Genomic DNA, 115343 nt, shown 5'->3' on the forward strand with positions numbered 1-115343 from the left:
AAACGCAATAGGCGTCCGCACGCGGGCTACTGGACGTTAAAACAATCCCAAAACCCGAAAATCGACGAAATCTTAGAGCCAAACGCGCGCCCAGAAAAACTAAGATAGTTTCCACACAGCCTCAGCCCACAGCAGAAGTGCTAAATACTGCCGCTTGCGCTTGTAGCATGAAAACCTGCTGTGCAAGGGCCAAGAGGAGGATGACAAGGCCTGACTTGCGCATCCAAAGTTCAATGATGAAAGAAAAACGCGCGCAATCGGCGGTAAAACGAGACATGGAACAATCGCGGTTCTATGAGCCGCGCCCTGCAAAAAACTGGATTTATCCAGAAGGAGGACAAAGATCACTGACGATTTAGGCTGCGATAGCCTCGAATATTCAGGCGTCGGCGGTTCCCAGACGGACGCCAGCTGGGAGGAAACATTTGCCAAAGATCATGATCGCCCCTTAATAAACCACTTGTTTAATTAACCAGTTGGTATATTAAGGGTGTATGAATGAAGATGACCAGCTAGACGCGGCGTTTTCTGCTCTTGCGCATCCGGCCCGGCGAGCAATCTTGGCACGATTGGCGCAGGGAACGGCCAGCGTGAAAGCCTTGGCGCAGCCGTTTGAGATGTCCTTGCCGGCTGTGTCCAAACACATTCGGGTGCTGGAAAGCGCGGGTCTCATCACCCGCGAAAGGGACGCGCAGTTCCGGCTGTGCAGGCTGGAAACAAAACCGATCCAGAAGATCTCAAGTTGGACGGAACAGTATCGGCATATCTGGGACGCCCGCTTCGACATGATGGACACCCTGCTGACCGACATGAAGGAAAGTGACCAATGAACGATGAACATAAGTGGGTTCGGATCGAGCGCGAATTTGATGCGCCGATCGATCTCGTGTGGAAATTGTGGACCGATCCGGACTTATTCAAACAATGGTACGGCCCGAATGGTATGTCGGTCCCTACGGCCGAGATGGACGTGAAAATCGGCGGAACCCGCAAAGTCTGCATGGTGATGCAATCGCCCGAACGGGCGATGGAAATGTGGTTCACAGGCGTCTATAAGGAGGTGAGCGCACCCGACCGCCTCGTCTACACAGAGAGCCTTTGCGACGCGGATGGCAGCATCATACCCCCGCAGACAATGGGGATGCCGGACAGCTTTCCGGACATTACCGAGGTGATCGTTGATCTCAGCGAGTTCGATGGCAAAACCCGGATGGTCATGACCCATGTGGGCGTCGCTGAAGGCACCGCAGGCGCGGGTGGCTGGAACCAGGCTTTCGACAAGCTGGCTGCGTGCGCGCAGTCATTGGCCGATGCCCGGCACTGAGATGCGAGAGCTGGCGGTCCTGTCCTTTGTGACTCTGGACGGGGTCATGCAATCTCCAAGCATGCCCGAGGAAGATTCCTCGGGCGGCTTCGGCGAAGGCGGGTGGGCCACGCCCTATTGGGACATCGTGATGCCCCATGTCGCGCGTATAGCGATGTCTCAGCCCTATGACATCCTGTTCGGACGCAGGACCTACGATATTTTCGCAGACCACTGGCCAAACGCACCGAAATCCATTCAGAGCGACCGGCTGAATGCGGCGCGAAAATACGTGGTCACCTCGCAACCCGGGCCATTGAAGTGGGAGAATTCCTATGCGCTGACCGGCGATATTGCTGAGGCGGTGGAGGAACTGAAAGCCCAAAATGGACCGCTGCTGCAGGTCCATGGCAGCGCGAGGCTGATCCAGGCCCTACAGGCCAATGATCTGATCGATGAGTTTCGGGTTTGGACTTTTCCGGTGGTGGTCGGAGCGGGAAAACGGCTCTTTGAGAGCAGTGTCACCCCGCGCCATTATGTGCTGAAGAGGTCAGAAGCGCTGGAGAATGGTGTGACCCATCACATCCTCGGACGGGCGTGAGCGAAGCTTGCTCCGTTCCGCGAAAGATGTATCCCAAAGCCAGCGCGAACAGTCCGAGTTGTAGGCCCAGTTATACGGTCTCCATCAGAATACATGTCCCGGCCTACTGAGTTTCCGACAAGTTAAGGCTATAGAGCCGCTGCAGGAGGCCTTTGTCTATTTCGCAGAACTGCAAAGCGCCTTGATCTACAGATAAAATCGACACTCTCTCTTCAGGCAAATCTCCAAATAACCCACAAGCAACCTTAATCTGTCTGCGAAGACAGTGGGCGGGAGCTTGGTCTTTTTCGATTGTGATCAACGCCCCAATTAAGCTGCCGGGTGGATCAAGAGCCACAATGCCATTGCACAAGTCTTCACCATCCGCAAACTGCTGGCGCAGCTGATTGCCAAATTCTGGGCTTTCGGTCGATTTCCCCAAGTGGCCGACTCTTTGAAGAGTTTGGCAGCGGAGCCTGCCGAAAAAAATATCCTCTTAAGCTCCGCACAGTCTTTGTATCTGACTGAATGGTTTGCCCTGAAAAACCCGCAAAAGTTATCCCGAATGACTGCTTGATCCTGAGGGTCGGCCTGCATCCGTGATCGCGCGGACCGTCGGGGCGATCACCACCCCTTAAAGAGGCCAACACACTACAAACAGTACATTAAGCCGTGGTGATCAAAGGCACCATGAACGGGCGACTTCAGCCAGCGCTTCAAGCGGTAGGGCAATTATCTATTCGTTGAGATCATGCAGCAAACGACTGTGTCGCCGGGTCTCCTGGATGAGCTCGCCAAAGGTGAGAATTCCCTTTGCCTCCAGCAACGGAAGGAGCTTAATCAGAGCCTCGGCAGTTGCCTTCGCATCTCCTAAGGCCGTGTGACGCATCTGGGTTGGAATCGTGATCGCCAGGCGATCGCATAAGACATCCAGGGAATGTTCCTCGGTCGTCCCAAAAACGACAGCGGATAGAAGTACCGTATCGAGAACGGGGTGTGTCCACTCGACACCCATCTGCGCCTGTGATGCCCGAAGAAGGCCGATGTCAAAGGGGGCATTGTGGGCAACCAGAACGGCACCCTTTGCAAACTGATGAAAGCTGCGTCCGACCTCGCCAATATCGGGGGCATTTGCCACATCGGCATCGGTCACACGGTGGATTTCACTGGAGGCGGGCGGGATCGGCCGACCTGGATTCACATATGTGTCCAGCACTTCACCTTCCACAATCCTGCCATTCAGCACACGCACAGCGCCCAGCTGTACAATGGCGTCTTTTTCCACGGAAAGACCTGTCGTTTCTGTGTCAAAAGGCACGAAACAGAGTTCAGGGAGGGGAGTTTGCGTGATGTCTGTTATCTCAGACGCATTCATCAGATCAAAATCGAAGACCAGCGGGCGCTGTCCGATCCGACGGGCTTGATCTTCTTCCGCGTCGATGAGGATCATGTGACAGTCATTGCCAAGCGCCCTCAACTTGGCGTCAAAGCGCGCCTGTCGCTCTGTGTTGCGGAGGGCGAACGACACTTCGGGGATATCGCCGGACAAACGCGCCATTGCCTCTGACAACTCAGCGGTATCGAAGTAGTCGGAAAGGGGGGCTTTGAGGCGGGGCGGCGCTATTCGGGACAGAACGCTCGCGGCTTGCCCGTCGTATAGCACGATCTCTTGTGTGGGGTTCAGCAGGATCGTGGCAATCGGGATTTCTGTCAGAAGCGCCGTCAGTCGCTCGCTTTCGGCGCGCAGCCGCTGTGTCTCCTCTGCGATCTGCGCGGCGTGATCCAAAACAGATGTACTCATCATTTGGGTCAATGCGCTGGCTGCAGGGGCGAGATCGCCCAGGTACTGAGCAGCGTCAGGCTCGAGGGTCGCATCGACACCGGAATGCGCGCGCAAGCGCAGGCTGGTCGAGAGCATGTTTATGGGCTTGGCGACGTGCTCGTCGAACAGGAGCCAGATTGCGACCACAAGGCCGGTGTTCAAAAAAGCGAATAGGATGAATGCGGTGACGAAGGGGGTTGTTGATATGCTGCCTTCAGTGCGTGACCAGCCGTAAGTCAGCGTTGCAGCCGCCAGCGCTGTGCCTGCCACTGCGAGAAAGCAGAAGAACAGGAAAACGCGAAAGCGCAGGCCGAGGCGGGTGAACATGTCAGGTCTCGCACACCAGTTTCAGGATCGGGTCGCCGTTAGGCATGCTTTGCCAATCGGCATCAGCCACGGTGCCATCCTCGGCAAAATCGGCCCCGTCAATCAACAGCGCAGAACGCGCGCCAGCGCAGTCAAACAGCATTGGGGCTTGATTGACCGGAGACCAGCGACCGAAGAAATAAAGATCGGCGAGCCGCTGATTGGGCAAGTTTGCGTTCTTGCGCGCGGTCGCGGTATCCACGGCGACAAAGCGTTTGGTATAGGGCCAGATCTTAGTCCAAGGACGTAACCAGCCTTGTTCATCAACCTTCATGGCGATGATCACGCCGTCCGGGATGCGATCCGCGGTGCGGTCGAACCAGGTGTACTCGTTCGAAATCGTCATTCCGATCATGCCAAGCCCGGCGGCAACCGGCATGATCCATTTTGGCAGGCGCCGACCCGCGAGGATGTTCAGCACCATGATAATCCCGGCGCAGGCGATCCCGGCAAAGACGGTGGCAATGAGTTCTACAAACATGTCTCTATCCTAACGCGCCTTTTCCTGATCCCACAGCAGATTGCATTGTTTTGACCACGACGAAGGCGTCCCTCAGATGGCTCCGCTCAAAGTCGGATAGCGATGATGGATCAAGGTGATTGCCCGGTTTCTCGCCTGCCTTGATCTGGCTTGCCTGATGTTCCAGTCGTGTGGTGGCAATGAGGTCGTAGGCGTCCAAAAGATCTGCCCCACCGGATCGCGACAGAAAACCTGCCATTATTGCTGCCTCTATCCGCGCACGGGTGTTTGCAGGGTGCAGCTGACCCTGCAGGGTGTAGATGCGCCCGAGGTCCACGACAGGCACAACACCGTTGTGCTTGAGGTCAAGGTGGTTGCGATGCTCGCCTGAACGGATCGTCGCCAGGCCACGCAACAATCCCAGAGGCGGTTGGTGTTTGAGCGCATTCGCGATCATATGTGCGGTGAAAATGGAATTCGCCGACGCGGCCTTCAGCGTGTCTTCGTGCAATTTGGCCCACAGGCTTTCGTCGCCCCCGATCGGGCGCAAGTCGAACATGACTGAGGCCAGCATCTGCGCTTCGGGGTTAGGTTTTTTGATCCAGCCTTCGAAATAGCCGCGCCAGACTTTGAGCGGTTGACGCCACCGTGGGTTACTCGCCATCATCTCGCCCGGGCAATGGAAATATCCGCAGGCGTCCAGCCCATCGCATACGTATTTTGCCAGTGCTTCGAAGTAGGGTAAATCGGCATCTGTCACTGCGTCGGACAGGATCAGGCAATTGTCCTGATCTGAGACGCCTGCCTGTTCCTGCCGTCCCTGTGATCCGCAAGCCAGCCAGAGATACGGCACCGGTGCGCTGCCAAGCTGCGCTTCGGCCAGTGTCAGCAATCGGCGCGTGGCGGTGTCAGCAATATCTGTGATCAGTCTGGTGATCACCTCGTGCCGGTTTCCCGTATCAACCAGTTGCACCAGAAGCTGAGGGATTTCTGCCGTTGCGCGGGCCATGGTGCCCGCATCTTTCGACCTGGCCACACGCCTCACCAGGTCGGCGGAGGACATCGCTTGCGCGCGCGTAAGGTCGGTCTGTGTGACGATGCCGAGAATGTCGGTGCCCTCGACAACGGGAATATGCCCGATGCCGCGTTCCACCATCAGGTGCAGCACGTCCGTCACAAGCGCCTTGGGGCCAAGGGTCAGGCATTCTGTGGTCATCACCTCAGAGACCGGCCCGCTGATATCAGCTCCCCGGGCGACCACCCGGCCTGTCATATCGCGGACAGTCACGATACCTTTGAACCCTTCGACGTCGGTGATGCAGATGGATGAGATCTGCGCTTCGTGCATCATGGCCGCTGCATCGCGGATGGTGGTGTCGGGCGTGCATGTCACCGGATCGTGGGTCATCAACTGACCGACCGATAGCGTGGTCAGATCCTTTTTTTGGCGACCCGCCGGGCGGCGGCGGTCGAAGAATTTTGAGACGGCGGGTTGTTTTTCTATGAGCGCAAAGAGGGTTGCTGCGGGCATCAGGATCAAGGTTGCCTGTGCCGTGACAGTGGCCGTGCGGCTGGCAAGTTCACCACGCAGGAGCGCGCGTTCCCCAAAGGAATTCCGAGGCCCCAGGATGGAGAGTTGAACGTCCACCTCATCGGTGATCTCAATTTCACCCTCGTTGATGATGATAAGATCGGTCACCTTGTCGCCGAGCGCAAAAACCGTCTCACCCACCGCGTAGCTCTTTGCCTCGCATAGGTCAGCAAGCGCTTCAAGATCGGCTGATGACAGCGTGTCGTAAGGGTGCACCGAGGCAAGGAATTGGATCAAAGGGGGCGGAAGGGGCATGAGGCGGGCCTTCTAATTGGGATGTCCTGCCCGCTTTGGTCGCGGGCAGGACAGGCTTGATAGATTGGACCTGCCGCACTGAAAGCGGCAGTATCCGGTTGGATCAATGGCCGTCGACAGCAACACCGGACCCACGGGGGATACGGACGCTTTCGACAAGATCCTTGATCTCCTGCGGGGTTTCCTTGGTCATGCCAGAGACCACGTAGGCCACCGCGAAGTTGACCGCAGCACCAATGGCGCCGAAGGAGGTCGACTTGATCGGGCCCAGCAGCGGGTCGGCATCCGTGAACGTGTTGGTGTCCGGGATGAAGAACCAGCCTTTGTGCAGGAAGATGTAGAGCAGCGTGACCACCAGACCGGCGAGCATGCCGGCAACTGCGCCCACGTTGTTGATGCGGGTCGAGAAGATACCCATCATCAGTGCCGGGAAGATTGAGGCTGCCGCAAGACCGAAGGCCAGCGCCACGGTTTGCGCCGCAAATCCTGGCGGATTGAGGCCCAGCAAGACTGCCACCACAATCGCCGCCGCCATGGAAACGCGCGCGGCTAATAGTTCCGACTTCTCCGACATGTTCGGCGTGAGTTGGCCCTTGAGCAGGTCATGGCTGACTGCCGAAGAGATGGCCAGTAGGAGACCTGCCGCTGTGGACAGTGCCGCCGCAAGGCCACCTGCCGCCACCAGTCCGATCACCCAGCCCGGAAGGCTTGCAATCTCTGGATTGGCGAGCACAAGAATATCGCGGTTGAAGTTGGTCAGCTCATTACCTTCCCAACCGTTCTCTGCGGCCTTGGCTTGCAGATCGGCGTTCTTGTCGTTGTAGTACTGGATCATGCCGTCGCCGTTCTTGTCTTCCCATCCGAGGAGGCCAGTCTTCTGCCACGTCGCCATCCACGCATACTCAGGATCGCTCTCAATCTGCTCAACGCTGACCGCTGCCGCATCTGTTCCATTTGGCCACATCAGCTCGGAGATGTTGAGCCGCGCCATTGCGCCAACCGCAGGGGCCGTCAGATATAGCAACGCGATGAAGACCAGCGTCCAGCCGGCAGACCAACGAGCATCAGATACACGTGGCACCGTAAAGAAGCGCATGATCACATGGGGCAACCCCGCGGTGCCGATCATCAGCGACAGGGTAAAGAGCACCATATTAATGGTCGATCCATGCGCCGCCGTGTATTCGGCAAAACCCAGATCGGTCACGATCTGATTCAGTTTGACCAGAAGCGGCTCGCCGCTTTCGGTGGTCCCAAACAGACCAAGCGCGGGGATGGGATTACCGGTCAGTTGTAGCGAGATGAACACGGCCGGGATCGTATAGGCGGTGATCAGCACGCAGTATTGCGCCACCTGCGTGTAGGTCACGCCCTTCATGCCGCCGAAAACGGCATAGGCAAAAACCACACAGGACCCGATCAGCAGGCCCCAGAAGGCGTCGATTTCAAGAAAGCGCCCGAAGGCGATGCCCACACCCTGCATCTGACCGATCACGTAGGTAATTGAGGCCACAAGCAGGCAGATCACAGCTACCATGCGCGCGGTTTTGGAATAGAAACGGTCACCGATAAACTCGGAGACAGTGAACTTGCCGAACTTGCGCAGGTAGGGTGCCAGCAACAGCGCCAGCAGAACATAGCCACCGGTCCAGCCCATCAGGAAGGAGGAATTGTCATAGCCCGTAAAGGCAATAAGTCCCGCCATGGAGATGAAAGAGGCCGCAGACATCCAGTCCGCCGCAGTGGCCATCCCGTTGGTGACCGGGTGCACGCCCCGACCGGCGGCGTAGAATTCCGATGTAGAACCCGCACGGGCCCAGATCGCGATGCCGATGTAGAGCGCAAAGGACGCGCCCACAAACAGCAGGTTGAGTGTAAACTGATCCATGATCTTATTCCTCGTCCACGCCATGTTCCTGATCGAGCTTGTTCATGCGCCAGGCATAAAAGAAGATCAGAAGCAGAAAGATGATGATCGACCCCTGCTGGGCGAACCAGAAGCCAAGGTCAGTGCCACCGACGGCGATGCCTGACAGTAGAGGGCGCAGGATGATCCCGAACCCGAATGAGACCAGTGCCCAGATACCAAGGCTGATCAGGATGAGACGCACATTGGCTTGCCAATATGCGCTGGGGTCTCTGTCTGCACTCATTGTGCTTCCTCCATTTGAGTTGTTCGCAAGTTCTTGTTCGCCTGCCTTGCGCCGCGAACCTCTGTCACGATAGGGCGAAGAATCTGGTGCAAAGCGTCTGTGATCGCGTCGATCTCACCCATGGCGTCTATCGTCCAAAGGCACTTTTCACCTTTGTAGAATGTGATCAGTGGCGCGGTTTCCGCGTGGTAGGCCACCAGTCTGCGGCGCACCGTGTCGGCATTGTCATCTGCGCGTCTGCGGAAACGTTGGCACCCGCATTTTTGGCAGGTTCCCTCGACCGTGGGGCGTTTGAAGGTCTCATGATAGCCTTCGCCACAGCCATCGCAGGTGTAGCGGCCGGAAATACGCGTGACCATCGCGTCGTCTTCGACCTCAAGGCTGATCGCGGCATGAACACGCGTGCCAAGGGATCCCAAGAGCTCTGAAAGGGCCTCGGCCTGAGCTATCGTGCGCGGGAAGCCATCAAGGATGATGCCTGCCGCACAATCGGGGTCACGCAGCCGCTCCTTCAGGATGTTGACGACGATCTCATCGGATACCAGCTCGCCCGCATCCATCACGGCTTTGGCACGTTTGCCGGCCTTGGTTCCGCCCGCAACTGCTGCACGCAGTAGGTCGCCGGTCGAAAGCTGGACCAGACCAAAACGATCTTCCAGAATCTTGGCTTGCGTTCCTTTGCCAGCACCCGGAGGGCCAAGCAGGATCAGAACCGGTACTTTGCTATAGTCAGGCATGGCTCAACCCCTGTTCATTCTGTTTTGAATGAGATCATCGACAACTGATGGATCGGCGAGCGTTGAGGTGTCGCCCAGAGAGCCATAATCGTCCTCGGCAATCTTGCGCAGGATACGGCGCATGATCTTGCCGGAGCGCGTCTTTGGCAGGCCGGGTGCCCATTGAATGAGGTCAGGTTTGGCAATCGGGCCGATTTCCGTACGCACCCAGGTCTCCAGCTCCTTGCGAAGGGCCTCCGAAGGTTCCTCTCCGATCATAAGGGTCACATAGGCATAGATGCCCTGTCCCTTGACGTCATGGGGATAGCCAACCACCGCGCTCTCTGCGACCGATGCATGCGCAACCAGGGCACTTTCAACCTCCGCCGTGCCCATCCGGTGACCGGAAACGTTGATGACGTCATCAACGCGTCCGGTGATCCAGTAATCGCCGTCTTCATCACGACGACAACCGTCACCAGAGAAGTAGTAGCCCTTGTAGTCACCGAAGTAGGTCTTCTCGAAGCGTTCATGATCGCCCCATACGGTGCGCATCTGACCGGGCCAGCTGTCCTTGATGCACAGCACGCCTTCTACGCCGTTACCCTCGACAACCTCCCCGCTGGTTGGCTCCAGAACCACCGGTTGCACGCCAAAGAAAGGAATTTGCGCCGCCCCGGGTTTCAGGGCCGTCGCGCCGGGCAGCGGCGTCAACATGTGTCCGCCGGTCTCGGTTTGCCAGAAGGTATCGACGATGGGACATTTGCCCTTTCCGACAACCTCATTATACCAGTTCCAGGCCTCAGGGTTGATCGGCTCACCGACCGAGCCCAGCAGGCGCAGATCGGACAGATCGTGCTTTTCAACCCACTCCTTGCCCGCGCCCATCAGTGCCCGGATCGCGGTGGGCGCAGTGTAGAACTGGTTCACTTTGTGCTTGGCGCAAACTTCCCAGAAACGGCCCGCGTCGGGATAGGTTGGCACACCTTCGAACATGATCGTGGTGGCCCCATTGGCGAGCGGACCATAGACGATATAGCTGTGGCCGGTGACCCAACCCACATCCGCAGTGCACCAGAAGACATCGCCGTCGTGGTAGTCAAAAGTGAGTTCATGGGTCATCGCGGCATAGACCAGATATCCACCGGAGCTGTGTACAACGCCCTTGGGCTGGCCCGTTGAACCAGAGGTATAGAGGATGAAAAGCGGGTCTTCGGCGTTCATTTCCTCGACCGGACATGTCGCAGAGGTCACTGCCATCATGGCGTTGCAATCATAGTCACGTTCGGTCCAGGTGGTCTGGCCACCAGTACGTTTGACAACCAGACATTTCACACCTTCCTTGGTGTGCAGAAGTGCCTTGTCGGTATTGGCTTTCAGCGCGGTTTCCCGTCCACCCCTGGGGGCGAAATCGGCAGTGATCACCACCTTGGCATCACAGCCATTAATCCGCGCGGCCAAGGCGTCCGGCGAGAAACCGGCAAAAACAATGGAATGAATGGCGCCGATCCGCGCGCAGGCCAACATGGCATAGGCCGCCTCCGGGATCATGGGCAGATAAATGACAACGCGGTCGCCTTTTTCAACGCCCAGAGACCGTAGGACATTCGCCATCTTGCAGACGGATGTGTGCAGCTCGCGATACGTTATGTACTGCGCTGCGTCTTTCGCCGGATTGTCCGGTTCCCAAATGATGGCGGTCTGGTCGCCGCGTGTTTCCAGATGACGGTCAATGCAATTGGCTGAAACATTGAGCGTACCATCTTCGAACCAGCGGATTTTTATATTGCCGGGCTCAAATGACGTGTTTTTGACTTTGTGGAATGGTTTGATCCAGTCGATGCGCTTGCCATGTTCAGCCCAGAATGCTTCCGGATCGTTCACCGACGCGTCATACATCCGCTCATAATCACGTGCAGAGACATGCGGTTCTGGGTGGGGCTCTGGCGTTACTGACGGTGTCGTGGGGGTGATCAGGTCCTCAATTGGCACGGGTATCCTCCTTGTGCTGCGTGACCCCAAAACCCAAAAAAGTGAGCGGGCCCGCGCTTTCGTAGGAAAATACACAGTCTTGTGACTTTATTAATAAGCCTATGAGTTTTCGAATATTTCTTGTAAAAAGCGGCGCCAAAATTCTCAAAAATATGTAAATTCATTTACCAATGGCGGTTTTGTCAATGATTTCCGCTATGTAAATTTTCAGCTTATGCGGGTGGCAGCGCTAACGGCATGCATTTGTATACATGACCTCTTGTGATCGGTGCGTCAGATGCCTGCGACAATTTGTCAAAACTCGCCCACGCGCCTGTAGAAACACCGAATCACGCCTCTGAAAAGCGGTTGATCTGCCTCCCGTGCAGCATTGGTTTTGGGTCTCACAAAGGTGCCAGGTATTCGGGATGACACAAGGCGAAGAAAGCTTTTGGTTTGCCGGTTCAGGAAGCGGTATTGCCCTCATGACGGTGCACAGTGGTTTTCGAGGCCTCAAATCAAGCGCGCTGTATCCAAACCCGACCGCTAGTTCGTATACCCTCGCCCTCAGTTCGAGTTTGTCACACGCACATGGCAGCGCGCTTTGTGGCTCGGATTGACCGCCAACAGCTTAGGGCGTTCTTGAGAACACCGGTCTTCCGCCAAGGGGCAGCGCGTCACAAACGGGCAGCCAGCGGGCGGTTTGAGAGGAGAGGGTAGATCTCCCTCCAGAACAATACGATCACGGCGATCACGCATATGCGGATCAGGCAGCGGAATGGCAGACAGGAGCGCTTCGGTATAAGGATGTATTGGGGTGGCAAAGAGCTCCAGCGCAGGGCCTTCCTCTACAACGACACCAAGGTACATCACCGCAACACGATCCGCGATATGCCGCACGACGCTGAGATCATGTGCGATGAAAAGATAACTCAAACCCAATTCTCTCTGTAACAGCATCAGCAGGTTCAGAATTTGACTTTGGATCGACACATCGAGCGCGCTGACGGGCTCGTCGCAGATAACAAGCTTGGGGTTCAGGGCCAGCGCCCGGGCGATCACCACCCGCTGACGTTGTCCGCCTGATAGCGCGCCGGGACGGCGGTCGCGTTGGTCGGGGTTGAGACCAACCAGTGACATCAGCTCATTCACGCGCGCTGTGATCTTTGCCGCTGCCCATTTGTGAATGATCATTGGTTCGGCAATGGATTGCGCGATGGTTCGGCGAGGGTTGAGCGCACTTACCGGATCCTGAAATACGACCTGCATTTCGCGCCAGGCCTTTTGTCTTGCCTTGGCATCGAGCCCGGCGAGATCTTGCCCCTCGAAGAGAATCCGCCCCGCCGTCACCGGTGCCAGACCAAGCACGGCATTGCCGGTAGTGGACTTGCCGCAACCGGACTCGCCTACAACCGCAAGTGTTTCGTTTTCTGCCACGCTCAGTGACACCCCATCAACCGCGCGCACCAGTGCCGGGGTGCCGCCGAAGCGTCCTGTACGGACAGGAAAATGCACATGCAGGTCCTCGATCCGCAGCAAGGTCATACCGGTGCCTCTACCGGATGAAAACATGCGACGCGGTGCTTCTGGCCCTGGAGTGGGGGGCGTGCGTGACAAGCGTCCCCCGCGCGGTCGCATCGGTTGCGAAAGCGGCATCCTGCGGGCCACTCCAGCGGGCTTGGTACATTGCCGCGAATGGCAAAGAGGTCTTGCTTGGGTGGGTCTTCAAGCCGGGGGATCGTGCGCAACAGCATTTGTGTGTAAGGGTGCGCTGGTGCATCGAACAGCCGTGCCACTTCTCCCTGCTCAACCACCCGGCCCCCGTACATCACACAGACCCGGTCGGCCAGTTCTGCGACGACCCCCATGTCATGAGTGATCAACAATATCGCGGTTCCCTCTTCGGCCGCCAGTTTCCCCATCAGCGCAAGAATCTGGGCCTGGATCGTGACGTCAAGTGCGGTCGTGGGTTCATCTGCAATGAGCAAGCGTGGGCGCGATATGAGCGCTGCCGCAATCATGACCCGCTGACACATTCCCCCTGAAAGCTCGGTTGGCAGTTGCCGGGCGCGCCGTTCCGGCTCCGGAATACCGACGCGCTGTAGCATATCCACGGCCTCCTTGGCGGCCTCGCGCCGCGCGCGACCGTGCACGATCAGGCTTTCGGCAACCTGTTCGCCGACCGGCAACAACGGATTGAGGGAGGTGACAGGCTCCTGAAAAATCATCGCCAGATCAGCGCCGCGCAGGTGCTGTAACGCGCTGCTGGAAAGCTCGGTCAGATCGCGGCCATCAAACAGGATCTGGCCACGGCTGCAGGACAGGCCCTCGGCCAGCAGCCCCATGATTGAGAGCGCCGTAAGCGATTTGCCGGACCCGCTTTCGCCGACGAGTGCGACTACTTCGCCGGCGTTCACATCGAGCGTCACGCCGTCCACAAGCGACAGCGGGCCGGCGTCGACCGCCAGATCATGGATTGCGAGCAAGCTCATGAAGCGGCCACTGCCGCCGTCCAGGGAGATGTGGGGTGGACGGCCCCTTCGTTCGGCGCGCCATCTGCACCCCGTCTCACCAGCGAGGGTATGGCGAATTGCACCGGGTACAAGGAGTCTTCGGTGATCTGAACCGGGTGATAGGCAGAAATCGCGGTTGCTGTATCGGTGGGTGCGCGCCGGTTGATCAAGACGGTGGGTGTGCTGGCGTCGATCCGGGGCAGATGCAACGCTTCTTCGGGTGAAACACCCCGGTCAATGAGTTGCGACAGAATTTGCAGGATTGCGGGAAAAATCTGACGCCCACCTGCGGCGCCGATGGCGATTTCGGGACGGCCGTCCCGGGTGGTGATCACCGGTGCCATATTGGCCAGCGGGGTTGCTCCGGGAGCAATGGAATTTGGTTGGCCGGGTCGGGGATCGAACCACATCATGCCGTTATTCATGGTCAAGTCGAGTGATGGCGCAACAACTTTGGATCCGAAACGTGACAACAGCGTGTTGGTCAGCGCAACCATGTTGCCCTCGGCATCCAACACAGAGACATGGCTGGTGCAATCGCCGTGCTTGCCTGCATGGCCCATTTGTGTGAGCCGATCCTCGTAGGCGCTGCGAATGGCATTGGCGTGATGTGTCGCAAGATCGGCGTCGCCAATCCCGGAAAGCGCATGGGGGGAAAGCGTGGCGAATGCTGAAAGCAACGTCGGTCCCCCGGACAGGCCCGGCATCGTATGTATTATCCGGTCCCGGTAGGGCAGGGTGGCTGGGGTGGTCCACACCGGGGCATATCGTGCAAGATCCACAGCTGTAAGTTTGGCCCCGACGGCGGAGAGGTCTGACAACAGCGTGGCGGCGGTCTCTCCCTTGTAGAAATCCTCCGCACCCGCCTCAGCCAATCGGCGCAGCATGGCGGCCTTGCCCGGCATCGGCAGCAGACTTGCGGTTGGATCGTGGGGGTCCTGACATCTTCGGGATGCATTCAGAAAGAGGTTCCGGGCGGCGTCATTTCGGGACAGCCCCGGTGTGTCAATGGCAAATGCCAGCTCGGCAAACCAGTCAACCCGCATGCCCCTTTCCGCATATTCAATCGCCGGGGCCAGCGCCAGTTGCCAGCTCAGTGTGCCATGTCTTGCCAATGCCTCGGCAAGACCCGCAACCGCACCCGGCACGCAGATCGACAGTGGTCCTATGAGGTTGCGGTCATCTTTAACCGAAGGCCAGTTGAACCAGTCGCCGCCGTCTCCGCCTGCGAGCGGATAGTCCTCGCCCGAAATCCCGCCGGGTGCGCGAAGGTTGAAGTCGAGGGCGTCGATCTGACCTTGAGCGGTCGCGTGCAGCAGAAATCCTCCGCCCCCAAGGCCGGAAAGCCAAGGTTCTGCTACGGATAGAACAAGCGTCGTGACGACCGCGGCATCCATCGCGTTCCCACCCGCGGCAAGCACGTCGGCACCAGCTCTTGCGGCCTCGAAATGTTGCGCCGCGACAATGCCACCGTGACTTTTGACACCGGGTTTTCTGAGCGCCCATGCCTGGCCGGATGTATCCGCGCCTTGCCTATCCATGACCTGTCCTTTCATTGATGGGAACGATCGGTCGGGCGTGATATTCAAATCCGGTAACACTCTGATGGTGTGCTGCGATCTCACCGCATGTTGCCGTCCAGATGCTCTCGGCCTGGCAGAGAGGCACCAGCAGGTCTTCAAGCATGTCCACCCGGGCCGCGCGCCCTGAAATCCAGTCGTGCACAGTCAACATGAAAAGCCCGCCGTCCCGCACCTGCGCGGCGGCTTCACGGGTCCATCTCGCACCAACTTCTGTCTCTGAGTGCGGTGGGTTATCGCCGGGACCGAGGAACTTGAAGAAGATGGCATCATCGTTTTCCCAGCGGACGGGCACCTCGGTTACGCCGTCGAGCCGATAGGGGTGATCATGACCCATCAGGCTCGAATCCCACAGCGCGAAGCGGCGCAGCTCTGCCAGCATATGGGGCGTCATTTCCCAGGCGGGCGAGCGGAAGCCAGCCGGGCGCGCGCCAATCTGCGCTTCGAAGAGCGCGATCGAAGCTTCCAGGCTTTCGGTAAACTGCGCGTCTGTCGTCTCCGACACAAGCTCGTGATAATAACCGTGCAGCGCGACCTCATGGCCACGCTCCACAAGGCCGGGCAGCAAGCCGGGGTGCTCTTCGGCAACGACGCCCGGCACAAAAAATGTGGCGCGCAGGTCCAGCCGACCCAGCATCTCAATCAGACGCGGGAGACCTCTGCGCCGGCCATATTGACGATGCTCCAAGGCAGCGATGCCTCTGGGCAATCCAGTCCGGTGCTGCCAGAGCCAAGGCGCTGTGGCATCGACATCGACCGTGAAACAGGCTCCGGCGCGATGACCGTCAGGCCAGGGGTATGGGGCGGGTTTCCAGTTCATAGCGCGCTCTTTTTTGGCTGATAGACGTCCATCGAGCCTGCAGAATTGCCACCGTCCACTGCCAGGGAGGTGCCGGTGATATTCTTGGCGGCGGAGGACGCGAGAAAGAGAGCGGCCTGCCCGATGTCTTCCGGTGCGGTTTCAGTCCCCAGCGGAATTGCGGCCATCACCCGGTCAATGTGTTCCTGGCTCAGTGCCGAAACCGAAGAGCCCGCAGCGAATCCCGGCTCAAGGCAATTCACCCGGATGCCATATTCCGCCAACTCCAGTGCAAAGCCCTTGGTCATGCGGTCCAGCGCGGATTTTGACATGCAGTAGGTCACGGCAGTTCGCCGCATCTTGCGCGCCGCCCCGGAAGAAATGTTAATGAATGCACCTCCCTGTCCGGCACGGATCATCTGATGCGCAAAACCGCGCATCAGCACGAACGGTGCTCGCAGGTTCAGCGCCATGATCTGGTCCCAGTCCGATACGTCCATGTCAAGCAGGAAGGAAGAAGGGTAGATGGCCGCGTTATTGACGACCACGTCCGGCGCCCCCCAGCGGGTTGCCACAGCATTCAGCAACGCATCATTACCCACGTCGGTCATCAAATCTGCGGCAACGGCAAAGCCTGAGAGGCCTTGGGTTGAAAGGTCGGTGGAACAGACCTCGGCCCCCGCTTGCACGAAATGCTCTGCCAGTGCGCGGCCCATGATACCAGCGGCCCCGGTAATCACTACCTTGCGCCCTTGAAATTCTGTTCCAAAATCCACCTTATCGACCCTCCCCAATACGATCACTCAACCGGTCGCCTATCAGATTGGCGCTTAGCACCAGCAGAAACAGCCCGAGCCCCGGAAAGGTCGCGATCCACCATGCGGTCGCCAGATAGTTGCGCCCTGTCGATAGCATTGCGCCCCAACTGGCGGTGGGGGGTTGTACGCCGAGCCCCAGAAAGGACAATCCGGCCTCAAAAAGCACCATCAGCCCGAATTCAAGGGTAGCGACGACCAGCAGCGGGCCGACTATGTTGGGCAGAATGTGCAAGGCCAGAACCCGCGATGGCGTGGCCCCCATGGCGCGGGCCAGACGTACGAAGGGGCGCTCTGCCACTGCGAGGGTCTGACCGTAGGCTACGCGCGCATATCGCGGCCAGCGGGTCAGGGCGAGCACGAGGATTACGTTGATAAATCCAGGGCCCAGGACTGCGACGGTGATGATGGCGAGCAGAATGGCCGGGATCGACAGGAAGATATCCACAAGGCGCATGAGCACCATTTCGGTCCATCCGCGCAGATAGCCAGCAGCCATTCCGACAGCAATGCCGACGATCCCCGAAAGCAAAACCGAGAGCACGGCGACTGAGATTGAAACCCTTGCACCGTGGATCACACGGCTGAGAATATCACGGCCAAGCTCGTCGGTGCCGAGCAGAAATGTTGCGCCGCTCCGGCCTTCGTAGCCCGGTGGTTTCAGGCGACCCAGCAGATCCTGACGATCCGGATCAAGGGGGGCAAGCCAGGGCGCAAAGATGGCCACAAGCACCAGTAGCCCCAGCAAGAAAGCGGGCCACCAGACCAGCAAGGGGCGAAGACTGGGCCGCAAGATATCAACCCGGGCCGTCACGTCGATCCGCTCAGCTTAACGCGCGGATCAACGATGGAATAGAGGATGTCGGCAGCCAGATTGGCGCCGATCGTGACGAATGCACCCAGAAGCACCACCGCCTGCACCACGATGAAGTCACGCGCGGCGATGGATTGCACCGTGAGCTGACCAAGGCCGGGCCAGGCAAAGACCGTCTCAACGATCACGGCACCTGCCAGCAATTGCGACACTTCAAGTGCGGTGATCGAGATGACGGGAATCATAGCGTTTCGGATCAGATGTTTGCGGACCAGCCTGCCGGTTCCGACGCCTCGCGCGCGCGCTGAGCGGACATAGTCTTTGCCAAGTTCATCCACAATGGAGGCTCGTGCGATCCGGGCGAAGGTTGCCAGAGACAAAAGTCCAAGCGCGATGGAAGGCATGATGAGATGCGCGAAGGTGCCGGTGCCGGATGAAGGCAGCCATCGCAAGTGCACGCCAAAGATGAGGATCAGCATGATGCCCGACCAGAAGGTGGGCAGAGACTGACACGCCAGAACCAGCCCCATAATCCAGCGCGAGATTGCCCGCCCCCGCGTGAGGGCCATCACCAACCCAAGGGGCAGACCAACCGCCAGGGCCACGACCAGCGCACCGCCGGCCAGTTGCAGCGTTTGGGGTATCCGGCTGAGCAGAATGTCCCAAACGGGCGCGTTCTGGATAAATGAGCTGCCAAGGTCAAAGCGCGCCATGTCGGCCAGAAAGCCAAAGTACTGCACCCAGATCGGGCGGTCGAGCCCAAGGGCGGCGCGCATGAGGTCGATATCTGCCTGCGTGGCGGTCTCGGGCAAGAGCAATGCAATCGGATCGCCGGTGAGACGCTGGATGAAAAAGACCAGCGTCACCACCCCGAAAGCTGCGATCAGCGCCTGCCCGCCGCGTTGCAGAGCGAACCGTAGCATTACTCGGCAATACTCATGCGGTTGAGGAACATGCTTTCATTCGCCGTTGGTTCGAACTGCAATTCAGCCGCTGCGCCATAAAGTACAGCAGCCTGATACATCGGCAATAGATAGTAGTTTTCCCGCACGATTTCAGAGACTTCATTGTAAGCTGCCTGCCGTACCTCCGGGTCGAGGGAAACCCGCGCTTTTTCGAGCAAGGCATCGAGTTCTGGCACATTCACCCGGCTCCACAGGCTGTCGGAATGCAGCGTCGGATATGAGATTCCGTCCGCGTCCTGACAGGCACAGGACCAACGACCAAAACTGAGCTCACTGTTGTCGGCCGGATCAGAGCGAACGATGTTCAGGTAGGTGGGCATATCCGTCATCGAGATCGAGATGTTGAAACCCGCGTCATTCAGCATCTGCTGAACTGCCTGGACGATCCTTTGGTCAAAGACCGGGGCGGTTGCCAAGGTGGCGGGTGTTTGTGCCAAATCAGGGTTCTCACCGGTGATTTTTCGGGCAGTTTCTGGATCATAGTCGAAAAGTGGCAGATCAGGGTTGTACCCAAAGTGGGCAGGGCTGGCCATCTGTGCCATCGGCACTTCTCCGGCCTGCAACAGGCCCTCGGTGATGCCGAGACGGTCAATGGCGAGGCTCGCCGCCTTACGCATGTTGACGTCGTTGAAGGGCGGTTTGTCGAGGTTCAGACCGACATATCCTACCCGCTCGGTTGGCGCAGAAAGCGCTTTGACTTCCGGATTGCCCTCCAATTGTGCCGCAGCATCCGCATCAATGCTTACGACCAGGTCCGCCGTGCCCGCTTGCAGATCGGCCAGGCGGGTGGCAGCGTCAGGTACGGCGCGGAAGATTGCGTGTTCAAAAACCCCACTGTCGCCCCAGTAGGTGTCATGGCGCGCCAAGGTGACCGAAATACCCCGGTTCCATTCCTCGAACTTGTAGGGCCCTGACCCCAGTGGTGCGGCGTTGAAGGCCTCTTTGCCCAAGGCTTCGACCACGTGTTCCGGTACAATAGAGAGCTTCACAAGTTGCGCCATGAGCGCAGGGTAGGGGCCGTTGGTCGTGAGTTTGACCTTGTTTCCGTCCAGAACCTCGGCGCCGATGATTTGGTTAAATTGCCCGAGCTGCGGCGAGGCAAAATCCGGGTTGGTGATGCGTTTGACCGAATAGACCACGTCCGAAGGCTCGAGCGCTTCTCCGTCGTGAAAGCTCACACCCTCACGAATTGTCAGGACAAGCTCGGTTTCGCTGATCTGATCCCAGGCGGTGGCAATCTGCGGAACGATTTCGCCGCTATTGTTGCGCGTCACCAGATTGTCGAAAACGTTGCGATACACGTAGTAGCTGTCCGGGTTCCATTGTACGTGCGGATCGAGCGAAGATGGCTCACCGGCCAGATCAATGGTGATATCCCGGGAATAGGCGGGCAGGGCAAAGATCGCCATCGCGACGCCCGCCAGCAGGCCCTTGAATGTGGAAGTCATGAGTTTCTCCTGTTGCTGGCAGCGTTTTGTCGGGTCCGCGCAATCACGCCGCTGCCGGGCGTGAGAGGGGCGTCGCTCTTGAGGAGCTGACGCATGAAAAAGGCTTCCTGGGCATCTATCAGGGATAACCGGGCGGCGATTACGCCATCGGCGTCTTGTGAGAGGACTGCGCTGATCAGATCGTTGATGTCGTCGCGCAGAAAAATATGGCTTTCGGTCTCGTCTTCCAGATACCGAGTGATCCGCGCGGTATGGTGCCAGAGCTTGCGCAAGTGCCGCGCCGTGAAAGGGTTGATCGCACCCAGCAGCAACCCGTCCACACGGTCGACATAGTGACGGAACGAAGCGACGGCGGCCGCTTCACTCCGCGGGCGCAGCGCTCTGATCACCTCGCCAATATGTTCCAATTCGGTGCAAAGTTCCGCATCCGGTCGCGCCTTCGACAGGAGCGGTTCGGCAATGCGCCGCGCTTCGAGGACCTGCCCGATCAATGCGCCGGTCACGGGCAGAACAAGCCATCCGGTGCGTGGCTGCGGTGACGCCCAATTGTCATAGCCCAGTCTTGTCAGCCCTGCGCGTGCCGCCGCGCGGGTGAGGCCAAAATGTTCCATAACATCCGCTTCGGTGACAATTTCGCCCGGGCGAATCTCGCACCATATGACGGCATCAAGCAGCCGATCCTCGGCAAAACGAGACTTTGCTTCGGGCGCTGGAACTATGCCGCCCTGCTGGGGAGATCGTATGAGCGGAGAGCTGGGATCATACATGAAATTTTATCCTTAACATATGGATATGTTCATACAGCACTTCTGACATGTCAAATACCATCATTAAAATGTTCACGATTGGAATGTCGACGGTGAACACTCAATTCGGATACGTGAGCGAACCCATTGTTTCATTGTGATTTTTGGCAGGACGCGCATGAGTATTGCGGACGGTCGTGTTCGCTAGTCCGATGGGCTACCTCATACTCTTGTAGGTCGAATCGCCGGATCGACGGGAAATTTTGGCTATCTCTCAGCGCGGTACGATCAGGCTCTGACGAGGTTTGAGGCAACAATCCCGGCCTCGGTATTTTGCCGGGAACATCTTGAAAACCAGCTCCAGCAAAGCCGTGGTGTCGATATTTCGAACCTTCTGCGCAGCGCTGAACCACGCGTCTGGCACCGCTTGTAGCCATCTGTGATCTTTTGCGTCGGCTGGGAAAGCGGGCGGTAGACTAGCCTGCAAAGGGGCTATTTTTCCACATTCCTCTGGCCGAAGAGCGTTAACCATCCCCTAACAAGAAAGTAGCGATCCGATATTCTCCCATTTATAAATAATTGTATTAAAACGTGTGTTTCCGCTCTTTGGCGTGAAGGCGTTGGGCAACCGGATGTTTGATCATGAATGAACTCTTGAATGCTTTCGAAATTCTGGGTGTCGCACCCGGAAGTGACGATGAGACAATTCGAAGGGCGTGGCGCGCACTCGTCAGAACATACCATCCGGATATGGCAAAAGCGGATCCGAAGGGGGCGAACCGACGCCTTGCGGAAATAAACGCAGCTTGGGATCTGGTCAGTGCGCGAACGGATGCTGACGTTCGCCGGCTGAAATTGATGATGGCTCAGAGACGTCTGGCCGAAGAGCGCCGTCAAAGGGAATTGGAATTGCGCCGCCAACAAGCACAAGCGGCTTATCAAGCTGCACAAGAAGAGCGTTTGCGCGAAGAAGCGCAATGCAAGACAGCCGTATCGGGATCGGAAACGCAATCCAGTGCCAGTTCGGTCTTTGAAACTGCTTCTAGCGAAACAAATAGTAAGAGTGCTGTGAACCTGCCGATGCAGCATGGCGAGACCACTGACACCGATGCGCGCGCGCGTTCACAGCTGACAGCCATGGCGCGCCGGATGTTCGAAGCCGCGCGGACGATCTGTTCCGCTGAGATCCACGAGGAGGCGCGTCCCGTCTTCATGTGAAACCTCATCGAGTTTGAGGGCCTTAGATTGCGTGGTAAAGCCGCGAAATCTCTAGCTTCAGGCCACGGTTTCGCAGTCGAGCCAGACTTGTCTTTCTGAATTCCATTCGATGCACAAAACCGTGAGCGCAGTTGCCCCCTGACAACACCGGGATAAAGTATATCGAAACCATATCGGCGGTAGAAAGAAACTGACGAATCCGTGGGAAGCGATTGCAAATGTTGACAAGACGGCACTTTATTCAAACGTCAGTAGCCATGTTCTCGGCACCTGTTGCCATGACGGCCTTACCCCGTTCAGGCGCCGCGCAAAGCCAGTGGTCCGCTTGGGACGCGCGCGTGACGCCTGCGGGTTATGATCCTGCAACGACCAATCCATGGGGGCTCCATTCTCGGTTCCTGCCGGTACGGGTTGAAGCGAATTCAGGTCTGCGCCCTGGAGACATTCATGTGGATGCAGTTGCCCGTTATCTTTACCATATCGAAGAAAGTGGCACGGCCATGCGTTATGGCGTGGCCATAGCCCGCGGCAATCTCTATGAGCCGGGAACTTATGATATCAGACGCAAAGCACGATGGCCGAAATGGACGCCCACCGCAGATATGATCCGGCGAGATCCTGGCCTTTATTCCGAATTTGCAGACGGAGTTCCGGGGGGGCCGGCCAATCCACTAGGGTCGCGCGCGCTGTATCTCTTTGTGGGGAATCGTGACACTTACCTGCGTATTCATGGCACCCCTTATCCGCGGTCGATTGGTGGCCGTGCAAGTTCTGGATGTGTGAGGATGGTAATGCCGCATATCAATGACCTCTACGAGGAGGTTTCAACCGGTGCGACAGCTTATCTCTACCCTGCGGAGAGCTATTTGACGGCGGCCAGCTAGAGAGGCTTATTCCGCGTCAGATCTGCGGGCGTGTACAAATGGGCCGACCCTCCTTGTTGCGCAGAGGCAACAGCGTGGTCTCAACCGGCCCTTTGTGACGGTACCAGTAACATCCGTCTTCTTCCCGGATTTTCACCGCGCTCAGATCCTGGTTTGGGGCTGCGATGGCCACGACGCCTTCAGGCAGGTTACCAATGAACCCTTGCGCTGAGGTCCCGCCGGATGGCGAACAGGCTGCAAGACTCAGCATAACGACAGTCAAAAACCCAGATCGCATAGCACTTTCTCCTCAGACCGGACCACACCTCGTGGTTCTCGCGGGCAGCCTACCCGCAAACTACTTAAAGCAGGGTTTCGCCTCTGACAATTCGGCGCAAATCTTGCGCCTTGCAGCGATTGCAGAGAAACGCCTGAAAGAACGATGCTGAACCAGATACCCGCAACGCGTCATAGCCGCAGAGGGAGAGTTATCAAAAGCAACCGCCCAGCGAGATACGAACAGCATTCCTGCGAACGAGGGATCATGATTTTTCCGGGCGTTTGGATAGGTCGCCACTCCAAAGGAAGCTTTTTCTCTAAACCGCAAAAATATGGAGGTGACTGGCCGTGCTCGCGGTCAACCATGTAGTGATACCTGTTTTTCCCGTAACACTCGAAGTGCCAGTCGTCGCAGGCCCACGCCGGTGCGAAATTCGAATTCTTCGAAGTGAAAGCGGCGCGCGGTGACGCCGTATCGCAGCAAGCCTGTTTGAAGCGACCGCCGCAACGCAACCGGGCCGCAGAAAGAGACCTTCATCTGCGAAAGGTCAGTTCCGACCATGTTCGCGATCAGGTCTGCTGACAGGCGCTTGCCCTCATATGAAAAGATCACGTGCAGAGTAAGGTTTGGTTTTTCATCCGCGAGCGCCTGAACTTCTGTCAGATGCGGAGCATCTTGTGGGGAGCGGACGCAATAAATGAGGTGGACCGGATCGGAATGCGTATCCAGCGCGTCGCACCAGGCGAGAAAGGGTGTTATTCCGATGCCGCCAGCGATCCAGATTTCCGGGCCCCTGTTTGAAAGTCTGAAACGCCCAAATGGCCCCTGGACGTGAACCTCTTGCCCGACATCGAGTTCATTGTGCAAATTGGATGTGAAGTCACCCAGCGCTTTCACGGTCACCCGCAGTGTGCCGTCTCCGCTGATTTTGGAGAAGCTGAAAGGATGGGGCTCGCTCTGGCCGGAACCTGTGAAACGCAAAATACCGAATTGCCCAGGATCAGGCACGATCCCCTTGCCATCAGGCTTTAGGGAAATCGCGAGTGCACCGCCGGTTCTTTCAAGATTTAGGATTTTGTAGCTGTGTGACGGGCGCATCCGTTCGGGCAACATCATCCAGATGTAGGCCATGATGCCGACAAGGCAGAATGCGCTCGTGTAGAGACCAGCCGGATCGCTCATCTGGAAAGGCTTCATGATGAAGAAAAAGTGGAAAGTTCCCGCGATAAACAACGCACCCATTGCTTTGTGGGTCCACTTCCACAGATGATAGGGGATGAAGGTCGCAACAGAAATCACAACCAGTATCAGCAGGCCGTAGAGGCTGATTTCGCCAAGGGTCTCAGCCAGCTCGTTTAGGGCTGTTTCCCGACCCAACCCGCGCATTTCAGCGTCGATGGTGTCATGCAGGAGGATGGCCGTCATCGCGACAATGCCAGCCCATTTGTGCAGGACATAGATGCGATCCAGGCCGCCAAAAACAAGCTCAATACCTGGCAACCGTGTCGACAGGATTTGCCCCCATGCCATCAGTACGAGCGCTGCCAGGCCCAGATATTGGGAGAAGAGCGCGACCTGATCTGTCACGTCCGGGAGTGTGATGAGCTGATAGGCGGGGAAAAGGGCTGTCACAACGATCAAGAAAAGTCCCAAAGGGTTCATATGTGGTCCTTATGTCAGGGTTTGATGGGCGGTTTTGACGAGATCATCAGCAAGCAGGTCGTCGAGGAAAATACTGAGAAGCTGCAATCGCCCGGCAACATCGGCTTTGCGGTATACAGAGGCACATTGTGCTTTGATGGTGCCCTGTTTTGTGTCCCGAAGATCTGCCATTTCAGCGATTGAAAACCCTTTGATCGCCAGGATGGCGACCTCTCGTTCGGCTGCTGTCAAAGACCAGGCATGAAAACGCGCCTCCAAAACCTCGCTGAACGCACCTGATGCGACTTTGATTTGGTCTTCCAACTGGTCCTGACGTTTGAGGACCTGCCGCAATTCGTTCGCGGTGAATGTCAGGCCAAAGAACAACGCAACGGTCACCAAAGCTTCGATGGCGTCGCTCTCCGCCAGCTGATTGACCGACGTGGGCCAGAGCAAATCCCATGCGATATCCATCAGGAAATAGGCGCAGCATATGGCTTGCAGCGTGAACAGCGACCATAAAACAGCAGCACGTGACATGGAGTGATCCTTAGAATGCGAAACGGTGCGCTCTTTCTAGCGAGCGCACCGTCAAATTGTTAGCTGTCTTCGGCACCGTCTTCATCGTCCAGTTCAATCTCAAGGATCAAGCCCGTTTCAGGCGAGACTTCAATTTCGTATGTTTTGCCGTCGAGCATCGCTTCGACTTCAATTTCATCCTTGTCGAGCTCTATCTCGGAAATCGCGTAGCCCTTCGCCTCCAGCGCGGCTCGAACGGCGGCATCCGATGTTCCCAATGCATCGCCGACACTGATATTGGCCAGAGCCATGCCGGGCAGAAGCAGGCCAGCCAACAGAACCAGTTTACCATTTTTGATCATTTTTCATTCCTTTTCATGATACCAATTGCCGCGATTTTGCGGTGATCATGAATTGGGCCGTTCCAGGGGCGATTGAAATTGAACTTCCGGGGGAGTTCGGGCGGCATAGGCCGAAGGTTTAGAGGGTTGGAGCAGGAAATAGTGCCTCGCCTGTCCCTCACATGGGCAATCATGGCAACGGTGGTCGCTGGAATATCAGAAAGTTTTGCAGGTTGAGAAACCCGCCTTCTCATGGTCAATGGAGCGCAAATCTACATACATAGGGGCGCAGCATGCAGGATACGTTGGATTCCATTCTCGGGGCGATCGGGAAGACACCGTTGGTGCGTTTGGACCGGCTGACGAAACACTATGGCTGCGAGGGGACAATCCTCGCGAAACTGGATCACCTCAATCCCGGGTTTTCAAAAAAGGATCGCGCTGCCCTCGGGGTGATTGAAGCTGCGGAGCACGACGGTACTCTCAAACCTGGTCAAACTGTGGTTGAGTTGACGAGCGGGAACATGGGGACGGGTCTTGCCATTGTTTGTGGCGTTAAAGGCTACCCTTTTGTGGCAGTGATGTCGAAAGGGAACTCACCAGAGCGCGCGCGGATGATGGCGGCGCTTGGCGCCGAGGTGGTGTTAGTGGATCAGCTACCAGACAGCAGGCCGGGTGAAGTGTCGGGTGCCGATTTGGCGGAGGTCGATCGGGTTGCAGCCCGGCTAACTCAAGAGCGTGGGGCCTTCAGAGCGGACCAATTTCGCCGAACTGGCAATCCGGATGCACATGAGCAGACCACCGGCCCCGAGATTTGGACACAGTCCGGTGGAAAGATAGATGCCTTTTGCGATTTTGTGGGGTCGGGCGGCACTCTGGTGAGCACCTCTCGCTATCTGCGCAGGCAAAACCCGCAAGTGAAGTGCTATCCAATCGAACCGGAAGGTGCCGCAGTTCTTGCAGGAAGAGAGGTAAGGAACCCCGATCATCCCATCCAAGGGGGTGGCTATGCCATGTCCGACCTGGACTTCTTGCACGGGATGTCCTGGGATGGGTTTCTTCGGGTTGATGGCAACACCGCGCGACAAACATCTCGCGATCTGGCGCGCCTGGAAGGGATATTCGCTGGATTTTCCGCAGGTGCAAATGTTGCGGGGGCGGTTGAATTGCTGAGAACCGGCCATCAGGGCGAGACCATCGGGGTTATCATTTGCGATTCAGGTCTGAAGTATCTTTCGACAGACCTTTTTACGTCCGAAGGCGCAAGCGCCTGAACTTGTCGACCTGTTCACAATATCCTCTATCGACCAGTATAGTTGTAACGTATTGGCTGCATTTGATCGAACAGTCCCGCGCGCATGCGGGACGTTGTATTGTCCGACCCATTCGAAAATGGTCTCGGCACGCAGGTGAAAGCCAAACCTGGAAAATAGAAACGGCCCCGGACTAACCCGAGGCCGTTTTTTTTGTTTTGCCGGATTTACTCCGCTGGCATGACCATCGTCTCTGGGTCAATGGTCGTCGCAACGCCCGCAGCCTCGCGGCGGCTGTCATTCCAGATCGCTTTGATCAAGGCAATGCACATGAGGGCCATCACGAGCGAGAAGGGCAGGGCCCCAATCACCATCGCCGTTTGGATCGCACCTGTGCCGCCTGAGATCAGCAATCCGCCAACCACAAAGGCCAGTGCCGCACCCCAGAAGAGGATGTGAGGACGCGCTTTTGGTCCTTCATCGCCAGCTGCGTTGATCGTGTTCACGATCAGCACCGCGGAGTCAGCCGAGGTGACCAGGAACGTCATCAGCAGCACCACGATCAGGACGGCCATGGCCCACGCCAATGCCTGAGCAATAGGTGCCAGCATGAATTCGGTCATCGCAAAGATCTTGTCGCCGTTGGCAGCATCAAGGATAAGTCCGTTTGCGCCTCCGTTCAGCTCCAGATCGATGGCCGTGCCGCCAGCCCAGGCGAACCAGACGAAGCACATCAGCGATGGTACGATCATTGCGCCCAGCACGAATTCGCGGATGCTCCGACCGCGCGAAATGCGCGCCAGGAACAAGCCCACGAAAGGTGCGAATGCGATCCACCAGGCCCAGTAGAACACAGGCCACCAGCCCTGCCATTGCGTTAGCAGGAAGGCTTCGGACCCTTCGACACCATCAGAACTGTAGACGTTGAAGCTCAACCAGGGCAACGCGACCAGATAGTCCCAGATGCCTATGAAGAACGCAGATGCGCCAAACCAGGTAGCGCCGAAGATGATGAAGAAGCCCAGCAGGAATATCGACAACACCATGTTGATGTTCGAAAGCCATTTGATGCCTTTCCCGACGCCGGAAAGGGCTGACATGGTTGAGGCCCCCATAATGACGAGCAAGGCGACCACAATTCCCAACGTGGTGGCAGAGCCATCTTCCAGCGCCAGACCGCCAATACCGATCCGGGTCAGACCGGCAACGAATTGTTCGACACCGAAACCAAGCGTCTGAGCAACACCAAGAATGGTCGCAACAACCGCGACAATATCAATGACGTGACCGACTGTGCCAGACAGGGATTTGCCAAACAGCGGGGTCAGCGACGATCTGATCGTCAAAGGCAATCCGCGACGGTAGCTGAAAAACGCCAGCGCGAGGCCCGCAATCGCGTAACATGCCCAAGCTCCCAAACCCCAATGCAGATAGGACCACACATAGGCCGTCCGAACATTGTCGACATCAAGTGCTGTTGTTACACCCTGGATGACCGAAGGGTTGTTTTTGAAGTGCGCGACCGGTTCCGCCACAGCCCAGGTCAACATGCCGACGCCAATCCCGGCGCCGAACATCATGGAAAACCAGGAGAAGTTTGAAAACTCGGGCTTTTCGCCAACTGTCCCAAGATTCAACCGCCCGGCGGCTGGCCAGATGGCGAGACCTATGCAGACCAGAACAAATGCTGTCACGACCCAGATGTACCAAGCGGCAAACTGCGCCAGGATAGCGGTGTTCCAATTGCCGAGGATTGTTCCGGCCTGCGTTGGCCAGACGATACACCAGACGACGAGCAAACTGATGATGATCTTGCTGACCACCGTCACGTTCACGCTGAACCCCCGATAAAAACCGTTCTCCGCGGTCTTGATCGGTAGATCAGATAGTGGAGGTTTCATTGACATTCTTGCTTTCTCCCGTTGTCACCGCGCGCTTCGCGCGCTCTTCACTTTGGAAACTGTACAGCTTGACCATGGTTTGACAACCTGCAACGTAACTCCCTATAGTTTCAGTCCGGGGAAACTTATATGGCCAAACTCGCGCTCATCCGCAGCCTGAGTGACATCGATATCAGGCTGGTCAGAATATTCATCGTGGTGACGGAGTGCGGTGGATTTGCTGCGTCTGAGTTGGAGCTCAATATCGGGCGCTCGACAATTTCCAAGCATATATCGGACCTGGAAGCGCGGGTCGGACTAAAGTTATGTAATCGCGGACCTTCTGGCTTTTCCTTGACCCCGGAGGGCGAGCAAGTCCTTGCTGCCGCGCGAAAATTGCTTTCTTCCATTGATGGCTTTCAGTCAGAGATTGACAACATCCACACTAACTTGACGGGTACATTACGGATTGGTCTCTTCGATCAATCGACCACCAACCCCAATGCGCACATCCACAAGGCGATCCGAAAGTTTGATCACGTTGCCCCTGATGTGGCGCTGGAAATTGCGCTGGATCCCCCCAGCACATTGGAGGCGCGCATTGCTGATGGGACGATGGATGTCGCGATTGTTCCTGTTCACAGGAAGTCAACTTTGCTTGCCTACACACCGCTCTACACTGAACATATGACGCTTTACTGTGGAGAGGGTCACGTTCTGTTTGATGCCAATCCAGACGGGTCGGCGGCTGATCTCGACCTCTCAGGGCACAAGTATGCCGGGTATGCATTCAACTCGCCCAATATGAAAGCCGGTCAAAACCTTGGCTTGAAGCGTGCGGCGCGTGTGCAGGAAGAAGAAGCGCTCTTTCTCCTCATTCAATCAGGGTGTTACCTAGGCTATCTCGCTGATCATGTGGCCCGGCCATTGCTGCGCCGCGGTCGTCTGAGGCCGGTCGCCGCTGCGGAAACGAGCTATGCCAGCACGTTCGCTGCGATCGTAAGGAAAAAGCCGTTGCCGGATCGCAAGACGCTCGAGTTTCTCGAATGTCTCAAGGCTGCGCATGGAAATCTCGCGCAATAGTAGAGAGGTAGTCTCGCTATCCTCAAGCGCGCTCACATGAAATTCAGGTGCTTTGGCCTGCGTTTGAAACACGCCCATCCTTCGCAATTCCGGTGGCGTCAAATCGCGTGTTTTCCCTCTTTCTGCATTGGTGACTGGTTCCGGCACAATCGCGCGGCTGGCTGCTGGAGCGCTTGTGGAAATGCCCGGAATGTCATCGCAAGTCTTGAAAGATATCCAGCGATCAGCCGCAGCCTGCATGTTCCTCAGAATGGTCTTCTGCGACACGGTTCTGGTGGTATTGATTGGTCGTTGCAAAGGTCGGTAGCCAATTTTCACGACGAATGGTCCAAAGCTCGTAGGTTGGTTTCAGCTGGTCAGGAGCATCCAGGGAACCAAGATGAATTTCGATTTCGCCATCGCTCAGCGAAAAGACCGAAGAACCACAGACCGGGCAAAAATGACGTCCGGCGTAGCCCTGTGTTTCACCAGTGATCTCCACCGATCCTTGCTCAAACACGGCTGAAGCATGGAAGAGAGCTCCGTGATGTTTGCGACAATCCATGCAGTGACAGATGCCGACCCGGCAGGGCGCGCTGGACGTTGTCATCCGCACCTTCCCGCAAAGGCAGCCACCTGTAAGAACTGTCATGAGAAATTGTCCTCTGGCTTGTTCCGCTATCGTCACACTGCCTGCCAATTGGCGAGACCGCAAGAACAGCTGACAGCTTGCACGTTGACGGCCCACTTCGGTTCAGGCATCGGGATCGGGTGAGAGTTGATGGGCAGCCTGCTCAGGACCCAGACGTTCAAGCGGATTTAGGAAAACCTGTGACACTGACCATTGCGACCGACCGCCGTGCCAACCTGTTTGGTAGCCTCTGGATGATCGCGTCGATGGGAGCTTTCGCGATCGAAGACGCATTTGTCAAAGCGGCATCCGCGACTCTACCGATCGGTCAGATACTCATCCTGTTCGGATTTGGTGGCGCGTTGGTGTTCGCTGGTGTGGCCCTTGTCAGCAGAGAGCCTCTGTTCACAGCAGCTGTCGTCTCGCGCACAATGCGCCTGCGCGTGTTCTTTGAAATCATCGGCCGGCTGTTCTATATACTCGCGATTTCGTTGATCCCCTTGTCGGCCGCAACCGTGATCCTGCAGGCAACGCCCTTGGTCGTGGTAGCGGGTGCCGCGCTGGTCTTTGGCGAAAGGGTAGGGTGGCGCAGATGGGCAGCGATCTTCTTGGGGTTGATCGGTGTTTTGATCATCGTTCAGCCCGGCACCGATGGTTTTTCCACGCTGTCAATCCTTGCGGTTATTGGCATGATCGGGTTTGCGGGACGCGATCTTGCCAGTCGTGCGGCACCTGCCTCTCTCGGTACCGCTATCCTCGGATTGTACGGGTTCTTGTCCATCGTTGTCGCTGGCGTGCTGTTTTCCGTGTGGCAAGCGGCGCCATTTGTGCAACCCGATGTCAAAACATGGTTGGTTTTGTCGGGAGCGGTGTTGACAGGCGTTTCTGCGTATTCGTGCTTGATGAAAGCAATGCGTACTGGCGAAATTTCTGCTGTAACACCGTTCAGATACACACGGCTGATATTTGGAGTGGCATTTGGCGTTGCGTTTTTTGGAGAGCGGTTAAGCACTTCCATGCTGATTGGATCAAGTCTGATTGTGGTTTCAGGTCTTTTCATTCTATGGCGGGGAAAGCAGGTCAAACTGGCGAACTAGCAGACCTGGCGACGCGAAGGCCAACCGGTGGGTATCATAGGCCGTGATACTGCAGGACGCGGATCATGGATTGATCTGCCGCTTTCCGTTACGAAAAACCTGCGTCCAGGGGAGGATCGAGAAGGATGCTCTCAAACCAGTCGGCCAAAAGGGGTCCATTCTGATCAGCTCTTCGACGCGACTTTCCTCTTTTGCCTCCACGATCCAGAGCCCATCCCGACCTTTTCCTGCCGGGTCGTTAAGCGGACCTGCCGCCTCAATGACATCCGCATGGCGTTCGAGGAAAGCGAGATGTTCCTGCATGTGAGTGTTTCGGAGATTCGGATCGGCGTCTGCAGTATCTTCAAATAGGATAATGTATTTCATTGGACTCTCTCATATTGTTCTTGCGGATCATTGCATGGCGAAAAAGCTGATTGAACGGAAATAGTGGACTATCTATTCTGCAAAAATGCAGGATCATAATTGGGATGACTTGAGGTGCTTGTTGGCATTGCAACGGACGGGAACCCTGTCCGAAGCAGGCCGAAGGTGCGGGGTAAGCGAGACAACAGTGGCGCGTCGTTTGAAACGCCTTGAGCGTGCGCTCAATGTGGAACTGTTTGCCAGGAATGAGCGCGGAAATTTTGAACCGACCGATCCCGCCCGTGCCATCCTCGACCATGCCGAAGCGGTGGAATTCGAAAATGCAGCCCTTCGTGAAAAACTTGGTCAGTTGGCCGGTAGAATAGAGGGGACCGTTCGACTGAGTTCGGTGCCGATGATCATTCGTCACATTCTGGTGCCCAATCTGGAGGGGCTGTGGGCCGATCATCCTAACGTAATCCTGGAACTGGTGCCGGAGCCGCGAAACGTCGATCTGACGAAGCGAGAGGCAGATTTAGCAGTTCGGTTTTCGCGCCCTGCACAGGGCGGGCTCATGACGAAGGCCAAGAAACTCGGAGAACTGGAATTCGACGTTTTCTGCGCGGCAAAGACTTCCGCCGGCGCGGAAGATGATCTTGGTTGGATCGGTTATGACGACGCAAATATCACGCTGCCTCAGGCGCGTTGGACTGACGCGCTGAGAAGACAATCTTCAGGTAGGTCCAGCGTGCTAAAAGTGGAAGACATTGATACGGCCCTGGAGGCGGTTGCCCACGGGCTTGGCAGGGCGGTGTTGCCAAAAGTTGCCTGTAAAAGGGACAGCAGAATCCGCCCCGCAACGGCGCAGTTCAGACACCAAAAGATGACAAGGGAGGTATGGCTATTGTCCCATTCGGATCTGGACTCTCGTCAAGCTATCAGGGCGGCAAAGTCCTGGCTAACCAACCTGACTTGGTCATAAGAGTTTTTTGAGATTTTCCGCCGCTGTGGAGGATTCACACGATCTATCCAAGGGAAGGGATTGCGTCTCATAGACGCCAAGCCAAGACAATCCGTGTTGAGATCATATGCCGAACGGGACCCCACCTGCCACCGGAAAGTTGATGCCCGTGACGTAATTGGCCTGAGGCCCTGCCAGGTAGGCAACTGCATTGGCCACATCCATTGGTAAGCCCGCATCGCGCAGTGCAACAGCGGCGTATCGTTGGGCCTTGATTTCATCCAGTGGCAAGTTGTGTTCGGCCGCGAGGCGCTGATTTGCAGCCAAATGCATGTCGGTTGCGATATAGCCGGGGCAGACCGTGTTGCAAAGAATGCCGTCGACACCAAATTCAGCCGCTATCGTCTTTGACAGACCTGCCAGACCGTGTTTCATGGCGGTGTAGGCGCCAAATCCTGGTTCCGCACCAAGGCTTCCGGTTGAGCCAATATTGATGATCCGGCCACCGCCTGCTTTACGCATTTCGGGGATCACCGCTTGGGCCATCATCATCGGTCCCAATAGGTTGACATCAAAGCTGCATTCCCACTGCTCGGGCGTTGTCGATAGGAAATTTTGAGATCCCGCCAGTGAACCTGCATTGTTGACCAGAATGTCGATGCCACCGAACTCAGAAACGGTTTTCGCCACGCAATCCTGAACATCGGCTTGTCGGGTTACATCTAGCCTGACCGCGATGGCGCGACTTGGCCCTTGACTGATCTCGGCGGCAAGTTCGTCGAGCAGAGACATTTTTGCAGGTAATCCGTCCGGACTCGCAGACGCCCCGTCGATGTCCGTGACAACAATGTCGGCACCATCCCTGGCCAACCGAATTGCTGTCGCTCGCCCGATCCCTCTTAGTGCAGAAGCACCGGTGACAATGGCTGTTTTCCCTGTCAGTGTTCCCACACTTGAACCCCGCAACTGAGTTGACGTCATGCAATAGCGGTAGCTGAATTTGACGGATTTTCAAATGCGGCACAGGCGTATCATTTCATCTCAAAGATTAGCCGGCTAAACGGGAATAGGAGTTCTCTTTGCATGCTGAAACTTGATCATATCACGATTATTGCGCCAAGCCTGGCCGAAGGCGCGGGACATGTGAGCGCATGCCTCGATTTGGATGTGCCCTTTGGCACGCGGCACATCTACATGGGGACGCACAATCATCGGCTTCAGCTCGGCCGTGGCGTCTATCTGGAAATTGTGGCGCTTGATCCTGATGGTGTCGATCCCGGGCAGGTCAGATGGTTCGGGCTCGATGACCAGCAAAAGGTGAGAGCCGACTGGGATGCAGGACGCAGGCTTCGAGGATGGGTCGCAAATACGGTCGAGATGGATCGCATTTTGTCAGACCACCTGAAAACCTTTGGTATCCCTGTTCTTCTCCCACCGGATGCTCCGGAGTTCGCCTTCGCCATTCCAAGGGACGGTTCCCTTCCTCTTGACGGAGCCGCGCCATGCCTGATTGATCATCGGGGCGTGCCGACCCGCATGGACGAAATTCCCCAGATGGGTGCGCGGCTGGAAAGCCTGACGCTGGAACATCCGACCCCGGAAACCATCAAGGCCCTTTACGCCAAGCTGGACATCGACCGGCCACCGAAAATCGTTGAAGGGCCGCAAGTTCGGTACACAGCACATGTAGAAACGCCAAATGGCAGGCGTGTGTTGACGTGATGCACCATTTGCAAATGTGGCGCTGGGTCAATTTGACGAGGGGGGTTTCACGAATAGGCCGGCAAGGGTGGCTCCAGCAAAAATCCGGATTGATAGGCTTTGTCCAGCAAGGCGCTGCGGCGTGATGTCGATCCCTTTGAGCCGTTCAGGATTGCCAGCTTCCTATTGGTAAATCCAAAGTAGCCGAAGGTGCCTTTGATCAAGGTTGTCTCCAAAGCTGTTCGGTAGCCCATTTCTGACATTTCATCTGAACGCGCCCCTGCCGGGATCAGAAAAATGCCGGTCCTGGGCCTCTGGAGAGATACCTCCGGATCGGCCAATTGGTCATATGCCCAGCCCCATGACCAGACACGATCTACCCACCCTTTGGTCATGGCTGGCATGCCCCACCAAAACAGCGGAAAAACAAAACAGACTGCATCCGCTCGGGTGATCCGCTCTTGTTCTCTGAGCACATCGGGCGGCGCAAGACTTGCGTCATCTGCTTCGACATCGGCCATGGACCAGCGCGGGTCGAAACCTTCTGAATGAAGATCAGCCATCTCCGTGGTATGCCCTGCCGCTTCTGCCCCGGCATTGAAGCGGCGCGCCACGGCTGCGCAGAACGCTTCCGGGTTCGGATGATCAAGGACCGTCAGAACGTGCATCTTCATACCCAGTGTTGTTGGTTCGAAATGTGCAATTTCCGGTACCATTCAATGCAAGGGTTTCCCACCCCGTTCTAGGAGCTTCGGTTTGCAAATGGCGACGGATACCGTGTTCCATGGTGTGGATTGATTGGCATCTGTCCGCCAGTCCACCCGCTCACATGAATGTGACGCGCCAGAACAGTTGGCGCACCGCATACTCAAACCAGCACATGTTTCAACCATGGGAGGATTCGATGAGAGTATTTATAGGCCTGTTGATTGCCATTCTGGCAGCTCCGGTGTTTGCACAGGAAGCAAAACGCAGCATAGAGCCGGTTGCTGGCGACGTCTTCTTGATGAGAAACAACTTCCACAATTCGCTTCTTGTGGCGACGACAGAGGGTGTCGTCAGGGTTGACCCGATAAATGCTGAGGCGGGATCCTGGCTCAATGCTAATCTTGATCAGTTCGGCCAGGAAAAGGTGAGCCACTTGATCTACTCGCATAGCCATGGTGACCATGGGTCCGGCGGTGGAGTACATGACGGTGCTCTTGTGATCGCTCATGAGGATGCGCCGGAAACAATTGATGGTGTCGCGCCAGATCTGCGCGTTGGCGACACCCATGTCCTTGAGGTTGGTGGGAAAACGATCGAACTCCACAACCTTGGTGCAGGCCATGACAATCACATGTTGGTCACGATCATTCGTCCCGAAAACGTGGCGTTCATTGTGGATGTCGCTGCCCCCAAACGCCTGCCGTTCCGTGACTTTCCGCGTTCCGATATCGGCGGGTGGTTTAAACAACTTGAAACCGCCCAATCATTGGATTTCGAGATTTTCGCCCCCGGTCACGGCAACGTGGGAACGAAGGCTGATCTCGATGATGCTTATACCTATATGGTCGAACTGCAGGCAGCGGTCCTGGAGGGTTTAAAGGCTGGAAGCTCTACAGAGCAACTAAAGGCCGAAGCCACCATGGATGCCTATAAGGGTTGGGGTCAGTATGATGCATGGCGTGAGCAGAACATCGACGGAATGGTGCGGTATCTCAGGTCGTCCGGTCAGGTTGAGTGATCCTTGCCCCGTCAACCTGTTGAAGCTGGGGGCCCTTAGCGAAGCCTGATCTGCGTCATCGTCTGCGAGGATAAATGCTTGGCCAACAAGAATTTGTGGACACGTTTTGGTGCGCCCTAAATATCAAATAACTGGTTGTCGATCGCTCTGGTGCCCAACGCCAGTTTTGATGTGATAAGATGGAATTGAAAAACGTAAGTCCAAGAGGAGAAATCCAAATGACAAACGTCTTACCAACGCGTCGTGCCTTTCTTGCCACTGGCAGCGCCGCCGTCATGACCGCGGCGCCCGGCGTTCTGCTGCCAACCGGTGCGCAAGCGCTCACACCAACATCTTCGATGCGCGGCGGATCAAATAACTACCTCCCGGGTGCGCCGATCGTGGACCGGATCGGTGGCGGCGGCTTCTGGATGACCGGAACCGTGCGGCGCGCAGGAGATGGTGCCCCGCTTGCCGGTCAGCGTATCCAAATCTGGGCACATACCACGGAGGGGCACGAACGTGATCCGCAAAGCCATGGTGCCACATTGACCGATGCTGACGGGGTATTTCGACTGGAGATGCCGCAAATCGTTCCTGCTTTTGGCCAACCTCACGGGCATCTTGCATATGACAGCGGCGAGTTCCAAACCGTGTTCCTGCGTCCCGTGATGTCGAGCGCAAAAGACACCAGTCTCCGCGCGGATTTCGTTCTTCAGCCGGTCTGAACAAAGTGAATTCCACAAAGGTGCCAAGCATGCGGCGCATTTTGATCTGGGGGCTGCTTGCAGTGGTGGTGGGTCTGCCGATCGCTGGCGCAGCAACGAGCCCGCTGCTTGCATGGCGGGACCCGGTCTACGTTGCGTCCGGGTTTGCGGGTGTCGTGGGGATGGCGCTACTGCTCATCCAGCCCATGCTGGCCCGTGGATACCTGCCGGGACTGCCCCTGCATCGCAGCCGACGGGTCCATCGTGTCGTCGGCGTTCTGCTGATCGTATCGGTTCTTGCCCATGTCGCAGGTCTCTGGATCACCAGCCCGCCGGATGTGCTCGACGCCCTTTTATTCGCTTCTCCGACGCCATTCTCGGCCTGGGGTGTCATCGCGATGTGGGCGGTTTTTGCCGCAGCCCTTCTGGCCGTTCTACGCAGGCGGCTAGGATTGCCATGGCGTAGCTGGCGCCTGGGGCATACCGCTCTTGCCTCAGTGACAGTCCTTTGCAGCGTTGTGCATGCATTGTTGATCGAGGGAACGATGGAAATGGTGACCAAGTGGACGCTCTGTGTGTTGGTGCTTGTTGCAATGGCAAAAGCACTGGTGGACGGACGGGGGTCTAGGTTGCGATCACCGTCGCGCTGAATTAATGCGTTGCGCGGTAGGAGTGAACAAAACAAGCCTTCCGCTTCAATGCCGTCTGGTCCTATGGGTCTGATCATTCAGCTTTTGAGGTGATTTGATTGAGGACTGCCCAAGTACGGAGCTTTCTTGCTCTCGAACCGGGGCAGGTGGCTACAATCTCAGGATTTGGCAAAGAAATTTATCACCTTATCTATGATCATACGGTGCTGTGCGGCGCGCTGCGCGCCACCATTGGTGCAGATGATTTCATCTCCGGGCGCCTCTTTTGCCAGAAATTCGAAACCGCCGGGTTTGCATTGTCCCAGAAAGTCGAAATGAGAGAGCGTATCTGGCTCGACATAGGCCGTATTCGTTGCAGGCAGCGCCTGCACCAAGGCGCGGGATTCGATATCGAGTGTCAGGCCGGAATTCATGATTGGAGCTCCGAAGATCAGCATTGGCCGGCTGATTTTGTGCAAACTATCTGGCGAGAAACTCTGTGTTCCACCAAGGTCAAAAACCGCAAAGGCGCGGATGCGCGGATCGGAGAGATCGGCCTGCATTTTCGATCTGTCCTCAGGCGTCCTGGCGATCTGCCAGTCTGAGAAGATACCGCACACCAATTCCCCCGGTGTCTCGCGACAAAAGCGATCTATGCGCGCGGGGTCGAAGCGGGCACCGGCAAGGGCCGCAGCAGTAAACCCGCCCAGTGAATGGCCCGCCATGAATATCCGATCTGGATTGACTTCGGCGGGCAGGCTGCCGCCCGTGAGTGCGAAGTCAATTAGCCGGCTGATATCCTTCGGTCGTTGCCAAAGCTCACGACGTTGATCCGGATCGCGCGACCAGGTCGAGGTTCCGGGATGATCGATTGCCGCGATGACATATCCCTGTTTGGCCATGGCCCCCGCGAGCCAGGCCTGATTTAGGGAATTGCCAAACATGCCATGGGATAAAACGACCAAAGGGAAGGTACCCCCGGCAGGTTTTGCATTTCTTACGACGTTGGTACTCACCCAAACTTCGCTTTCGAAATCTGGGCTTGCAGGTTCAGTGGCCTCGGTCGGATACCAGATCAGGCCTTTTAGATTACGGTTTCCCATCGGGTCAGGTATTTCAAGGTCGGCCAGCGCCGCCTGATAGCTTTGGGCCGAAAGGGAGGTCGCGAATGTTATCAGAACAGTGGCGAGAAAGAAAAACAGGTGTCTCATGGAAAACTCCGTATCTGGATACTAATGCCCTGACATCTGAGCTGACAGTTCAATTGAAACAACCTGTTACCCCGCCTATACCTGTCCTCGATCATGATCCCGGACGCTCCCGGCAAAAGGAGGACAGATGGACACGCCCGGGCTCTTCAGTTTTCCGCTGCCACTGCTGACGGCACTATTGTGTGGCGTCATCTCTTTGCTGACCTGGCGGCTTAACCTCGGGGTCAGGCGGGCGAGCGCGACGCTTTCGGTACTTTTTGCCCTATGTGCTCTTGAAGCCGTTCTGGTCGCTGTGCGGTTTGGCTACGGGCAAACGACTTTCATCCCTTTGCAACGCGCGTTACCGATGTTTCTTGGGCCGTTGATGTATCTGGGGTTCGCGGCCATGAAGTTGAGCAGGCAGTCGTTCCGGGGCGCTGTCGCGGTTCATATAGGCGCGCCTATCCTCCTCATGACGCTTTTTTGGATATTCGTTGATGATTTGCGCGCACTCGATATCGTCATCAGTACGAGCTACGTTTTTTACATCGGTTCACTTTTCCTGCTTTGGCGGCGCGGTGCGGATGCCTTGATCCACGCCCGTGTGGAGCTCACTTCGAGCCTTTCGAATTGGATTTTGCGCTGCATTGGTTTTCTGGCCTTCATTCTGCTCCTTGATACGATCATAGCGCTGGATTTCGCCATGAACCGGGGGGCCAACGTCACTAAGCTGATCTCCTATGGGACAGCCGCCCTGATTGTTGTACTTCTGGCGATGATCCTGGCATTGCCGCGGCTGCTTGGGGGGCGCCTGGAAGGCGCGCGCCACCTTCCTCAGACGACCGAGCCACAGGATCCGGAAATCGAAAGACGTCTGGATGCCGTCATGAGGGATCATCAGCTTTTCCTTGATCCCGAGTTGACGGTTCAGCGCCTTGCAAGACGTCTGCATTTGCCTGCGCGCAATGTTTCTGCCGCGATAAACCGGATGAAGCGAAAGAACGTCTCGCAGTACATCAACGAACTTCGCCTCGCCCACGCCGCAAACCTTCTGGTCAAGGGCGAGCAGAGTGTGAAGGACATCGCAGAGGCTTCGGGTTTCATGACGCGGTCGAATTTCTACAGGGAATTTCAGCGGGTCTATGGCCAGTCGCCTACGGACTATCGAAATACCCGATCAAACAGCAGCGCTCTGGCTGGTGATAGAGGCAGTTCCGAGAACTGAACATTCGTATCAGCCTTGATGTGATTGTCGGTCCGGTGCTTTGCGTGATCAGGTTCGGTTCATCCGACCCTATTTGCCCCCGAATTCCAATGCCGGGTGATGGCACCGATCAGGATTCCACGGTGAATTTGACAAAAACCCTGTGCGCTCCCAACCTGTGACCATTGTATTGCTCAATTGAGAGGTGGGATGATGGAAGACGAATCTGCGTTGGATGCCGCCAAACACTCCATGAGATGGTGGAACCGTTATTATCATTTTTTGCTCTATGTGCACTTCTCGCTCGGGATCATGGGAATCCTGGTCGGCGCTCTGATCGCAGCGGATTTTGAGTCAGATATGCTGGTCATGAACCCGCAATTTCTGGGTGTGCTGTCGACTTTGATTGTAGGCGTCGTATCGTTTGTGCAACCCGGCCGCATGGCGAGCGTCTTTTATGATGCCTATTGGCGCATGCGGGTCGCGATACTGCGCCACTCAGAAGGGCAATCTGATGCCGCTGCGCTGGTCGATGCAATTGCGAATGGCTTCACCGCGGTGGCTGAAATACAGCCAGAGTCCCTGGGTACGCTTGAAGCATCTGGCAGGGATGCGTCGGAGGGGGAACTGACAGATCATCAAAAGATGCGCCTCGCCGAATTCCGCGAGGAGCTTCTGAAAGAGAATGCCGAAAGCGAAGAGGCCGAGAAGGTTGACCCGGTGTAGGTGCTGCGTTGAGGATTTCTGGCCCGCACTTTTGCAACGCCGGTCACCGCATGGCCGCCATGATCCAATGCTGGCTCAACCTGCCTCAATATCCATTCCGAAGGCTCGTTTTTGACGTTATTTGTCAATGAGAATGATCGCGGTCGCGGATTTCGAAAAACGCTGACCTCAAGGTTATGCTTTTACGATACGCCCGTAATCATTGAAACGATCTCGTTCTTGTCGGTTTTGGCTGTTTCGCGAATGCCGATCTGCATGCCGCGGCGCAATACGCAAATGCGATCCGACAGTCGGAACACCTGGTCAAGGCTGTGGCTGACCATGAGTATCGCGAGATTTTTGGTTTTGAGGCTGATGATCAACTCTTCGACCCGGGCAGTTTCTGCCACGCCGAGAGCTGCGGTGGGCTCATCGAGCAAGATCAGTTTGCTCGCCCAGTGGGTTGCGCGCGCGATCGCGACGCCCTGACGCTGCCCACCACTAAGATCGCTGATTGTGGAATTTGCAGAAGGGATGCGGATATCCAACTCATCCACCAGCGTCTGAGTTTGCTGGCGCATCCGTGACTTGTCCAACAGGCCAAAGGGTTGTTTGGTCAGTTCCCGGCCCAAAAACATGTTCATGTAAACCGGTTGCTGATCTGCCAGTGCCAGATCTTGATACACAACTTCTATCCCGTTGCTTCTGGCAGAGCTTGCATCCGCAAACGCTGTGGGTTCGCCATCCAGCCGAATGCCTCCAGATGTCGGCGTATGAACCCCTGAAATAATCTTGATCAGCGTCGATTTACCGGCGCCATTGTCGCCGACGAGCGCCACGATTTGTCCGGCGCGCAGATCAAGCGAGAATTCCTCTATCGCGACAACGCCACCAAATGCCTTGTGGACGTTCTGAAGGCTTAGAACGGGTTCTGCATCTGTCATGTCAAAGCCCTCTCCGGCCATCCGGTTGGCCGTCCGAAGATGTATTCGATGGTGGTGACCCGGGGCGATCCGGTACTTACTCCGGAAACGCCGACAATATTGGCTCGCGTCACAAATGCCTGGCCGCGAAACCCGAAAACGACGGTATCACCTGCTTTTGGCTTTATCGGACCGGTGGCATCAATCATTCCGTAGTAGTCAATGGCGGCATAGTCGGGAACTTCGACGCTGGTGAGTGCCGAGGCCGCGCTGGTTGGCGTGGAACTGATCAGCGCTTTGAGATCATATTTCGGGAAGACCGGATCGATATAGAGCCCGCCGCCAAAACAGAAGGCGTTGCCGCCATGATGATGGGAGATTTCGCTCAGATACAAGACGGCGGGATCCTCCGGCAGATCCTCAATTGCATGGAGTGGCGTGGTTCCGTGTAGTGCATTTCCCGGTTCGCATTGGGTGGCGCCTGCGTCTGCCAGTGCTGGCAGGATCACGGAGGAATTTGTTCCGGGCGCGTTGATCTCAATTTGGTCACGCCCGGTTGCGGCCAGCGCTTCTGCGGCACGTGACAGTGTTGCGAGGTTTTGGGTGGGAACAACCTTGCGGCTGTCCTGATCAAACAAAAGCGCTGGAAAAGTAGTGATGCCAGCAAAGGCGGCACCATCCAGGGTGTCGATGAAATCTGCGACTTTCGCCACTTCCTCTGCTGCGAACCCGCCCTCATGGCCCCGGTAGAACGTGTCGCCTTCGGTCTGGATACGGGCCAGCAGGTTTTGAGTGCGCTCACATTTTGCTGCTGCAGCGGCCGCTTCTGTCGCTTTTTGATCACTGAAGACAGTCCAGTAGTCTGGTTTTAGCTGCGCTGCCGCAAACCCGGCATCTCCTCGAGGTACCTGCACAAGATGCCCCAAATGACCGGTTCTAAGACCAGCACGATGACAGGAGATAGCGCAATCCATATCCACCGCCACCGATCTGTCGATACCGCCGCGCTTGACCGCTGCGCAAAACCCGGAATGCCGCCCCACCTGTTTGGTCATGGCAAATGTTTTCATTCCCAGCGACCTGGCCTTGTCGGAGAAATGGCGGGCGTTACGTTCCACCGCGTCCAGATCCAGAACATAGGAATTCGGCGGCAGTTCGCCCGACTGGTGGAGCGCCATTGCAGCCTCGATGAAGCGAGGATTTCGACGCATGAGGACATCTAGAAACATGTGGCGTGGTCCTTTGTTCAGCGTTTGGTGTCGCGCAGCGAAATTGCAACGGCGAGCAAAATGATCAGTCCGCGCACGATCATCTGGTCAGACACCTTCAGGTTCATCAGGATGAGGCCGTTGTTCAGCATCCCCATCAACACAGATCCGACAAGCGCGCCCATGACCGACCCCTTGCCGCCATTGAGAGCCGTGCCACCGACGATCACCGCTGCGATGACGGTCATCAGATCACTTTCGCCCAAGGTATATTTGGCGGCTTGAAGCCGTCCTGCATAAAGCAGTCCGGCAAGACCCGCGCAGGCCCCGCAAATGGTCAGAACATAAAAGCGCACACGCGGCACCTTGATCCCGGACACCTGGGCTGCGCGAGCGTTGTCGCCGGTTGCAAGAACATGCGCGCCAAATTTTGTATGTCGATAAACTAGATGACCAATGATGACGGCGATGGCGGTCCAGATCACCAGAGAAGGTATGGAAAACAGCTTTCCGGATCCGAATATCCCGGTAAATGTTTCGTTGACCACTGGAATGGACCGCAGGTCTGTCATGGTCCGCGCGATCCCTGCAAAAAGCCCCATTGTTGCAAGGGTCACCAGAAAGGACGGTAGCTTGAGATAGGCAACAAGGACACCGTTGAAGGCCCCAATGAAAACGCCCGCAGCAAGGCCGGCGATTACGCCGATCGGCATCGGGTAGTGTTGCATTGTGACGGCCGCCGACAATGCGGCCACGGCAACAATTGATCCAAAACTAAGATCGATCTCTCCGGCGGAAAGAGCGAAGACGAGGCCGACTGCCATGATCGTCGCAGGCGCAGTCTGCAAGATGATGTTGGTCAGGTTGCGTTGTGTCAGAAACCCATCGTCATGTAGGGTTAGCGCGAAAAACAGGAAGATCGCCAAGAACCCGATATAGACGATCCACTGTTGAATGTCCGTGCCGATTGACCGCGATCTAAGACGTTCCATGATCCGATGTCCAATTGAGATGAGGTGGAGAAGACCGATACCGCCCGGTCTCCTCCGCAGGGAGAAAATTGCTATCTGACGCTCTCGGGCGCTTCGATGTTGAGCGACTGTTTCCAACCATCCACAACGTTGTCTGCGGTCACTGTCACGGCGGGCGCCACAATGAACGGCGGCACCTCTTGCCCCAACAGATCAAGGATGCCTGCCGCAGCCATCGCGCGGCCAAGCTCGTAAGCCTCGTCGGCCACAATCGCGGCGACGTTTCCGCCGTTGACCATATCCAGAGCAACTGGTTCGGAGAGATCAAGGGTCACAATCTTTGTTGTTGTATTTCCATTTGCGCGCAGAGCCGCCAGAACGCCTTCAGCCGGTCCGGCCCAGGTGACATAGATGCCGCCCAGATCGGGGTTTCGCAGTAACATCGCATTGGCGATCTCCTCTGCGCGGGCGGGATCGCTGATGCCCTGTTCGGCGACGATGGACATGTTGGGGTAATCGTTTTCGATCGTAGTCTTGAAAGCGTTATCCCGCTGGTTGGTCACATAGTAAGCCGCGTCGTGGTAAATCCAACCAACGGTTCCGGTCTCACCCATTGAGGCAGCCAGCGCATCGGCTGCCTGCTTGCCCATCTGGAAAAGATCATCCGTCACGATTGCAGCATAATCGCCCGGGTGCTGATAGTCAGCTGGCAGGTTGGACAAGAAGACCAGCTTTACACCACTCTCTTTTGCTTCCTTGAACGCCGCTGCGGATGTTACCGGATCGAGGGGCAGCGACAGGATAATACTGGGGTCTTTGATCAAGGCGGTTTCGATATCGCTTCGTTGTTTTGCCGCATCAAACCCGGCACTTGTTGTCGCGACAACTTCGATCCCGAAACGGGCAAATTCATCGGTGGCACCAGCGGTCACAGCGTTCACGAAATCCGATTGATCATGCCAAAGCAGCGCGGCGGTGTGACCTTCGGCTTTCAGCTTTTCCATGCTGTTTTTGGGGACCGTAATTTCGGCCGTGGGCGTGGCGGTTTCACCGCCGGGACCAATGGTCTGCGCAAAGAGTGGCCCGCCTGCCAGCGTCAACGTCAGGCCAATCACTAGGTTCAATAGCTCTCTTCTCATTTTATCCTCCCGGTTGGTTTTCAGTTACAGGTGCCGCAATAGCGCGCGATAAACAGGGCAAAGGCGCGAACTGCCGCCAGATATTCTTCGACGCTGATGCGTTCCTCGAAAGTATGGGCGAAGCTGATGTCGCCGGGCGCGCAGTAAACTGCCGGGCATCCAAGCGTATTCACCAGAAATGGCGTCTCTGACCAATAGGGCGCGCCGCCGATTGCGCCGCCGCCGCTATGAGTGCTTCCGATACAATCCGCGAGCAGCAGCGCCGATGGATGGTCCGGATCAATTTCAACAGGTGAGCCGCCGCAGGGGTGATCTCTTCCTGCAGGATAGTTGATACTGATCGAGATTTCTTCGTCCAGTGTGGTTTCCGCAAGCACGGTCTCCAACTCTGTCACCGCATGGTCGAGATCTTCTTCGGGGCGCAGCTTGCGGATCAGCGAGATTTTGCACTCCCCCGGAACAGCGATGTATCCCCCGCCAACAACTTCGGTGACCAAAAGCCCCGAGGATCCAACGAGGTCATGTTTCGTGCCGCTGGCGAAGGCGGCGTCTAGTTGCCAGAGCGACGCGAGGATTTCACCTGTTGCCTTCAGCGCATCGACGCCGTCTTCGGGGGTTCCGAAGTAGGCCGAGCGGCCAGTCACTGTGATTTCGGCGATTAGGAACCCAATTTGGGCCGTATAGACGTCCAGCGTCGTTGGTTCGACATAGACCGCAAAATCAGGTTTTTTGACCTGCCCGGCCTTGATGCGCGCGACGAGGTCCTTGGCACCGGCGCTGACCCCGGTTCCGGGCTCCCCGCTTTCTTCGTCTCCGACGAAGGCAAAGCTGATTGTACCGGACAGTTTGACGTCAGATCGATCAAGCAAGCGTAGTGCTGCGATTGCAGCGCAAATACCTCCCTTGAGATCGCAGGCACCACGTCCCCATATCTCGTCATCACTTTGGTATGCTGCCCAAGGATTTTCCTGGGGCTGTCCTTTCCAGTGTTCAGACCATCCACGGACATGCACGGTGTCGGTATGGCCGACAAACATCAAATGTGGCCCGTCGCCAAGACCTTCTCGCACCCCCCAGGTATTGGGCCGTCCAGGGAGGAAAGCCTCCATACCAGTTGACATGTCCAAATCACTTAGTTGGTTCATCAAAAAAGACGCGAATGCAGCCTCATTTCCCGTGACGCTTTCATGCCCTATCGCGTCTCGCAAAAGTGCCAGATCAGCTTCAGCGTCCTGAATTTGGATCAGCTTTTGTTCCATCTCTGGCAGAGTCATGCAGCACCTTGCTGAAACGTCTTTAGTTCGGGGGAGGGGACGTCGATCTTGGTGCCGGGCAAGCCCTTCGCAAAAACAGCAATGTGTAAACGTGACAATCCGACGGCGGTTGCACCCGCAAGTGCCGCGTGGCTGCCCAAAGCGGAAGGCTCCAGGGTGATCGGTCTTGGGAAACACTTCATAATCTCAGGTTCAATCAATTCCATTAGTTCAGAGCGTGCGCCGATGGATCCCCCGAGCACCACACAGGAGGGGTCGACAATCGAACAGATCGCAACAACGGCGCGTGCGATGTGTCGCGCAGCGTGCCCCAATGCTTCTTTGGCGATTGTATCCCCCTCTGAAGCGGCCTCAAAAATTTCTGGCACTGTCAGAGAGCGGCCCGTTTGCTGTTGGTAAAAAGTAGTGATCGCCGAGGTTGCAGTGACACGCTCCAGTGCGCCGATGCTGAGGCTTTCATCTTCCTGCGGATCAGCGCCGAAGGGAAGAAATCCGATTTCGCCCGCAGCGCCTGTTGCACCCCTGACCAGCTCGCCGCCAACCACTAGGCCCGCACCGATCCCGGTGCCCACCGAGACAAAAGCAAGATCGTCGCGGTCGGTGCGCTGTGTCATCCAGTGCTCGCCCAAAGCGGCCAGATTAACGTCATTTTCCACAACAACTTCAACGCCCAGTCGTTTCTCGAGCAGGTCGGGAAAATTCAGCGTGTCAATGTCTGCGATGTTTGGAGCCATCCTGATATGGCCGGTTTTTGCTTCCAGGACCCCGGGTACGCCAATAACAGCGATGCGGATTTTTTCTGTTGGTAGCTTTTTTGTATCGGCGACGTTGATGATCAGCCTTGCAATCTGATCCACGACTGCCTCACCACCTTTGACGTCGGTTGGTTCGGATGTCTCCACGACCACTGTACCGGACAAATTACACAGCGCGACACGTACCTTTGTTCCTCCAAGATCAACACTTGCCACGAATGCAGCGTCAGGGACGATTTCGTAGACAACCGCACGACGCCCGATGTTGCCTTCGGTTCGGCCGACGGTTTGCACCCAGCCATCGCTTTCCAGCCGAGAGACAACTTCTGAAACTGTCTGTTTGGAAAGCCCGGTCATCTTGGCAACGCTGGCACGGGAAATAGGCCCATAGCTTGTGATTGCCTGCACGATAGTGCTGGTCGTCACGCGTCTCGAAATCGCCGAAATATCGCTCAAGGTTTAGCTCGCAGATTAGTTCGTCTACCTTCCGAACTAATAAAATTGACGACTTTGTGTCAAGGGAATTTTACTGCCTCGGGCCCGGCTTTTCTTCCGAAGCCCGTCACGGAGCTAAAGTTAATCGCAATATCTGATCCGAAAATGTTCTCGATCCTGATGCTTGGCCTGGCCTTTGCGGGCCATTACAAGCGTCGCACATCTATTCCTTTTCGGCTTTGCGTCTGGAGGTCGGGTGCCGGTCTATCTCCCGCGCCCGCCTTGCATGACCTTCTCGACGGCGCTTGCCGAACGCCGTACAGCGGCTTCGATCTCTGGTTGTTGTCTCAGGAAACGTGTCGTGGGGACCGGTACGGATATGGCGTGCAATTCGCCGGTCCAGTCTTCAAACGCGAACCCTACCGCCGAAATACCGTCTGAGTGCTCATTGTTGTCATAGGCAAGACCGGTTTGCGCAACATGATCAAGTAACCTGCCAAATTCGTTCAGATCGAGGTCAATGCCATTGCGGCCGGCTTCGGCGCTGGCACGCTTCAGTGCGACGTCACGGGGCAATTTTGCAAGACAGGCGCGACCGTTTGCGGTTGTGGTGATCGGGAAGACTTCGCCGACTGAGGACACGGTGCGCAAACGGTGCGTGCCCGGCACCTGATCAATGAAAATCATCTTATCACCGCGAAGAACGGATAGATCTGACGTTTCACCCGTCGCTTGTGTCAAATCGCTGAGCAATGCTCTGCAACGCTCTGCGGTATCATAGCGAGCGGCCTGCGCCAGCGCGCCAAGTTCTGGCCCCAATCTGACGCCGCCGCCTGATGCATTCGAAATCAACAACCGCTCAGTCTGAAGCGCGCCGACGATTCTCTGGACTGTTGAGCGTGGCAACCCAACTTCAGAAGCGATTTGCCCGAGGCTCAGGCCTTCCGGGTGTTCCTTGAGGCTGCGCAGTATCGTCGCTGCACGTGAAATTACCTGAATGCCACTCCGACCGCTTTCGATTTCTTCAGTTCTCATAGGGTCTCCGTGAGGTTTGTCGTTTTCTTGGTCTTACTTCTGCTGCGTCTGGTGTCAAGCAAATAACCGCATTGCGATACAGTAAGGCCGCATTGTAATTATATGTTGACCGTAATGCGATGCATGTGTATCAAAATATTCAATTAGGCTGGGAGGCCCAATCGAACCTTTAAAAACCAACTAACACTGCCCCGGCAGCGAACAGAGGACATGTATCCATGGTGGAAATCCGCGGTATTGAGTTTCAGGCAAATGACAACAACGACATGGGGCTGGAGTTTGTGAACCTCAGCCACCGGTTCGGCTATCAATGCCCGAACTGGCCCTATTTCAAAGACGTCGCCATCGAGCGCAAGCACTACATGGCGAAATCGGGAGTGCTGAGCCAGACCATCACGACGACGATGCATGTGACCACCCATATCGACGCCCCCGCGCATGTGGTGCAGGGCACACCTTTTATCGACGAGGTGCCGCTGCCGCATTTTTTTGGGTCCGGCCTTGTTGTGTCGATCCCGAAGAAGAAATGGGAATCGATCACCGGTGATGATCTGGAGCAGGCCTGTGGTCATGCGATCCGCAAGGGCGACGTGCTGATCATCAACACCGGCTGGCACAAGCAATATGAAGATGGTGATTACTTTGCCTACTGCCCCGGTCTGGTGCAATCCGCCGCCGATTGGATGGTGGAAAAAGGCGTCAAGGTGGTGGGCCACGATACCCAGGCCAACGACCATCCGCTGGCCACCGCAATCGGCCCGCAGCGCAATGGCCCGATCCTGCCGCATCTGGAGGCGGAATATAAGGAATGGTCCGGCGGCAACGACTGGAAAGATGACTTCCCCGAATGGGAACCCGTCCACAACACGCTGTTCTCGAACGGTATTCTTGGTATTGAAAACGTCGGCGGCGATCTCGATGCGGTGACCGGCAAACGGGTGACCTTTGCCTTTTTCCCCTGGAACTGGGACCGCGGCGACGGGTGTATCATCCGCCTGGTTGCGATCACCGACACGGCGCAGGCCTACCGCATCGAAGCCGGAGAGGCCTTCTGATGCATCTCAAGCGTTTCTCCGAGGCAGAGCCCTATGACGCCCCCAACCATTGGGGGGTCGCGGGCTTGCGCCTGCAGGGGTTCGAAGAGGGCGGGCCGGAAAACCAATGGGTCGGGTTCTCGCAATTCCTGCCCGGCGGCGGTGCGGGCCCGGACAGCACGTCCTTCGAAAAAGTCTATATTGTTCTCGAAGGGGAGATGACCGTCGAGGTCGATGGCGCAGAGACGATACTGAGCGCGATGGACAGTTGCACGATAGCCCCGGGCGAGCTTCGTCGCATCGAGAACAAGTCCAACCATATTTGCAAAATGCTGGTCGTGATCCCGTATCCCGATGGCAAACGACCGGAGTAAACCCATGGCGCTCGATAATCCACTTTCGATGTTCGACGTGAAAGGCAAGGTGGCGCTGATCACCGGGGCCTCGGGGGCTTTTGGCGCGGTCGCGGCGCAATGCCTGTCGGGTGCGGGCTGTAAGGTGGTGCTCGCGGCGGGCAATGCCAATGCGCTGGCCGATGTCGCCAAATTATGCGCCGGTGAAGTCCACCAAGTAAACGCCCGCCCCGAGAACGAGAAAGCCTGTGCAGAGATGGTGGATGAAACCGTCAGGACCTTTGGCCGCCTCGACATTCTGGTGGTGGCGTCGGGCATGAACAAAGTTGCCAAGATCGACGACATGGAACCTGAGACGTTCGACAACGTCATGGACGCCAATGTCACGCAATCCTGGCTGATTGCGCGGGCGGCGACCCGTCAGATGAAAGCGCAGGGCACAGGCGGCAAGATCGTCTTTGTCTCCTCCGCCCGCGGCCTCTTGGGCCATCCGGCAGGCTACACAGCCTATTGCGCGTCAAAGGCGGCGGTGGACGGTATGACCAAGGCGCTTGGCTGCGAGCTCGGCCCCACCGGGATCACGGCGAACGCCATTGCGCCCACGGTGTTCCGCTCGCCACTCACCGCGTGGATGTTCGAAGACACGCCCGAGGCAACGGCAGTGCGGGATGGCTTTCTGGCACGCGTGCCCAAAGGTCGCTTGGGAGAACCGGAGGATCTTGCCGGACCTCTTTTGTTTCTCGCGTCAAAGGCGTCTGATTTCTACACCGGGCATATTCTTTATGCCGATGGCGGATATACGGCGGGCTGATCAATGAGGAAGAACTGTCAAACTGCTGTGATTGGTGCGGGTCTTATGGGCCACGGCATTGCGCTGACACTGGCGCGCGCCGGACAATACGTCTGCCTCACCGATCCGAATGAAGATGCCCGGGAAAGTGTCTCTCGTCGGATCTCAGAAAGCCTGCGGGCGCTTGGCGAAACAGACGACCGTATCGCGAAAATCCTCAAGAAGATCGAAGTGTCGAACTCGATTGCGGCGGCAGTTCGGAACGCTGAATTCGTATTTGAAGCCGCGCCGGAAAAGCTGGCACTGAAGCAAAGGATCTTTGCAGAGATTGAAGAGCATGCGCCTGAAACCTGCATTCTGGCGTCCAATACCTCAGTGATGCCCATCAGCCGGATCATGAGCGGGTTACGTCTCAAGACCCGTGCACTTGGCACTCATTGGTGGAACCCGCCCCATATGATCCCGCTGGTGGAAGTCGTCTGTACCGAATGGACCGATGATGAAGCCGCGAAAGAGATGATCGCTCTACTGGATGACGCTGGAAAGACGCCTGTACGCGTCCAGAAGGATGTGCCCGGTTTCATCGGTAACCGGTTGCAGCACGCGCTTTGGCGCGAGGCGGTCAGCCTCGTAGAAAATGGCATATGCGACGCGGAGGCTGTTGATACTGTCATCAAATCAAGTTTCGGGCGCAGACTTGCGATACTGGGACCTTTGGAGAACGCCGATCTTGTGGGCACTGATCTGACGCTGGATATCCACGAAAACGTTCTGTGTGATTTGGAGAGCCGACGGGCTCCTTCACCCTATCTTGCCAAGCTTGTCGCACAGGGGCGGCTTGGCATGAAGTCGGGGCAGGGATTTCGCAGTTGGACAGAGGATGAAGCCGAAGCGGTGCGCCAGCGTGTGGCCCGGCATCTCAAGCGTCTGGACGGGATTCTTCTCGACTGACGCTGCAATAAACCGGTTAAACTACCGGATAAGGGAGGAAGATATGACAACGAAGATCACATCATGGTCGCGCCGGCGGTTCCTGGCGGGCAGTGCTCTGACACTTGCGGCCCCCGCTGCTCTGACCAGCACCCGCGCCTATGCCGCCAATCCGGTCATCAAGGTCGGTCACGTCAGTCCGCGCACCGGACCTCTGGCGGGGTTTGCGGAAGCCGACGACTACGTGCTCGAAGCCATCAATCAAGCCTTCGCTGCGGGTCTGGAAAACAATGGCAAGATCTATACTGTCGAGATCATTTCAAAGGACAGCCAGTCGAACCCGAACCGTGCCGCTGAGGTGGCCGCTGATCTGATCCTTGGCGACGAGGTTGACCTGATTGTGGCGGCTTCGACGCCCGACACCGTTAACCCGGTGTCGGATCAGGCGGAAATCAACGAAGTCCCTTGCATCACCACGGACTGCCCGTGGCAACCCTATTTCTTCGGGCGCAATGGTGTGCCGGGCGAAGGGTTTGAGAACACCTACCACTTCTTCTGGGGGCTGGAGGACGTAATCGGCGCGTTTCTTGACATGTGGGGCAAGAGCGGCGTCGCCAAGAACATTGGCGGCCTTTTCCCCAATGATGCGGACGGGAATGCCTGGGGAGATGCCGAACTTGGCCTGCCCAAACCGCTTGCTGCGGCAGGTTACAATCTGGTCGATCCCGGACGTTTCCAGCCGCTTTCAGATGACTTCAGCAATCAGATCGCAGCGTTCAAATCTGCCGGATGCGAGATTGTTACCGGCAATATGATCCCGCCAGATTTCGCGACCTTCTGGGCACAATCAGCTCAGCAAGGGTTCACACCGAAGGTCGTGACCATCGGCAAAGCGCTGCTTTTCCCATCTGTTATCGAGGCTCTTGGCACGCGTGGCGACGGGCTGACCTCCGAGGTCTGGTGGTCACCCAACCATCCCTTCAGTTCATCGCTTACCGGGGCAACTTCCAAAGATCTGGCGGATGGCTACACGGCAGCCTCCGGGCGGCCCTGGACCCAACCCATCGGGTTCAAACATGCGCTCTTCGAGGTGGTTGCCGATGTGATCAAACGGGCCGAGGATTTGGATGATCCTGCTGCAATCGTTTCGGCAATTGCGTTCACGGATCTGGATACGATCACCGGAAATGTGAATTGGGCAAACGGGCCGATCAACAACGTGACCAAGACCCCCCTGGTTGCCGGTCAATGGCAGCGGGAAGGCGATGTGCTCGATCTGAAGATCGTAGCCAATGCGGCAGCGGCCACCATTCCGATCACTGGGGATCTGAAACTTCTGTCCTAACGATCCGTGCAGCGGCTGTGATTTCGGATGCCGCGCGTATGTAAAGACGAGGAATCATGGCAGCATTTTTACAACTCGATCAGATTTCCAAGGCGTTTGGTGCCGTGACCGTGGCTGACGCGCTCAGTTTCGATGTTCAGTCGGGTGAGGCGCTTGGTGTGATCGGTCCCAATGGTGCCGGGAAAACATCAATGTTCAACCTGATCACCGGAACATTGTCGCCGAACTCTGGCAGAATCCTCTTTGACGGGCGTGACGTGACGAGAAGCAGCGCTGCCAAGCGCTGCCGTGCCGGAATGGCCCGCAGCTTTCAGGTGCCGCAGCCCTTTTCGGGCATGACAGTGTTTGAAAACGCGATGATCGCGGCCACGCAGGCAGGTGGAATGCAGGGGAGAGCGGCGGAACAGTTCTGCCTCGACGTGCTGCATCAAACCGAGTTGCTGGACCGTGCCAACACACTCGCGGGAGGCCTCACACTATTGGGGCGGAAGCGGTTGGAACTGACGCGCGCACTTTGCGCCAGACCTAAGCTTTTGATGCTGGATGAGATCGCGGGTGGTTTGACAGAAGCGGAATGCGGCGCGCTCATACAGACCATCCGGGACATCCATGCGCGTGGCGTGACGATCATCTGGATCGAGCATGTTGTGCATGCTTTGCTCGCCGTCGTCGACAGGCTGATCGTGATCGATTTTGGCAGGAAGATCGCGGAAGGCGCACCCAAGGCCATCATGGAAAGCCCCGAGGTTCAGGAAATATATCTGGGGATCGAAGCCGATGCCTGACCCAATTCTGACGCTCCAAGGCTTGAATGCGTTCTACGGCGATTTTCAGGCTCTTTACGGCATTGATCTGGAGGTTGCAGAGGGCGAAGTCCTTGCGATCATCGGGGCCAATGGCGCGGGCAAGACCACCCTGATGCGGTCAGTCTCGAGCCTGACGCAAAACAGGCCAGAGATGGTGCGCTATCGGCGTGAGGACATCGGTGCGCTCAGGGCAGATGAAGTCGCAGCAAGGGGCATTGCCCTCGTGCCCGAGGGGCGACAACTCTTCCCGTCGCTGTCGGTCGAGGAGAACCTGATCATCGGTGGCCAGATTGGCCGTAAGGGCCCTTGGTCCTTGCCTGCCATCTACAAGCTCTTTCCCATTCTGGAGGAACGTCGCCACCAACAGTCGACGTCGCTGTCAGGCGGTCAACAGCAGATGGTGGCCATTGGCCGCGCCCTCATGGCCAACCCGGACCTGATCCTCTTCGACGAGATCAGCCTCGGGCTGGCGCCGATCATCATCAAGGACATCTATGCCGCCCTGCCTGGCATCATCGGGGAAGGTATGAGCGCGCTCATCGTGGAGCAGGATATTACCAAGGCACTTGCCGTTTCATCGCGTTTCTATTGCCTGCAAGAGGGGCGCGTCTCACTGGAAGGGACATCTGCCACCATTGCCCGCGAGGACATCTCGCGCGCCTACTTTGGGGTTGCGTAACATGGAGTGGGTCAATGCCATCGTACAAGGCGCATTACTGGGCGGTCTTTACGCGCTGTTTGCAGCTGGCCTGTCGCTGATTTTCGGGGTCATGCGTCTGGTGAATATCGCCCATGGCGATTTGATTGTATTGGGTGCCTATCTGGGTCTATCGGTCACGACTGTTCTTGGGCTACATCCCCTGCTTGCCCTGATCGTTGTTGTGCCGATCATGGCTGCTTTTGGCTACGTGCTCCAACGCGGTATCCTGAACCAGACATTGGGCAAAGATATCCTGCCGCCCTTGCTCGTGACCTTTGGGCTATCGGTGATTATTCAAAACGCGCTTCTGGAAACCTACTCCGCCGATCCACAAAAGCTGAACGCGGGTGCGTTGGAAACGGCCAGCGTTGCCGTCGGAAGTCTGTCAATGGGCCTGCTGCCGCTGTTGACCTTCGGAATCGCCATCGCCGTGATTGCCGCGTTGCAATGGACTTTCTATCGCACAGCCCTTGGTCGCGCTTTCCGGGCCACGTCGGACAATCAGGAAATCGCGCAACTCATGGGTCTGAACCGGCGCCACATCTTTGGCCTTGCCATGGCGCTTGCCCTGGGTGTGACGGCCATCGCCGGCATCATGCTGGGGATTCGTACCAGCTTTGACCCTTCGATAGGTGGCAGTCGCCTGATCTTCGGGTTTGAGGCCGTCATCATTGGTGGGCTTGGTAATCTTTGGGGAACCCTTGTGGGCGGCGTGATCCTCGGCGTTGCGCAGGCCATCGGCGCAAAGATCGACCCGGGTTGGCAACTTCTGGCGGGTCATATCGCCTTTTTGGTGATCCTTGCCCTGCGTCCCAATGGGCTGTTCCCGAGGATCAACGGATGAACTTGTCAAATCTCCACGTCACCCGCACATCTCGGGCCGCTAAGGCTGCTGCCGTAATTGGCGCCCTGTTCCTGATCGTTTTAATCGCCGCCCCGTGGTGGGCGGGACGAGCAGACATGCGCCTGATGGGGGAGTTGTTTCTCTACCTCGCCCTCGCCAGCCTCTGGAACCTGATGGCTGGATACGCGGGCCTCGTCTCGGTCGGGCAGCAGGCCTATGTCGGTTTTGGCGGCTACATGCTTTTTGCGCTGACCATCTTCGGCGGTATCCATCCGCTTGGGGCGGTCGCCCTCGCGGGGGTTCTTGGCGCGCTCGTGGCCGTGCCGGTTGCGCTTTTGATATTCCGACTGAGGGGTGCCTATTTCGCCATCGGCACATGGGTCATCGCCGAGGTTTTCCGCCTGTCCTTTGCCCAGGTCTCCGCACTGGGGGGCGGGTCCGGATCATCGCTGCCGGTGGGCATCGTGAAATCACTGGCGGCCTCGCGGTCGGGTCGCGAACATCTGAGCTATTGGCTGGCCCTTGGGTCAACGGTCATTGTCATCGCGGCCGTATATCTGCTTTTGCGATCACGCAACGGGCTGGCCCTGACCGCCATTCGTGACAATGAGTTAGCGGCGGGATCGCTTGGCATCGACATCTGGCGCACGAAGTTCGTTGTTTATGTCGTAACCGCTGCGCTGACGACCATGATCGGCGCGCTGATCTTCCTGCAAAAACTTCGTATCTCGCCGGATGCTGCGTTTTCGGTCAATGACTGGACGGCCTTCGTGATCTTTATCGTTGTGATCGGTGGGATCGGCACAATTGAAGGACCCATCATTGGGACTTTGATCTTCTTTGTTCTGCGCGAAACACTTGCGGATCTCGGCACGATCTACCTCATCGTCCTAGGCGTCGTCGCAATTGTGATCATGCTGAAAGCACCAAACGGTATCTGGGGCTTGATCCGCGGCCGCTTTGACATCGAGCTCTTTCCCTTGAGTTTCCGTGTCAAGACAACCCATCCTTCGAAGAAAGGCTGACCCATGGTCAAACAGAAACGCAAGACGATCATCACCTGCGCGGTAACGGGCGCTATTCACACGCCCACCATGTCGGACGCTTTGCCCTTCACCTATGACGATATTGCCCTGCAAGCTCTGGATGCGGCAGAGGCGGGGGCGTCAATCCTTCACTTGCACGCGCGTGACAATGAGACCGGTGCCCCATCTGTCGACGTCAACGACTTCAAGCCGTTTCTGCCGCGGATCAAACAGGCGACGGATGCCGTCGTGAATATTTCGACCGGTGGATCGCTGAGCCTTTCCATCCAAGACCGGGTCACGCCAGCAAAGACCTTTTCGCCCGAAATGTGTTCCCTGAACATGGGGTCGATGAACTTCTCGTTTCACCCTCTCGCGGGGCGTTACAAGGATGAGGATTGGAAGTTCGATTGGGAAAAAGACTACGTCAAGAATTCAGACAGGAATATTTTTCGCAATACGTTCCGGGACATCAAGGAAGCGGCCGACACGCTTGCGCCCCATGATGTCAAATTTGAACATGAGTGCTACGACGTTGGACATCTCTACAATCTGAGGTTCTGCATGGACATTGGGCTTTTCAAAGCGCCCGTATTTATCCAGTTCATCTTTGGCATCCTGGGCGGGATCGGCCCCGAGGTCGACAATCTGGTGTTTATGAAGCGCACGGCTGACAGGCTCTTTGGTGATGATTACCGCTGGTCTGTGCTCGGGGCAGGGGGTGCGCAGATGACACTTGGTGCAACGGCCAGCCAGATGGGAGGCAACGTACGTGTCGGACTGGAAGACAGCCTGTTCATTTCGCGCGGGAAACTGGCGGACAGCAACGCGGAGCAGGTCGCAAAAATACGGCGCATCGTAGAGGATTTGGGTTGTGAAGTCGCGACACCGGATGAGGCCCGCGAAATTCTTGGTCTTAAGGGTGGAGATCGCGTCGCTTTTTGATCTCCAAAGCCGATTGCGGCCCGTGGTTCTGATCTGAACACCATATGGTAGAATTGCACAAACGGCACCCGTGCCATTGCGGAGCAAGTGACCTCCTGCGAAGATGCCGAGGTGCAGAAATTGGGGACGGCTTAGGCGAAGCTAAAGCGTAGGCGATGTGCGGTATCTGCATGCGCCGGTTACATCAAAACATGTATCAACCTGTCGCCACACGGAGTACGGGAACACCGCTATTGACGCGGGCAGTCCTGCTGCTGCACTATTTACCCCATTATTATGTTTATTTATTGTCCCGGGTGGTTTTGTTATGACACTCAAACTTGATGTTCAGTCTTCAGCACTTGACGATGAAGCCTTGTCCAAATTCTTGGAACGGCTCAACAGTGATTTGAACGAAACAGCTGGTGTAAGCTCCACGCGCGCGACGCGGCTACCTGCGACCGGGGAGCGGGCGTTTGAACTGCTGTTGGATCCGCAGCTTTGGATCGAAGTCGGGCAGTCAGCAGCGGTATCCGCTCTTGTTGGCGTTCTCAAAGCCTATGTGCTGCGGGAAAGGAGCGTGTCGTTCCAGCTACGCGCAGAAGATGGTGCGGAAGTCATATTTAACGCCAAGAATTTCAGCGAAAAGCGTGTTTTTGATATTTTGTCGCGATTGACGCCCGGTTTTGCCGAAGCGCCAACGTCCTTTGATGAGGCAACAATGCCAGAGGTAGAACCTGTTCGGCCATTCGAACCGGGGCGAAAGACATCTCAAGCACGGCGGAGCGGACAAAAAACCGCAATTGTTATCGGAATGGACCGTTTCAAGGACCCGGAGCTTGAGGATCTGAGTTACGCCCGGAACGACGCGACAGCCCTGCATAATCTGCTGCAGGGAGAGACCGGGGAGCAGTTCGATCACGTTGAGCTGATTACCAAGGGCAATCATATGGCGGCTCTGACCCGTATCGAAGAGATAACGGCTGGGACCCGCCGTGATGACCTTGTGCTGGTCTATTATGCGGGCCATGGGTTGGTGCGCAATCAAAAGCTCCATCTTGCTTTTGCTGATACGCGCGCCGGTCTCGTTCATTCCACGGCGATGAAATATGGAAATCTGCTGGATGTGATCGAGCAGGCGCCGGCACGTGCGCGACTGGTCATCCTTGATTGTTGCTATGCCGGTGCTGCTGGAGAGGAAGCCCCGCGCTCGGCTCTAGGAGAGCAACTCAAGATGGAACTGGGGGCAAGCAGTCGCACGCTTGTGATGACCTCGGCCACAAGCACCCAGGTGGCTCGCGAGGAGCAAGGGTACCGGCACGGCGTCTTCACAAAGCATCTGCTTGACGGGCTCAAGGGTGCTGCCGACCGCAACGGCGATGGATCGGTCGATACCCGCGAGCTGTTTGACTATCTGGAAGAACAGATGCAGGCCGAGCATCTGCAAAAGCCACAAAAGTTCAATTTCTCGGGCATCGGTGCCGTTTCCCTGCGCAAAACCGGGCTGCATCCACATCGTGATCTGGCACGGCGCATGCGCAAACAGGTCAATGACCTGCAACACGATGGAACCCTTTCCGAAGGTCAGTCAGACAGCTTGAACGGGCTTCTGAAGCTCAATCTAGATCAGATGAATTCGGTGCAGCGTCGGTGTTTCCAGTTGCTGCAAACCCATCTTGAAGGTGACTTCAAGCCGGGCCTTTTCTTTGATGAATGGGATCGACTGGTCACAACCAAGCGGCCTCAGGATGACGCGCAAAAAAAGCATTCTACGTCAGACGAGTCTCCGGCCATGAAGCTTGGACGCAAGTTTGCTCATATCAAGGCTGGCACGAGTGAGACAATTTCCTCGACCATGAAGACCGCAAAGAAAACCGCGACCCAGCGCCAAAGCGGAGATGAAAAGACCTCACATCATGCCCAAAGTGGCGCCAAGCCGGAAAAACGGCCTTGGGGTGCGCTGGATGGCTGGAGCAAGTTCATGCGCGTTTGCAGCTATATCGGGTTATTCTTCGTTGGTTTGTTCGTTTTGGGGATTATCAGCGGCTTGTAAAATTGCGAGGCCAGCTGGATTGGCAGTATTCCAGCCGATGAAGTTGCCCAGACATCATATGAATTGAGAACCCGGTCCCGCAGAGGCGACCCACACGCGTCACTCAAGCAATCGGGGCATGGTAAGCGAGATCGCCGGGATGAAGGTGATCATCATGAGGGCGCTGAAGATGGCCAGATAGAATGGCCAGATGGTTTTGACGGCTTTTTCCATCGGCAGTTTGCCGACCGCACATCCGACAAACAGGCAAGCTCCAACAGGTGGTGTGCACAGGCCCAGTCCGAGGTTGACCATCATAATCATTCCGAATTGCAACGGGTCTATGCCAAGGCTGTTTGCGACTGGCAGGAAGATTGGCGTGCAAATCAGGATAAGGGCGGCCATGTCCATGATCATGCCAAGAACCAGCAACACGACATTGATCATCAGGAGAATGAGAATGGGATTTTCGGTCATTCCCGTCAGCAAGGACACCATTTGATCAGGCACCCTGTAAAAGGTGAGCATATAGGCAAAAGCGCCGGCACAGGCGATCAGGATCATCACCATGCCGGTCGTTCGCACGGATTGAGATACTGCCACGCAGAATGTACGCCAGGTAATGCTTCGGTAGATCAGCAGCGTGACGACAAATGCGTAGATTGCACCAAAGGCACCTGATTCAGTGACCGTGAAGATCCCGGAGAGTACGCCGCCCACAATTATCACCGCTGTGAAGAGGCCCGGAACCGCGGCGACGAAGCTGATGGCCAGCGCCTGCCATCCCGGAAAAGTCTCCGCCCGGTAACCTCTGCGGACCGCGACGATGTAGGCCGCGACCGCGAGACAGAGGCACATCAGGATGCCCGGCAGAACGCCGGCAAGGAACAGCTTGGAGATCGAGATACCACCCCCCGCAGCGATGGCAAAAATGATCATGTTGTGACTTGGGGGGATGACGATGCCCGCAATCGAAGAGGTGACCGTTACGTTGACGGCATAATCGGCGTCGTAGCCTTTTTCCTTCATGACCGGGATCAAAATGGACCCTAGTGCCGAGATATCGGCTACTGCCGAACCCGAGATGCCGCCAAAGAGCATCGAAGAGAACACATTGACGATGCCAAGACCCCCGCGAACGGCCCCAACGGCAGCAGAGGCAAAACGAACGAGCCGCGCTGCTATGCCGCCATGAAACATCAGCTCTCCGGCGAAGATAAAGAAAGGGATAGCCATCAGCGAAAAGACATTGATGCCCGAGATGATCCGTTGGAACCCGATCATCAGTGGCAAACCTTCATACCAAAAGGCCGCGATCGCGGAGATGCCAAGAGCGAAGGCCACAGGCACACCAATGACAACGCAAATCGCGAACATGCCGAGGAGAACGAAAAGCCCCATTCCTAGTTCCTACTGAATTTTAGCGCTACGGGTGTCGCGACCGAGCATCAGGCGCATCAAGTGCCCCAGAGTGAAAAGCAGGATCAGTGCTCCGCCAACAGTCAGCGGCAGTGAGCGCAGACCTTCGGGCAGCTGGATCAACGGTATTTGGGACCCCCATTTGAACAGTGTGAGTTTGGCGCCCTGCCAAAGCATCAGAATTCCGAAGCCCGCGAGGAGCAGATCGCTCAGCACAATCAACGCCTGTCGCAGGCGATCTGGGAGTGGATTTCGAAACGCGGTCACGGAGAGATGTGTGTTTTCATGGATGCCAACCGCAGCACCTAGAAAGGCGATGATCATGACCAGCAATAGTGCGGCTTGCTCAACCCAGGTCGGCGTGGCGTTGAGCACGTATCGACCGAAGACCAGCCACCCGAAAATCACCGTCAAGACAACCAGTGAAACGCCGGTGATAATGCGGCAACCATATGCAATCGCATCTAAAACCGTTTCGAAAAGCGATAGGAGCCGCGACGTATCTCTTTGTAGTTGGGTTCGAAACATCTGAAAACTCCCCGCATGCCACGCGCCCGACCTACATCGGCGGGCGCGTGGGGTTTTGTCAGGCTTAGTCAGTGGCCTGGATCAACTCGACGAGCGGCCGCAGGTCAGGATTGCTTGACAGATATGTCTCGTAGACGGGTGCCATGGCTGACTGAAACGGGCCCTTGTCCGCGATCACATTGACGGCAACACCGCCGTCTTCCACCATCTTGCGGCTGGTGGCTTCGCGTTCTGCCCAAAGCTGGCGCTGGGTCTCCGCGGATTCCAGGGCGGCCTCTGTTACGGCGGTTTTAATTTCGTCAGAAAGCCCATTGTAGACATCTGCATTGATACAGATGCATTCCGGAATGATCAGGTGCTGGCTCAAGGAGTAGTAGCCCGCCACCTCGAAGTGACCGGTGGATTCGTAGGAGGGCCAGTTGTTTTCCGCGCCATCTACAACGCCTGTTTTGAGCGCCTGATAAACTTCGGCAAAGGCCATGGGCGACGGATTTCCCCCAAGCTCGGAGATCATCCCGGAGTAGAGGTCGTTGTTCATCACACGCACTTTCATGCCAGCGACATCCGCCGGTGCGTTGATGGGCTTTGCGCCGTTATAAAACGAGCGCGCGCCGGCGTCATACCAGGCCAGAGGCACGAGGCCTTTCGCGGCCATGCCGGCTGCAATTGCCTTACCGCCCTCACCTTCGAGGACCCGGAACATGTGCGGTACGTCTTTGAAGATGAATGGCAGAGAGACAACATTTGCCTCGGGAGCGATGGGACCAATTGGCCCGAGGTTGAAATTACCGATCTCCAATCCGCCGAGACGTACCTGCTCGATGGCGTCTGGCTGGCTTCCCAAGGTGCCGCCATGAAACATCTGAAGCGTGATTTCACCGTCGGTTTTTTCGGCCAACAATTCTGCGAATTTATCCATCGCAATGGTGTTTGGGTATCCGTCCGTGTGGATGTTCCATCCACGCCAGTCGGCGGCTGCAGCCGCGCCGCCAATCATAGATGCAGCCGCAATGGCCCCCAAAAATGTTTTCGAAAGTTTCTGGTACATGTCTTCCTCCCTGGAATAATGAACTGTTGTGTGAGGTCCGGCCGCAGCCGATTACGAAAAGAGCAGACCTCCGTTGATGTCGATGTTGGTGCCTGTGATGAATGCAGCCTCGTCTGATGCGAGATACGCAACCAGATTGGCCACGTCCTCTGACGATCCTTCGCGTTTGAGCGGCGTTATGTTCGCCACATGACTACGCACTTCGTCTTTGGTGAAGGTGTTGTGGAAATCGGTATCGATCATGCCGGGGCAAACCGAATTGACCCTGATCGTCGGTCCGAGCTCTTTCGCCAAGCCCCGGGTCATGGTCATCACCGCGCCCTTTGAGGCCGCGTAGGCCACAGCGCCCGGGCCACCGCCATCGCGACCTGCCTGGCTCGCGAGCCCGACAATGGCGCCTCCTCGCGACATATGGGGCAGAACTTCTTTGATAACGCGCATGAACGATGTTGCGTTCAAATCCATCACTTTGTTCCAATGCGCGACGTCCATTTCAGCAATGGTCTTTCGTGCCACCAACCCTCCGGTCACATGGACCAACACGTCGATCCGTTTGCCAAAGGTTTGCGTTGTCTGGCTGATCAGCCTTGTCACATCGTCGGCGGAGGTCATATCGCCCCGGCAAGCGATGGCATTGCCGCCATTTGCGGTGATGGTCGCAACAGCACTTTCGGCCCCTTCTGATGACGCGTGATAATTGATGACGACGGATGCGCCTTCAGTGGCCAGTTTCAATGCGCAGGCGCGACCAATGTCTCGGCCACCGCCGGTGACAACCGCTACCTTGTCGGCAAGCGGGAGTCGCACTCCATTCGTTGCATCATCCGTGTTGCTCATTGCCGGTGGTCTCCAATGCTCGGATCGGTTCAGTTTTTGCCGCGCAGAAGGCTAGCTGTTAGTAGATCGTGATTGCGTCATTTAGACGACTAGTATACTAGTATTGTCAACCACTTTATTCGGCTCGATCCCGCGGGTTCTACCAAACGCAGTGGGCGTTTGGATTTGACGATCTTTTTGGGTAAGGCGCGCTGCGGCAGATAACTAAAGGCATGAAATGCAAAACATCACAGATGTATTCGAACGACGGACCACGACGGATTTGGTTTTCGATCAATTGCTTGAGGAGATCGTGTCCTTGCGGGTGTTGCCTGGTGCAAAGTTGTCAGAGGCAGAAATCGCGAAGCGTTTCGGGGTCTCGCGGCAACCGATCCGGGACGCGTTCAACAGGCTCGAAGCTCAGGATTTATTGCTGATCCGGCCGCAAAAGGCCACCAAGGTGCGCGGGTTCTCACTTGAACGCATCGCACATGCGCGATTTGTCCGGCTCGCCGTTGAGCTGGAGGTTGTTCGCAGCGCGTGTGCGGGTTGGACACCCGAAAAATCGAACGTTCTTGAGAAAAATATTGTTGAGCAACAAGACGTACTCGATCGCGGGCAACCAGAAGGCTTTCACGCCTTGGACTACGCGTTTCACAAGCTGATCTGTGAATTGGGAGGGCATCCCTTAGCCTTCAACACGATCCAGGAGTGCAAACAACGCATCGACAGGCTGTGTGTTCTAAGCCTTGGTAGACAAAGCGAAGCCAGGACGTTGCTGAAAGATCACATGGATTTGGCACAGGCCCTCAACCGGCGCAATGCGGATGAGGCGGCGGCAATAGTGCGTCGTCATCTGGCCCGTCTGGATGACACGATCGCCGACATTCACGCAAAGCATGCAGAATACTTTGAGTAGGTCGAAGGGCGCTTGGAAAGGTTACCCGCCATTATCAAACGACTTCCGATCTTCCCAACTGATTCCGGTGTGCAACGACAGGTATTGGCAGATCATGCCGATTTGGGCGGTGATGCGCATATTCGTCATAGGCTCTATAAATCCACGTCAGCCTCGATCAGGGTAGAAGAGCCAGGGGCCGTCAAATTGGCCTATGGGAATATTGTGGCTGATCAACCCGCTGCGGGTCTCATGCAACAGAAACGCACCCGGCTCCCTGGTCAGACAGTTGGGGGCATCCGGTCGCAGATCCATGGTGACGGCATGAGATGTGCCGGGCGCAATCTGACAGATAACGTTCCCGAAAAGTGAGACGATGTTGCGATGAACATGGCCGCAGATGAGGCGAAGCTCTCCGCGGTAGGCAGAGAGAATCTCACCCAAATCTGAGCTATCTCGAAGGTTTTGAATGTCCATCTTATGTTTGCCAGTCGGAAACGGCGGGTGGTGCATCGCGACAAGTACGGTTTTCGAGGCCATGGCGTCGAGCGATTCCTTTAAAAACGCCAGCGTCCGTGCGCTCAAATGCCCATGCGATTGACCTGCAACGGAGCTATCGAGACCAATGAGCGCGAGGTTGGAAAATTCCTGCACCCAGTTTATCGGGCCCGATTTTGGCATCCAGGTTTGATCGCCAAAGGACGTCCGCATCGCGTCGATATTGTCATGGTTGCCGGGGATCACACGGTAAGGGACTTCAAGCGGTGCCATCAGGTCGCGAAATCTCTGGTACTCCTCTGCAGACCCGAAATCGGTTAGATCACCGGTGACAATCGCCATATCAATGGGGCCAATCCGTGGCAGCATGCGATTGATGGTCCCGACACATTCCGCGAGGGGAGGGGCCGTATCCACACGGTCATACGCCAGTTGACCATGGGGCACGATATGTGGATCGGAAATCTGGATGATCTTTGTCATAGGTGCGCTCCGGATCGGGGCAGCAATAACAATGTGCTGGGCTTGATCGAAACGTGAACCGCTTCTCCGACCTTTGGTGCCGTCTGACCGGGAAAGATTGAGGTCAACAGCCCCGGAATAATCCCCTTGATTGCGACCCGGTAGTGGGTGCCGAGAAACGTGACACTCTCAACCTGCCCACGCAACGGGCCGGACGAATTGATCAACACGTCTTCTGCACGAACGTAGACATCATGTCCGGTGCCATCGCGCTCAAGGCTCAAGCTGCCGCCTTGCAATTTCATCGTGCTTTTATCGACTTGGCCTTCCAAGTGCATCGCGTTACCGACGAACCCCGCGACGAATGACGTTTTGGGATTACGATAAAGTTCTTCTGGCGTACCGCTCTGGGCGATGCGTCCTTGCGACATGACTGCCACGCGATCGGCGATTGCCATGGCTTCATCCTGATCGTGCGTGACAAAGATCGCGGTGATCTCAAATTTTCGCAGCAGGATTGCCAGCTCATCGCGCAGCGCCTCGCGCAAGGCGGCATCAAGCGCAGACAAGGGTTCATCCAACAAAAGGAGTCTCGGGCGTGGCGCAATTGCTCGGGCCAGCGCGACCCGCTGTCTCTGACCACCGGAAAGCGCGGTTATGGCGCGGTGGGCGAAGTCTTCCAACTGGCACATTTCCAGCACTTCACTCACCCGCGCATCGATTTCGGATCTGGAAAGTTTCTGCATTTTCAGCCCGTAGCCGATGTTGGCGCGCACGGACATGTTTGGAAAAAGCGCATAGGATTGAAACACCATGCCAACGTTGCGCCGTTCAACCGGCAGCGCGGTAACATTGTCGCTGTCGAACCAGATTTCTCCTCCTGGATCGGGTGTTTCCAGTCCTGCGATAATCCGCAGCAACGTGGTTTTCCCACACCCCGATGGCCCCAGGAGCGACACCACCTCCCCGGAGGCGACTTCCAGTTCCGTGGGCAGGAGCGCTCTGGTGCCATCCGGGTAGGTTTTGGCGGTGTTTGTCAGGCGAAGGGTCATTGAGCGATCCTTTGAGCACGTGCAGACGCCCATTGCATGGCCATCAGCAGTGGCACAATCAGCACGAAGAAAACGAGCGTATAGGCGGAAGCAACTTCCAGGCGCATGGAGGCATAGCTATCGGCCAAACCCACAGGCAGGGTTTTGAGGTAAGGTGTGTGAAGCATCCATGTGAGGTTGAATTCGCCGATCGACAGCGTGACCACTGTCAGGGCACCAGCCAGAATGCCGGGCATGGCATTGGGGACGACGATATCGCGGAAGCGCTGCCAGGGAGAGGCCCCAAGGGAGGCCGCGCCTTCTTCCAGCGTTTTTAGATCAATGGCTGCAAGCACGGCGAGAATTGACCGTACCATAAAGGGAAGCGTGTACAGCACGTGCCCAACCAGAATAAACGTCCACGAAGCACGAAATCCCTTCATGGAGCCATAGAGCTGTAACAGTGCGAGGGCCAGCGCCAGACCCGGGACCGCAAGGGGCAGGGAAATGAACTCTTCCAGCACGCGCGACAGCCAGCCGGGATGCCGGGCGAGACCATAGGCTGCGGGCAACCCGATGATCAGAGTAGAGATCAGGCAGGCAAAGGCAATCCAGAGCGATAGGAAAATGCTGTCAGCGTATAGTTCCCAGACCTGGTAAACCCATTTGAAGGTGAGCCCGGAGGAGATGCCTTGAAAATAGTTTGCGGTAACGCCCGCGAGGACGGACATGATTGTGGGGATCAACAGGAATGCGCAGGCCATCAGCGTGACGGATAATTGCAGGAGCTTTGTTTTCGAGCGGAACATATCAGCCTCCTGCAGCGACGGTTGTGCCGGAAAGGCTGCGGGCGATCAGCAACAAGATCCAGGTGACAATCCCCAACACGATCGACAGGGCCGAGGCCATGGCAATATTGGCGGAAAGGGTGAATTCCGTGTAGATTACCATTGGCAAGACATCGATGTTTGTGGCGAGCGTAAAGGCGGTGCCAAAGGCTCCCATTGCGGTGGCGAAGGCAATTGCTCCTGCGGCAATCAGTGACGGCATAAGGCCCGGCATGATCACATCAATCACAACCCGGTACGGCGAGGCTCCCAACGTGCGCGCCGCCTCCTCGAGTGCCGGGTCGAGCTTCTCCGCGGCGGCCATCACAGTCAGCAGAACCCGCGGAATTGAGAAATACAGGTACCCCAGGAAGAGGCCGACCACCGAATAAGCAAAGACCACATGGCCGGGTGTGATTTGATTGATGAGCCCCTGCCGCCCGCCCAGAAGAATGATCAGAAATCCGATCACAACGCCGGGGAAGGCAAGCGGCAGCGTCATGATCGACAGCAACATCCCACGACCCCGAAACTGGTTGCGCGACAAAAACATCCCCGCCGTTGTGGAGATCGCAAGCGCCGTAAATGTTGTCGCAAGGGACACAAGCACGGTCAAAACCAGCGTTTCCAGGTAGCGTGGTTTGCGCAGGATGTCCAAGTAGATGGCCCAACCTGCTTCGCCTTCGCCCGACGCGAGGAACAGGCGCACAAGCGGCAGCGCCAGGAACGCCAGTGAAAAGATCAGCAATGGCGTCAGGCACGCCAGAACAAAATGTCGGTTTGTCATCGGTATGTGCAAGGGCCGGGATATTGCCCGACCCTTCCTTCTGAGAGGTGATTACTTGACTTCAGACAGATACCGTTCGCCAAATCCGGCTTGGGCCTTTTCCATCTTTGCATAATCCACGGCCACAGCGCGTTCATAGTCGCTGGCGGGCAGAAATTTCTCGGCAACTTCTGCGGGCAACTCTACCGGACGCGCAGGTTGAAGATAAGCATTGGTCCAGATGGATTGGCCCTTGTCCGACAAGATGAAATCCAGAACACGTTTTCCAAGTTCCGGGTTCGGGCCATTGTTGACCAGGCTCATTACATAGGGCACGCGCACCGATCCTTCGCAAGGCAGCACGAATTCGAAATTGCCGTCTTCTTCGTATTTCCCGCGATAAGCGTTGAAGTCATAATCAAAGAGGATCGGAATTTCGCCGGAGACAACCCGGGCATAGGAAGTTTGTTTTGGCACGATGGGTGCGTTTTCTGCCAATTCGTTGAAGTACTTGATGGCTGGATCAAAGTTATCGAGATCACCGCCAAAGGCCATATTGACAGCTACGGCCCCGGCATAACCAACAAAGGCCGAGGAGGGATCAAGATATCCGACCATGCCGCGATACTCGGGTTTCGTCAGATCGCCAAAACACTGCGGCACCTCCGCGCCGCCTAATGCATCGACATTCACGAAAAACCCCAATGTCCCGTAATGAATGGCGAACCATTTCCCGTCGGGATCCTTCAGACCTTCGGGTATTTCGTCAAAGCCAGCAGGTTTGTAGGCCGTTGCAACAGCTTCGTTGCCCGCTTTAATCCCGGTGGTCACGCCATAGTAAGCGACATCCGCAACCGGGTTGTTCTTTTCGGCCAGGAGCTGACTGAGTGTCTGACCTGAATTTTTGTTGTCATGGGGCATCTGCACGTCGATTTCTTTGTCGATTGCTTCCAGCATCGACGCCCAATCGGCCCATTGTGGCGGGCAATTATAGCAGACCGCATCAGCGGCGAGCGCCGGTGACGTTATCGTCATTGTCATAAAGGCGGCAGCGAGTTTATATCTCATGTTGATCTCTCCGGTTGGATTTCAGCGTTCTTCTGGGTTGGATTGTTTGACGGCGAAGAGGTTGCAGCCTTTTCGTCGTCAGTTCTTTCTGCGCCCGGAGGCGCAAGACTGCCTCCGCCGCGGAAACTAAAGGATTGTTCTGGGTCTGGTTGGGTGGGCTTCGATGTGCCGTTGATGATCGAAAGAACGGTTCCTGCCGCGCCGCTACCCATCATTTTCGGATCGGTCACAATGGTCGCAAGGCTTGGTTCCACCATGGTGCCAACGTCGATTCCGTCAAAACCGACGATCGACAAATCTGAAGGGACCTTCAGCCCTAGTTTCCGCGCACTTCTGATCGTTGCCAGAGCTAGAAAATCATTGGATACAAAAATCCCGGTGAGGGTTGGGTTTTCTGTCAAAAACCCTTGCAAAAGCTCCGTCAGGTTCTGGCTGTCTTCGTTGATTTCTAACAGTGCCGGTTTTTGCATTTTGCAAATTGCACACCCCTCGACGAAGCCCTCGTATCTTTGTCGCGCCCGGTCTGATGTTTTAAACTTAAGGGCGAGAAAGCCGACATGTTTATGGCCCGCGTTATGAAAGGCGTCTGCGACTGATTTGGCGGCAGAGCGATCGTCGACCGACCAGCTTTCTTCGTTTCCTGGCGGCATATTGAACAAGAGACAATGAGGGACTTCACGACGCTGAATTGATTTTAATCCCTCGCTTGAAAGCGCATCGCTGACAGTCAAAACAAATCCGTCAACTTGTTTTGCCATCAGGGTTCGAATGGCGTTCAGCTCAAGTTCCGCGTTGTAGCTCGTGCAGACAAGCAAGGTCTGGTAGCCCTGCGCTTGAAAGGTCTCTTGTGCGCCTTGCACCGCGTCGGCATAGACTGGATTTGCCAACGAAGGGACTACGCAGCCGATGGTACTTGTCGTACTGCTTTGTAACGACCGTCCAATTTCGCTGAATTCAAATCCGAGCTCATCAGCGGCCGCCAGTACTCTTTTTCGCAGCGCGGCACTGGCGGGGCCGGAGCCATTCAATACCCGGCTTACGGAGGCCACACCGCAACCTGCATGTTGAGCTACGTCCTTTATCGTGGCCGGTTGGCGCACATTACCCCCTTATGGAAACGTTTCCATATTGATATTCGCTAATTCGTCAATAATCAAGCAATGCGACAACCAAGTGACAAGCGTGACGAAAAACAGAGGCTTCGAAGGTGAAGAACGCTCCTTTGCAAATACAAGGTGGTGGGCGCGCGGTTGTTGCATTTGCAAAGATGCCGTGCGGCCATTCAGCCGACAGCGGCGATGCCAGCCGTTCGGTGCTGCCGACCAAACAACAGAATTTCGGCGATGGTTTTCGACAGATTAAAAGGCAACCAACTGCCTATCTCTAAGGTTTGTGGATTTCAGAATAGGCCCTGCGCAACAATGCGCTGCGCCGACCGAAGACTGATTTGGGGATTGCAGAACCGGGCAACTCCCAGACGCCGAAACTGTCGTCGAGACAATGGCTGCCCAAACGAACCATGCCCAGATCCTTGCATATCTGGGCACCGCTCAACGTTACCGATATTGTACCAAGCCCGTGGAGATAGACATCCCGGTTGGCCAGACTTTCCAGAAAATCAACGAATGACGTCAGCAAAAGACTGGCCGCTGCTTCATGGCCAGGTCTGACAATCAGTGCCGGGCAATAGCCGAAATACGAACCTGGCAGAATGGGGCGGCGAAGGGTGTCAACGGAAAGATCTGCTTCGATCAACCTGCCTGCGCGGAAAAGCGCTTCATCTTCAGGAAGCAAAAATGGGAGCGTCCACTTGGCGACCATCTCACCATCGGCCATGATGGCGCCCCAATGTTCCCGAAATGACTCGTAGATTGGCGAGAACACATCGACATTCGGTGCCATTTCATCAGGCAGCGAGCTTAACTCTGCTTCCGCCATGGCAATGGAGGCAAGGCTTGCGTTGCGCCACGATCCGTCAAATATCTCGTCGACCATCGCATTGTCCAACAAACGGTATCTGGCTTGGTTTGGTTGTAGGGATCTGCTCTCCCATTCGCCGCGACAGGCCAATATCTCCTCGCGGGTCCAGTCAAGGCGTTCAGACAGCCGGTGTTCCAAATCTCCCCGGATGAAAGAAACAGAGCGCTCATACTTCCCAATCGCATCGATGCTGACGCCCAGCAATGTCGCTAGCTCTTCTTGTGTCATACGACCGTGCCGCCCGTTGGATGCGCGATATTCTCTTAACTTTCGAGCGAATTGGGACGTGTCACTCTGCATGAAAATCCCACAATCGGTTTCCGGTTCGAACCCTGATCATGACATCTGGTCAAATCCGCTGACAAGAGCCTTACGGGTCACTTACGGGTTTGGCCGGGCGCGCGTTTCACATCTGTTCCGCTGGATAGCTTTTGCGGGGAATGTTTCCTCAGACAACAAGAAGAGTGAGATCAGAGTGATGCGGCGAATTTCGGGCCCACTAAGATGCATAGGGCGAGTGTTTATGATTGTGACCTTTCAAAACCGCAGAATTGATCGGCAGTTTCCACGTGATGACTGGCGACCTCAACGCCTGCCCCGCGAACCTGGCTGGTCGCAACAGCGTAAACGAAACCGGCCGGATATCGGGGGGGTCAGATAGCTGAGTGGCGATTGCTTTTGTGTTGCCAGAATCGGAATGTGCAGGGGGTGAAAGGGCATGGGCATCCGCGTGCTGATAAGCTTATTGGCGGGCAACTTTCACAAGGCAGGAATGCGCAACAGGGCCCTGGGCGAGTTGCGAGGTTCCTTTGTCCAGGGTCAAAACGTTTGGGTTCCCGTTTTGGCATGCCTCGCCGATCGGTTTGAACCATGCCCCGGTGGCAATCTGGATGACACCCCGACGAATGTCCTTGCTGGTACGCAATTCTGCAAGGCAGGTCCCCCGTTCATTGGAGAGGCGCAGGACCTCACCCTCAGCGAGGTTAAGCATGGCGGCGTCCGTTGGGTGCATGGTGACCGGCTCAACGCCCTTTGGTCGATCCGCGCAACTGACGGGGCCATGATCCAGCTGGCTGTGCAACTTATTGCGCGGTTGGTTTGAGATCAGGTGAAATTCGTCGGTGCCGGCGCCGCCGAGCCATTCAGCCGGTTCAAGCCACACCGGGTGCCCTGGACAATCATCATAGGCAAACTCATGTACCGTCTGCGAAAAAAGCTCGATTTTGCCGCTCGGCGTGCGCAATGGGTTTGCTTGTGGATCGGCCCGGAAGGCCTCCATCATGATTGTGGGTTCCTCGGGGGTTGGGAGTTTCACCCAACCCTGACGCTGAAACGTTTCCCAATTGGGGAGTGAAACATCGGCTTTTGCCGCCTGCTGACGGGAGACATCCCATAGCCAGCGCAGCCAGGATTCTGTATTGCGTCCTTCCGTAAAGGCGCGATCCACGCCCATCTCAGCCGCGATCCCCGAGAAGATGTCGTAATCGTCGCGGGCCCGTCCCACAGGTTCAATCGCTGCATCCATCGACACGATGTAGGGATCCTTGGGGGACATGGCGATGTCCGGTCGTTCCAATGTGGTCGTGCAGGGCAGCACAATATCCGCGTGTTTGGCCAATGCATTCCAGCACCATTCGTTAGCGATAATGGTTTCAGGCCGCGCCCAAGCGCGGCGCAATCTGTTCAAATCTTGATGATGGTGGAACGGGTTACCCCCTGCCCACCAGACCAAACGGATGTCGGGGTAGGTGTAGGAAGCGCCGTCATAGGTAAATGTGCCGCCAGGGTTCTCCAACATGTCGGTTAGTCGCGCCACTGGTATGAAATCCTCCACCGGGTTTTGCCCTTGTGGAAAAGACGCATAGTCAATTTCGTATCGGTTCAGGCCGACGTTGTTCATCGCCGAGTATCCGAAGCTGATACCGGCGCCCGGCAGGCCCATCTGACCCAGCATCGCGGCCAGATTGATCGCAGCCCAAAACGGCTGTTCGCCGTGGTCTTGCCGGGTGAGGGCCCAGGCGACGGAAATCATGGTGCGGTGGGTCGCCATACGCCGTGCAAGGGTTTGAATTTCGGAAGCTGGCAAATCGCAGATGCGGGCCGCCCATTCCGCAGACTTCGGGATGCCATCTGTTTCGCCGGTCAGATACGCGGCGAAGCGATCAAAACCTACAGTGTAATGATCGAGGAAGGATTGATCGTGCAGGTTCTGATCAAATATTTCATATGCCAGGCTCAGCATTAGTGCGGCATCGGTCGAAGGTCGCAGCGCCAACCACTGAGCATCCGCGTCATCTATCAGGTCTGATTTTAGTGGCGAGATATTGACGAACTGAACCTTTGCCATCTTTGCCGCGCGCAGACCGGCCATCTGTACATGCGCGCCCAAGCCTCCCTGACTGATCTGGCCGTTTTTCAGAGGGATGCCACCGAAGGCAACGAGCAATTCGCAGTCAGTGGCGATGCTTTCCCAGCTTGTTGTTGTGTCCAGAAATCCTCGGAAGGTACCCAGCACATGCGGCACCACGACTTCTGCGGCGGCAAAGGAGTACGTGTTTTTTGAGCTGGTGAACCCGCCTATGCAGTTGAGAAATCGCTTTAGTTGACTTTGCGCGTGGTGGAACCGCCCGGCACTTGCCCAGCCATAGGAGCCCGCATAAATCGCGTTGTTGCCGTGCTGCTGACGCACGCGATTGAGTTCCGCAGCGACAATCTTGTTAACGTCCTGCCAACTGACTTCAACGAATTCTTCCAGCCCGCGTTTTTGTCCCGCCGTGCCAGGGCCGCCCTCAAGCCAGCTTTTCCGCACCATTGGCGCGGTGATACGGGTCGGACCTTCCAAGACATCGACAATGCCGTGACCGATTGGCGAGGGATCAGGATCATGTTCGAAATTCCGAAGACCGGTGACCTGCCCATCGACGACGTCAACGCTGTAGGTCCCCCAATGACTGGATGTGAGCAGATCGCGGTCGGGGCGATTCATCCTAATCTCCCTGAAACTTTCCGCCCGAAACGGGCCGGTCTGACGATGTTGTCTCGCCGAAGCGGTTCTTTAGTCAAGCAATAGATTTGAATGTCTGGGCAATCGGCATTGAGATCGGTCAGTCTCTTTGGCAAGACCGAGGACTGCTTATGCACGTGAAGGGAGCGAAGGTCAGGAATTGCGGCGGAAAGGTAGCATTCATCCCGGTTCTGTTTTCTATGACCCAAATTGACCGCTCCCCGATCGGTGGTAGGTTTGCGCAAACGATACCAGCAAAGGTGTGACTTATGACCCCCGCGGAAGCGATCCAGACGATTGTCGAGGCAACTGAAAAGGTCGAAGGTATCAGGGCGCTGTTTCTTAGCGGCAGCTACGGGAACGGGATGGCCGATGCCCATAGCGATATTGATCTTGTCATGGTGACCGACGAAGGGGCGACAGACGCTTTCGCGGAAGTTTGGCGTCGCGCTGTTTCAAGAACCGGCGAGATCGTTCTATGGTGGGATCGCACCAACATCCCGGTGCTGATCAACGCAATCACTGACGACTGGATTCGCATCGATCTGATCATACTAAAACCTGACCAGATGGGCGCGCATTCTCAAGACACACTCAAAGTGCTGTTCGATCACGCCGGGATATTTGACGGCTTGCCAAAAACCCTGCCGGACCGAGAACCGGATGCTCGAAAATTCCTCTATCAGGTCGAGGAATTCATCCGGATTCTGGGATTGCTTCATGTCGCGGCGGGCCGCGAAGAATACATCAACGGTGTTTTGGGTGTTTTTCATCTCAGAAACCTTCTCGTGGAACTTCTGATCGAAGAAACTGCGGCGCCAAATCGCGGCGGCATCTTACACCTGAACCGGCTGATTTCCGACGCTCAAAAGGAGTTGCTGACGTCGCTCCCACCGCCGAAGCCCAATCGCCATAGCATGATCGAGACACATTTGGCCTACGCAGAGGCTTATATTCCCCGCGCTCGGAAAAGGGCCGTTGATCTGGGGATCGACTGGCCGGAGAGATTTGAGGCCGCCACATGGAACGTGCTCAAGGAACGGTTGTCGATTGAGCGGCCTTACCAGTTGGAGTGATGAACGCGGCGAGCCTCTTGGCCCATTTGCCGCGGAGAAATCTGTTTGTTCTGTGAGCTTCTGGTATGGTCAGGCGCGCCCCAATAGATCACGGGCGATGCGCTCGAATATGGCAGAGCCTACGGGGATAAGATCATCCGGGAAATCATAGTCCGGGTTGTGCAAAGCGGCGTAGTCTTCGCCCGGCCCCAAGCACAGCATGGCGGCTTTGGCATGCCACCCGAACACGCCAAAATCCTCGGACGCCCGCATTGGCAGATCGGTGTCGTTATTTGCGACACCAATCGCATTCATTGCCGCGATCGCAACATCTGTCGCATCTTTGTTATTGATCGATGCGGCGAAGTCGTCATGCACCGTAAACCCAATCTCCAGACCAGTTTCATTGGCAATTGTCTTGGCAAAATTTCGCGCGGCTTGGTCAAGCGATTCCATTGCCGGGTCCGCTGACGTGCGCAATGTGACAAAAATCACCGCAGCACCGGGCGCGATACCAAAGGTTGGTTCACCGATTTGGACATGGGTCACCGTCACAAGACGGAATTCATCATCAAGAGGGCCACCTTGCCCCAGGTCATCCAGAACCGGGATCAACTGGGCTACGGCACGGGCGGGCGAAATCCCAGCTTCGGGATCAGCGGCGTGCGCTGTCTTTCCCTGTAACTGGATCTTTAACCCGCGAGATGCGCAGTTCATCAAGCCAGCGCGCGTCGATACATGGCCAAAGGGGCGGCCTGGTTCCACATGAACGGCGAAGGCCCAGTCAGCTTGGATCTGCGCATACTCTGGGTCGGCGACCACCGCGCGGGCGCCGCTGCCGTCTTCTTCTGCGGGTTGAAACATCAGTACAACGCGACCCTTGCCGACCGGTTCCCTTGAGATCATGCGACCAAGGGCCAGCAGTTGGATCATATGACCATCATGCCCGCACATATGCGATTTGCCTGCAACTTCCGACTTCCAGGGGATGTCGTTCAACTCCTGAATTGGTAAAGCGTCAAGTTCGGCACGAAACAGAACGGTTGGGCCTTCGATGCCGCTGTCGAAGATTGCGGCCACTCCGTGCCCACCCAATCCGGTTAGAACTTTCGTTGGCGCGAGTGTATCGAGAGCGGCTGCGATGGCCCGTGCTGTTTCCGCTTCTTCCCCGGAGACCTCCGGGTGCCGGTGTAATTGACGGCGAAACGCCGTAAGCTCGATCAAATCTGAATTGGTAAGCACGCGACCATTTCCTTTTTCCTGCGCGATGATCTCGAATTCCACCAGGCTTTGAAACGGACCTCATCGCGAAGGGTCGAGCTTCACGATCCTTTTGGACGGCAATACGAGGGTCGTCCGGGCTCTGTTGGACTATGCTGCGGTCACGCGCCAAATGATGTCTCCGACATCATCCGCCATCAACAACGATTTGCCATCTGCGCCGATCACAACTCCTACGGGGCGACCATAGGCGACCTTTTCGTCATCCGAGAGAAACCCCCAAAGGATGTCCTGCGGCGCACCGTTTGGCTTGCCGTTTTCAAAGGGCACAAAAATCAGTTTGTAGCCGCTCAGCTTTGATCTGTTCCAAGAACCATGTTGTCCGATGACCATGCCGTCTCCGAAACCGGGCAGGGTACCTTCGGGCATCCAGCACAGGCCAAGTGACGCGGTGTGACCGCCCAATGCATATTCCGGTGTAATTGCCTGAGCGACGAGCTCTGCATCTTGAGGTACCCGGTCATCAACGGTGTCGCCCCAGTAAGAGAAAGGCCATCCGTAAAAACCACCGTCCTGAACGGATGTCAGGTAGTCGGGCGGAGTTTCGTCTCCCAGACCGTCACGCTCGTTCACAACGGTCCAAAGCACATTGGTTTGCGGCTCCCACGCCATACCAACGGCGTTGCGTAGGCCAGACGCAAATACACGCGCCTCCTTGCTTGCAACATCAAGCTCCCAGATCGCAGCGCGCCCTTCCTCGACCTCCATTCCCTGGTCGGCAATATTGGTGAGCGAGCCGACGCCGGCGTAAATTTTCTTTTCATCCGCCGAGACAAGAAGACTGCGTGTCCAATGCCCGTGCGGTTTGAAATCGACCAGCTTTTTACCGGGTCCGCTGAGGGATGTGGACCCCGGCACATAGTTGAAAACCTTGATCCCATCCGTATTGCCCAGATAGAAATCGTTTCCGACCAGAGCCATACCAAAGGGCTGGTTTTCATTTTCAACAAAAACCTCCCGGGTTTCGGCGACCCCATCACCGTCGGTGTCGCGCCACAGGCTTACGCGATTGGCGCTGTTCCCAATCGCTTTGACGCGTCGCATGGTCGCTTGCGCTGCATGGTCCATCAGCGTCTTGGGAGGGCCGACCTCCTCTTTCGATTCTGCCACAAGCACATCACCGTTGGGGAGAACCTCGATCCAGCGCGGGTGATCAAGCCCCGAAGCGAAGGCATTCACCTTCAAACCCGGCGCGCAGGAGGGCAGATGGCCTTCTTGCCATCCTTGGGCGACTGGCATTTTCAGGGTCATGATCCCCTGCTTCTTGGCGTCCGGGATATCAGGTGCAGCGCCTACCGCTTGATGGGAAGGGGCCCCCATCTTGCGCATGAATGCCACTGTACCGCCCACAAGGGCGGTGGCTTTTGCAATCAGTTCCATCTTGGGCCTCGGTGTTGTTCGGCACAAACCTAGCGGTGTTTTCGTGGTATCAACAAGCCGATTTGGCATCCGAACCGATAAAGTTTTCGAATTCGGTTGCATTTTCTCTGATCACATAGCGACCGATTGCTTGCTGCGCGCTGGTGCCAAAATCGGACAGCTGTCGGCAATTGATGCAACGCTGTTTCGCCCTTGGTCAAATGATCCCGTTTCGCACCGCGATAATTGCGGCATGAAGTCGGTTGGCGGCGTTCAGTTTGGTTACCGCCTTGTTCAGATGGTAGTTCACCGTAGGTGCCGAGATCAAAACGATCTCAGCAATTTCATCACTGGTTTTGCCATCTGCAGTCCATTTCAGGCAATCGAGTTCACGATCGGTGAGTTCGGCGAGTTGGCTACTGCGCGGCGATGCCGAAAGGACCATTGCCTGATCATGCACTTGCAGCGCGGACATGAGTAATCCGGAACCCTCCGAGCGGATAACGTCCACCAGATGCCTCTCATCTGGATCGGCCATGGTCAAAACCGCCAGATCACCATCCGGCCCCGCAACGGGTATGGAATATCCGGCTGATATTCTGAATGCGCGAGCTTCGTGAAAAACCCGTTTTTGCAACTTTACAAATGGTTTCAAGAACCTGCCTTGGTTCCAGAAGAATGGAAGCCGGGACCCTTTGGATTTCACCGCCACGGGATCGTAATGTTGATAAGATTTACTGACGTAGCGGCTGCTCCATTCGGTTTCGTAGTTGGACAGAAAGCGCGTAGGCTGATTGTGACTGCCCCGAAGCATCAGATAAGAAAAGAAGGTCAGACCAAAACGGGCGCAGTAGTCTTCGATCCTGGCCTCAAGGTCATTGAAGTTTTCGCAATCAGCAAACTCTGAAACCTGCATATCCTTCCCCTTCAAACTATCAAATCTGATAGTGGACATGAGAATGCCCTGCGTGTGCAGATTGCCTCATTCGTGAAAATTCACATTGGGGGTAGTCTAAATGAAACAACACATCGTGTCGATCTGTGCCGCTGGCGGGCTGGTTCTGGCTGCTCCAGCCGTCTGGGCGGAAGTGACGAAAATCGGCCTGCTTGCACCGCTGACAGGGCCCTCCGCAGCTGACGGACAGGAATTCGTCAATGGCGTTAACTGGGCCGTCGACGAGATAAATGAAAAAGGCGGGATCGCTGGGTACACTTTCGAAGTTGTGGTTGCCGATGTCAAAGACGGCTCGGCGGCAAATGTCTCCTCAGCGGCGGAACGGCTTTTGGGCACGGATGGCATTGAGTTCATGCTGACGGGTTACGCATCCCTGTCGCTATTCGAGGTCGATCTGATGGCGGAAGCGGATATGCCGTACATTGCCGCCGGCCCGTCACCGTCCTTTGCCGCCATCACCACTCAGGACATCGATTATTACTGGTGTTGCTGGTCGTACACGGCGTCGTTCAAAGGGTATGAAACGGATGTCAGGTCGGCCATCGAAGCTTTGGCGGACCGGGGCGAGATCACCCTGCGCGACAAATCGGTGGCGATCATTTCTTCTGACAACGCGTATTCCAGAACCATTTCGGAAGGCATGAAGGTCTCCTTTGAAGAGGGCGGCTGGCGCATTGTTGTTGACGAACTGGTGCCTTTCGGCGAAGTCGGAGATTGGCGGGCCGTTCTGGCCAAAGTGCGTGACACGAACCCCGATCTGATCATCAACACGGACTATCTGCCGGGCAATTCGGCGCTGTTTCTCAACCAGTTTCTGGACAGCCCGACAAATTCGCTGGTCTTTTTGCAATATGCGCCGTCGGTGCCGGAGTTTGTGTCCCTGACGGGCGAGAACTCTACGGGCGTTCTTTACAACCTGATCAATGCGCCCCTGAACAGCGACAAATGGCCTCGCGGCAAGGCCTTGATGGCGGAATATGAGGCCCGTTTTGGCGTGGCGTCCGGTGCTTACGGTGTTGGCCTATACGAGATGACCAATTTCTATTTCGAGGCTTTGCAGGCGGTGGGTGATCCCACAGACCGCAAAGCCATCGCCGCAGCCATCGGGCAGATCAAACGCCCGACCGCCGCAGGCAATCTTGAATTTGATCCCGACACCCATGTCGCCCTGCAAAGCAATGACCACGTTCCGGTCTCTTTCTGGCAGATTCAGGATGGTGAACGCGTGCTGTTTGAACCCGACGCCTATGCCAACGGGTCGTTCATGCTGCCGCCCTGGATGTCCAACTGAGCCTTGGATTGCGCGCAATGTCTGAACCCGTTCTCGTAGTTTCTGATCTGACCAAGAAATTCGGCGCGTTGACGGCGGTCGATGGTGTCAGCTTTGAGGCGCAGTCGGGGGAGATACTGGGGATTGCCGGACCCAATGGATCCGGCAAATCCACGCTTTTCAACGCAATCACGCGGGTTCCGTTCGCTCAAACCAGTGGTGTCGTCCTGTTCAAAGGCGCACAGATTTCCAACCTTGCGAACAACGAAATCGCCAAACGCGGCATCGCGCGGACATTCCAGCGCGAGAGCGTCTTTGGCAACCTGTCGAGCATCGACAATGTCCTTGTGACCATCGAGCAGACGAACCGGGCCTCTGCATTTGCGCAGAAGATTGCCCTTGCCGAACAGGCGCTGGATCTGGTGGGCTTTCCTGCGACACTGCACAACTGGCAGGCCGGGCGATTGCCGGTCTATCTGCGCAAGCTGGTGATGATCGCGGGGGCCGTGGCGCTGGACCCGGCGGTATTGCTGCTTGATGAACCGGCGTCCGGCCTGACAGTCAGCGAAATAGACAAAATGCGCGCGCTGATCACGCATCTGAATGAGCTGGGTATGACCATCCTGTTGGTCGAACATGTTCTGTCATTGCTGATGGAGGTTTCAGACAGGCTAATGGTGCTGGATCAGGGCCGGGTGATCGCCCTGGGTGATCCGGCCACAGTTGTCGCCAATCCCACCGTGATCGAAGCCTATCTGGGCACACCCGCATGAGCCTTTTGGAATTGCGCAATCTGTCGGGCGGATACGATCCGATCCAGATTTTCAGCCATATTGACCTGACCATCGAAGCGGATGAAAGCATCGGGTTTTTCGGCCCAAACGGGCATGGCAAATCCACGTTGATGAAAACCATCAGCGGCGTTCTGGCACCCTGGACGGGGGATGTCATTTTTGACGGTCAACGCATGAACCGGGCGGGGGATCGCGGGTCGCGCAGATGGCGCAATTTCAACTACGATGTGGTCACCCGCCGCCGGATGGACCCAAAGACGGTGGCGCGGGCAGGGCTGATCCATGTGCCGGAGGGCAATCTGCTTTTTCCGGAAATGACGGTGGCGGAAACGCTTGCCATTGCGCCGATTGCGGGCCGGGGGCGCGGCGATGAGGCCCACCAGCTCGAACTGGTGCATGCGCTTTTCCCAAGGCTGCGGGAGCGCCTGAAAAGCAAGATCCGCTTCCTGTCGGGAGGCGAGCGGCAGATGGTGGCGATTTCCGTAGGGCTGATGGGCAATCCCAAACTGATGATCCTGGATGAACCAACGTTGGGCCTGTCACCGAAACTGCGGCAGGAGCTTTGTCAGGCGGTTGGCCAGATCAAGGCGTCCGGCGTGCCGCTCATCCTGATTGATCAGGATGTAACCTTTCTGACCGAGTTGATTGACCGGCTTTACCTGTTCGATCACGGGCGGATCTCTCGCAGGCTGGAAAAATCCGAAATCCCCTCGCAGGACGACCTCATGGCCATGCTGTTCGGAGATCATGCCGTATGAGCGTCGAAAGCTTTCTCTTCGTCCTGTCAGGGGGGATCGTGCTGGGCGCTCTCTACGCGCTGATGGCCTCCGGGCTGGCCGTGGTCTGGTCGACATTGGGTATCTTCAATTTCTCACATGGCGCTTTCATCGCGCTCGGGGCTTACATCGGTTGGCAGGTGTCCAATGCCGAAGCGCTGGGGCTGGGACATGTGGCAGGGCTCAGTGCGACGCTGGTGGTCATGTTCGCCGCAGGCATCCTTTTCCAGCAAATCTTCATTCGACCGTTTGAACGAAAAGACAATATCGTCGCGGCCACGGTGATCACGACCCTTGCGGGTGCCACGATCCTGCAAAACGCCATGCTGCTGATCTGGGGGCCGCGCGCCAAACAGATCGCCGCGATTGCCGAGGGCACAATTTCTATCGGGCCCGTCGCCTTTTCGGGCAATGACATCGCGCTGATTGTCATGGTTGCGCTCATTCTGGGATTTGCAGGCTGGTTGCTCGCGCGCACCAGAACGGGCCGATCAATGCGCGCTGTCGCGCAAAACCGTCAGGCGGCTGAGCTGATGGGGCTGAACGTACCGTTGCTCTATGCGCTGGCCTTTGGCCTTTCCGCGGCCATGGCCGGGATGGCGGGATACTTCGTCGGCTCCATCCGCTTCATCAACCCCACGTTTGGTGCCGACCCGCTCATGAAAGCTCTGATCGTTGTGATTTTCGGCGGAATTGCGCGGTTCACCAGCCCCATTTATGCGGCCCTGATCGTTGGTCTTGTCGAAAGTTTCACTACTTTCTACCTCGGGCTCTATTGGGCACCAGCGATGCTCTTTACCATGATGATGGTTGTGCTCACCATCAAACCCTCGGGCCTGTTCGGCCACCATCAGAGAACACTCTGACATGCGCTACGATCCCCCATTTCACCTCACCAACGGCCTGATCCCGACAGTCGTGATCGTGGTCCTGCTGGCGGTTTTCCCATTTGTCTTTGATGCATCCTACCTGCGGCACCTGCTGATCCTGGCGATGGTTTTTGCCGTTGTTGCGGCCAGTTGGGATCTCAGTTTCGGCTATGGCGGCTTGCTGAATTTCGCCCATGTGGCGCTCTTCGCTGTTGGCATCTACGCATATGGCATTCTGGCCAAAACCTACGGGGTAAACCCCTGGCTGGCGATCCTGTTGTCCGGCCCGATTGTGGCGCTGGTGGCGTCTTTCATGGTGCTGCCTGTGCTGCGGCTGGACGGGATGTATGTGATCCTTGTCACCATCGCCTTCAGCCAGATCCTCTACCAGATAGTCATCAGTCAAAGCCAGATCACCGGGGGCACCTCGGGCATGGTCACCCTGCCGATGCTGCAAATCGACGGATATCGCTTCGTCAAGGACGGCAAGATCGGCTATTACTACACTGCGCTTGTACTCATGGTGGGGTCGGTGGGGGCGCTGTTTCTGATCACGCGCAGCGCCCTGGGCCGCAGCATTGTCGCGTTGAGAGACAACAAGTATTACGCACAGGCGCGCGGTGTGTCCGAGTGGAAAACCCGTCTGGCCACGCTCGCGGTCAGTGCGTTTTTTGTGGGGATCGCGGGCGGGTTCTATGGCTCCTATGTGCGTGTGGCCTCCCCGGACATCTTTGGCATTGGCAGCCTGACGCTGGTTTTGTCCATTCTGCTGGTGGGCGGGCTTGGCACGATCTGGGGGCCTGTCATCGCCGCATTCATCATCATTCTGCTGTCCGAAAGCATGGCATCGCTGGGCCCCTGGCGCGACATTCTCATCGCCATTCTGATTGTGGCGGTGATGATCTTCTACCCCGGCGGGCTCTGGGGTGTCGTTCAGGAGGTGCGGGAGCTTGTCCAGAATATGCGCAGCAGTCTGATGGCCCGCTACCGCAGAGGTGCCGAGCGCGCTGTACGTCAGAAAATCACCGGCATTCCGGAGCAGATGATCGACACGGCCCATGGCCGCATTGCTGTCGTCGATACCGGCCCGTCGGCTCAACACGCGGGCCCGCCGATCCTGTTTTTGCACGGCAATTCCGCCTGCAAGGAAGCCTTTCAGAACCAGTTCGCCCATTTTCGGGACCGGCACCGCCTGATTGCCTTCGATCTGCCTGGGCATGGCGTGTCCGACAACGGATCGCCCGAGCAGACATATAACGTGATCGCTTATGCGGATATTGCCGAAGAAATCCTGCAAAAACTGGGTGTTGAGCGCCCTTTTGTCGTTGGATGGTCTTTGGGGGGGTATAACGCGCTGGAACTGACCTCGCGCAATCCGGCGGCCTACAGCGGGGTCGTGACCACGGGGACATCACCGCTGACCGTTGCGCCGGATGATTTTGCCCGTGGGCATAACGCCAAATCGCATATCATTCTGGCGGGAAAGCAATACCTGACGGGACGCGAAACGGTAACTCTGGCCAGTCATGCCACCGTGCCAAAATCGGACAAGAGCGCCTTTCTGCACAGAAACGTGCGGCGCACGGACGGTCGCGCGCGCTATTACATGATCACCAAGCTGACCGTGGTTGACTGGCCGCGCCAGATGCGCATGCTGCGCGAAGGGGACATCCCGGTTGCCATCATGAACGGTGATGACGACCCGTTTCTGAACCATCTCTACATTGCCGATCTGCCTTTCGGAAACATCTGGAAAGGGCACCCAACCGATATTCCCGGCGGCAGGCACGCGCCTTTCTTCAATCAACCAGAGGCCTTCAATCGCGAATTGGAAGCGTTTTTTGAGGCAGCGGTCAAAGATCGTACGTTGCGGCGGTCTGCATGACTTCTTGTTGGCAAGTGTTGGAAATCTATCCGAACCTGTGCTTCGCACCGATCCAAAAACACCGTTATTGTAACCAGAAATGAAACCGGTTTTTGGATCGCCTTTGCACAAAGCTGACGGTACAAAAGCGCGGGCGGCCGACAACGGCGGTAAGCTTTGAGCTGGCAAAGAGCGGTTATACAGCGAAAAATATTGTTGCTGTATAGCTGGAAATGCGACATTATACATCAAAATATATTTTTGCTGGATAACAAATGAAGTTCCACTCTCAGATCGGGATGTCGGCCTACCATGACCTTTTACGGCTCCTGCGCGATGATCTGGTCTCAAACCTTAAGGGAACGGCTGTTGCCGTGACCGTCAAAGGGCGTGTTTTTTGGTACGATAAATATCGGGTCGGCAATACTATGGCCCAGAAATACCTCGGTCCGGATAGCTCGGAATTGCGTGGGCGGCTTGAGCAGGCCAAAGACCTGAAGGCAGGGGAGGCAGAACGGAAGCGCGAACAAACACGTTTGGTCAGAGTGTTGAGAGCTGAAGGGTACGCCTCTGCCGACCAACGCACGGGCAGCTTGCTCAGTGCTTTCGCACGTACCGGGGTATTTCGGCTCGGCGGGACGTTGGTGGGAACGGTGGCTTTCAGACATTACGAAGGCGAACTCGGGGTTCGATTGGGATTTGATCAACTGGCGCAGACCGGTGACATAGACATTGGCAGTTTTGAGCGACTATCCTTTGCAGTTGGTGATGCGGTGGAAACGCCGCTGGCAGAAGTTTTCAGTGATCTGAAGTTCCAGCCGATGCCATCCATAGATCACACGCGCACATGGCGCTGGTCCCAAGGTGGCGGTGAAACCCTGGTGGAATTTCTGATGCCAGCGCAACGCGACGAGGGTGTGCGGGACCTGCCGGCTCTCGGGGTCAGCGCAATTGCCTTGCGACACCTCGACTACCTCCTGGAAGACCCAATACCAGCAGCGTCACTCTATCGATCCGGTGTGTTGATACAGATCCCGCGGCCTGAAAAATATGCGATCCACAAATTGATTGTGGCAGATCGCAGGGCTGGGGGGCCTGACGCTCAAAAATCGATAAAAGATCGCGCACAAGCGGAATTTCTGATCCGCGCACTTGCAGAATTGCGACCTGATGAGCTCAAGGAAGCCTATGAAACGGCACTCGCACGTGGGCCAAAATGGACCAGTCGGATAGAGGCTAGTCTGGCAAAACTACCGAAAACGACAAGAGAGTACCTGAGCTGATTTCACGCCTTGACGCCTTGCCGTTTGTCCCCGACAAAAGACCTGATGGTTCCCGGAGGAGCGAAACGATTCCGGGATGAAAAGGGAATACGGTGAAGCGCCAGAACGTGCTGATTCCGTGACTGCCCCCGCAACTGTAAGCGGCGAGTGACCCCGATGATCACCACTGAATGCCATGGCATTCGGGAAGGATCGGGCAAGCCCAGACCCGTAAGTCAGGAGACCTGCCATCGTCAACGCAACTTCAACCCGGGCGGGGTGTCCGGACAGGAGGATATGGTGGTTCTACGGTTCAACCCGTTGAGATATGCATACCCCGGTCGGTTCCTCGCGATATCGCGGAGGGCGACATGGGAACATCAAGACACCGGATTACAATCTGTACATCCTGCCCACATAAGGGTCGCAGCTGCGCCCCTGGCTATGAGCTGATTGCACGGTTGCGTGCTGCTATTGATGTAGCGGGTGACACGATCACGGACGATTTTGAAATCTCGGGCGTTGCCTTTGTCGCGGGCTGCGGGCGTCCCTGTACGCTTGCCTATCATGGAACGCGAACAGCCGCCTATCTCTTTGGCGATGTTGACGCCGAGGCTGATATTGGAACTCTCGTGACCCTTGCTCGGCAGAATACGCATATAGAAGGCGAGTGGCTTTCCCAAGCCGAGGGGGTAGACAAACTGCGGCGACCTCGGCCCAGAACTCCCGCGGCGATCATAGCACTGGAGGAGAGTGACGTGCGGATCTCTTGATTTGCTGCGACCTTGGCTGCACCGTTTCTTGCCCTCGGGTGGCGGCGCGCTGGCGCCAATTTATAAAGGATGGTCCAAACAGGGTGCGATGTCTTGGTCAGGCGGGCCAGGTATCACTTAGCCGATACCCGCCGGGCCATGGATCGGTGGGATCCAGCATCAATTGATGTGTGCCGGTAATCCAGGCTGTTCCCGCGATTTTTGGGATGATTGCGGGTCGGTTTCCGACCGTCGTTTGGGCCACGATCTCGCCTATGAATTCTGACCCGATGATGGATTTGGAATGAAGTTTCTCGCCCACGGTCATGTTCCCTTTGGCATACAGCAAGGCCATTCGGGCGCAAGTTCCAGTGCCACAGGGGGATCGATCCAGCTTTCCGGGCTTGATTGACACCGCATTGGCGCCTGTCGATTTTCCAGATTTGGTTTCAACTGGCCAGGTGAATTGACAAAACGAAATATGATCCCAATCCGGAATCTCCGGGTGTGTGAAGCCTATCTGGTTGTTTGCAGCATCGGTAAGCTCGGCGCCGAGTTTGGCGAGATGACGTGCATTCCCGGGTTCCAGTTCCATACCAATCTGGCGCGCATCAACAAGCACGAAACTGTCGCCGCCAAACGCTGTATCAACCTTGATCTGACCCAGGCCGGGGACAGTCAAACTCACATCAATCTGGTCCGCAAATGATGCGACGTTCGTGATGGAAACTTTTGTAACCTTGCCGTTCTGGCAAGTCGCTTCGACGCGTATCTCGCCACCCGGCGCTTCGAGCGTTATATAGGTCAGTGGTTCCTGCATCGGCAGAATGCCGGTTTCTAGCAACACGGTTGCGACGCACATGGCGTTTGACCCCGACATCGGCGGCGTGTCCTCTGGTTCCATGATGATCCATGCAGCATCGGCCGTTTTTGATTTGGGAGGCACCAGCAAATTGACGTGCCTGAAGACACCGCCACGAGGCTCATTGAGCACGAAATTACGAAGTGTCTGATCTTACGCAATCCAGCTTCGCTGGTCCCAAAGTGTATCCCCGGGCGGCGGGTCGCATCCGCCGACAATAACATCCCCCACCTCGCCCGCCGCATGAGCGCTGACGATGTGGATGAGTTTCGTGGATCGCATGGCGTGCCCCGGATTTTTTGGCTGCTATGCGTATTTGATAGATTTTACTTTGGCGCAGGTCAAAACCTGTCGGGCGGATAGTGGGTGCGAAAACGGCTTTCACCTTGACGCTGGCACACGGGGAAAAACTTGATAGTCGGCGGGGACGGGGCAGTCCAAAGGCTGCCCTCTGTTTCCGTGGCCAATAGCGTCGCTGGAAATTCGTTGGAGCAATGGGTCTGTGAGTGGTTTGGGTTTCGCTGTTCGACTAACTGGCGGCTTTCGGCTCGGCTTCTGCCGGGACAGACAAGGCATGCGTCAACGCGCGTTCTGGCAAATCGGGTCGGCCGTAAAAGAAGCCCTGAGCGCGTCGGGCCCCAAGGCCGAAGACGATTTGCGCCTGAGCCTGGTTTTCAATGCCTTCCACGACGATTTCAAGTTCCAGATTTTTCGCGATTTCAAACACGGAGGCCAACATAAGCCGTGCTTTTTGGGATGTTTCCAGCTCTTCGACAAGAGAGCGGTCCACCTTTAGCTCATCAGCGACCATTGCACGAAGATATGCCAAAGATGAAAAGCCCGTTCCGAAGTCGTCGATTGCGATTTTGCAACCCAACTTCTTGAGCCCAAGAATGATGGATTTTGCCTGCTCCCAATCGCGCATTTCAGTGCTCTCCGTGATCTCAAGCGTCAAAAGGTCGGGGCGAAGGTCGGATTTCCACAAAGCGTGTTCGACGGTCTGGATTATCTTTTGAGAATTGAAGTGAAGGGCAGATAGATTGACACTCACGGCCAATTCCGTGCCGTGTTGTTCATTCCAATCCGCGATCAGCTTTGCCGCGTGGTTCAGCACGAAGTTGTCGATCCCAATAACCAGCCCACTTTCTTCGGCCAGAAGAATGAATTCCGCAGGGCTGACTAATCTGCCGTTGCGACGCCAACGAACCAGTGCTTCGAAACCGTAGGTCTTTCCTTTGGGCAATGACACTTTGGGTTGCAGGTGTACCTCAAGATCCCCGGCCGAAATCGCCTTGGGCAGTTCTTCCAGCATGGCGCGCCGGTCAAGAAAGCGTTTTTCCAATTCCAGATCGTAAACAGTGTAGCAATTTCGTCCATTGGCCTTCGACGCATAAAGAGCAAAATCAGTCACGCGCGACATGCCGTCAATGGAGGCCGACATGCGCCCTTTGACCTGAGTCGTTGTCGCAAGCCCGATGCTGACGCTGACTTCAAGAGTTTCGCCTTCGAACGTCAGCGGCGCGGCCGCCCGCAAGATTAAGTGCTCACAAAGGGTGTCGAGAGCTTTCATGTCGTCGGTGAGTGCCACCATGGCAAATTCATCGCCGCCAAGCCGCGCAGCAAAACCACCGTACTCGCCAGCCGCCTCGGTCAGAACCTGCCCGATGCGTTTCAGAACCGCATCGCCCGCCGCATGGCCAAATGTATCATTGACCGTCTTGAATTCGTCCAGATCAATGTAAAGGAGGGCGACTGGCGAGTGTTCGTTTTCCAGCAGGCGTTGCAGGCGTTCTTGAAATTGGACTCGGTTTGGAAGTTCCGTCAACGGATCGAAAAACGCGAGAAATTCAACCCGCTTTTCCGCTTTTTCGCGCGCCCGTCGTCCTAAAACTTCAAGATGTAGAAACAAAAGCGCAATGCCGCCGACGATGGTCAATCCGATGAGGGATCCCAGCACGATCACTTGCTGTTTTTTTACCACCCTGTTCTGCGTAGACATTACCTCATCTCCATGACGCCGCATGTCGTCGAGCATTAGCACGAGTATCCTACGAGCGTCTTCGGAGGCGATAAGCAGTTCGTCAAAGAACCCGTCAAGGTTGGCATAGTTGCTTGCGATGGCATCATCGGCGAGCGCCACAATCTTCTCCAGAGATTCGACCGATGCAGTGCCGGTTTCAAAAGCTCGGTCTTTGTTCAGAATGTGCCGCAGGTGATCCGTGCGGACATAGACAATATCGGTTGCATCGCGAAACGCCAAATCAAGCTCTGGCGTCATCTCGCTTGCGTTAATCGCCCGTTGGGTGACGAGCAGCAAGCGTTGGATGTCGCTAATTGCGACGTATCCGTTTCGGATTTGTCGATCTTCAAAGATCGCGTGTGTCTTGCCGAGCTGCGTAACGACGGATTGGGTGTAGAGCCCCGCACCGACGCCGAGGACCATAAGGAAGCCAATGGACATGAAAAACCCGACGCGCGAGGATAAGGCGTCGAGGATTGGGCGGTGCCGGCTGTGTTTTTTCTTGGCAAGGCCCGGCATCGAGGGCTTATTCGCTCGCTTCGATACGAGCAGCCATCCAGACATAGTTGGATTCGGATGTCAGTGCGGATGCAGCGAACGTCTCCGCATCAATGATGAATTGTATAGGGCCACGTGCTCGGCGGCTGTGGGCGCGGCCATCTACGCGGGTCGCTACAAGAATATCGACGGATTTCAAGAGCTCCTGCGACATCGTCGTACTGTAATCGTTTTCTGCCGTCACAAGGATAGACGCAGCGCTGTCCAAGCCATGGGCGGCGAGAATTTCGGACAACATAACACCCTCGAACTCAGCAGGTTTTTCACGCCAGGGGGTTTTGGTTGTCAGGCTGTAGGTTGCAAACTTTTCGAGTTCCGCAGGTGAATAGCTGACCTCGTTTCCATCACCGTCGACAATGACAAGAGTAGCTTCCGCGTGGTTGATCGGGCCGAGTTCGGCTGGAACGGGTTTGCCCGCCAGCGCTGTCTGGCTGAGCATCAAAAGCGCCGCTGCTGCAGCATAAAACGTTGAACGCATGAGTGGTCTCCTCGGAAAGTAGTTAGCGCCACTCGAAGATACAAAAGGGCCGTTAATCATTGGTTTGGGGCTGGCTGGCCCGACAAGAAAAAAAGAACAAATTCGCCTAAATTCTGGGGTGAAGTTTGCTATCTACGAGGCCGCAGAAAATAATACTGAATGAGGGACTGCGCACGCCGTGTCCGGCAGTTTCGCCCACTGGATAGACATGCTAATTGCTGGTGCCGATAGGTTGCACCGGTCCCTTCACATGGGATCAAAGATGATTATCGACCGCTCTGGTGTCTGCACCAGGTTATTTCGCAGGCTCAGAAATGGCACCGTGTTGTAGGAGGGATGCGTCGCCTGCATCGCTGCAAGAAGTGACGCGTGCCCTCCTTCTTCGAGCCAGATATGGGCAGGGATAATATCACCTTCGGCAAATTGTTTGACGATGAATGATCTGCCGGTGCTCGTGCGCCCGGCCGCATAAACACGCACAACCCTTACAGGCGTTGCTCCCGGTGCAAAGGTTCGCCCTTCTACCGCGGCGCGAAACTCATGCAGACCGGCAATCTCGTTTACTGCCCCGCGTTCATTATTGAAGATCTTGATGATGAGTGCAGGGTTATCCGCCGATTCAAACACCGTACCCTGTTGACCGCTGCCAACGCGTTCCTCGGTCACGATCCGGGCGATGAAGCTCTCGGTGAGCTCGCCCTCGATGGCAAATCCGCCAAGCTCGTCAAGCTGTTGAAGCGTTTCGGGTGTGAAGCGGGCATTTTCCACGGCCGCCGCTTCCTGCGACATGGCTCGTGATCGGATCAAGCCCCGTCGGGCCGCAGCCTGTCCAACACTCAGCGCGAAAGCTTCAAATCGGGCGGCACGTGCACCGGCGGAGGCCGCGGGTCCCAGTCCGGACAACTGACCGATGTAGGTATCTCTGCCGAACGTGGCTGAGCGTACACCTTTGAAGGCGAATGGAACCAGTAGAGTGACCGCATCAAAGGCCACTGTCGCGCCGCCGATCTGTCCGGATCTGTATTGAGAATAGGTATTGGCAAGCCCAAGGCCGACCAGCGGAATGGCCAATTCCGGGGCGAGCACAAGCACAGGGGCAGCAACAAAGCCGAACACCATAGACAGGCCCACCTCGCCAAAGCTGAAGCTGCGGCGCGATCCTTCCAGAAGCTGCACGCCCTGACGTGACGCACTTATGGCACCGCCGATGAGCGCGCCGATACCTGCGATGATCAGCAGACCCACCACGGCGGGATGGAAACCGTCATCGCCAAAGGCCACGGGGTTGTTCCCGGCATAAGCATAGGGATTGCCGTAGGCCATCGAATGACCCCAGGCACCCAAGGGATCGGGCTGGATAAAGCTGCGCAATGCCGGATCATAAAACCTCGGCCCATTGGCAAAGAGGCGTTCCTCGGCGAAATACCGACGGCCTCCGGTGTCAAGCGGCAGCAGCGATGCGTCAACTACAGCGCCTTGTCCCGTTCCCGAAGTATAATCATAGCGGATGACCACGCCCTTTTCGAACGGACGCCACCGGTTTTCTTCACGAATGATGGGAAGCTGCGTGCGGAAATAAGCGCTACGGGTCACGGCGGCGGCCATGGCACCTGGCGGTGGGGGAAGCGTCGCAATCGTAGGGTTGCCTTCCAATAGCAACCAGGGTGCGCCGTCTTGCATGACGATGGGATGGAAATTGCGCCACCGTGCCCCTTCACGCAGGCCGTAATGTATCAGGCTGCGTCTTTCGTCATAGATATAGCGCCGGACAGCCCGTTGCTGGTCGTCAAACTCGGCAATGATCTTGTCACGGTCGTGAATGTAGAACTCAGACGTGCCGTCTCTTGTGCGAACGATGATGCGCCCGAGCGCATCGTAAAGGAATGTCGATGTGTCCTGGGACGTGGTGAATGTACCGGGGGTGAAAACATCGAGTTTTGAAAGCCGGTCCAGCGCATCGTAGCCGAACGCCCGGCTCCCGGGAGGCTGCGTTTCAGCCGCATTGATCAGGCGGCCATCATCATCGAATTTCCAGGTTGTGGTCCCGACGGGATTTCCCGCGCTGGTCAGCTGATCAACACGTTGCCCGGCCGAATACGTGATGCTTGTGGCTTCATCGACGATTTGCCCACCCTTGCGCCCATTCGTTTCAAAAGAACGCAGACGCCCGGCGCCATCCCAGTCATAGTCAAAGTTCGCGAAGTCATTGCCCTCGCCTTCGGTGATCGTTTTGGCACGGCTCAAACCATCATAGACAAACGTGGAATCGACCGACGTACCCGGCTGTCCGATGACACCGAAGTCGCGCCGGAACGGAAGCCCGTTAACCTCGTAACTTGTTTTCTCCGCACTGGTGCTGAGTGCGAGATAGTTCGGTTGGCCGGGACGGTTGATCTCATCGGTGATATGCAGGACGCGGAAATTCGGGCGTCCTTTCGTATCGAGCCGCTGGCTGGTGCGAACCTTGAGATTAAGGGTTTGCGCAGGCTGTCGCACGTTGAGGGTGATCGGGCGTTCAGTCTGAAGCAGGCGACCGGGCCCCTGATGTTTGGCGGCAACCAATGTGCCGACCCGTGAAAAACTGATCGATTTGGCGTTGCCGTCTCCGCTGAACTGATAGGTCGCGCGCCCGATGGGATCAGGATAGCCGATATCCAGCCGACCGATGCCGTATTTGTAAATGACCGTTTCGTCAAAGGTGAATTCCGGAATGCTGGTGCGTTCGCTTGTTGTGCGCCCCATTGAGTCGATGGCACGATAGGTCTGCACCCTAAACTGTGTCCCTCCGTTCGAATCCGCCGCCCACCACATGCGGTCAAGCCCATCCAAACCGAATGTTTGTCGAATTGACTCCGTACCGTTCCGGTGAAGCACCTCCGTCAGTTTGCCGGTGCGGGAATAGGTGAAGCCCGAAGTGCGGCCACCCGTGCGCACAGCCTTTCTGATCCGTCCATCCTGCCTGCGTGTGAACGTCAAATCGCGTTGCTCGGGTTGCTGGATGGTCAGCGCCTGATCCCGGCCATCGAAGGTCACTTTGGTGACGCGTCCCAGATCATCTGTCAGGCCGATACGGTTGTCGTTCAAATCATATTCGAAGGCCAGACGCATTTGGCCATCAGGGTTTGAGCTACTGGCCACGGCATCCGTGATTTGTGTCAGAAGGCGTCCGAACCCATCATGTCTGAATTCTGTCACGGTAGAGCTGCCCTGTTGCAGGGCTGAACGCTGGCCCCGCAAATTGCCGTCACTGTCATAGGCGTAACTGACAAGTGTGCCATTTGAATCCCGATGGGTCAGGCGGCGCCCAAGATCGTCATAGCTGTTGACCTCTTGCAAAACCAGGTTTGCCGGCGGCAGGGGGCCGGTGATGCCCGCGTCCGGCAGCATTGTCGCGGTAGCCGTAAGAACAAGATCACCATCGTAGCTGTAGGCCAGTGAATGCCCGCCGGGCAGCGTGACCTTTTCAAGCCTGCTCTGGGGGTTCCATTTGAAATCCACATCATTGCCAGCCGGGTCGCGTTGACGTTGCAATCTGCCACCTGGCGTGAACCAGGTTTGCTCAACCCAGTCGGTACCCCCGCCCGCCGTGATGGCGGGTCGTTGGCGTGGATCAAATATCTTGTGCTTGCGCACGATCGGCTGGTGGTTGGCATCGACGGTAAAGACAATCTCTCGCAGGACGCGCGTGACGGTGGATCCGCCAAGCTGCGTCGGGCGTGCGGTCAGGGGCCCCTCCACCCATTCACGCAAGAGCACCGGCCCACGATATTCAAGATGTCTGATCGCGCCGTTTGGCCGTTCCTCGGTGAGCGGTCTGCCGATGTCGTCATAGTTGGTAACGGTGCGCTGGCCGATGGGATCGATGACCAGCGAGACATTCCCATCCTCGTCATAATAGGTGAGCACGGTGCCCTCGTTCGCGCCACCAAAGCCGGATGTGTGCGACGTAATTTGTCCGCGAGCTGTGTAAAGCGTCTGTATCCTTGCGTCCGACCGTTCACGGGAAGTCGCGCGCGGGCTGATCTGCAGGGTTTCCCGTTGCTCTGCGTCATATTCCCATTGCCAACTGCGCGCCTGCGATCCTACAGGCCCAGAGGCAACTTCGGTTATCGCGGTGCGCTGGCCGAGAATATCATAGGCCGTCACATCGAACAGGCGCACCGGACCCTGCGCCGCGATGCCTGTAAAAGATGCGGGGTCATCAACACGCTGGCGAATGGTGAGAACCGGCCAGTCGTTTAGGTTGTAGTTGTGGAAGCGCACATGGAAAAGCGGATCGACCTCGGCGGTGACGAGATCGCGGTCATCGTATGTATACCGCCAGACCCGGTTGCGCGCATCGGTGCGCGTATCAATCGTGCCGCGATCTGAAAAGGAGAACGCCTCTACCAACTCGCCGCCAATCATATTGCGCCTGATGCGCCCCGCGCCATCGATGGTCCATTCCTGCTCGATGCCATCCGGGTCCTTGTAGTATTTCGGGATGCCACCGGGCGCATAGTCATACTCCGACACCACGGGAACGCTGCCGCCCGTCGGCAAGGCCTGCGCGGGATAGGTGACTTTCAGGGGATTGCCGTTGTATTGCGGCGTGGCGCAACGGCCCTGATCATACTCAAGGGTGGTTAGCCCCATGGGGCTACGCATTTCCGTCAAGGCACCGAAAAGCCATTCATATTTATACGTGGTCTGGAATCTGGTCGTCCCACCGATCCCGACCCGGGTCATGGTCAGTCGCGCGTCGCGGCCAAGGTCGTTGTAATGTGTGACATCAAGAAAGACATCGTCCCGTTCGTCCCCCAGCGTGACTGATCGGTTCACATTGCGGTAAGTCGCAAGTTGTTCCCGGCCACTTGGGTGAACCATCCGGTCGATATGATAATGCTGATCGTATTCGATTGATGTGCGCAGGGTTTTCCGTCGTCTTGTACCGCCCGTGCCGACCAGATCCCGGACCGAGATTGCGCGGACGACCTTGCTCGCCCCCATTTGCCGGAGCTGATATGTCCATTTGACCTGCATGCGGTCCGTGACAATGACCTGCGTGGCCGATGCGTAGTTGATCCCATAGGTCCCCCCGGCAACCGACGCCGCGGTGGTGGGAGAGCCAACCCGCTGACTGACTACCCGCTCATTGCTGTCGTATTTGTTTTTCAGCCAGGAGGCATTGCTTCCCGCAGCCTCCTGCGGATTGACGATCTCGGAGAGCAGACCGGCCCGCGCAACCGCGGCATAGCGATAACGGATGCGCGGGTTGCCAGCGGCCCCGGCAACCAGAACGACATCGGTAAGCTGGATATTGGCGTCATAGACGTATCTGAATGCCCGTTGCCAAGGGTCCGTGACAGTACTAATCCTTGGGCCGCCACCGATGAATTGGTAGTCAATCTTGTACTTTCGACCGATGCTGTCGGTGATCTCTCTCAGAACGAAGGTTTTTGTTCCGGGGTCAAACGGCAGCCCGTAGGTGAACCATGTGGTATTGCGATTTTTGTCTTCACTGCGAACACACCGACCTTCGCAATCCAGAAAGTCCTGGGTCCCACCCCGGTAGCGAATGCGAAAGAAGATTTCATCCTTGATCCCTTTGGGAGTTTTGCCCGACAGAACGGCGTAGCGTTCGATTTCGAAATCTTCGCCGTCATTTTGCCGGTAGGTCGTAACAACCGCAAAGAAATCGGCGTCACACCATTTCACCCAGCGAATGGCCCAAGACGCAAAAGCATGTTCGGTGAGACGCCCGGTACCGTGATAAAATGTGAGCGGGCCGCCTGTTTCGGCGGCATTGAAGCGTTCGCACCACCCGCCCGGGCAGTATTCCGCCGTGGGGGGAGGCTGGACAACAACTCGAATGTTATACCCGTGATCCCAATTCCGCCCGACCGGACCCAGATAGTCGATCCCGGATCGGTAATGACGCGCAAACGCAAAGTCCGCTCCACGGCTCAGGACGCGATGGTCTATGTGGTCATGGCCGAAACTGCCGTTGTTGACCCAGACACCTTCGGCGATGCGAAGTTCGTTCTGCGGGGGCTCCTGTTCCACAAGCACAGTCTGCGTATCTGTGACCTGTGGCATGCATATCCGGATGTCACCATTGCGATCCACGAGAACCTCGCAGCCGCAACCACCTTCCTTCTTTTTCTTCTTCTTGGGATCCAGGTGATTGAACCGCTCTGACAGCGCGGCCTCATCGACTTCTTCAAACACGCCGGGCCGTTGGGCGTCTCCCGCATCGGAAAGCGTTCTGATACTGTCCCCGTCACCGGTTTGAGCCTCCATCCATGCGTCGATGCTGCCCGTGGAAAGGGCCTCAAGCCAGGATCGGGCATCCGCGAAGGGCACGTTCAGAAAATAGTTCCTTGAGCGCTCTTCTACTCTGTAGGTCACATAGTCCCAGGTGGCGACGAAGGGCGTGATCCTGCGTGTTCCTATGCTGCGCGGCTTGAGGCATTCGGCAAACAAATGGGGGCGACGGGGGCTCTGGGCCGGATCAGCGCCGGGCTGCAATCTCGCGTGAGTTGGTTCCTGTGTCTCCAAAGGAAGCGGGGACGCACCGGAAATCATGCGCGATACAAGCGCAACTTGCTCCCCATGCGCCAACTCTGCGGCGATAGGTTCCAGATGAGCCCAGAGCGTCGAGAGCATTTGCTGGACATTTACCTGTGAACCATCAGCTAAGCGCAGTAATGCCTCGCGCCCCCGCGTATAAAGATCATCACCAAACGCGGCACGACCTGCAAAAGTGCCACGTCGTTGAACCGTGGGTTCAAGCCCTGTGTCGTCAAATTGAAAAGGCAGCGCCTTGTCATCGCCCCGTACCAGGCTGTCGAGGGCCGCAAGATAGCTTGCCGCGAAAAACAATGCCGCGGCGGAGAGCCTGTCGCCGGGCGGAATGAAGTCTCCGCCGATCTCGAAACGGTTCTGCCGTGCGCGCACCAGCAACCCAGGCGAGGTGGTGACATCCATCATCAACATCATGGCTGGCGCCATGGTGCGGGCGTAAAGTCGACTGAGCGCATTAATATCGACCGACATGCAAGATGCGCTGAAATGGGTCGAATACCCTTTAAGGGAAAGATCGGCGGATTGTCCTGGAACCCTTTGGCGGACAATGCTCAGCAGGTCATCTCGCAAGTGGCGGGCGTTATCTGGCAGATCCCGGAAAAGGGCAGGGCCGACAAGCTCAGGCGCCGCTGCCATTTCGGCCTCCCAGCCGTCACAAATCAGCAGGGCACCGCTATCGAGGTAAAATCCGACGTCGCCCGCCGGACAGGCCGTCCGGTTCGATGCATCAGCAAGGGGTTTGATGATCTGTCGAAAATCTACCTGTCGGTCGCCCGAGAAAACTTCGTATTCCTGCTCGAATCCAAAGATGCGCCCCGGATAGGGCAGCCCAAAAACACAGTCATTACGTGCCGCTTCGGAATCGAAAAAGCCCGGCTTGCCCATCGGTGTATTCCTCCGATTTACGCGCCTAACGCTTCTTTGTTCCGGTTTTCTTGCGGGTGGTGGCTGACTTCCTGGCGCGAGGCTTTACAGCTTTCGCAGTTCCGGAAGTGCTCAGTTTCTCGGCCTCGGCTTTGGCAAGGTTTACAGCAACTTCTGCAGCTTCCGCCGCGCTCAACTCGTTTTCCAGGCCACGTTCACCGGGAATAAATTCCGCGTTGTCCGTGACCAGATTTCCTTTTTCTCCCATGTCATGACCCCTTCGTGGTTTGTCGCAGTAGATGCCGGGGAAAGTCCGGCAAAGCGTCCGAAGTGGGCCAATACTAACTTAATTTGGGCAAATAGTACACGTTTGGCGATTGTCTGCGCTGACGATACCCGCGCCAGCGCATCCGCGAGGCATCAGCAAAATACCTCTGCAAAGGGTCAGTTCCCCGAATTCTACATTGCCCAGATACGACTCGGCCGCGTGGTTTTCGCACTAAAATAACGGACCCTTTGACGGAAGATTTCCGGAGCACGCCAGAGAAGTTGAACCGACGGCTTTGTGCGGGTCAGTTCCGCACTTTTCGAGCGGGTTTGAAAATCGCATCCTGGATCAGGACGCATGTGTTGGGACCGGCAATGCCATCGGTCTTTGCACGAGCCGGAAAGGGCGGTGGCAGGCTTTCGTCGCTGCAGCCCCCGCGATAACTGGTCAGCATCGAAGCGGCGATCTCAGGAATAAGAGGCCCGTGATCATTGAGGACGAGGTGTATTTCCGCCGTCTCCGGGCTGTCGAAACCCTGATCAAACCAGCCCTGTGGGATTCGCCCGCTCTGCAGGTTCGCTGAGAATTCAGCCGTCCCATCACTCTTGTTGACGGTACCGTCGGCATAGACGATCTGCGTTCTCACTTGCTCTGCGCGGCCAATGACATCCTCCGCTGAGCAGGGCGAGGATGTGCACGCCCATGGGGCATTGATAATGACCCACCACGCGGTGGTAACATGACCCGGTTCAAGCTCTGAGGTGCGCAGACGCATGACGGCGCCGCGCTTGTTAGTGACAAGCGTCGCCATCGCTTCTTTGATGGGCCGCGCCTCGGCGGTCTCGCTTGCCATATGCTCGACATAGGCCGTTCTGGTTGCCGTAGGTGGAAACCCATTGCCATGTAAAGGTGGCGCAAGAAGGCACAGCAATCCCGTGGCCGCCAGGAACCCCCTGGCGGGAAAAGCAGTCAAAGTCATGGTTATCTCCTGATATTGGTTCGTGCGGTCTCAGGTTCCGGGGGCCGCATCCCGTTGAGTGTCGGATACCGGGGCGGGTACGATATTCTGGTTTACACGGAAGAGGTTATCTGGATCATATCGCCGCTTGATCCGGGACAGACGTTCGAGGTTTTGACCGTAGGCCCTTGCGGAAGTGTCGGCTGTCTCAGTGATGAAATTGACGTACCCGCCGGGGGTTGCGTGTTTGGCGATACGGCTGGAGGCGTCCTTGAGCCATCCGATTACCTGCACATCGTCACCCGGGTTTCGCCAGCGCACTCCGGGTGTGGAAAGGAATTGCGTCCTCCGATGAGGGAACGCGGTTTCTGTGTCGGGAACGTCCGCCACCGCACCTCCCAACTGGCAAATCAGAATTTCGGATTCAGGCGTTGGTAAAGAGGGTGCCAACTCAACCAACAGGTCAATCAATGCGGGCCCAAGGTGTTGATGATTATGCGCGCGCCAGTAGTTCCGGGCACCGAACTCGTAAACCGGGTCCAGAAAGGATTGGGCTTCAATAAAGGGGCGGGCTTCGAGCGCGGAGCCAAGCGGAGTGGCCCCGCCATACAATTTGGCGAGGTCGGTTCGGGCTTTTTGCGGATCACCGGTGTGACACTGCATCAGGTTCAGAACCTTGTCGCCGTGATGAGATTCCGGCAAAATCGGCAGGGCAGGGGCCGTCATGATGTTGGCCCATACGCAAGCTTCTCGCGGTAGGTTGGGGGCATGCGTCGCATAGGCATTGAGAACTCGGGCCGCATCCTCCAGCGCAAAGAATGTCGGACCAAAAAGCACCTGATCGGACAGGTGATGAAGTTGAAAAGTGAAACTTGTCACCACCCCGAAATTTCCGCTGCCTCCCCGAATTGCCCAGAAGAGATCAGCGTGTTCCTCTTTGGAAGCGGTGATAATTCTTCCATCCGCCAGAACAATTTCCGCGCTCAGCAGATTGTCAATGGTCAGGCCAAAACGTCGGGCCAACCAGCCGATGCCCCCGCCGAGCGTCAAGCCGCCTACGCCGGTTTCGGACACAACGCCACCTGGCGTAACCAGCCCGTGAACTTGCGCGGCGGTATCCAGATTTGCCCAGGTTGCGCCGCCTTGCACACGGGCTTTTTTTGAACTGACATCTATCTCCACAGCGCGCATTTCAGCGAGGTCAATCATCAGGGCATCATCAGCGACTGCGGTGCCCGCAATGTTGTGACCTCCGCCCCGGACCGAAACGGGAAGCCCGGTGGCGGCCGCTTGCAATACAGCGTTTGAGACGTCTTCGGACCGGCGGCATCGCGCAATAGCCGAGGGATACCGATCGACCGTGGCGTTCCACACTTGCCTCAGTTGATCATAGTCAGGGTGCTCTTTCGTGATCAAATCCAGTTGTGCGGTGCTCTGGGGTCCAGAGTTGTTGGACGTATTACCGGGCATGACAATTGCTTTCGAAATTCTGAAATCTATGGATCAGCATGGTGCCATGTCGTGAGAGATCAAAAAACTAAGTAAAATGAAGTACTCCAGATTTTGGAGTTGCCTTGTGGGCTGAAGGGTCGATAATCGGTGGTGCAATACAGAATGTCAGGAGATTGCTGATGTCTCAGAAAGGTTACGGACAATATTGCCCGCTGGCGCTTGCTGCTGAAATTCTTTGTGAAAGATGGACATTGCTTGTCATCAGCCGTGTGATTGACGGGTGTCATCGGTTCAATGAAATCCACCGCGGTGTTCCCAAGATTTCCGCAACATTGCTCAGCCAACGCCTTGCGTCGCTGGAACATGCGGGGTTGATCGTGCGTTCGCCGCTGCCGAAAGGTCGGGGATATTCCTACGAGTTGACCGACGCAGGTCGTGATCTTGACCCCATCATCATGCAACTGGCTGGCTGGGGTCAAAAGTGGTCGCGGGACATGGAGCGTGAAGACCTTGACCCGGCGTTTCTGGCTTGGAGCATGCATACGCGGCTTAATGTTGCCGCCATGCCGCCCGGCCGTACCGTACTTGAATTCGCCTTTACCGGCGCGGGCAAGGGGATTTTCCGGTTTTGGCTGGTGGTTGAAAACGGGCAGGCGGACATGTGTCTGAAATATCCCGGGTACGCATCAGATCTGGTTATCTCGTCCGAAATCAGACTGTTTATTGAGGCGTGGCGCGGTTTTCGGGATTTACGTGCAGAGATCGCCTCCGGCAATATCCGCCTTGAAGGGCCAGCTGAGCATAGGGCGCAGTTGCCTGAATGGTTGTTGCTGAGCGCGCTTGCGGAAATTCCGCGACGGGCGGGCCGGGAAGCGATATTTTACGATACAGCTCGTGCGGACACCAGGGCGAGTTGACGACCATACCAACGGTTCCCAGCGGTTGATGCAAAACATGGGGCATGTGAATCATCGTCTCTGCAAGCGGCCGCGACGACATCCCGGATGGCGCGCCAAAGTTCCCGCGACCCAACCATCTTCAAAAAATGTTAGCGCCATCGCCTTGATGCAGCTATCTTTTCAAAAAATCAGAAGCTCGTGGAGCCATGATGTCGAGGGATATATTTGATGCCATACCTTCGTGGGCAGTCTTCCTGCTCACGTGTGTTGTCATATTGGGAGCGTTGGAATTCGGGTACCGATTGGCCCGGTGGCGCAAAAAAGCAGTCACTACCGATCAGAATGCACCGATCGGTGTTGCGACCGGGGCCATTCTTGGTCTGGTGAGTTTTCTGTTGGCATTCACCTTCGGTATAGCAGCATCACATTATGACGCGCGCAAGGCGACCGTCCTCGAAGAGGCCAACGCCATTGGGACAGCCCATCTCAGAGCGGATTTCCTGCCCGAAGCTCAAAAGGCCGAGGCCGCAGCGCTTTTGAGGGACTACACTCAGCTGCGCCTGAGCGCGGCGCTGGCGCGGGTCAACAGGCAGGAATACGACGAAGTTGTAAGACGCTCAGAGGAAATCCATGGAAAGCTTTGGCGTTTGGTTGTCAGCAATGCGGCTACCGACCCGACGCCAGTGAGCGCCCTTTTGGTCTCTGCCGTAAATGATGTCATCGATGTGCATAGCAAGCGTATCACACACGGCGTTCATAATCGCATTCCAATGGCCATCTGGCTGGGTCTCTATGCGGTATCCTGTGTCGGGATTGCCTCTGCGGCATACCGTATTTCGCAGAGCGCAAACAAACGATCAGATATGTTGCCTGCGCTCACATTCGCCTTTGCTGCAGTGATGACCCTCATCGCAGATCTGGACGATCCTCGACACGGCTTCCTGCTCAATGATCAGGCCCCGCTGCAAGCCACCCTGACGATCTTCGACGCCGGGAACTAACCCGACCCGCGCTATCGGGTCATAGGCCTTACTTCTTCTTCGCGTCGGCAGCGGCTTCCTGTTCGACCTGCGCCTGGACGGCACCACCTGCGGCCGCGCCTATTGCGGTTTGCTGCTCGACATTCAGGTCGTCGTGATCTTCCATGCCAGGTATGGCAACACGGACCTCGCGCCGGGCGAACTCGATATCGTTTTCCTTGAATGCATTGCGCACGCGGTTGTAGATTTCCTTGCGAATGGTGAATTGCGTGCCTGGCTTGGCCATGAATTTGCCGCGCATGACAATGCCCACATCGTCAAACTGGAATACGCCTTGGCTTTTGAAGGGTTCGAGGAAATCGTCCTTGAAAAGAGGATCCTCCAACATTTCCGCGCCGATCTTCTTGAAAATCTTCTTTACCTTGTTGGGATCTGTGTCGAAGGGCACCGTGAACATCAGCTTCATGATCACCCAATCACGGCTGAAGTTGGTGACTTTTTCGACGCCCCCGTAGGGGATGGTGTGCACATTGCCGCGGTGATGACGCAGCTGCATGGACCGGATCGAGATTTTTTCAACGGTCCCCATGGTGCCGCCGACGTCCACATATTCGCCGACGCGAAATGCATCATCGATCAGGAAGAACACGCCCGACACGATGTCTGTGACAAGTTTCTGGGCCCCGAACCCGATGGCCAGACCAAGGATACCTGCACCTGCCAGCAGCGGCGTGATATCGACGCCGAGCGACCCGATGGCCAGCAAGCCAAAGATCGTGCCGATGGTGATCTGGGCGGTCATCAGGACAAGAGGTAACACCGTCGCAAGTCGCGATCCTCCGGCCCCGCCGCCTTCGCCTGCTTCCTGATCGGTTGTCATGCTGGCAGAGCGTTCCTGCGCAAGCCGTCGGTTGATCCAGAGCGATACCAGCTCGTAAACGATGTATCCGATTGCACAGATCACCAGGAATTCGATCAGGTTACCGGCAAATTGTTCTCCCGCACCCGCCGAAGCGACGTTGGCGAGATCAATGTCCCAGGCACCGGCGATGATCAATACGATCAGTCCGAAAGCCAGAACCCGGCCAATGCGAATGAGGCTGCGCTTGTTCGATCTGTAGGCCTGCTCGGCAACAGGTCCTTCGCCGATCATTGGTGGTTGAAGATGCCTGACAAGACCGCGGATTGCGGTGTCAATGAGCGGGGCCATCAGCAACCAGAACATGGTGGTATAGTGGGGGGCTTTGAAAAGCAGGGCAAAATTCCCGTAACCGGATACGATGGTCACCAATGCCCAGGTCAGCACGGAAACCATCATTCCGAAGTAGGGATAGAAACGCGCCACTTGCTCGTCGTAACGGGTGCGATCCGGATCCTTGCCACGCATCATATCGGTCAAGCCTTCGCGGGCTGTCCATGCAATGATGACGATGTAGGCGTGAAGCGCGAGATTGAGCCAGAAGCCCAATCTTGTTTCCCCGACCGGCACGCCGAAGCGCGCATTGAACTCCACGATAAAGAGGGTGAAACCACCCAACAGGCCCAGGCCGATCATGTTGCGGTGAAGGTAATTTGCCCAGTGATCACTTACGCTGAGCAGTCGCAGCTCGGGCCGGTGCGGCGCAAGCGCAAAGCGTGACAAGGCCGCGATCAGCCGCGGGATCAGGATCAGCAACCGGACCGCGGGGGCGAGGACAGCAACTTGTTCGGCATCAAGAAACGACGCGCCAACGATCCGTATAACCACATAAAATACAACAAGTCCAAGAAGTTCACGACCCAATCGACGTGCGAGAAACCCTAAGGTTTCGGCCAGGTTACTCCCTTCCGCGTTAGGTGCAGATTTGCTGCGGCGTTCGAGAGTTTTGGTAACGAGCACCTCTGCGGCGTAACCGATCCCAAGCACGACAATCAGCAATCCGGACAAAACAAGAAGACCGCTGGCTCCGAAGGTTGCGCCGAAAATGGAGAAGGCTTCAATCTGTTTTGAAAAAAGGATTGGCAGCCGGAGAAATGCTTCGACGATGGGCGTGTAGAATGCCGTCCAGGTCTGAGTGATCACATCCGTCAAGGATGCCGACGATTGAGTGACGCTGGCCTCTGCCTGCGCAACCGCGTCCAACCTGTCCAGCAGCATGGCGCGCACCTGATCGTCGGACATGCGAGCGACCATTTCGCGGACGGCTTCGGGTGATATCGGATCAGGAAGCTCCGGCGCTGCAATTTGCGTCGTCTCGGAGGGGTTCGACACACCCGATACCTGTGCGGTCAAAATTACCGGAAGAGTAAGGGTGATCAAAAACGCGAAAAATGCGGGTAAGAACCGAATTTGCATGGCTAATTCCTGATTTGCTAATCCCTGACCTAACATCAATTTGGCTTTTCGAAAACGCGCAACACACGTAATGCGCACATTTGGTATCGGGCGTATGATAAATGCGTCACCCCAGTCCGGTTTTGGTCAGGTATGGTTTGAATTTGATGGCCGGCACTGGCCCGTCTGGCAAGGCAGCGACTTGGGCTATTCAAGAGCTAAATCAGTGTCTTACCAGATGCGGCGGTTTGCACGATATATCATGGTCAAAAGCGCCGCAATCGACTAGCGTCCCGACATGAGCCAAGTCAACATAAGCCCGTCTGATACGTTGGGTGCCTTGCCCCGGATCCCATCATGGGCAACCAGCACCCGTGCCAAATCAGAGGACGAGATTGCCTTCCAGTCTGGGGCTGCGCTGGCTTTGCTCCACACCGTTCTTGCCTGCGCAGAGGTTCCGCAGGCTTTGTTGCGCGAACGCCTCGCCTTGCGCGCGGCTGAGGCCAACGTGCGGATGTCAGGGCGTTTTGAGAGGATCGGCGAACTGCGGGATGAAGTGCATCTATTGCGGCCGGGGGATACGCCCGGACCTGCCGGCGCGATTTACATGCAATGGCGCAGGGTCATCTCGCGGCAGATCTCCTTGGGCGCGCTATCGAAGGCGCTGCCGGACCTGCCCGCGCAGGATATGGCGACTTGGCTCGATATGGCGCGAGGATCACCCATCAGACAGGCAACAGCAGTTTTCGCGACGGTTTTGGCGGAGAACAAATCTGACGAAACGGTTGCGTTGATACTTGCTGACGCGGCGCTTTCACGCGCTTGCGGATGGAAACATCTGGTCCCTTTGCTGGCACTTGGCCTGCGGTCCCGCGATCTGCGGTGCACCGGAAGTGATCTGCATACCGCCATTGGCAAAGCAATAATCGAGGCCGCGACTGAAGCGGTGACCATGGCCCGTGATCTTGCTCAGCGGTCCGCACGACTTGAGGCCGCCCGCGCGAAGCTGCGCGCGAAGGGAGCAGAAAAAGCGGTGGCCTTGTTTCTCAGTCGCGACGCTCTCGCCCCGATGGCGCTCAATGATGCGATGTCTGGCCGAGCCGCGCGGCGCTTTTGTCAACGGCTTGTTGATCTGGGCGTTGTGCGAGAACTGACCGGACGTGACACTTTCAGAATCTATGGGGTCTGACATGGCCGAGCAGGAACTTGACCGCGCTCTGGAAGATCTTCCACCGGAATTGCGTTGGCGCGAATGGATGCGCCGGATCGAAGCGGTGTTGTTTGCCTCCGCCTCTCCGGTTTCGTCGGAGGCCTTGACCCGGGTAATAGGACCGTCTGCGTCGGTGGACTTGCTGATCGCTGACCTTGCCGTTGAATTGTCCGACCACCCGTTTGAGATCGCTCAAGTGGCAGGTGGGTGGATGCTACGCACGCGCTCTGCCTATTCGGCGGTGATCCGGGCAGCGGCGGATGTCGCGGATCAGATCCTCGATCTGCGAGAGTTTGACGTAGCCGTGCTAGCCGCCATCGCCTACCAGCAGCCGATCACGCGAGAAGGGCTTAAAAACATATTCGGCAAAGAAATCAGCCGGGACTTGATCGGGCGGCTACACGCGCGCAATCTGATAACCACAGGTCCGCGAAGCCCCCGCAGAGGGGCACCCTATACCTTCGTAACCACGGATCAGTTCCTCGCTGCTTTTGGATTGGAAAGCCTTCGAGAACTGCCAGACAAAGAGCAATTGGATGATGCGGGTTTTGGTGAGGAACAAACGCAATCTGACTAGGCAAAGCTCTTCATGCGTTCAGCGCCTTAGCATGCGCTCCCAATGGTCAGGTTTTTCGTTCTCGAAATCTGAAGGGCCCGATAAATCCGAAACTGCGTTGCGCATTGCTGAAGATCACGCCAATAATCCATTTAGATGCCCTGACCATCAACGATGTTACATGCGGGGAGTGCATGTTGTCTGACTTCAAGAGCGATATGATTGCGGTCCTGCCACGTCTGCGACGTTTTGCGCAGACATTGACGCGGTCCGTTCCCGAAGCCGACGATCTGGTGCAGGAGGCCTGCTTGCGGGCGCTGAGCCGGGCGCATCTTTGGGATCAGGGCCAACCTTTTGATCGTTGGTTGTTCCGGATCACCCGAAACCTGTGGATCAGCGAGCTTCGTAAAAATAAGGTCAGGCTTGGGGAAGGCCATATTCCGGCAGAGGAAAGCGCGGAGTTGGTTACAATGGAAACGGGTGAATCCCGTGTGGCCTTTTCGCAGCTTCAAGGCCGTATCGCGACATTGCCAAGTGAACTTACAACGGTTTTATTGGTCGTTTCCGTCGAAGGTTACAGCTACGCAGAAGCCGCTGAACTTTTGGATATTCCAATAGGCACCGTCATGAGCCGCATTCACCGAGCGCGCAAAACGCTTGCCCAGAAGATCGCCGAACCAGAGGGAGGTGTCCTGTAATGCAGTACCAGGAAAATCTAAGCGCCTTTCTGGATGGAGAGTTGTCGGAAACTGATACGCGAAAGATCGAAAGCGCACTGGAAACTGACACCCGGCTGCAAGCCGAGTTGGCCTCTTTGATCGAGGCGGATCAACTTGCAAAGGAGGAATTTGCGGCCCTTGTTGATGAGCCTTTGCCGCGTGATCTGGTGAAATCCATTCAAAATGCGCCCGAAACTCCGGTGGCGAACAGCCCTGCCGCGCCAACCCGGCGCGCCAATTGGCTCACGGCAATGGCGGCTTCGGTCGCTCTTGCCATCGGCGGCGTGGGAGGATTTCTGACCGGAAGCTCTCAGCCTGAGCAACAGGTTGCGGCTCCCGGATGGTTACAGGACATCGCTGACTACCATGAGGTTTACGCGGACCAAAAACGCCATTTGGTTGAAGTCGCTGCGTCAGAGCGAGACCACATTCAGGTTTGGCTGTCGACGACCCTGGGAACGGATGTACGTGTGCCTGACTTGTCGGAGAATGGATTGGAATTTCAGGGTGCCCGCCTGCTTGTGGCCGCTGGAAAACCTGTCGCGCAATTGATGTACCTCGATGCAGATCAACGTGTCGTAGCCCTTTGCCAGATACAATCGGCATCGCCACGTGACGGTTTCGCCGACCAGACCATAGGTGATTTTGACCTGGTTTCCTGGGGTGGCGAAACGTCGAATTTTGTGGTTGTCGGCGATGATGATCGAGGTGATCTGGTCGATATCGCACGCACGGCGGCCTCTCAGGTTTGATGGTTCAAGAGCCCTGTAATTTATAACTGCAAAAATTTTTCCCGGATACCGAGAATAATCCGCAGCGCTCGCGCGTAACACTTATGCGAGCGGAAAACTGTCTGCTTTTCAAAATTGGTAGGAGCCTGGTCTCAACATTGATTATCTGCAAGTCCCCATTGTTTTTTTAGGACACGGGTAGGTCGCAAGACCTGTTTAATTGTTTGTTTCAGATAGATTGAGACCAGCGCTTCTGCCTGTTTTCGACATTGCCCGCCCGCTGGGCGCCTTGGCGCAGCCCAACTGACGCAATGGTTAATGTTTAGGAGATATCATGTTTTCAATTCGCATTTCTGCCCTTCTGGGCGCGCTCATTTTAGCGCCCCTTACCGGCACCGCCGCTCCGGTGGTTTTTTCGGCTGCCGGTCCCGATAAGGCCAGCATTCAGGCTGAAGTAGACGCCTTTCGCAACGCTCTGGGAAGCCTCAATCAGAATGAGCCCGTCAACTTTGAAGGCGGCCGGAGGCAGATCAATTGGGATGCGGCTCCTGATGCCGTTTCAGATCCGAACCCGTTCCCGGGTGACTTTTTCAACTTCAATGCCGCGCCTCGTGCCCGTGGCATCGAGTTCCGACCCAGTGAAAACCCAAAAGCAGGATCGCCGGATCAAATTGCCAAGGGCTTCCAGCTCAGCAGCACCGAAGCCTCGGGCGAGCCGGTTCGGTTTGGCTTTGAGGAAGATCTGAGTGTCTTTAGCCCTGAACGCCTGTTTGCGCCCACAGGCGGAACCATTTTTGACGTTCTGTTCTTTGATCCTGCGGATCAGACCACACCGGGTGCTACCCGCGGGTTGGGCATCGTTTTCACCAATGTGAACGAAATTTTGGATTACGAAACGCAGAAGAAAACGACCAATGCAAAGGTGGATTTCTTTCTTAACGATCAAGATGTTACATCCGATCACCCCGCGTTTTCGCTGAATGCGGAGGCAAGTGGCCCGGGTGGACTGTCCTTTCTTGGGGTGCTCTTTGATGATCCCATCCTCGCAGGCGCCACGGTTCAGGCAGGTCTGATCCCCTTTGACCAGGCCGCAAAAGGAGCTCACGTCGTGGCCATGGATGACTTCATCTTTGGCGAGCCCACCGTCGCGCCTGTGCCGGTGCCTTCCAGTGTGTTGCTGCTTGGGTCTGCGCTGATTGGTGGCGCTGCCTTCGCGCGCCGACGTCGCCGGATGATCTAAGCAAATCTTAGGGCGAATGGGGCCGTTCCTTGGGGGCGGCCCCTTTGTTGTCCGCTGACAGGGTCAGCAGTGCAGCGCTAAACGGACGAGGTATTTGTGAGCCTTGGATTGGTTCTTGCCAGCGTGTCGCAAATTGTCCACGGCGGATTGAAATTCGGCTCGGTGGGCGTCGCTGCAGAAGGCCACGGTGCCATTTTGCAGCTGCGCGCTGTGCGCCGTGGAGGCGGGGTGCTCCGACCATGGACACTTGGCATTGGGGTTGCGCCGCGCTTCGGCGTTGCGCGCGGCAAGGGTCACTACGCGATCAAAGAGATCACGGTCCTCGGCGCGCTCAAATCCAACAATATGCCCTTCAAAGCGGGTTAGCGCATCAATGGAGACGGGTTTGCCGCTCCACGGATCCGCACGATTGATACTCGGCGGTTCTTTTTGCTTGCTTGCGGTCTGACGGTGGGGCGCAGCGCCATGGTCATGCCCGTCTCCATCCGCCTCGCCATGTTGTCCATGGCCTGCACCGCTTTGTACCGGCCGTTCCCCAGTATCGGTTCCGAGATAGCGGGCCACCTCTTTGAAGTAATCTACAGCACGCTGCATCTTTTCTGCATGTGCACGCGAACAGAACCCGACCGAACCCTTTGACAGGGACACAACAGCGTCGCGCTGGACGCGCTGGCCTGAAATCGGACATTCGGTGTTAAGTTGAACTTGAGCAGATGATCCGCGATCCCGGGCCGCTGCAACGGCCTTCGTGAACTTGTCGCGATGCCGGGTGGAGCAAAACCCGACCTTATGACCTTCGAACGTTGTGGTAGCCGCGTCGGAAACGGGTTTTCCCGACCAGGGGCAGGTCTCATTTACACAGGCGTTGTGGTCTTTTGATACCCTGTAATGCGCGGTAACGGTCGTCCGGTACCGCCAGGCTTCCCGTACCATGTTTTCGGCATCCTTTTTCGCACAGATACGACAGTGTTTGCCTTCGCAATCGATCACGACGAAAGCTTCGAAATCGCCAAAACAATCGTATTCGACCTTACAGATCTTTCCGCAGGCACACTCCATATCAATCCCTTTCTCGTCATCATCTTCATGCGGGTTACCATCCGGGTCATAGGGGTCGCCCGTGCCGTGCGGAGATGGATGCACGCTTTCTGGATCGCCCCCGAAGCCACGGACCCGTTCCCCGATCTCGAAGAGATAGCGCTTGAACACCGGGTACCAGCGGTCCTTTTCCGGCATCCCATCAAAGACATATTTGAGGACCGACAGTTTTTCTGCCTCTCCGTCCAGTAAGTCCGGTCCTTTGCCCACCGGGATGGTCAGATCGAAAGCGCCAACCCATCTTAGTGTTCGGCCAGAATACTGCTTTACCGACAGCCGATAGAGATCACCGTCAGTGATCCCGAGGGGCAGCGTCACGCTTAAAAGACCTGCAATGTTCAGGTCTCGCCCACCGGGTAAGGCGACGTAGCTGGCCTCACCAAGTTCAAAGCGGATTGTGTGATCATCAACGCGTTCCAGCTGTGCCGGCCCCTGTCTGCGTGCCGTCAAAGCGATCACGTCATCAATATCCACATCCGGCAGGTAAAGTTCTGCCTTGCTGCCTATGGGCAAATTGTTGCGTGAGAACACCAGTTCGTCCGGGCGGCGCCTGACATAGGCTGACGACGCAACCTGCGGCTGAGGATCAAGCGCCAGTTCGGTCGGCACGTCTGAAGGTTTGACGTCAATGCTGGTCTGGGCGGTTCGGGTGATTTCATCGAGCCCCGGATTGGCGGCAGGCACAGTCGCCAGATTGCGTTGTGCCAGGTTATCGCTCGTAAAGGGCGACTGCCCCGGTTGAATTGGGTCATCACCATATTGGATTTCAGCGACCAGACATTGATGGTACCCGGCAATATGCTGGATCATTGGCCGCGCAGGGCCGCCTTCGAGGACCATGTCGAAAATGTTGAAGTCGTCAAACGGGCCGTCGTCCTTGGGGTACCGCGGGAAATGCGCATTGACCGTGTTCACATCCAGCCAACAGCCATAATAGCGAAACACCATGTTAGGCCCTTCACCCGGCAGCGTCTGGCGGTTCACCGCATTGTCGTCCTGCTCGGACATCTCTTCGCCGGGCGTGACGCGGGGCGCTGCAAAGAAGGGAATGGATGTGATTGGCAAGCCCTGCTTGCCCAGACCGGGAATGCGACCTGCAGGTCCCTGCAAGGTGCGATAGGTGCCGCTGGTATTGTACTCAAGGGCTGTACCGACGGTATTGAACAACCGAAAGAACACCTTCACATCATCCGCATCTTCGCCGGGAATGGATAGGAACCGCACGCGGGCGATTGCGAAATTGTAGGTGCCGTCCTCATTCTGCGGCACGGTCATCACAACAGGATTTGCGTCTTGAGAAGGGTCCAACTGATCAAAGGGATGATTGTCCGTATCATCGGATTGCCCCGAGTCTTCAAAAGCTTGCAGCAAGCCCTGGACGTAGGCTTCAGGACCGCCCGCACCATTCACATCACCGACCCTGGCTTTGTGGATACGCAAATCCGTGCTCAGCCATGCCGGGTCCCCATCCTTCATGAAAGGATTGGCTCGCTTCATCAGCGTGAGTTGAACATCAATCCGCCGTCCATTCAGCCGTGCGGTGACCTGCACGTTGCGGGTTTCGTCGTCCCCAAAGGTGTCATAGGCATTTTCGTTGTCAAAAATGACGTCATAGATGTAGCGATACCTTTGCGCAAAATCGGGGTTGGATAGGGGATCAATCTCGAATTCGGCACGATTCAGTTCAATGCGCATGCCGGGCACATTTCCTCCGCCGGAAAACTGCCAACTGACATCAGGCTCTTCGGCGGGCACATTCAGTTCATGGGGCAGGAAACCCTGATAGATGAAATCAATTCCTTCAGCGAAAACCGCCTCGTTGGTGTCAGAGTAGGGCGGGCGCAGGGCTTTGACTGCCAATTGCGAATAGGTACTGATCTGCAAGACCGCATAGGCTTCCTGATGCGACAGGCGAATGAATTGAGCCTGCCGACAGGGCGTATTGCCGTTGCGCAGAACGAAGAGCATGTAGTTCCCCGGAGGGGCCAGATTGGAGGAACTCGGGGCGCGCGCGGTCAGCGTGTCGCCATTTTGCACGAAGCTTAAGGTCAGGTACCGCTGATCGCCATCGAAGGCATGCGTAAAGCTGCCACAGCGCATCAACACCACACGTTGCATGTTGGCGCCGGTTGCCATGCGAATGGTGAATTGCTCATTATAGGTGATGGTGTCCGGGGCTGCATCAATCGTTGGTCGGTTGCCCCCATAGCTGGGACGAAAAACCTCGATCCGGGTTTCGCGCGTGGCACCGTCCGGGTCGGTCAGATCGGCACCGGTATGGGTGGAACCGGCTGTCCAGACACTGCCATCCGGCTGCAACAGCGCTGTTGAATGATAGCCCCTTGGCACAGTGGCCTGATCAGCATTGCCATTCAGGGTTTGCCAAGTGCCCTCGCCATCCGTGTATTGCCCGGTATTCCAGTCAATCGCGGGCGTGTAGATTTCCGGAGACTGCACACCGGTGTTGTCGGGCCGCATGCCGTTGCTGACAAAGACCTGACCTGTCGGCAGCAGGATGCCCAGCAAGTGTTCGCGAATTGGCGGTGTCGGGTCGGAGTTGAAAGCCTGCCGGGCACCCGCCGTCAGCCACTCGGGGCCATCGGAAGCGCGCAGATTGAGTCTTTCAGGCTGCACATCACCGCAGACCATGATCCAGAAATTGTTGGCGTCGCCATGCAGGATCGGCAGAATGATCGAGGTTGTGCGGGCGGAGCAATTGGCGTCGTCATAGGCGTTGTCCAGGTGGCTGCCGTAGCCGGAACTGGCAAACTCTCCGCTGTAGGGATCAAACAGTCGCGTGTCGCCATGCGCCTTCGCCAGGGTGCTGAAAAAGACATGACCTGTCGGGGCCAGATGTAACCTGTCGTATTCGTCTAGAACCTGGTCAGGTGCCGTCCGCTCAGCGAGGAGTTCAATCCAGTTGTCGCCCCCCGGTGAATAGCGTTCCGGAATGTTGTTGCTATGACGCCGGTCACCCGGGGTCGGATAGTTGTCCGCCAAATCGGCAGGTCCCGCCAGCGGGTGGCCCCCCACGGCCAGAACTTCGCCATTGCCCAGTGTAACCAGCGTCGGATACCAGCGCCCGCCACCGCGCAGGTCGCTGCCGGGTTGCGGATGCATAAAGGCTGCTCGCCGCCATTCACCCGCGCGCGGCATATAGGTGAAACTATCGCGAATACCGGTCCCACCGTGGTTGTGGTCATGTTCCGCAACAATGTCGCTGGTCGGGACTGCCCAGCCCCCGGCCACCAGAACCCGTCCGTCATGTAGCTGTGCATGCCCTGCACAAAACAGGTTTCGGTCACCAACGGGCAGATTATCAGTGGATTGAAAGCTCTGCTCCGTGACGCCCGGGTTGCCGCAATCGTAGAGGTAAGACCGCCCTGCTTCGTTGCCGAAAAACCCTTCGAAATAAATGATTTCGCCCTCAGGGCGTCCCGGCACAAGAGCCGCATGAATCGCCACGATTTCGGACTCGAGAACTTGATCCCAAGACATTGGACCCCCCTGACAAATTTTTTAACCTAAAGTTGAATCATAACACATTGCGCAACATCTTGCACATTTGGGGCGCGGTCTTCCGCGCATGCAGTGTTTCATTCTGAGGAATATTCGATGTCGCAAGTGGTCATCGTCAGAAAATCCAACCTACGATGACAGGGGAACGGCGTCTGGCAACAACCGCACAAAAACACTTAGTTCGGATTGTAGTAGGTGATCAGAGTGCCGCCCCTGATAATTATATTTATCCTCATGTTGCTCCAGGTATATAAACCATTATTGGGCGGATCTGGATCGAATGCAAAATGTGGTCCTGACTTGTATTTCTGACGGTTGATAGCCCAATCCGCGTCTCTGAGCAGCTTGCTGGCTGGATGCCCGTGATCGGGGGTATTGAAAATCCAGTCATGTACGATCTCGCCGCCAATGGTGAGGGGAAAACCTGCTATCGTCGGGATCAATATCTGTGCACCGGTGTAGCCGTTCTGCTTGGCGCGCGTGCCGGGATAGCCTGCGACGGTCCAGGCCGAGGGTGTGTATCCGGCGAGTTTGGTGTTAAGGTTCCGCTGCTGTGGCACGGTCAGCGACGCCCAGAAAGTGTGGGCGGCAGCTGTTCGTGTCAGTTTCAGATTGCCATGCCTTGAAGCGGCGACAAACGCTGCATCTGTGCTCAACGGATCAAGAGCGAGATCAATGGCATCAAGTTTGCTCGCGACGTCCGCTGCGGTTGTTTTACGGGTGTCGGCGGATTGCGCATAGACTTGCGCCTGGGCCGGGGTCAGGGCCTGCATTGTGCTGAATGTTGTCTTGTCAGCAGTGGTGTCATCCGACGCCGAGGTAATGCGCAGCTTCTCGGTCGCCAGTTTGGCTTGTTCGGTTGTAATCGTCGTTCGGTCGGTAGACGCGGCATTATGATAGATCAGCAATTTCGCGATATTAGCTTCGGTTGCGGCCACCTGCGTCTTGAGCGTGCCCGCCTGATCCAGAACCCGTTGTCCATCTGTGAGGGCCGGGATCAGAGCGCGGATCGCGGCGGTCTTGAGCGTCATCCTGTTCTTGTCGATCGTAAAGGTCTGAATATCGGCGGGTGTCGCCTGGCCTGCCCGGTGCGATGTTCGCACGACCTGCGATTGGGCGGCCCAGTCGAGCTGGATCTTGTCGGTCAACGCATTGATGGACCAGTGGGGCCATTCTCTGATCAACATTTGAAAATCGTCCTCGACAAGCTCCCATTCCGACCCCATGGAGGCCTCATCGGTCACGGAATTTGACAGGTTGATCAGCTGCGCGGAAGATGTGACGTTCTGTTCTCCTGCGAGGGCGACAATCTCTGGCACGGTTTTGGGCAATCGGGCGAGGACCTGCAGCATTGCAAAACTTGGTGGCTCGGCCAACCCGGCGGTGCCAAGGTTCGCCAGCGTGGCAATGTCAGTACCGCTCCGATTGAGGCCGATCAGCAATTTGACATCACCTGCCGTCGGTGCTTGAGGGACGCGGTAACGGTAGAGATCGGCAATATCTGTCGGCTGACCAGCGCGCGCATATCCCAAAAGATCGCTGATGGAGAAACCATAAGCCATCAACGCGCCCGCTTGCGAACTCGTAAGTCCAAACGTTTGCAGCAAAGCGATATCAACTGGAGGCAAGCGCATGTTGTATCGGTATAACAGATCACCCCCAAGCCCCCGGTCATGGCCCATATTGTCACCGCCAGCCATCTGGATGGTTTCCGATGCGGCAGTGCCCGAAGGCACAGGTTGTGGTGCATTCTGCGTTGCTCCCACCGCTTGCAGTTGCAGGACCACATTGCTGCCGTCAGCCGCTCTTTGCAGCTGCGGTATGGAAGACGCGCCCAGTGTTTTTGACGATCCGCGATTGACCTTCTGCGGAGTGTCGCCTTTGGCAGAGGTCCGGTCGCTGGTTTGCGGCGAAGTTGATCTCAACATTTCAGGTACCTGTCGCATCGGTCGAGGGAACGGCTGGTTATGACGTCAAAAATCGAGGGAGCGGCCCTTAGCGAGGCGAGTTTCGACAGCTACCGCTATCATTTTCGCAAAAGACCAGGTGATGGATTGAAGACTGCCACGCAGTTTTCGATGAAGCAATCAGAATAGGCCGGGGTCAAAGACCGGGT

At 56.5% G+C, this 115343-nt stretch carries 101 protein-coding genes, 1 pseudogene and 1 riboswitch; of the genes and pseudogenes, 43 read left to right on the forward strand and 59 right to left on the reverse strand.

The features are described 5' to 3' along the window. Positions 1-494 precede the first annotated feature (494 nt). From ACOTTU_RS17250 to ACOTTU_RS17260, 3 genes are read left to right on the forward strand one after another with little or no spacing between them, the layout of a single operon-like run. Positions 495-830, forward strand: a complete 336-nt coding sequence (locus ACOTTU_RS17250; RefSeq protein WP_425659870.1) for an ArsR/SmtB family transcription factor — start codon at positions 495-497, stop codon at positions 828-830. Further along, positions 827-1324, forward strand: a complete 498-nt coding sequence (locus ACOTTU_RS17255) for an SRPBCC family protein (protein ID WP_425659872.1) — start codon at positions 827-829, stop codon at positions 1322-1324. The genes ACOTTU_RS17250 and ACOTTU_RS17255 overlap by 4 nt, the downstream gene beginning before the upstream one ends. Beyond that, positions 1311-1904: a dihydrofolate reductase family protein gene (locus ACOTTU_RS17260; protein WP_425659873.1), complete on the forward strand. Its 594-nt coding sequence runs from the start codon at positions 1311-1313 to the stop codon at positions 1902-1904. Before ACOTTU_RS17255 ends, ACOTTU_RS17260 begins: the two co-directional genes overlap by 14 nt. A 103-nt stretch (positions 1905-2007) precedes the next feature. On the opposite strand, the gene ACOTTU_RS17265 is transcribed toward ACOTTU_RS17260, so the two are convergent. The 17 genes from ACOTTU_RS17265 to ACOTTU_RS17345 all read right to left on the reverse strand — a co-directional run bounded on the left by ACOTTU_RS17265 (position 2008) and on the right by ACOTTU_RS17345 (position 20918). After that, positions 2008-2325: a hypothetical protein gene (locus ACOTTU_RS17265; RefSeq protein ID WP_425659874.1), complete on the reverse strand. Its 318-nt coding sequence runs from the start codon at positions 2323-2325 to the stop codon at positions 2008-2010. A gap of 294 nt (positions 2326-2619) precedes the next feature. After that, a complete protein-coding gene (locus ACOTTU_RS17270; RefSeq protein WP_425659875.1) occupies positions 2620-4032 on the reverse strand; it encodes an exonuclease domain-containing protein in 1413 nt (470 codons plus the stop codon). A gap of 1 nt (position 4033) precedes the next feature. Beyond that, entirely contained in the window at positions 4034-4552 is a 519-nt protein-coding gene (locus ACOTTU_RS17275; RefSeq protein WP_425659877.1) for a hypothetical protein, read from the reverse strand. Between the two features lie 4 nt (positions 4553-4556). Next, complete coding sequence (locus tag ACOTTU_RS17280) at positions 4557-6377, reverse strand: DUF294 nucleotidyltransferase-like domain-containing protein (protein ID WP_425659878.1); 1821 nt, start codon at positions 6375-6377, stop codon at positions 4557-4559. 103 nt (positions 6378-6480) lie between these two features. Further along, complete coding sequence (locus ACOTTU_RS17285; RefSeq protein WP_425659880.1) at positions 6481-8265, reverse strand: sodium:solute symporter family protein; 1785 nt, start codon at positions 8263-8265, stop codon at positions 6481-6483. A 4-nt stretch (positions 8266-8269) separates the two neighbouring features. Continuing rightward, positions 8270-8530 (reverse strand): DUF4212 domain-containing protein, encoded by a 261-nt coding sequence (locus ACOTTU_RS17290; protein ID WP_298919055.1) that lies wholly within the window; start codon positions 8528-8530, stop codon positions 8270-8272. Next, entirely contained in the window at positions 8527-9267 is a 741-nt protein-coding gene (locus tag ACOTTU_RS17295) for an adenylate kinase (protein WP_425659882.1), read from the reverse strand. The genes ACOTTU_RS17290 and ACOTTU_RS17295 overlap by 4 nt, the downstream gene beginning before the upstream one ends. Before the next feature lie 3 nt (positions 9268-9270). Continuing rightward, positions 9271-11220 (reverse strand): acetate--CoA ligase, encoded by a 1950-nt coding sequence (gene acs, locus ACOTTU_RS17300; protein WP_425660097.1) that lies wholly within the window; start codon positions 11218-11220, stop codon positions 9271-9273. A 564-nt stretch (positions 11221-11784) separates the two neighbouring features. After that, entirely contained in the window at positions 11785-12762 is a 978-nt protein-coding gene (locus ACOTTU_RS17305) for an ABC transporter ATP-binding protein (RefSeq protein ID WP_425659884.1), read from the reverse strand. Then, entirely contained in the window at positions 12759-13709 is a 951-nt protein-coding gene (locus ACOTTU_RS17310; RefSeq protein ID WP_425659886.1) for an ABC transporter ATP-binding protein, read from the reverse strand. The genes ACOTTU_RS17305 and ACOTTU_RS17310 overlap by 4 nt, the downstream gene beginning before the upstream one ends. Next, the gene (locus ACOTTU_RS17315; RefSeq protein WP_425659887.1) at positions 13706-15271 is read right to left on the reverse strand and encodes a gamma-glutamyltransferase; all 1566 of its coding nucleotides are present in this window, start codon (positions 15269-15271) and stop codon (positions 13706-13708) included. The genes ACOTTU_RS17310 and ACOTTU_RS17315 overlap by 4 nt, the downstream gene beginning before the upstream one ends. Next, positions 15264-16130: a polysaccharide deacetylase family protein gene (locus tag ACOTTU_RS17320; RefSeq protein WP_425659889.1), complete on the reverse strand. Its 867-nt coding sequence runs from the start codon at positions 16128-16130 to the stop codon at positions 15264-15266. The genes ACOTTU_RS17315 and ACOTTU_RS17320 overlap by 8 nt, the downstream gene beginning before the upstream one ends. Then, complete coding sequence (locus tag ACOTTU_RS17325) at positions 16127-16885, reverse strand: SDR family NAD(P)-dependent oxidoreductase (RefSeq protein WP_425659891.1); 759 nt, start codon at positions 16883-16885, stop codon at positions 16127-16129. Before ACOTTU_RS17325 ends, ACOTTU_RS17320 begins: the two co-directional genes overlap by 4 nt. 1 nt (position 16886) lies before the next feature. After that, complete coding sequence (locus tag ACOTTU_RS17330; protein WP_425659892.1) at positions 16887-17738, reverse strand: ABC transporter permease; 852 nt, start codon at positions 17736-17738, stop codon at positions 16887-16889. Continuing rightward, positions 17735-18661, reverse strand: a complete 927-nt coding sequence (locus ACOTTU_RS17335; protein ID WP_298919031.1) for an ABC transporter permease — start codon at positions 18659-18661, stop codon at positions 17735-17737. The genes ACOTTU_RS17330 and ACOTTU_RS17335 overlap by 4 nt, the downstream gene beginning before the upstream one ends. Further along, positions 18661-20151 carry an ABC transporter substrate-binding protein gene (locus ACOTTU_RS17340; RefSeq protein WP_425659895.1) on the reverse strand — a complete coding sequence of 497 codons (1491 nt, stop codon included), beginning with the start codon at positions 20149-20151 and terminating at the stop codon, positions 18661-18663. Before ACOTTU_RS17340 ends, ACOTTU_RS17335 begins: the two co-directional genes overlap by 1 nt. After that, a complete protein-coding gene (locus ACOTTU_RS17345; protein ID WP_425659897.1) occupies positions 20148-20918 on the reverse strand; it encodes a hypothetical protein in 771 nt (256 codons plus the stop codon). Before ACOTTU_RS17345 ends, ACOTTU_RS17340 begins: the two co-directional genes overlap by 4 nt. A 621-nt stretch (positions 20919-21539) precedes the next feature. Between ACOTTU_RS17345 and ACOTTU_RS17350 the strand changes: the two genes are divergently transcribed. Further along, complete coding sequence (locus ACOTTU_RS17350) at positions 21540-22115, forward strand: J domain-containing protein (RefSeq protein WP_425659899.1); 576 nt, start codon at positions 21540-21542, stop codon at positions 22113-22115. Between the two features lie 218 nt (positions 22116-22333). Beyond that, entirely contained in the window at positions 22334-22999 is a 666-nt protein-coding gene (locus tag ACOTTU_RS17355; protein ID WP_425659900.1) for a L,D-transpeptidase, read from the forward strand. Positions 23000-23015: 16 nt separating this feature from the next. On the opposite strand, the gene ACOTTU_RS17360 is transcribed toward ACOTTU_RS17355, so the two are convergent. From ACOTTU_RS17360 to ACOTTU_RS17375, 4 genes are all read right to left on the reverse strand, one after another. Beyond that, positions 23016-23276: a hypothetical protein gene (locus tag ACOTTU_RS17360; RefSeq protein ID WP_298919015.1), complete on the reverse strand. Its 261-nt coding sequence runs from the start codon at positions 23274-23276 to the stop codon at positions 23016-23018. 339 nt (positions 23277-23615) lie between these two features. Continuing rightward, entirely contained in the window at positions 23616-24920 is a 1305-nt protein-coding gene (locus ACOTTU_RS17365) for a ferredoxin reductase family protein (RefSeq protein WP_425659901.1), read from the reverse strand. Between the two features lie 9 nt (positions 24921-24929). After that, positions 24930-25439, reverse strand: a complete 510-nt coding sequence (locus ACOTTU_RS17370) for a helix-turn-helix transcriptional regulator (protein ID WP_298919009.1) — start codon at positions 25437-25439, stop codon at positions 24930-24932. A 59-nt stretch (positions 25440-25498) separates the two neighbouring features. Beyond that, on the reverse strand, positions 25499-25780 hold the full coding sequence (locus tag ACOTTU_RS17375; RefSeq protein WP_425659902.1) for a PepSY domain-containing protein: 282 nt from the start codon (positions 25778-25780) through the stop codon (positions 25499-25501). A 272-nt stretch (positions 25781-26052) separates the two neighbouring features. Between ACOTTU_RS17375 and ACOTTU_RS17380 the strand changes: the two genes are divergently transcribed. Beyond that, a complete protein-coding gene (locus tag ACOTTU_RS17380) occupies positions 26053-27033 on the forward strand; it encodes a PLP-dependent cysteine synthase family protein (RefSeq protein WP_425659903.1) in 981 nt (326 codons plus the stop codon). Between the two features lie 206 nt (positions 27034-27239). On the opposite strand, the gene ACOTTU_RS17385 is transcribed toward ACOTTU_RS17380, so the two are convergent. Continuing rightward, entirely contained in the window at positions 27240-28919 is a 1680-nt protein-coding gene (locus ACOTTU_RS17385; RefSeq protein ID WP_298919000.1) for a BCCT family transporter, read from the reverse strand. 123 nt (positions 28920-29042) lie between these two features. Between ACOTTU_RS17385 and ACOTTU_RS17390 the strand changes: the two genes are divergently transcribed. Then, positions 29043-29975: a LysR family transcriptional regulator gene (locus ACOTTU_RS17390; protein WP_425659904.1), complete on the forward strand. Its 933-nt coding sequence runs from the start codon at positions 29043-29045 to the stop codon at positions 29973-29975. 223 nt (positions 29976-30198) lie between these two features. Here ACOTTU_RS17390 and ACOTTU_RS17395 read toward each other — a convergent pair whose 3' ends face one another. Beyond that, on the reverse strand, positions 30199-30606 hold the full coding sequence (locus ACOTTU_RS17395; protein WP_425659905.1) for a GFA family protein: 408 nt from the start codon (positions 30604-30606) through the stop codon (positions 30199-30201). Positions 30607-30785: 179 nt separating this feature from the next. Between ACOTTU_RS17395 and ACOTTU_RS17400 the strand changes: the two genes are divergently transcribed. Next, on the forward strand, positions 30786-31682 hold the full coding sequence (locus ACOTTU_RS17400) for a DMT family transporter (RefSeq protein ID WP_425659906.1): 897 nt from the start codon (positions 30786-30788) through the stop codon (positions 31680-31682). A 63-nt stretch (positions 31683-31745) separates the two neighbouring features. Here ACOTTU_RS17400 and ACOTTU_RS17405 read toward each other — a convergent pair whose 3' ends face one another. Further along, on the reverse strand, positions 31746-32048 hold the full coding sequence (locus ACOTTU_RS17405; protein WP_425659907.1) for a YciI family protein: 303 nt from the start codon (positions 32046-32048) through the stop codon (positions 31746-31748). Positions 32049-32133: 85 nt separating this feature from the next. On the opposite strand from ACOTTU_RS17405, the gene ACOTTU_RS17410 reads away from it, so the two are divergent. Beyond that, positions 32134-33009, forward strand: a complete 876-nt coding sequence (locus ACOTTU_RS17410) for a LysR family transcriptional regulator (RefSeq protein ID WP_425659908.1) — start codon at positions 32134-32136, stop codon at positions 33007-33009. Between the two features lie 102 nt (positions 33010-33111). Here ACOTTU_RS17410 and ACOTTU_RS17415 read toward each other — a convergent pair whose 3' ends face one another. Further along, positions 33112-33939, reverse strand: coding sequence for an SDR family NAD(P)-dependent oxidoreductase (locus tag ACOTTU_RS17415; protein ID WP_425659909.1), 828 nt, complete (start codon positions 33937-33939; stop codon positions 33112-33114). 132 nt (positions 33940-34071) lie between these two features. On the opposite strand from ACOTTU_RS17415, the gene ACOTTU_RS17420 reads away from it, so the two are divergent. Beyond that, positions 34072-34710, forward strand: coding sequence for a VOC family protein (locus ACOTTU_RS17420; protein WP_425659910.1), 639 nt, complete (start codon positions 34072-34074; stop codon positions 34708-34710). Positions 34711-34757: 47 nt separating this feature from the next. Here the strand turns inward: ACOTTU_RS17420 and ACOTTU_RS17425 are convergent, their stop codons facing one another. Next, positions 34758-35363: an NAD(P)H-dependent oxidoreductase gene (locus tag ACOTTU_RS17425; protein WP_425659911.1), complete on the reverse strand. Its 606-nt coding sequence runs from the start codon at positions 35361-35363 to the stop codon at positions 34758-34760. A 155-nt stretch (positions 35364-35518) separates the two neighbouring features. Between ACOTTU_RS17425 and ACOTTU_RS17430 the strand changes: the two genes are divergently transcribed. The 3 genes from ACOTTU_RS17430 to ACOTTU_RS17440 all read left to right on the forward strand — a co-directional run bounded on the left by ACOTTU_RS17430 (position 35519) and on the right by ACOTTU_RS17440 (position 37751). Beyond that, positions 35519-36415, forward strand: a complete 897-nt coding sequence (locus ACOTTU_RS17430; RefSeq protein WP_425659912.1) for a hypothetical protein — start codon at positions 35519-35521, stop codon at positions 36413-36415. A 218-nt stretch (positions 36416-36633) separates the two neighbouring features. Continuing rightward, positions 36634-37122 (forward strand): twin-arginine translocation pathway signal, encoded by a 489-nt coding sequence (locus ACOTTU_RS17435; RefSeq protein WP_425659913.1) that lies wholly within the window; start codon positions 36634-36636, stop codon positions 37120-37122. 29 nt (positions 37123-37151) lie between these two features. Then, positions 37152-37751 (forward strand): ferric reductase-like transmembrane domain-containing protein, encoded by a 600-nt coding sequence (locus tag ACOTTU_RS17440; protein ID WP_298918969.1) that lies wholly within the window; start codon positions 37152-37154, stop codon positions 37749-37751. A gap of 158 nt (positions 37752-37909) precedes the next feature. On the opposite strand, the gene ACOTTU_RS17445 is transcribed toward ACOTTU_RS17440, so the two are convergent. After that, positions 37910-38941, reverse strand: coding sequence for an alpha/beta hydrolase family protein (locus ACOTTU_RS17445; protein WP_425659914.1), 1032 nt, complete (start codon positions 38939-38941; stop codon positions 37910-37912). Between the two features lie 127 nt (positions 38942-39068). On the opposite strand from ACOTTU_RS17445, the gene ACOTTU_RS17450 reads away from it, so the two are divergent. Both ACOTTU_RS17450 and ACOTTU_RS17455 read left to right on the forward strand, forming a co-directional pair. Next, positions 39069-40145: a helix-turn-helix domain-containing protein gene (locus ACOTTU_RS17450; protein WP_425659915.1), complete on the forward strand. Its 1077-nt coding sequence runs from the start codon at positions 39069-39071 to the stop codon at positions 40143-40145. A 192-nt stretch (positions 40146-40337) separates the two neighbouring features. After that, the gene (locus ACOTTU_RS17455; protein WP_425659916.1) at positions 40338-40850 is read left to right on the forward strand and encodes a hypothetical protein; all 513 of its coding nucleotides are present in this window, start codon (positions 40338-40340) and stop codon (positions 40848-40850) included. Positions 40851-41032: 182 nt separating this feature from the next. Here the strand turns inward: ACOTTU_RS17455 and ACOTTU_RS17460 are convergent, their stop codons facing one another. From ACOTTU_RS17460 to ACOTTU_RS17490, 7 genes are all read right to left on the reverse strand, one after another. Next, the gene (locus tag ACOTTU_RS17460) at positions 41033-41773 is read right to left on the reverse strand and encodes an ATP-binding cassette domain-containing protein (RefSeq protein WP_425659917.1); all 741 of its coding nucleotides are present in this window, start codon (positions 41771-41773) and stop codon (positions 41033-41035) included. Continuing rightward, on the reverse strand, positions 41770-42981 hold the full coding sequence (locus ACOTTU_RS17465; RefSeq protein WP_425659918.1) for an alanine racemase: 1212 nt from the start codon (positions 42979-42981) through the stop codon (positions 41770-41772). Before ACOTTU_RS17465 ends, ACOTTU_RS17460 begins: the two co-directional genes overlap by 4 nt. Positions 42982-42998: 17 nt before the next feature. Then, positions 42999-43952, reverse strand: coding sequence for an ABC transporter permease (locus ACOTTU_RS17470; RefSeq protein ID WP_425659919.1), 954 nt, complete (start codon positions 43950-43952; stop codon positions 42999-43001). A 71-nt stretch (positions 43953-44023) separates the two neighbouring features. Then, a complete protein-coding gene (locus ACOTTU_RS17475; protein ID WP_425659920.1) occupies positions 44024-45070 on the reverse strand; it encodes a substrate-binding domain-containing protein in 1047 nt (348 codons plus the stop codon). 20 nt (positions 45071-45090) lie between these two features. Further along, the gene (locus ACOTTU_RS17480; protein ID WP_425659921.1) at positions 45091-46344 is read right to left on the reverse strand and encodes a M20 family metallopeptidase; all 1254 of its coding nucleotides are present in this window, start codon (positions 46342-46344) and stop codon (positions 45091-45093) included. Continuing rightward, positions 46341-47555: an ROK family protein gene (locus ACOTTU_RS17485; RefSeq protein ID WP_425659922.1), complete on the reverse strand. Its 1215-nt coding sequence runs from the start codon at positions 47553-47555 to the stop codon at positions 46341-46343. The genes ACOTTU_RS17480 and ACOTTU_RS17485 overlap by 4 nt, the downstream gene beginning before the upstream one ends. A 243-nt stretch (positions 47556-47798) precedes the next feature. Continuing rightward, a complete protein-coding gene (locus ACOTTU_RS17490; RefSeq protein WP_425659923.1) occupies positions 47799-48569 on the reverse strand; it encodes an IclR family transcriptional regulator in 771 nt (256 codons plus the stop codon). 218 nt (positions 48570-48787) lie between these two features. Between ACOTTU_RS17490 and ACOTTU_RS17495 the strand changes: the two genes are divergently transcribed. From ACOTTU_RS17495 to ACOTTU_RS17545, 11 genes are all read left to right on the forward strand, one after another. Then, a complete protein-coding gene (locus tag ACOTTU_RS17495; protein ID WP_425659924.1) occupies positions 48788-49624 on the forward strand; it encodes a cyclase family protein in 837 nt (278 codons plus the stop codon). After that, positions 49624-49977 carry a cupin domain-containing protein gene (locus tag ACOTTU_RS17500; protein WP_425659925.1) on the forward strand — a complete coding sequence of 118 codons (354 nt, stop codon included), beginning with the start codon at positions 49624-49626 and terminating at the stop codon, positions 49975-49977. The genes ACOTTU_RS17495 and ACOTTU_RS17500 overlap by 1 nt, the downstream gene beginning before the upstream one ends. Before the next feature lie 4 nt (positions 49978-49981). Continuing rightward, positions 49982-50767, forward strand: a complete 786-nt coding sequence (locus ACOTTU_RS17505; RefSeq protein WP_425659926.1) for an SDR family NAD(P)-dependent oxidoreductase — start codon at positions 49982-49984, stop codon at positions 50765-50767. 3 nt (positions 50768-50770) lie between these two features. After that, positions 50771-51697, forward strand: coding sequence for a 3-hydroxyacyl-CoA dehydrogenase family protein (locus ACOTTU_RS17510; RefSeq protein WP_425659927.1), 927 nt, complete (start codon positions 50771-50773; stop codon positions 51695-51697). A 43-nt stretch (positions 51698-51740) separates the two neighbouring features. Further along, a complete protein-coding gene (locus ACOTTU_RS17515; RefSeq protein ID WP_425659928.1) occupies positions 51741-53021 on the forward strand; it encodes an ABC transporter substrate-binding protein in 1281 nt (426 codons plus the stop codon). 56 nt (positions 53022-53077) lie between these two features. Next, a complete protein-coding gene (locus ACOTTU_RS17520; protein WP_425659929.1) occupies positions 53078-53806 on the forward strand; it encodes an ABC transporter ATP-binding protein in 729 nt (242 codons plus the stop codon). Next, the gene (locus ACOTTU_RS17525; RefSeq protein ID WP_425659930.1) at positions 53799-54506 is read left to right on the forward strand and encodes an ABC transporter ATP-binding protein; all 708 of its coding nucleotides are present in this window, start codon (positions 53799-53801) and stop codon (positions 54504-54506) included. Before ACOTTU_RS17520 ends, ACOTTU_RS17525 begins: the two co-directional genes overlap by 8 nt. A gap of 1 nt (position 54507) precedes the next feature. After that, positions 54508-55371 carry a branched-chain amino acid ABC transporter permease gene (locus ACOTTU_RS17530; protein WP_425659931.1) on the forward strand — a complete coding sequence of 288 codons (864 nt, stop codon included), beginning with the start codon at positions 54508-54510 and terminating at the stop codon, positions 55369-55371. Continuing rightward, positions 55368-56396, forward strand: a complete 1029-nt coding sequence (locus ACOTTU_RS17535) for a branched-chain amino acid ABC transporter permease (protein WP_425659932.1) — start codon at positions 55368-55370, stop codon at positions 56394-56396. Before ACOTTU_RS17530 ends, ACOTTU_RS17535 begins: the two co-directional genes overlap by 4 nt. 3 nt (positions 56397-56399) lie before the next feature. After that, a complete protein-coding gene (locus ACOTTU_RS17540; protein WP_425659933.1) occupies positions 56400-57341 on the forward strand; it encodes a 3-keto-5-aminohexanoate cleavage protein in 942 nt (313 codons plus the stop codon). 307 nt (positions 57342-57648) lie between these two features. Further along, the gene (locus ACOTTU_RS17545) at positions 57649-59373 is read left to right on the forward strand and encodes a caspase family protein (protein ID WP_425659934.1); all 1725 of its coding nucleotides are present in this window, start codon (positions 57649-57651) and stop codon (positions 59371-59373) included. A gap of 99 nt (positions 59374-59472) precedes the next feature. Here the strand turns inward: ACOTTU_RS17545 and ACOTTU_RS17550 are convergent, their stop codons facing one another. The 4 genes from ACOTTU_RS17550 to ACOTTU_RS17565 form a co-directional block, all read right to left on the reverse strand. After that, entirely contained in the window at positions 59473-60753 is a 1281-nt protein-coding gene (locus tag ACOTTU_RS17550) for a TRAP transporter large permease (RefSeq protein ID WP_425659935.1), read from the reverse strand. Between the two features lie 9 nt (positions 60754-60762). Beyond that, positions 60763-61299 carry a TRAP transporter small permease gene (locus ACOTTU_RS17555; RefSeq protein ID WP_425659936.1) on the reverse strand — a complete coding sequence of 179 codons (537 nt, stop codon included), beginning with the start codon at positions 61297-61299 and terminating at the stop codon, positions 60763-60765. A gap of 64 nt (positions 61300-61363) precedes the next feature. Continuing rightward, positions 61364-62347 (reverse strand): TRAP transporter substrate-binding protein, encoded by a 984-nt coding sequence (locus ACOTTU_RS17560; protein ID WP_298918897.1) that lies wholly within the window; start codon positions 62345-62347, stop codon positions 61364-61366. Between the two features lie 51 nt (positions 62348-62398). After that, positions 62399-63184, reverse strand: a complete 786-nt coding sequence (locus tag ACOTTU_RS17565) for an SDR family NAD(P)-dependent oxidoreductase (protein ID WP_425659937.1) — start codon at positions 63182-63184, stop codon at positions 62399-62401. Positions 63185-63401: 217 nt separating this feature from the next. Here ACOTTU_RS17565 and ACOTTU_RS17570 point away from each other — a divergent pair, with 217 nt between their 5' ends. Then, a complete protein-coding gene (locus tag ACOTTU_RS17570; RefSeq protein WP_425659938.1) occupies positions 63402-64082 on the forward strand; it encodes a GntR family transcriptional regulator in 681 nt (226 codons plus the stop codon). A gap of 147 nt (positions 64083-64229) precedes the next feature. Here the strand turns inward: ACOTTU_RS17570 and ACOTTU_RS17575 are convergent, their stop codons facing one another. The 6 genes from ACOTTU_RS17575 to ACOTTU_RS17600 are packed head-to-tail and all read right to left on the reverse strand — an operon-like array spanning position 64230 to position 69813. Beyond that, on the reverse strand, positions 64230-65042 hold the full coding sequence (locus ACOTTU_RS17575; RefSeq protein WP_425659939.1) for a phosphodiesterase: 813 nt from the start codon (positions 65040-65042) through the stop codon (positions 64230-64232). Beyond that, on the reverse strand, positions 65039-66073 hold the full coding sequence (locus ACOTTU_RS17580) for an ABC transporter ATP-binding protein (RefSeq protein ID WP_425659940.1): 1035 nt from the start codon (positions 66071-66073) through the stop codon (positions 65039-65041). Before ACOTTU_RS17580 ends, ACOTTU_RS17575 begins: the two co-directional genes overlap by 4 nt. Continuing rightward, positions 66070-66861, reverse strand: coding sequence for an ABC transporter permease (locus ACOTTU_RS17585; RefSeq protein ID WP_425659941.1), 792 nt, complete (start codon positions 66859-66861; stop codon positions 66070-66072). The genes ACOTTU_RS17580 and ACOTTU_RS17585 overlap by 4 nt, the downstream gene beginning before the upstream one ends. 1 nt (position 66862) lies before the next feature. Further along, the gene (locus tag ACOTTU_RS17590) at positions 66863-67666 is read right to left on the reverse strand and encodes an ABC transporter permease (RefSeq protein WP_425659942.1); all 804 of its coding nucleotides are present in this window, start codon (positions 67664-67666) and stop codon (positions 66863-66865) included. Between the two features lie 51 nt (positions 67667-67717). Beyond that, entirely contained in the window at positions 67718-68713 is a 996-nt protein-coding gene (locus tag ACOTTU_RS17595) for an ABC transporter substrate-binding protein (protein ID WP_425659943.1), read from the reverse strand. Next, complete coding sequence (locus ACOTTU_RS17600) at positions 68710-69813, reverse strand: LacI family DNA-binding transcriptional regulator (protein ID WP_425659944.1); 1104 nt, start codon at positions 69811-69813, stop codon at positions 68710-68712. The genes ACOTTU_RS17595 and ACOTTU_RS17600 overlap by 4 nt, the downstream gene beginning before the upstream one ends. A 107-nt stretch (positions 69814-69920) precedes the next feature. Between ACOTTU_RS17600 and ACOTTU_RS17605 the strand changes: the two genes are divergently transcribed. Further along, the gene (locus tag ACOTTU_RS17605; protein WP_425659945.1) at positions 69921-70100 is read left to right on the forward strand and encodes a hypothetical protein; all 180 of its coding nucleotides are present in this window, start codon (positions 69921-69923) and stop codon (positions 70098-70100) included. On the opposite strand, the gene ACOTTU_RS17610 is transcribed toward ACOTTU_RS17605, so the two are convergent. Beyond that, positions 70097-70921 carry a helix-turn-helix domain-containing protein gene (locus ACOTTU_RS17610; protein WP_425659946.1) on the reverse strand — a complete coding sequence of 275 codons (825 nt, stop codon included), beginning with the start codon at positions 70919-70921 and terminating at the stop codon, positions 70097-70099. The genes ACOTTU_RS17605 and ACOTTU_RS17610 overlap by 4 nt on opposite strands. A 514-nt stretch (positions 70922-71435) precedes the next feature. Beyond that, complete coding sequence (locus ACOTTU_RS17615; protein ID WP_425659947.1) at positions 71436-73679, reverse strand: molybdopterin-dependent oxidoreductase; 2244 nt, start codon at positions 73677-73679, stop codon at positions 71436-71438. 287 nt (positions 73680-73966) lie between these two features. Between ACOTTU_RS17615 and ACOTTU_RS17620 the strand changes: the two genes are divergently transcribed. Then, positions 73967-74773 (forward strand): aminoglycoside 6-adenylyltransferase, encoded by an 807-nt coding sequence (locus ACOTTU_RS17620; protein WP_425659948.1) that lies wholly within the window; start codon positions 73967-73969, stop codon positions 74771-74773. Between the two features lie 69 nt (positions 74774-74842). Here ACOTTU_RS17620 and ACOTTU_RS17625 read toward each other — a convergent pair whose 3' ends face one another. From ACOTTU_RS17625 to ACOTTU_RS17635, 3 genes are all read right to left on the reverse strand, one after another. Then, complete coding sequence (locus ACOTTU_RS17625; protein ID WP_425659949.1) at positions 74843-75994, reverse strand: amidohydrolase; 1152 nt, start codon at positions 75992-75994, stop codon at positions 74843-74845. A gap of 129 nt (positions 75995-76123) precedes the next feature. Further along, the gene (locus ACOTTU_RS17630; protein WP_425659950.1) at positions 76124-77413 is read right to left on the reverse strand and encodes a PQQ-dependent sugar dehydrogenase; all 1290 of its coding nucleotides are present in this window, start codon (positions 77411-77413) and stop codon (positions 76124-76126) included. A 196-nt stretch (positions 77414-77609) separates the two neighbouring features. Next, positions 77610-78308: an autoinducer binding domain-containing protein gene (locus ACOTTU_RS17635; protein ID WP_425659951.1), complete on the reverse strand. Its 699-nt coding sequence runs from the start codon at positions 78306-78308 to the stop codon at positions 77610-77612. A gap of 100 nt (positions 78309-78408) precedes the next feature. Between ACOTTU_RS17635 and ACOTTU_RS17640 the strand changes: the two genes are divergently transcribed. The 7 genes from ACOTTU_RS17640 (at position 78409) to ACOTTU_RS17670 (ending at position 85955) form a co-directional block, all read left to right on the forward strand. Continuing rightward, a complete protein-coding gene (locus tag ACOTTU_RS17640) occupies positions 78409-79638 on the forward strand; it encodes an ABC transporter substrate-binding protein (RefSeq protein ID WP_425659952.1) in 1230 nt (409 codons plus the stop codon). Positions 79639-79655: 17 nt separating this feature from the next. After that, positions 79656-80390, forward strand: coding sequence for an ABC transporter ATP-binding protein (locus ACOTTU_RS17645; protein ID WP_425659953.1), 735 nt, complete (start codon positions 79656-79658; stop codon positions 80388-80390). Next, complete coding sequence (locus ACOTTU_RS17650; protein ID WP_425659954.1) at positions 80387-81169, forward strand: ABC transporter ATP-binding protein; 783 nt, start codon at positions 80387-80389, stop codon at positions 81167-81169. The genes ACOTTU_RS17645 and ACOTTU_RS17650 overlap by 4 nt, the downstream gene beginning before the upstream one ends. Next, entirely contained in the window at positions 81166-82053 is an 888-nt protein-coding gene (locus ACOTTU_RS17655; RefSeq protein ID WP_425659955.1) for a branched-chain amino acid ABC transporter permease, read from the forward strand. The genes ACOTTU_RS17650 and ACOTTU_RS17655 overlap by 4 nt, the downstream gene beginning before the upstream one ends. 1 nt (position 82054) lies before the next feature. After that, entirely contained in the window at positions 82055-83941 is a 1887-nt protein-coding gene (locus tag ACOTTU_RS17660; protein WP_425659956.1) for an alpha/beta fold hydrolase, read from the forward strand. 254 nt (positions 83942-84195) lie between these two features. Further along, positions 84196-85203, forward strand: coding sequence for a nucleotidyltransferase family protein (locus ACOTTU_RS17665; protein WP_425659957.1), 1008 nt, complete (start codon positions 84196-84198; stop codon positions 85201-85203). A gap of 29 nt (positions 85204-85232) precedes the next feature. Continuing rightward, a riboswitch (cobalamin riboswitch) is annotated at positions 85233-85449 on the forward strand. A 104-nt stretch (positions 85450-85553) separates the two neighbouring features. Beyond that, complete coding sequence (locus ACOTTU_RS17670; protein WP_425659958.1) at positions 85554-85955, forward strand: DUF1636 family protein; 402 nt, start codon at positions 85554-85556, stop codon at positions 85953-85955. Positions 85956-86052: 97 nt separating this feature from the next. Here the strand turns inward: ACOTTU_RS17670 and ACOTTU_RS17675 are convergent. The 7 genes and pseudogenes from ACOTTU_RS17675 to ACOTTU_RS17705 all read right to left on the reverse strand — a co-directional run bounded on the left by ACOTTU_RS17675 (position 86053) and on the right by ACOTTU_RS17705 (position 99979). Continuing rightward, positions 86053-87078: pseudogene (locus tag ACOTTU_RS17675) on the reverse strand (trans-3-hydroxy-L-proline dehydratase). Between the two features lie 247 nt (positions 87079-87325). After that, positions 87326-89335 carry a putative bifunctional diguanylate cyclase/phosphodiesterase gene (locus tag ACOTTU_RS17680; RefSeq protein WP_425659959.1) on the reverse strand — a complete coding sequence of 670 codons (2010 nt, stop codon included), beginning with the start codon at positions 89333-89335 and terminating at the stop codon, positions 87326-87328. A 7-nt stretch (positions 89336-89342) separates the two neighbouring features. Next, positions 89343-89852 (reverse strand): hypothetical protein, encoded by a 510-nt coding sequence (locus ACOTTU_RS17685; protein WP_425659960.1) that lies wholly within the window; start codon positions 89850-89852, stop codon positions 89343-89345. Between the two features lie 246 nt (positions 89853-90098). Continuing rightward, on the reverse strand, positions 90099-97304 hold the full coding sequence (locus tag ACOTTU_RS17690; protein ID WP_425659961.1) for an RHS repeat domain-containing protein: 7206 nt from the start codon (positions 97302-97304) through the stop codon (positions 90099-90101). A gap of 25 nt (positions 97305-97329) precedes the next feature. Next, positions 97330-97551: a hypothetical protein gene (locus tag ACOTTU_RS17695; RefSeq protein WP_298918822.1), complete on the reverse strand. Its 222-nt coding sequence runs from the start codon at positions 97549-97551 to the stop codon at positions 97330-97332. Positions 97552-97855: 304 nt separating this feature from the next. Beyond that, complete coding sequence (locus tag ACOTTU_RS17700; protein ID WP_425659962.1) at positions 97856-98530, reverse strand: hypothetical protein; 675 nt, start codon at positions 98528-98530, stop codon at positions 97856-97858. 30 nt (positions 98531-98560) lie between these two features. Continuing rightward, the gene (locus tag ACOTTU_RS17705) at positions 98561-99979 is read right to left on the reverse strand and encodes an FAD-binding oxidoreductase (RefSeq protein WP_425659963.1); all 1419 of its coding nucleotides are present in this window, start codon (positions 99977-99979) and stop codon (positions 98561-98563) included. 161 nt (positions 99980-100140) lie between these two features. Between ACOTTU_RS17705 and ACOTTU_RS17710 the strand changes: the two genes are divergently transcribed. Continuing rightward, positions 100141-100878 carry a winged helix-turn-helix transcriptional regulator gene (locus tag ACOTTU_RS17710; protein WP_425659964.1) on the forward strand — a complete coding sequence of 246 codons (738 nt, stop codon included), beginning with the start codon at positions 100141-100143 and terminating at the stop codon, positions 100876-100878. A 284-nt stretch (positions 100879-101162) separates the two neighbouring features. Further along, positions 101163-101861, forward strand: a complete 699-nt coding sequence (locus ACOTTU_RS17715) for a hypothetical protein (RefSeq protein WP_425659965.1) — start codon at positions 101163-101165, stop codon at positions 101859-101861. A 28-nt stretch (positions 101862-101889) separates the two neighbouring features. Here the strand turns inward: ACOTTU_RS17715 and ACOTTU_RS17720 are convergent, their stop codons facing one another. After that, entirely contained in the window at positions 101890-104175 is a 2286-nt protein-coding gene (locus ACOTTU_RS17720) for a mechanosensitive ion channel family protein (RefSeq protein ID WP_298918808.1), read from the reverse strand. Between the two features lie 277 nt (positions 104176-104452). Here ACOTTU_RS17720 and ACOTTU_RS17725 point away from each other — a divergent pair, with 277 nt between their 5' ends. The 5 genes from ACOTTU_RS17725 to ACOTTU_RS17745 all read left to right on the forward strand — a co-directional run bounded on the left by ACOTTU_RS17725 (position 104453) and on the right by ACOTTU_RS17745 (position 108610). Continuing rightward, the gene (locus ACOTTU_RS17725; RefSeq protein WP_425659966.1) at positions 104453-105343 is read left to right on the forward strand and encodes a DUF1403 family protein; all 891 of its coding nucleotides are present in this window, start codon (positions 104453-104455) and stop codon (positions 105341-105343) included. Beyond that, positions 105333-105941, forward strand: a complete 609-nt coding sequence (gene scpB, locus ACOTTU_RS17730; protein ID WP_425660098.1) for an SMC-Scp complex subunit ScpB — start codon at positions 105333-105335, stop codon at positions 105939-105941. Before ACOTTU_RS17725 ends, scpB begins: the two co-directional genes overlap by 11 nt. A 176-nt stretch (positions 105942-106117) precedes the next feature. Then, entirely contained in the window at positions 106118-106618 is a 501-nt protein-coding gene (locus tag ACOTTU_RS17735) for an RNA polymerase sigma factor (protein ID WP_425659967.1), read from the forward strand. Next, the gene (locus tag ACOTTU_RS17740; protein WP_425659968.1) at positions 106618-107391 is read left to right on the forward strand and encodes an anti-sigma factor family protein; all 774 of its coding nucleotides are present in this window, start codon (positions 106618-106620) and stop codon (positions 107389-107391) included. Before ACOTTU_RS17735 ends, ACOTTU_RS17740 begins: the two co-directional genes overlap by 1 nt. A 313-nt stretch (positions 107392-107704) precedes the next feature. Further along, on the forward strand, positions 107705-108610 hold the full coding sequence (locus tag ACOTTU_RS17745) for a PEP-CTERM sorting domain-containing protein (protein ID WP_425659969.1): 906 nt from the start codon (positions 107705-107707) through the stop codon (positions 108608-108610). A gap of 63 nt (positions 108611-108673) precedes the next feature. Here the strand turns inward: ACOTTU_RS17745 and ACOTTU_RS17750 are convergent, their stop codons facing one another. Together ACOTTU_RS17750 and ACOTTU_RS17755 are read right to left on the reverse strand one after the other, a co-directional pair. Continuing rightward, entirely contained in the window at positions 108674-113206 is a 4533-nt protein-coding gene (locus ACOTTU_RS17750; RefSeq protein ID WP_425659970.1) for a galactose oxidase-like domain-containing protein, read from the reverse strand. A gap of 197 nt (positions 113207-113403) precedes the next feature. Continuing rightward, a complete protein-coding gene (locus tag ACOTTU_RS17755; protein WP_425659971.1) occupies positions 113404-115155 on the reverse strand; it encodes a hypothetical protein in 1752 nt (583 codons plus the stop codon). Positions 115156-115343: the final 188 nt, after the last annotated feature.

Origin of the sequence: Roseobacter sp. EG26 (genome assembly GCF_049830555.1) — a bacterium.
Classification (GTDB): domain Bacteria; phylum Pseudomonadota; class Alphaproteobacteria; order Rhodobacterales; family Rhodobacteraceae; genus Roseobacter.

Excerpts from the sequence above, each read along its gene's own strand:
- ACOTTU_RS17250 (WP_425659870.1), top strand. The coding sequence starts at position 495 with ATGAATGAAGATGACCAGCTAGACGCGGCGTTTTCTGCTCTTGCGCAT.
- ACOTTU_RS17255 (WP_425659872.1), top strand. The coding sequence starts at position 827 with ATGAACGATGAACATAAGTGGGTTCGGATCGAGCGCGAATTTGATGCG.
- ACOTTU_RS17260 (WP_425659873.1), top strand. The coding sequence starts at position 1,311 with ATGCCCGGCACTGAGATGCGAGAGCTGGCGGTCCTGTCCTTTGTGACT.
- ACOTTU_RS17270 (WP_425659875.1), bottom strand. The coding sequence starts at position 4,032 with ATGTTCACCCGCCTCGGCCTGCGCTTTCGCGTTTTCCTGTTCTTCTGC.
- ACOTTU_RS17275 (WP_425659877.1), bottom strand. The coding sequence starts at position 4,552 with ATGTTTGTAGAACTCATTGCCACCGTCTTTGCCGGGATCGCCTGCGCC.
- ACOTTU_RS17280 (WP_425659878.1), bottom strand. The coding sequence starts at position 6,377 with ATGCCCCTTCCGCCCCCTTTGATCCAATTCCTTGCCTCGGTGCACCCT.
- ACOTTU_RS17285 (WP_425659880.1), bottom strand. The coding sequence starts at position 8,265 with ATGGATCAGTTTACACTCAACCTGCTGTTTGTGGGCGCGTCCTTTGCG.
- ACOTTU_RS17290 (WP_298919055.1), bottom strand. The coding sequence starts at position 8,530 with ATGAGTGCAGACAGAGACCCCAGCGCATATTGGCAAGCCAATGTGCGT.
- ACOTTU_RS17295 (WP_425659882.1), bottom strand. The coding sequence starts at position 9,267 with ATGCCTGACTATAGCAAAGTACCGGTTCTGATCCTGCTTGGCCCTCCG.
- ACOTTU_RS17305 (WP_425659884.1), bottom strand. The coding sequence starts at position 12,762 with ATGACCTTGCTGCGGATCGAGGACCTGCATGTGCATTTTCCTGTCCGT.
- ACOTTU_RS17310 (WP_425659886.1), bottom strand. The coding sequence starts at position 13,709 with ATGAGCTTGCTCGCAATCCATGATCTGGCGGTCGACGCCGGCCCGCTG.
- ACOTTU_RS17315 (WP_425659887.1), bottom strand. The coding sequence starts at position 15,271 with ATGGATAGGCAAGGCGCGGATACATCCGGCCAGGCATGGGCGCTCAGA.
- ACOTTU_RS17320 (WP_425659889.1), bottom strand. The coding sequence starts at position 16,130 with ATGAACTGGAAACCCGCCCCATACCCCTGGCCTGACGGTCATCGCGCC.
- ACOTTU_RS17335 (WP_298919031.1), bottom strand. The coding sequence starts at position 18,661 with ATGCTACGGTTCGCTCTGCAACGCGGCGGGCAGGCGCTGATCGCAGCT.
- ACOTTU_RS17340 (WP_425659895.1), bottom strand. The coding sequence starts at position 20,151 with ATGACTTCCACATTCAAGGGCCTGCTGGCGGGCGTCGCGATGGCGATC.
- ACOTTU_RS17345 (WP_425659897.1), bottom strand. The coding sequence starts at position 20,918 with ATGTATGATCCCAGCTCTCCGCTCATACGATCTCCCCAGCAGGGCGGC.
- ACOTTU_RS17350 (WP_425659899.1), top strand. The coding sequence starts at position 21,540 with ATGAATGAACTCTTGAATGCTTTCGAAATTCTGGGTGTCGCACCCGGA.
- ACOTTU_RS17355 (WP_425659900.1), top strand. The coding sequence starts at position 22,334 with ATGTTGACAAGACGGCACTTTATTCAAACGTCAGTAGCCATGTTCTCG.
- ACOTTU_RS17360 (WP_298919015.1), bottom strand. The coding sequence starts at position 23,276 with ATGCGATCTGGGTTTTTGACTGTCGTTATGCTGAGTCTTGCAGCCTGT.
- ACOTTU_RS17365 (WP_425659901.1), bottom strand. The coding sequence starts at position 24,920 with ATGAACCCTTTGGGACTTTTCTTGATCGTTGTGACAGCCCTTTTCCCC.
- ACOTTU_RS17370 (WP_298919009.1), bottom strand. The coding sequence starts at position 25,439 with ATGTCACGTGCTGCTGTTTTATGGTCGCTGTTCACGCTGCAAGCCATA.
- ACOTTU_RS17375 (WP_425659902.1), bottom strand. The coding sequence starts at position 25,780 with ATGATCAAAAATGGTAAACTGGTTCTGTTGGCTGGCCTGCTTCTGCCC.
- ACOTTU_RS17380 (WP_425659903.1), top strand. The coding sequence starts at position 26,053 with ATGCAGGATACGTTGGATTCCATTCTCGGGGCGATCGGGAAGACACCG.
- ACOTTU_RS17385 (WP_298919000.1), bottom strand. The coding sequence starts at position 28,919 with ATGTCAATGAAACCTCCACTATCTGATCTACCGATCAAGACCGCGGAG.
- ACOTTU_RS17390 (WP_425659904.1), top strand. The coding sequence starts at position 29,043 with ATGGCCAAACTCGCGCTCATCCGCAGCCTGAGTGACATCGATATCAGG.
- ACOTTU_RS17395 (WP_425659905.1), bottom strand. The coding sequence starts at position 30,606 with ATGACAGTTCTTACAGGTGGCTGCCTTTGCGGGAAGGTGCGGATGACA.
- ACOTTU_RS17405 (WP_425659907.1), bottom strand. The coding sequence starts at position 32,048 with ATGAAATACATTATCCTATTTGAAGATACTGCAGACGCCGATCCGAAT.
- ACOTTU_RS17410 (WP_425659908.1), top strand. The coding sequence starts at position 32,134 with ATGCAGGATCATAATTGGGATGACTTGAGGTGCTTGTTGGCATTGCAA.
- ACOTTU_RS17420 (WP_425659910.1), top strand. The coding sequence starts at position 34,072 with ATGCTGAAACTTGATCATATCACGATTATTGCGCCAAGCCTGGCCGAA.
- ACOTTU_RS17425 (WP_425659911.1), bottom strand. The coding sequence starts at position 35,363 with ATGAAGATGCACGTTCTGACGGTCCTTGATCATCCGAACCCGGAAGCG.
- ACOTTU_RS17430 (WP_425659912.1), top strand. The coding sequence starts at position 35,519 with ATGAATGTGACGCGCCAGAACAGTTGGCGCACCGCATACTCAAACCAG.
- ACOTTU_RS17435 (WP_425659913.1), top strand. The coding sequence starts at position 36,634 with ATGACAAACGTCTTACCAACGCGTCGTGCCTTTCTTGCCACTGGCAGC.
- ACOTTU_RS17440 (WP_298918969.1), top strand. The coding sequence starts at position 37,152 with ATGCGGCGCATTTTGATCTGGGGGCTGCTTGCAGTGGTGGTGGGTCTG.
- ACOTTU_RS17445 (WP_425659914.1), bottom strand. The coding sequence starts at position 38,941 with ATGAGACACCTGTTTTTCTTTCTCGCCACTGTTCTGATAACATTCGCG.
- ACOTTU_RS17450 (WP_425659915.1), top strand. The coding sequence starts at position 39,069 with ATGGACACGCCCGGGCTCTTCAGTTTTCCGCTGCCACTGCTGACGGCA.
- ACOTTU_RS17455 (WP_425659916.1), top strand. The coding sequence starts at position 40,338 with ATGGAAGACGAATCTGCGTTGGATGCCGCCAAACACTCCATGAGATGG.
- ACOTTU_RS17460 (WP_425659917.1), bottom strand. The coding sequence starts at position 41,773 with ATGACAGATGCAGAACCCGTTCTAAGCCTTCAGAACGTCCACAAGGCA.
- ACOTTU_RS17465 (WP_425659918.1), bottom strand. The coding sequence starts at position 42,981 with ATGTTTCTAGATGTCCTCATGCGTCGAAATCCTCGCTTCATCGAGGCT.
- ACOTTU_RS17470 (WP_425659919.1), bottom strand. The coding sequence starts at position 43,952 with ATGGAACGTCTTAGATCGCGGTCAATCGGCACGGACATTCAACAGTGG.
- ACOTTU_RS17475 (WP_425659920.1), bottom strand. The coding sequence starts at position 45,070 with ATGAGAAGAGAGCTATTGAACCTAGTGATTGGCCTGACGTTGACGCTG.
- ACOTTU_RS17480 (WP_425659921.1), bottom strand. The coding sequence starts at position 46,344 with ATGACTCTGCCAGAGATGGAACAAAAGCTGATCCAAATTCAGGACGCT.
- ACOTTU_RS17490 (WP_425659923.1), bottom strand. The coding sequence starts at position 48,569 with ATGAGAACTGAAGAAATCGAAAGCGGTCGGAGTGGCATTCAGGTAATT.
- ACOTTU_RS17495 (WP_425659924.1), top strand. The coding sequence starts at position 48,788 with ATGGTGGAAATCCGCGGTATTGAGTTTCAGGCAAATGACAACAACGAC.
- ACOTTU_RS17500 (WP_425659925.1), top strand. The coding sequence starts at position 49,624 with ATGCATCTCAAGCGTTTCTCCGAGGCAGAGCCCTATGACGCCCCCAAC.
- ACOTTU_RS17505 (WP_425659926.1), top strand. The coding sequence starts at position 49,982 with ATGGCGCTCGATAATCCACTTTCGATGTTCGACGTGAAAGGCAAGGTG.
- ACOTTU_RS17510 (WP_425659927.1), top strand. The coding sequence starts at position 50,771 with ATGAGGAAGAACTGTCAAACTGCTGTGATTGGTGCGGGTCTTATGGGC.
- ACOTTU_RS17515 (WP_425659928.1), top strand. The coding sequence starts at position 51,741 with ATGACAACGAAGATCACATCATGGTCGCGCCGGCGGTTCCTGGCGGGC.
- ACOTTU_RS17520 (WP_425659929.1), top strand. The coding sequence starts at position 53,078 with ATGGCAGCATTTTTACAACTCGATCAGATTTCCAAGGCGTTTGGTGCC.
- ACOTTU_RS17525 (WP_425659930.1), top strand. The coding sequence starts at position 53,799 with ATGCCTGACCCAATTCTGACGCTCCAAGGCTTGAATGCGTTCTACGGC.
- ACOTTU_RS17530 (WP_425659931.1), top strand. The coding sequence starts at position 54,508 with ATGGAGTGGGTCAATGCCATCGTACAAGGCGCATTACTGGGCGGTCTT.
- ACOTTU_RS17535 (WP_425659932.1), top strand. The coding sequence starts at position 55,368 with ATGAACTTGTCAAATCTCCACGTCACCCGCACATCTCGGGCCGCTAAG.
- ACOTTU_RS17540 (WP_425659933.1), top strand. The coding sequence starts at position 56,400 with ATGGTCAAACAGAAACGCAAGACGATCATCACCTGCGCGGTAACGGGC.
- ACOTTU_RS17545 (WP_425659934.1), top strand. The coding sequence starts at position 57,649 with ATGACACTCAAACTTGATGTTCAGTCTTCAGCACTTGACGATGAAGCC.
- ACOTTU_RS17550 (WP_425659935.1), bottom strand. The coding sequence starts at position 60,753 with ATGGGGCTTTTCGTTCTCCTCGGCATGTTCGCGATTTGCGTTGTCATT.
- ACOTTU_RS17555 (WP_425659936.1), bottom strand. The coding sequence starts at position 61,299 with ATGTTTCGAACCCAACTACAAAGAGATACGTCGCGGCTCCTATCGCTT.
- ACOTTU_RS17560 (WP_298918897.1), bottom strand. The coding sequence starts at position 62,347 with ATGTACCAGAAACTTTCGAAAACATTTTTGGGGGCCATTGCGGCTGCA.
- ACOTTU_RS17565 (WP_425659937.1), bottom strand. The coding sequence starts at position 63,184 with ATGAGCAACACGGATGATGCAACGAATGGAGTGCGACTCCCGCTTGCC.
- ACOTTU_RS17570 (WP_425659938.1), top strand. The coding sequence starts at position 63,402 with ATGCAAAACATCACAGATGTATTCGAACGACGGACCACGACGGATTTG.
- ACOTTU_RS17575 (WP_425659939.1), bottom strand. The coding sequence starts at position 65,042 with ATGACAAAGATCATCCAGATTTCCGATCCACATATCGTGCCCCATGGT.
- ACOTTU_RS17580 (WP_425659940.1), bottom strand. The coding sequence starts at position 66,073 with ATGACCCTTCGCCTGACAAACACCGCCAAAACCTACCCGGATGGCACC.
- ACOTTU_RS17585 (WP_425659941.1), bottom strand. The coding sequence starts at position 66,861 with ATGTTCCGCTCGAAAACAAAGCTCCTGCAATTATCCGTCACGCTGATG.
- ACOTTU_RS17590 (WP_425659942.1), bottom strand. The coding sequence starts at position 67,666 with ATGACAAACCGACATTTTGTTCTGGCGTGCCTGACGCCATTGCTGATC.
- ACOTTU_RS17595 (WP_425659943.1), bottom strand. The coding sequence starts at position 68,713 with ATGAGATATAAACTCGCTGCCGCCTTTATGACAATGACGATAACGTCA.
- ACOTTU_RS17610 (WP_425659946.1), bottom strand. The coding sequence starts at position 70,921 with ATGACACAAGAAGAGCTAGCGACATTGCTGGGCGTCAGCATCGATGCG.
- ACOTTU_RS17615 (WP_425659947.1), bottom strand. The coding sequence starts at position 73,679 with ATGAATCGCCCCGACCGCGATCTGCTCACATCCAGTCATTGGGGGACC.
- ACOTTU_RS17620 (WP_425659948.1), top strand. The coding sequence starts at position 73,967 with ATGACCCCCGCGGAAGCGATCCAGACGATTGTCGAGGCAACTGAAAAG.
- ACOTTU_RS17630 (WP_425659950.1), bottom strand. The coding sequence starts at position 77,413 with ATGGAACTGATTGCAAAAGCCACCGCCCTTGTGGGCGGTACAGTGGCA.
- ACOTTU_RS17635 (WP_425659951.1), bottom strand. The coding sequence starts at position 78,308 with ATGCAGGTTTCAGAGTTTGCTGATTGCGAAAACTTCAATGACCTTGAG.
- ACOTTU_RS17640 (WP_425659952.1), top strand. The coding sequence starts at position 78,409 with ATGAAACAACACATCGTGTCGATCTGTGCCGCTGGCGGGCTGGTTCTG.
- ACOTTU_RS17645 (WP_425659953.1), top strand. The coding sequence starts at position 79,656 with ATGTCTGAACCCGTTCTCGTAGTTTCTGATCTGACCAAGAAATTCGGC.
- ACOTTU_RS17650 (WP_425659954.1), top strand. The coding sequence starts at position 80,387 with ATGAGCCTTTTGGAATTGCGCAATCTGTCGGGCGGATACGATCCGATC.
- ACOTTU_RS17655 (WP_425659955.1), top strand. The coding sequence starts at position 81,166 with ATGAGCGTCGAAAGCTTTCTCTTCGTCCTGTCAGGGGGGATCGTGCTG.
- ACOTTU_RS17660 (WP_425659956.1), top strand. The coding sequence starts at position 82,055 with ATGCGCTACGATCCCCCATTTCACCTCACCAACGGCCTGATCCCGACA.
- ACOTTU_RS17665 (WP_425659957.1), top strand. The coding sequence starts at position 84,196 with ATGAAGTTCCACTCTCAGATCGGGATGTCGGCCTACCATGACCTTTTA.
- ACOTTU_RS17670 (WP_425659958.1), top strand. The coding sequence starts at position 85,554 with ATGGGAACATCAAGACACCGGATTACAATCTGTACATCCTGCCCACAT.
- ACOTTU_RS17680 (WP_425659959.1), bottom strand. The coding sequence starts at position 89,335 with ATGCCGGGCCTTGCCAAGAAAAAACACAGCCGGCACCGCCCAATCCTC.
- ACOTTU_RS17685 (WP_425659960.1), bottom strand. The coding sequence starts at position 89,852 with ATGCGTTCAACGTTTTATGCTGCAGCAGCGGCGCTTTTGATGCTCAGC.
- ACOTTU_RS17690 (WP_425659961.1), bottom strand. The coding sequence starts at position 97,304 with ATGGGCAAGCCGGGCTTTTTCGATTCCGAAGCGGCACGTAATGACTGT.
- ACOTTU_RS17695 (WP_298918822.1), bottom strand. The coding sequence starts at position 97,551 with ATGGGAGAAAAAGGAAATCTGGTCACGGACAACGCGGAATTTATTCCC.
- ACOTTU_RS17700 (WP_425659962.1), bottom strand. The coding sequence starts at position 98,530 with ATGACTTTGACTGCTTTTCCCGCCAGGGGGTTCCTGGCGGCCACGGGA.
- ACOTTU_RS17705 (WP_425659963.1), bottom strand. The coding sequence starts at position 99,979 with ATGCCCGGTAATACGTCCAACAACTCTGGACCCCAGAGCACCGCACAA.
- ACOTTU_RS17710 (WP_425659964.1), top strand. The coding sequence starts at position 100,141 with ATGTCTCAGAAAGGTTACGGACAATATTGCCCGCTGGCGCTTGCTGCT.
- ACOTTU_RS17720 (WP_298918808.1), bottom strand. The coding sequence starts at position 104,175 with ATGCAAATTCGGTTCTTACCCGCATTTTTCGCGTTTTTGATCACCCTT.
- ACOTTU_RS17725 (WP_425659966.1), top strand. The coding sequence starts at position 104,453 with ATGAGCCAAGTCAACATAAGCCCGTCTGATACGTTGGGTGCCTTGCCC.
- scpB (WP_425660098.1), top strand. The coding sequence starts at position 105,333 with ATGGGGTCTGACATGGCCGAGCAGGAACTTGACCGCGCTCTGGAAGAT.
- ACOTTU_RS17740 (WP_425659968.1), top strand. The coding sequence starts at position 106,618 with ATGCAGTACCAGGAAAATCTAAGCGCCTTTCTGGATGGAGAGTTGTCG.
- ACOTTU_RS17745 (WP_425659969.1), top strand. The coding sequence starts at position 107,705 with ATGTTTTCAATTCGCATTTCTGCCCTTCTGGGCGCGCTCATTTTAGCG.
- ACOTTU_RS17750 (WP_425659970.1), bottom strand. The coding sequence starts at position 113,206 with ATGTCTTGGGATCAAGTTCTCGAGTCCGAAATCGTGGCGATTCATGCG.
- ACOTTU_RS17755 (WP_425659971.1), bottom strand. The coding sequence starts at position 115,155 with ATGTTGAGATCAACTTCGCCGCAAACCAGCGACCGGACCTCTGCCAAA.